The sequence below is a fragment of the Rhizobium sp. ZX09 genome (genome assembly GCF_017357485.1).
Lineage (GTDB): Bacteria > Pseudomonadota > Alphaproteobacteria > Rhizobiales > Rhizobiaceae > Agrobacterium > Agrobacterium pusense.
This window is the reverse complement of sequence record NZ_CP031364.1, coordinates 514838-626115: the sequence shown is the minus strand read 5'-3', so window position 1 is coordinate 626115 and position 111278 is coordinate 514838. Positions and strand designations below refer to the sequence as shown.

The 111278-nt window shown below is 59.3% G+C and carries 109 protein-coding genes and 1 tRNA gene (2 of these 110 running past the window's edge); 53 read left to right on the top strand and 57 right to left on the bottom strand.

The window, feature by feature from the left end:
• Nucleotides 1-164, top strand: partial view of a 3-dehydroquinate synthase gene (gene aroB / locus BTN45_RS17500; protein WP_207590280.1) — the final stretch only. 970 nt of this gene lie to the left of the window's left edge; 164 of the gene's 1134 nt are visible here — the last part of the coding sequence; the start codon falls outside the window, past its left edge; the stop codon is at nucleotides 162-164.
• Between the two features lie 227 nt (nucleotides 165-391).
• On the opposite strand, the gene BTN45_RS17495 is transcribed toward aroB, so the two are convergent.
• Entirely contained in the window at nucleotides 392-673 is a 282-nt protein-coding gene (locus tag BTN45_RS17495) for a BolA family protein (protein ID WP_004445674.1), read from the bottom strand.
• Between the two features lie 115 nt (nucleotides 674-788).
• Here BTN45_RS17495 and BTN45_RS17490 point away from each other — a divergent pair, with 115 nt between their 5' ends.
• The 4 genes from BTN45_RS17490 (at nucleotide 789) to BTN45_RS17475 (ending at nucleotide 5509) form a co-directional block, all read left to right on the top strand.
• Nucleotides 789-1424 carry a J domain-containing protein gene (locus BTN45_RS17490; protein ID WP_207590279.1) on the top strand — a complete coding sequence of 212 codons (636 nt, stop codon included), beginning with the start codon at nucleotides 789-791 and terminating at the stop codon, nucleotides 1422-1424.
• A 68-nt stretch (nucleotides 1425-1492) separates the two neighbouring features.
• Complete coding sequence (gene cobS / locus BTN45_RS17485; protein WP_004445672.1) at nucleotides 1493-2482, top strand: cobaltochelatase subunit CobS; 990 nt, start codon at nucleotides 1493-1495, stop codon at nucleotides 2480-2482.
• A 107-nt stretch (nucleotides 2483-2589) separates the two neighbouring features.
• Entirely contained in the window at nucleotides 2590-4494 is a 1905-nt protein-coding gene (gene cobT, locus BTN45_RS17480; protein ID WP_113381503.1) for a cobaltochelatase subunit CobT, read from the top strand.
• 37 nt (nucleotides 4495-4531) lie between these two features.
• Entirely contained in the window at nucleotides 4532-5509 is a 978-nt protein-coding gene (locus BTN45_RS17475) for an esterase-like activity of phytase family protein (protein WP_207590276.1), read from the top strand.
• 33 nt (nucleotides 5510-5542) lie between these two features.
• On the opposite strand, the gene BTN45_RS17470 is transcribed toward BTN45_RS17475, so the two are convergent.
• Nucleotides 5543-6178 (bottom strand): queuosine precursor transporter, encoded by a 636-nt coding sequence (locus BTN45_RS17470; protein WP_207590274.1) that lies wholly within the window; start codon nucleotides 6176-6178, stop codon nucleotides 5543-5545.
• A gap of 168 nt (nucleotides 6179-6346) precedes the next feature.
• A complete protein-coding gene (rpmB, locus tag BTN45_RS17465; RefSeq protein ID WP_003509888.1) occupies nucleotides 6347-6637 on the bottom strand; it encodes a 50S ribosomal protein L28 in 291 nt (96 codons plus the stop codon).
• Between the two features lie 253 nt (nucleotides 6638-6890).
• Here rpmB and BTN45_RS17460 point away from each other — a divergent pair, with 253 nt between their 5' ends.
• Nucleotides 6891-7664 (top strand): DUF3108 domain-containing protein, encoded by a 774-nt coding sequence (locus BTN45_RS17460; RefSeq protein ID WP_207590272.1) that lies wholly within the window; start codon nucleotides 6891-6893, stop codon nucleotides 7662-7664.
• Between the two features lie 141 nt (nucleotides 7665-7805).
• Here the strand turns inward: BTN45_RS17460 and BTN45_RS17455 are convergent, their stop codons facing one another.
• Entirely contained in the window at nucleotides 7806-8246 is a 441-nt protein-coding gene (locus tag BTN45_RS17455; RefSeq protein WP_207590270.1) for a cupin domain-containing protein, read from the bottom strand.
• Entirely contained in the window at nucleotides 8246-9016 is a 771-nt protein-coding gene (gene gloB / locus BTN45_RS17450) for a hydroxyacylglutathione hydrolase (protein WP_207590269.1), read from the bottom strand. The genes BTN45_RS17455 and gloB overlap by 1 nt, the downstream gene beginning before the upstream one ends.
• Nucleotides 9017-9135: 119 nt before the next feature.
• On the opposite strand from gloB, the gene BTN45_RS17445 reads away from it, so the two are divergent.
• The 3 genes from BTN45_RS17445 to BTN45_RS17435 all read left to right on the top strand — a co-directional run bounded on the left by BTN45_RS17445 (nucleotide 9136) and on the right by BTN45_RS17435 (nucleotide 12016).
• On the top strand, nucleotides 9136-9897 hold the full coding sequence (locus BTN45_RS17445; RefSeq protein WP_004445660.1) for a class I SAM-dependent methyltransferase: 762 nt from the start codon (nucleotides 9136-9138) through the stop codon (nucleotides 9895-9897).
• Between the two features lie 83 nt (nucleotides 9898-9980).
• Nucleotides 9981-11087: a histidinol-phosphate transaminase gene (hisC, locus tag BTN45_RS17440; RefSeq protein WP_207590266.1), complete on the top strand. Its 1107-nt coding sequence runs from the start codon at nucleotides 9981-9983 to the stop codon at nucleotides 11085-11087.
• On the top strand, nucleotides 11087-12016 hold the full coding sequence (locus tag BTN45_RS17435) for a prephenate/arogenate dehydrogenase family protein (RefSeq protein WP_006697141.1): 930 nt from the start codon (nucleotides 11087-11089) through the stop codon (nucleotides 12014-12016). Before hisC ends, BTN45_RS17435 begins: the two co-directional genes overlap by 1 nt.
• 124 nt (nucleotides 12017-12140) lie before the next feature.
• On the opposite strand, the gene BTN45_RS17430 is transcribed toward BTN45_RS17435, so the two are convergent.
• Nucleotides 12141-13142, bottom strand: a complete 1002-nt coding sequence (locus BTN45_RS17430; RefSeq protein ID WP_077985767.1) for a DUF2125 domain-containing protein — start codon at nucleotides 13140-13142, stop codon at nucleotides 12141-12143.
• 49 nt (nucleotides 13143-13191) lie between these two features.
• Here BTN45_RS17430 and BTN45_RS17425 point away from each other — a divergent pair, with 49 nt between their 5' ends.
• Nucleotides 13192-13743 (top strand): gamma-glutamylcyclotransferase, encoded by a 552-nt coding sequence (locus tag BTN45_RS17425; protein WP_207590264.1) that lies wholly within the window; start codon nucleotides 13192-13194, stop codon nucleotides 13741-13743.
• Here BTN45_RS17425 and BTN45_RS17420 read toward each other — a convergent pair.
• From BTN45_RS17420 to ftsE, 4 genes are all read right to left on the bottom strand, one after another.
• Entirely contained in the window at nucleotides 13716-14513 is a 798-nt protein-coding gene (locus BTN45_RS17420; protein WP_207590262.1) for a 1-acyl-sn-glycerol-3-phosphate acyltransferase, read from the bottom strand. The two genes, BTN45_RS17425 and BTN45_RS17420, sit on opposite strands and share 28 nt — an antisense overlap.
• A 114-nt stretch (nucleotides 14514-14627) precedes the next feature.
• Nucleotides 14628-15359, bottom strand: a complete 732-nt coding sequence (locus BTN45_RS17415; protein WP_207590254.1) for a YdcF family protein — start codon at nucleotides 15357-15359, stop codon at nucleotides 14628-14630.
• A gap of 111 nt (nucleotides 15360-15470) precedes the next feature.
• Nucleotides 15471-16478, bottom strand: a complete 1008-nt coding sequence (locus tag BTN45_RS17410; RefSeq protein WP_207590252.1) for an ABC transporter permease — start codon at nucleotides 16476-16478, stop codon at nucleotides 15471-15473.
• Nucleotides 16471-17130 carry a cell division ATP-binding protein FtsE gene (gene ftsE, locus BTN45_RS17405; RefSeq protein WP_004445648.1) on the bottom strand — a complete coding sequence of 220 codons (660 nt, stop codon included), beginning with the start codon at nucleotides 17128-17130 and terminating at the stop codon, nucleotides 16471-16473. Before ftsE ends, BTN45_RS17410 begins: the two co-directional genes overlap by 8 nt.
• A gap of 197 nt (nucleotides 17131-17327) precedes the next feature.
• Here ftsE and BTN45_RS17400 point away from each other — a divergent pair, with 197 nt between their 5' ends.
• From BTN45_RS17400 to BTN45_RS17390, 3 genes are all read left to right on the top strand, one after another.
• On the top strand, nucleotides 17328-17999 hold the full coding sequence (locus tag BTN45_RS17400) for a DUF3426 domain-containing protein (protein WP_034497223.1): 672 nt from the start codon (nucleotides 17328-17330) through the stop codon (nucleotides 17997-17999).
• A gap of 68 nt (nucleotides 18000-18067) precedes the next feature.
• A complete protein-coding gene (gene hpt / locus BTN45_RS17395; RefSeq protein ID WP_004445644.1) occupies nucleotides 18068-18610 on the top strand; it encodes a hypoxanthine phosphoribosyltransferase in 543 nt (180 codons plus the stop codon).
• Nucleotides 18611-18752: 142 nt separating this feature from the next.
• Nucleotides 18753-19112 (top strand): response regulator, encoded by a 360-nt coding sequence (locus tag BTN45_RS17390; protein ID WP_004445642.1) that lies wholly within the window; start codon nucleotides 18753-18755, stop codon nucleotides 19110-19112.
• 251 nt (nucleotides 19113-19363) lie between these two features.
• On the opposite strand, the gene BTN45_RS17385 is transcribed toward BTN45_RS17390, so the two are convergent.
• The 4 genes from BTN45_RS17385 to argH all read right to left on the bottom strand — a co-directional run bounded on the left by BTN45_RS17385 (nucleotide 19364) and on the right by argH (nucleotide 25207).
• On the bottom strand, nucleotides 19364-22060 hold the full coding sequence (locus BTN45_RS17385) for a TIGR02302 family protein (RefSeq protein ID WP_207590250.1): 2697 nt from the start codon (nucleotides 22058-22060) through the stop codon (nucleotides 19364-19366).
• A gap of 166 nt (nucleotides 22061-22226) precedes the next feature.
• Nucleotides 22227-23495, bottom strand: a complete 1269-nt coding sequence (gene lysA / locus BTN45_RS17380; protein WP_035209120.1) for a diaminopimelate decarboxylase — start codon at nucleotides 23493-23495, stop codon at nucleotides 22227-22229.
• A 13-nt stretch (nucleotides 23496-23508) separates the two neighbouring features.
• Nucleotides 23509-23712, bottom strand: coding sequence for a lipoprotein (locus BTN45_RS17375; RefSeq protein ID WP_004445637.1), 204 nt, complete (start codon nucleotides 23710-23712; stop codon nucleotides 23509-23511).
• A gap of 94 nt (nucleotides 23713-23806) precedes the next feature.
• A complete protein-coding gene (argH, locus tag BTN45_RS17370) occupies nucleotides 23807-25207 on the bottom strand; it encodes an argininosuccinate lyase (RefSeq protein WP_006697718.1) in 1401 nt (466 codons plus the stop codon).
• Between the two features lie 22 nt (nucleotides 25208-25229).
• Between argH and BTN45_RS17365 the strand changes: the two genes are divergently transcribed.
• Nucleotides 25230-25898 (top strand): TlpA disulfide reductase family protein, encoded by a 669-nt coding sequence (locus tag BTN45_RS17365; RefSeq protein WP_207590248.1) that lies wholly within the window; start codon nucleotides 25230-25232, stop codon nucleotides 25896-25898.
• Nucleotides 25899-25951: 53 nt separating this feature from the next.
• Here the strand turns inward: BTN45_RS17365 and BTN45_RS17360 are convergent, their stop codons facing one another.
• From BTN45_RS17360 to BTN45_RS17330, 7 genes are all read right to left on the bottom strand, one after another.
• Entirely contained in the window at nucleotides 25952-26833 is an 882-nt protein-coding gene (locus BTN45_RS17360; RefSeq protein ID WP_004445632.1) for a 3-hydroxybutyryl-CoA dehydrogenase, read from the bottom strand.
• A 114-nt stretch (nucleotides 26834-26947) separates the two neighbouring features.
• Nucleotides 26948-27877 carry an electron transfer flavoprotein subunit alpha/FixB family protein gene (locus BTN45_RS17355; protein WP_006697715.1) on the bottom strand — a complete coding sequence of 310 codons (930 nt, stop codon included), beginning with the start codon at nucleotides 27875-27877 and terminating at the stop codon, nucleotides 26948-26950.
• Nucleotides 27878-27902: 25 nt separating this feature from the next.
• On the bottom strand, nucleotides 27903-28649 hold the full coding sequence (locus BTN45_RS17350; protein WP_022563006.1) for an electron transfer flavoprotein subunit beta/FixA family protein: 747 nt from the start codon (nucleotides 28647-28649) through the stop codon (nucleotides 27903-27905).
• A gap of 180 nt (nucleotides 28650-28829) precedes the next feature.
• Nucleotides 28830-29603, bottom strand: a complete 774-nt coding sequence (locus BTN45_RS17345; RefSeq protein WP_004445626.1) for a rhomboid family intramembrane serine protease — start codon at nucleotides 29601-29603, stop codon at nucleotides 28830-28832.
• Nucleotides 29604-29635: 32 nt separating this feature from the next.
• Entirely contained in the window at nucleotides 29636-30214 is a 579-nt protein-coding gene (locus tag BTN45_RS17340; RefSeq protein WP_022563004.1) for a cob(I)yrinic acid a,c-diamide adenosyltransferase, read from the bottom strand.
• Nucleotide 30215: 1 nt separating this feature from the next.
• On the bottom strand, nucleotides 30216-30413 hold the full coding sequence (locus BTN45_RS17335; protein WP_004445622.1) for a twin transmembrane helix small protein: 198 nt from the start codon (nucleotides 30411-30413) through the stop codon (nucleotides 30216-30218).
• Between the two features lie 16 nt (nucleotides 30414-30429).
• The gene (locus BTN45_RS17330; RefSeq protein ID WP_207590246.1) at nucleotides 30430-31263 is read right to left on the bottom strand and encodes an SDR family oxidoreductase; all 834 of its coding nucleotides are present in this window, start codon (nucleotides 31261-31263) and stop codon (nucleotides 30430-30432) included.
• A gap of 179 nt (nucleotides 31264-31442) precedes the next feature.
• Between BTN45_RS17330 and BTN45_RS17325 the strand changes: the two genes are divergently transcribed.
• On the top strand, nucleotides 31443-32360 hold the full coding sequence (locus BTN45_RS17325; RefSeq protein WP_022563001.1) for a YihY/virulence factor BrkB family protein: 918 nt from the start codon (nucleotides 31443-31445) through the stop codon (nucleotides 32358-32360).
• Here the strand turns inward: BTN45_RS17325 and gluQRS are convergent.
• Complete coding sequence (gene gluQRS / locus BTN45_RS17320) at nucleotides 32328-33227, bottom strand: tRNA glutamyl-Q(34) synthetase GluQRS (protein ID WP_207590244.1); 900 nt, start codon at nucleotides 33225-33227, stop codon at nucleotides 32328-32330. The genes BTN45_RS17325 and gluQRS overlap by 33 nt on opposite strands.
• 37 nt (nucleotides 33228-33264) lie before the next feature.
• On the opposite strand from gluQRS, the gene BTN45_RS17315 reads away from it, so the two are divergent.
• Nucleotides 33265-33921 (top strand): DNA-3-methyladenine glycosylase, encoded by a 657-nt coding sequence (locus BTN45_RS17315; RefSeq protein ID WP_207590242.1) that lies wholly within the window; start codon nucleotides 33265-33267, stop codon nucleotides 33919-33921.
• Nucleotides 33922-33927: 6 nt separating this feature from the next.
• On the opposite strand, the gene BTN45_RS17310 is transcribed toward BTN45_RS17315, so the two are convergent.
• On the bottom strand, nucleotides 33928-35346 hold the full coding sequence (locus BTN45_RS17310; RefSeq protein WP_207590240.1) for an XRE family transcriptional regulator: 1419 nt from the start codon (nucleotides 35344-35346) through the stop codon (nucleotides 33928-33930).
• A gap of 118 nt (nucleotides 35347-35464) precedes the next feature.
• Here BTN45_RS17310 and BTN45_RS17305 point away from each other — a divergent pair, with 118 nt between their 5' ends.
• From BTN45_RS17305 to BTN45_RS17275, 7 genes are all read left to right on the top strand, one after another.
• The gene (locus BTN45_RS17305) at nucleotides 35465-36997 is read left to right on the top strand and encodes an acyl-CoA carboxylase subunit beta (protein WP_022562997.1); all 1533 of its coding nucleotides are present in this window, start codon (nucleotides 35465-35467) and stop codon (nucleotides 36995-36997) included.
• 102 nt (nucleotides 36998-37099) lie between these two features.
• Nucleotides 37100-37996, top strand: coding sequence for a glutathione-dependent disulfide-bond oxidoreductase (gene yghU / locus BTN45_RS17300; protein WP_022562996.1), 897 nt, complete (start codon nucleotides 37100-37102; stop codon nucleotides 37994-37996).
• A gap of 21 nt (nucleotides 37997-38017) precedes the next feature.
• Entirely contained in the window at nucleotides 38018-38395 is a 378-nt protein-coding gene (locus BTN45_RS17295; protein WP_004445608.1) for a hypothetical protein, read from the top strand.
• A gap of 43 nt (nucleotides 38396-38438) precedes the next feature.
• Nucleotides 38439-40442 carry an acetyl/propionyl/methylcrotonyl-CoA carboxylase subunit alpha gene (locus BTN45_RS17290; RefSeq protein WP_135855565.1) on the top strand — a complete coding sequence of 668 codons (2004 nt, stop codon included), beginning with the start codon at nucleotides 38439-38441 and terminating at the stop codon, nucleotides 40440-40442.
• Nucleotides 40443-40575: 133 nt separating this feature from the next.
• Nucleotides 40576-42717: a methylmalonyl-CoA mutase gene (gene scpA, locus BTN45_RS17285; RefSeq protein WP_207590238.1), complete on the top strand. Its 2142-nt coding sequence runs from the start codon at nucleotides 40576-40578 to the stop codon at nucleotides 42715-42717.
• Nucleotides 42718-42729: 12 nt separating this feature from the next.
• Entirely contained in the window at nucleotides 42730-43146 is a 417-nt protein-coding gene (mce, locus tag BTN45_RS17280) for a methylmalonyl-CoA epimerase (protein ID WP_135855567.1), read from the top strand.
• A 166-nt stretch (nucleotides 43147-43312) separates the two neighbouring features.
• Complete coding sequence (locus BTN45_RS17275) at nucleotides 43313-44857, top strand: glycerol-3-phosphate dehydrogenase (RefSeq protein ID WP_207590231.1); 1545 nt, start codon at nucleotides 43313-43315, stop codon at nucleotides 44855-44857.
• A 16-nt stretch (nucleotides 44858-44873) separates the two neighbouring features.
• Here the strand turns inward: BTN45_RS17275 and BTN45_RS17270 are convergent, their stop codons facing one another.
• The gene (locus BTN45_RS17270) at nucleotides 44874-46106 is read right to left on the bottom strand and encodes an ROK family transcriptional regulator (protein WP_207590221.1); all 1233 of its coding nucleotides are present in this window, start codon (nucleotides 46104-46106) and stop codon (nucleotides 44874-44876) included.
• Nucleotides 46107-46347: 241 nt separating this feature from the next.
• On the opposite strand from BTN45_RS17270, the gene xylF reads away from it, so the two are divergent.
• The 3 genes from xylF (at nucleotide 46348) to BTN45_RS17255 (ending at nucleotide 49582) form a co-directional block, all read left to right on the top strand.
• Nucleotides 46348-47388, top strand: a complete 1041-nt coding sequence (xylF, locus tag BTN45_RS17265; protein ID WP_207590220.1) for a D-xylose ABC transporter substrate-binding protein — start codon at nucleotides 46348-46350, stop codon at nucleotides 47386-47388.
• 79 nt (nucleotides 47389-47467) lie between these two features.
• The gene (locus BTN45_RS17260; RefSeq protein ID WP_004445596.1) at nucleotides 47468-48781 is read left to right on the top strand and encodes a sugar ABC transporter permease; all 1314 of its coding nucleotides are present in this window, start codon (nucleotides 47468-47470) and stop codon (nucleotides 48779-48781) included.
• A gap of 18 nt (nucleotides 48782-48799) precedes the next feature.
• Complete coding sequence (locus BTN45_RS17255; protein WP_004445595.1) at nucleotides 48800-49582, top strand: ATP-binding cassette domain-containing protein; 783 nt, start codon at nucleotides 48800-48802, stop codon at nucleotides 49580-49582.
• A 241-nt stretch (nucleotides 49583-49823) separates the two neighbouring features.
• Here the strand turns inward: BTN45_RS17255 and BTN45_RS17250 are convergent, their stop codons facing one another.
• The 7 genes from BTN45_RS17250 to BTN45_RS17220 form a co-directional block, all read right to left on the bottom strand.
• A complete protein-coding gene (locus tag BTN45_RS17250; protein WP_004445594.1) occupies nucleotides 49824-50057 on the bottom strand; it encodes a hypothetical protein in 234 nt (77 codons plus the stop codon).
• A gap of 93 nt (nucleotides 50058-50150) precedes the next feature.
• Entirely contained in the window at nucleotides 50151-50588 is a 438-nt protein-coding gene (locus tag BTN45_RS17245) for a helix-turn-helix transcriptional regulator (RefSeq protein ID WP_004445593.1), read from the bottom strand.
• Nucleotides 50589-50727: 139 nt separating this feature from the next.
• Nucleotides 50728-51864, bottom strand: a complete 1137-nt coding sequence (locus tag BTN45_RS17240; protein WP_207590219.1) for a hypothetical protein — start codon at nucleotides 51862-51864, stop codon at nucleotides 50728-50730.
• A complete protein-coding gene (locus BTN45_RS17235) occupies nucleotides 51854-52570 on the bottom strand; it encodes a TfuA-like protein (RefSeq protein WP_207590218.1) in 717 nt (238 codons plus the stop codon). The genes BTN45_RS17240 and BTN45_RS17235 overlap by 11 nt, the downstream gene beginning before the upstream one ends.
• The gene (locus tag BTN45_RS17230; protein ID WP_207590217.1) at nucleotides 52567-53766 is read right to left on the bottom strand and encodes a YcaO-like family protein; all 1200 of its coding nucleotides are present in this window, start codon (nucleotides 53764-53766) and stop codon (nucleotides 52567-52569) included. Before BTN45_RS17230 ends, BTN45_RS17235 begins: the two co-directional genes overlap by 4 nt.
• A gap of 37 nt (nucleotides 53767-53803) precedes the next feature.
• On the bottom strand, nucleotides 53804-54232 hold the full coding sequence (locus BTN45_RS17225) for a hypothetical protein (RefSeq protein WP_004445589.1): 429 nt from the start codon (nucleotides 54230-54232) through the stop codon (nucleotides 53804-53806).
• A gap of 8 nt (nucleotides 54233-54240) precedes the next feature.
• On the bottom strand, nucleotides 54241-56223 hold the full coding sequence (locus tag BTN45_RS17220) for a BTAD domain-containing putative transcriptional regulator (RefSeq protein WP_207590216.1): 1983 nt from the start codon (nucleotides 56221-56223) through the stop codon (nucleotides 54241-54243).
• Between the two features lie 132 nt (nucleotides 56224-56355).
• On the opposite strand from BTN45_RS17220, the gene BTN45_RS17215 reads away from it, so the two are divergent.
• The 3 genes from BTN45_RS17215 (at nucleotide 56356) to BTN45_RS17205 (ending at nucleotide 58633) form a co-directional block, all read left to right on the top strand.
• Nucleotides 56356-56847 (top strand): hypothetical protein, encoded by a 492-nt coding sequence (locus tag BTN45_RS17215; RefSeq protein WP_072493201.1) that lies wholly within the window; start codon nucleotides 56356-56358, stop codon nucleotides 56845-56847.
• A gap of 134 nt (nucleotides 56848-56981) precedes the next feature.
• Nucleotides 56982-57320 carry a hypothetical protein gene (locus BTN45_RS17210; RefSeq protein WP_125271183.1) on the top strand — a complete coding sequence of 113 codons (339 nt, stop codon included), beginning with the start codon at nucleotides 56982-56984 and terminating at the stop codon, nucleotides 57318-57320.
• 398 nt (nucleotides 57321-57718) lie between these two features.
• The gene (locus BTN45_RS17205) at nucleotides 57719-58633 is read left to right on the top strand and encodes a TIM barrel protein (RefSeq protein ID WP_207590214.1); all 915 of its coding nucleotides are present in this window, start codon (nucleotides 57719-57721) and stop codon (nucleotides 58631-58633) included.
• A gap of 79 nt (nucleotides 58634-58712) precedes the next feature.
• On the opposite strand, the gene BTN45_RS17200 is transcribed toward BTN45_RS17205, so the two are convergent.
• The 4 genes from BTN45_RS17200 to BTN45_RS17185 form a co-directional block, all read right to left on the bottom strand.
• Nucleotides 58713-60110 (bottom strand): family 16 glycosylhydrolase, encoded by a 1398-nt coding sequence (locus BTN45_RS17200; RefSeq protein WP_207590213.1) that lies wholly within the window; start codon nucleotides 60108-60110, stop codon nucleotides 58713-58715.
• A 183-nt stretch (nucleotides 60111-60293) separates the two neighbouring features.
• Complete coding sequence (locus BTN45_RS17195; RefSeq protein WP_207590212.1) at nucleotides 60294-61388, bottom strand: acyltransferase; 1095 nt, start codon at nucleotides 61386-61388, stop codon at nucleotides 60294-60296.
• A 124-nt stretch (nucleotides 61389-61512) separates the two neighbouring features.
• Nucleotides 61513-62889: an O-antigen ligase family protein gene (locus BTN45_RS17190; RefSeq protein WP_246751701.1), complete on the bottom strand. Its 1377-nt coding sequence runs from the start codon at nucleotides 62887-62889 to the stop codon at nucleotides 61513-61515.
• 130 nt (nucleotides 62890-63019) lie between these two features.
• The gene (locus tag BTN45_RS17185; protein ID WP_207590211.1) at nucleotides 63020-64357 is read right to left on the bottom strand and encodes an SGNH/GDSL hydrolase family protein; all 1338 of its coding nucleotides are present in this window, start codon (nucleotides 64355-64357) and stop codon (nucleotides 63020-63022) included.
• 417 nt (nucleotides 64358-64774) lie between these two features.
• On the opposite strand from BTN45_RS17185, the gene BTN45_RS17180 reads away from it, so the two are divergent.
• Both BTN45_RS17180 and BTN45_RS17175 read left to right on the top strand, forming a co-directional pair.
• Nucleotides 64775-65923 carry a glycosyltransferase family 4 protein gene (locus BTN45_RS17180; protein WP_207590210.1) on the top strand — a complete coding sequence of 383 codons (1149 nt, stop codon included), beginning with the start codon at nucleotides 64775-64777 and terminating at the stop codon, nucleotides 65921-65923.
• A gap of 55 nt (nucleotides 65924-65978) precedes the next feature.
• Nucleotides 65979-67073, top strand: a complete 1095-nt coding sequence (locus BTN45_RS17175; protein WP_207590209.1) for a glycosyltransferase family 1 protein — start codon at nucleotides 65979-65981, stop codon at nucleotides 67071-67073.
• On the opposite strand, the gene BTN45_RS17170 is transcribed toward BTN45_RS17175, so the two are convergent.
• From BTN45_RS17170 to BTN45_RS17150, 5 genes are all read right to left on the bottom strand, one after another.
• Nucleotides 67074-68279 carry a glycosyltransferase family 4 protein gene (locus tag BTN45_RS17170; RefSeq protein ID WP_207590208.1) on the bottom strand — a complete coding sequence of 402 codons (1206 nt, stop codon included), beginning with the start codon at nucleotides 68277-68279 and terminating at the stop codon, nucleotides 67074-67076.
• A gap of 2 nt (nucleotides 68280-68281) precedes the next feature.
• Nucleotides 68282-69811 (bottom strand): O-antigen ligase family protein, encoded by a 1530-nt coding sequence (locus tag BTN45_RS17165; protein WP_207590206.1) that lies wholly within the window; start codon nucleotides 69809-69811, stop codon nucleotides 68282-68284.
• 73 nt (nucleotides 69812-69884) lie between these two features.
• Complete coding sequence (locus BTN45_RS17160) at nucleotides 69885-70562, bottom strand: hypothetical protein (protein WP_044459174.1); 678 nt, start codon at nucleotides 70560-70562, stop codon at nucleotides 69885-69887.
• Nucleotides 70555-72813 carry a polysaccharide biosynthesis tyrosine autokinase gene (locus BTN45_RS17155; protein ID WP_060942264.1) on the bottom strand — a complete coding sequence of 753 codons (2259 nt, stop codon included), beginning with the start codon at nucleotides 72811-72813 and terminating at the stop codon, nucleotides 70555-70557. The genes BTN45_RS17160 and BTN45_RS17155 overlap by 8 nt, the downstream gene beginning before the upstream one ends.
• A 134-nt stretch (nucleotides 72814-72947) precedes the next feature.
• Nucleotides 72948-73805 (bottom strand): hypothetical protein, encoded by an 858-nt coding sequence (locus tag BTN45_RS17150; RefSeq protein WP_034497146.1) that lies wholly within the window; start codon nucleotides 73803-73805, stop codon nucleotides 72948-72950.
• A 429-nt stretch (nucleotides 73806-74234) separates the two neighbouring features.
• On the opposite strand from BTN45_RS17150, the gene BTN45_RS17145 reads away from it, so the two are divergent.
• Entirely contained in the window at nucleotides 74235-75287 is a 1053-nt protein-coding gene (locus BTN45_RS17145) for an acyltransferase (RefSeq protein ID WP_207590203.1), read from the top strand.
• A gap of 110 nt (nucleotides 75288-75397) precedes the next feature.
• On the opposite strand, the gene BTN45_RS17140 is transcribed toward BTN45_RS17145, so the two are convergent.
• Nucleotides 75398-76726: a hypothetical protein gene (locus BTN45_RS17140; RefSeq protein WP_207590201.1), complete on the bottom strand. Its 1329-nt coding sequence runs from the start codon at nucleotides 76724-76726 to the stop codon at nucleotides 75398-75400.
• A 46-nt stretch (nucleotides 76727-76772) separates the two neighbouring features.
• Nucleotides 76773-77846 carry an acyltransferase gene (locus tag BTN45_RS17135; RefSeq protein ID WP_246751743.1) on the bottom strand — a complete coding sequence of 358 codons (1074 nt, stop codon included), beginning with the start codon at nucleotides 77844-77846 and terminating at the stop codon, nucleotides 76773-76775.
• A 364-nt stretch (nucleotides 77847-78210) separates the two neighbouring features.
• On the opposite strand from BTN45_RS17135, the gene BTN45_RS17130 reads away from it, so the two are divergent.
• Nucleotides 78211-79434, top strand: coding sequence for a glycosyltransferase family 4 protein (locus tag BTN45_RS17130; protein ID WP_207590198.1), 1224 nt, complete (start codon nucleotides 78211-78213; stop codon nucleotides 79432-79434).
• Between the two features lie 73 nt (nucleotides 79435-79507).
• Nucleotides 79508-80980 (top strand): lipopolysaccharide biosynthesis protein, encoded by a 1473-nt coding sequence (locus BTN45_RS17125; protein ID WP_207590196.1) that lies wholly within the window; start codon nucleotides 79508-79510, stop codon nucleotides 80978-80980.
• A gap of 39 nt (nucleotides 80981-81019) precedes the next feature.
• Here the strand turns inward: BTN45_RS17125 and BTN45_RS17120 are convergent, their stop codons facing one another.
• The 4 genes from BTN45_RS17120 to BTN45_RS17105 form a co-directional block, all read right to left on the bottom strand.
• Nucleotides 81020-81982 carry a glycosyltransferase family 2 protein gene (locus tag BTN45_RS17120; protein WP_207590195.1) on the bottom strand — a complete coding sequence of 321 codons (963 nt, stop codon included), beginning with the start codon at nucleotides 81980-81982 and terminating at the stop codon, nucleotides 81020-81022.
• Between the two features lie 332 nt (nucleotides 81983-82314).
• Nucleotides 82315-83106: a metallophosphoesterase family protein gene (locus tag BTN45_RS17115; protein ID WP_022562966.1), complete on the bottom strand. Its 792-nt coding sequence runs from the start codon at nucleotides 83104-83106 to the stop codon at nucleotides 82315-82317.
• A gap of 209 nt (nucleotides 83107-83315) precedes the next feature.
• The gene (locus BTN45_RS17110) at nucleotides 83316-83921 is read right to left on the bottom strand and encodes a transglutaminase-like cysteine peptidase (RefSeq protein ID WP_077985734.1); all 606 of its coding nucleotides are present in this window, start codon (nucleotides 83919-83921) and stop codon (nucleotides 83316-83318) included.
• A 120-nt stretch (nucleotides 83922-84041) separates the two neighbouring features.
• Entirely contained in the window at nucleotides 84042-84341 is a 300-nt protein-coding gene (locus BTN45_RS17105) for a hypothetical protein (RefSeq protein ID WP_077985733.1), read from the bottom strand.
• Between the two features lie 312 nt (nucleotides 84342-84653).
• Here BTN45_RS17105 and BTN45_RS17100 point away from each other — a divergent pair, with 312 nt between their 5' ends.
• On the top strand, nucleotides 84654-85211 hold the full coding sequence (locus BTN45_RS17100) for an HNH endonuclease (RefSeq protein ID WP_003585610.1): 558 nt from the start codon (nucleotides 84654-84656) through the stop codon (nucleotides 85209-85211).
• Between the two features lie 29 nt (nucleotides 85212-85240).
• Here BTN45_RS17100 and BTN45_RS17095 read toward each other — a convergent pair whose 3' ends face one another.
• From BTN45_RS17095 to BTN45_RS17085, 3 genes are all read right to left on the bottom strand, one after another.
• Nucleotides 85241-85756 carry a disulfide bond formation protein B gene (locus BTN45_RS17095; protein ID WP_003585612.1) on the bottom strand — a complete coding sequence of 172 codons (516 nt, stop codon included), beginning with the start codon at nucleotides 85754-85756 and terminating at the stop codon, nucleotides 85241-85243.
• 264 nt (nucleotides 85757-86020) lie between these two features.
• Nucleotides 86021-86105, bottom strand: a tRNA-Leu gene (locus tag BTN45_RS17090).
• 133 nt (nucleotides 86106-86238) lie between these two features.
• Nucleotides 86239-86613, bottom strand: a complete 375-nt coding sequence (locus tag BTN45_RS17085) for a helix-turn-helix domain-containing protein (protein WP_077985732.1) — start codon at nucleotides 86611-86613, stop codon at nucleotides 86239-86241.
• Nucleotides 86614-86714: 101 nt separating this feature from the next.
• On the opposite strand from BTN45_RS17085, the gene BTN45_RS17080 reads away from it, so the two are divergent.
• Nucleotides 86715-87419 carry a glutathione S-transferase family protein gene (locus tag BTN45_RS17080; protein ID WP_077985731.1) on the top strand — a complete coding sequence of 235 codons (705 nt, stop codon included), beginning with the start codon at nucleotides 86715-86717 and terminating at the stop codon, nucleotides 87417-87419.
• Between the two features lie 185 nt (nucleotides 87420-87604).
• Entirely contained in the window at nucleotides 87605-88264 is a 660-nt protein-coding gene (gene uppQ, locus BTN45_RS17075; protein ID WP_077985730.1) for a polysaccharide biosynthesis GNAT family N-acetyltransferase UppQ, read from the top strand.
• A 45-nt stretch (nucleotides 88265-88309) separates the two neighbouring features.
• Here uppQ and BTN45_RS17070 read toward each other — a convergent pair whose 3' ends face one another.
• The 5 genes from BTN45_RS17070 to secA all read right to left on the bottom strand — a co-directional run bounded on the left by BTN45_RS17070 (nucleotide 88310) and on the right by secA (nucleotide 96092).
• Entirely contained in the window at nucleotides 88310-89581 is a 1272-nt protein-coding gene (locus tag BTN45_RS17070; RefSeq protein WP_077985729.1) for a GNAT family N-acetyltransferase, read from the bottom strand.
• An 8-nt stretch (nucleotides 89582-89589) separates the two neighbouring features.
• Nucleotides 89590-91005 carry a Wzx-type polysaccharide biosynthesis protein UppV gene (gene uppV / locus BTN45_RS17065; protein ID WP_207590193.1) on the bottom strand — a complete coding sequence of 472 codons (1416 nt, stop codon included), beginning with the start codon at nucleotides 91003-91005 and terminating at the stop codon, nucleotides 89590-89592.
• 57 nt (nucleotides 91006-91062) lie between these two features.
• Nucleotides 91063-92265, bottom strand: a complete 1203-nt coding sequence (locus BTN45_RS17060) for an acyltransferase family protein (protein ID WP_207590191.1) — start codon at nucleotides 92263-92265, stop codon at nucleotides 91063-91065.
• A gap of 81 nt (nucleotides 92266-92346) precedes the next feature.
• Nucleotides 92347-93240, bottom strand: a complete 894-nt coding sequence (locus BTN45_RS17055; protein WP_207590190.1) for a DMT family transporter — start codon at nucleotides 93238-93240, stop codon at nucleotides 92347-92349.
• 134 nt (nucleotides 93241-93374) lie between these two features.
• Entirely contained in the window at nucleotides 93375-96092 is a 2718-nt protein-coding gene (gene secA, locus BTN45_RS17050; RefSeq protein WP_207590189.1) for a preprotein translocase subunit SecA, read from the bottom strand.
• Between the two features lie 242 nt (nucleotides 96093-96334).
• Between secA and BTN45_RS17045 the strand changes: the two genes are divergently transcribed.
• From BTN45_RS17045 to BTN45_RS17020, 6 genes are all read left to right on the top strand, one after another.
• Nucleotides 96335-97198 carry a peptidylprolyl isomerase gene (locus BTN45_RS17045; protein WP_035211677.1) on the top strand — a complete coding sequence of 288 codons (864 nt, stop codon included), beginning with the start codon at nucleotides 96335-96337 and terminating at the stop codon, nucleotides 97196-97198.
• A gap of 88 nt (nucleotides 97199-97286) precedes the next feature.
• Nucleotides 97287-98528 (top strand): bifunctional glutamate N-acetyltransferase/amino-acid acetyltransferase ArgJ, encoded by a 1242-nt coding sequence (gene argJ / locus BTN45_RS17040; protein WP_035211664.1) that lies wholly within the window; start codon nucleotides 97287-97289, stop codon nucleotides 98526-98528.
• An 18-nt stretch (nucleotides 98529-98546) separates the two neighbouring features.
• On the top strand, nucleotides 98547-99323 hold the full coding sequence (locus BTN45_RS17035; protein ID WP_207590186.1) for a GNAT family N-acetyltransferase: 777 nt from the start codon (nucleotides 98547-98549) through the stop codon (nucleotides 99321-99323).
• Nucleotides 99320-99733, top strand: coding sequence for an 8-oxo-dGTP diphosphatase MutT (gene mutT, locus BTN45_RS17030; protein WP_003585633.1), 414 nt, complete (start codon nucleotides 99320-99322; stop codon nucleotides 99731-99733). The genes BTN45_RS17035 and mutT overlap by 4 nt, the downstream gene beginning before the upstream one ends.
• A gap of 171 nt (nucleotides 99734-99904) precedes the next feature.
• Entirely contained in the window at nucleotides 99905-100219 is a 315-nt protein-coding gene (locus BTN45_RS17025; protein WP_003585635.1) for a hypothetical protein, read from the top strand.
• A gap of 98 nt (nucleotides 100220-100317) precedes the next feature.
• Nucleotides 100318-100488, top strand: a complete 171-nt coding sequence (locus BTN45_RS17020; protein ID WP_077985725.1) for a Flp family type IVb pilin — start codon at nucleotides 100318-100320, stop codon at nucleotides 100486-100488.
• Nucleotides 100489-100505: 17 nt separating this feature from the next.
• On the opposite strand, the gene BTN45_RS17015 is transcribed toward BTN45_RS17020, so the two are convergent.
• Complete coding sequence (locus tag BTN45_RS17015) at nucleotides 100506-101387, bottom strand: methyltransferase domain-containing protein (RefSeq protein ID WP_153775870.1); 882 nt, start codon at nucleotides 101385-101387, stop codon at nucleotides 100506-100508.
• Between the two features lie 140 nt (nucleotides 101388-101527).
• Here BTN45_RS17015 and BTN45_RS17010 point away from each other — a divergent pair, with 140 nt between their 5' ends.
• The 4 genes from BTN45_RS17010 to BTN45_RS16995 are packed head-to-tail and all read left to right on the top strand — an operon-like array spanning nucleotide 101528 to nucleotide 103943.
• Entirely contained in the window at nucleotides 101528-102319 is a 792-nt protein-coding gene (locus tag BTN45_RS17010) for a ComF family protein (RefSeq protein ID WP_207590185.1), read from the top strand.
• Nucleotides 102320-102378: 59 nt separating this feature from the next.
• Nucleotides 102379-102633 (top strand): glutaredoxin 3, encoded by a 255-nt coding sequence (gene grxC / locus BTN45_RS17005; RefSeq protein WP_003585640.1) that lies wholly within the window; start codon nucleotides 102379-102381, stop codon nucleotides 102631-102633.
• A 24-nt stretch (nucleotides 102634-102657) separates the two neighbouring features.
• Nucleotides 102658-103518 carry a carbon-nitrogen hydrolase family protein gene (locus BTN45_RS17000; protein ID WP_022562951.1) on the top strand — a complete coding sequence of 287 codons (861 nt, stop codon included), beginning with the start codon at nucleotides 102658-102660 and terminating at the stop codon, nucleotides 103516-103518.
• Entirely contained in the window at nucleotides 103515-103943 is a 429-nt protein-coding gene (locus BTN45_RS16995) for a DUF1178 family protein (RefSeq protein ID WP_207590184.1), read from the top strand. The genes BTN45_RS17000 and BTN45_RS16995 overlap by 4 nt, the downstream gene beginning before the upstream one ends.
• 33 nt (nucleotides 103944-103976) lie before the next feature.
• Here the strand turns inward: BTN45_RS16995 and ubiG are convergent, their stop codons facing one another.
• On the bottom strand, nucleotides 103977-104729 hold the full coding sequence (gene ubiG / locus BTN45_RS16990) for a bifunctional 2-polyprenyl-6-hydroxyphenol methylase/3-demethylubiquinol 3-O-methyltransferase UbiG (RefSeq protein WP_003585646.1): 753 nt from the start codon (nucleotides 104727-104729) through the stop codon (nucleotides 103977-103979).
• A 257-nt stretch (nucleotides 104730-104986) separates the two neighbouring features.
• On the opposite strand from ubiG, the gene BTN45_RS16985 reads away from it, so the two are divergent.
• Nucleotides 104987-105787, top strand: coding sequence for an SH3 domain-containing protein (locus BTN45_RS16985; protein WP_162719192.1), 801 nt, complete (start codon nucleotides 104987-104989; stop codon nucleotides 105785-105787).
• 64 nt (nucleotides 105788-105851) lie between these two features.
• Here the strand turns inward: BTN45_RS16985 and BTN45_RS16980 are convergent, their stop codons facing one another.
• A complete protein-coding gene (locus tag BTN45_RS16980) occupies nucleotides 105852-106109 on the bottom strand; it encodes a DUF2934 domain-containing protein (RefSeq protein WP_112554792.1) in 258 nt (85 codons plus the stop codon).
• A gap of 283 nt (nucleotides 106110-106392) precedes the next feature.
• Between BTN45_RS16980 and BTN45_RS16975 the strand changes: the two genes are divergently transcribed.
• The 5 genes from BTN45_RS16975 to BTN45_RS16955 all read left to right on the top strand — a co-directional run.
• A complete protein-coding gene (locus tag BTN45_RS16975) occupies nucleotides 106393-107463 on the top strand; it encodes an enoyl-CoA hydratase/isomerase family protein (RefSeq protein ID WP_162719193.1) in 1071 nt (356 codons plus the stop codon).
• 169 nt (nucleotides 107464-107632) lie between these two features.
• On the top strand, nucleotides 107633-108619 hold the full coding sequence (gene cysP, locus BTN45_RS16970; RefSeq protein ID WP_207590183.1) for a thiosulfate ABC transporter substrate-binding protein CysP: 987 nt from the start codon (nucleotides 107633-107635) through the stop codon (nucleotides 108617-108619).
• Nucleotides 108620-108692: 73 nt separating this feature from the next.
• Nucleotides 108693-109514: a sulfate ABC transporter permease subunit CysT gene (gene cysT, locus BTN45_RS16965; RefSeq protein WP_207590182.1), complete on the top strand. Its 822-nt coding sequence runs from the start codon at nucleotides 108693-108695 to the stop codon at nucleotides 109512-109514.
• 4 nt (nucleotides 109515-109518) lie between these two features.
• Nucleotides 109519-110406, top strand: a complete 888-nt coding sequence (cysW, locus tag BTN45_RS16960) for a sulfate ABC transporter permease subunit CysW (RefSeq protein WP_207590181.1) — start codon at nucleotides 109519-109521, stop codon at nucleotides 110404-110406.
• Nucleotides 110407-110411: 5 nt separating this feature from the next.
• Nucleotides 110412-111278 carry the 5' portion of a sulfate/molybdate ABC transporter ATP-binding protein gene (locus BTN45_RS16955; RefSeq protein ID WP_006698485.1) on the top strand. 159 nt of this gene lie beyond the right edge of the window, so the window shows 867 of its 1026 coding nt (coding positions 1-867); it begins with the start codon at nucleotides 110412-110414; its stop codon lies beyond the right edge, outside the window.

Sequence of the window (111278 nt, the reverse complement as noted above, 5' to 3'; positions counted from 1 at the left end):
TGCCGCCCGTCGAAACGCTGATGACGGCAATTGCGCAGGACAAGAAAGTCAAGGGCGGCAAGCTCACCTTCATCCTCACCCACGGCATTGGCCAGTCCTTCGTGGCGGATGACGTGGCGGCATCCGAGGTGCAGTCCTTCCTGTCGGAGAAGCATCCGGCGTGAACTGGCGCTGAGAGGTACGGTGAGCGCGCCCCCTCATCGCCTCGCTTCGCTCCGGCACTTCTCCCCGGTGGGGAGAAGAACAAGCTGTTTTGGCAATGCTCTACCGGGAAAAGTTGCTTGCGCGTTGAGCAGGGCTTTGCTGCCCGGTTTCTTCTCCCCGCCGGTGAGAAGGTAGCCCGAAGGGCCGGGTAAGGGGGCTTGCTCTCGGTTCTGATGACAACCTTTACTTAAAACCGCACCGCTTCCCCCGGTGCCGCGGCCTCTATCGCCAGAGCATGCAGCCCGGCATCGAGTTCGGGCTTCAAAAGCGCGTTGATTGCCCGGTGCCGTTCGATGCGGGACTTGCCGGAAAAGCTCTCCGACACTATCTGAACACGCATATGCGTCTCGCCGGTACCTGTGATATCCGGCTGGTGGCCCGCATGCATCTGGCTTTCATCGACGACCCTCAGGCGCTCCGGTGAAAAGCTTTCCCGAAGCTTGGTTTCTATGCGCTCTCGCAGAGACATTCGAAGGGCTCCAATTCTGTTTGCCGGTCTTTGAAGGGGGCTCCCTAAAAGCCTGTAACATTCCGCTTTGTCAATTCTTGTTGTGCGGCTTTTCGCACCCCATAATCAGGGCATCATGAAACTGGATTCGAAATATTTCGATCGCATCCGCACGCGCCGGAAAAGGGAGCGGGAACCTGAGGTTCAGGCCCCCACCTGCCAGTGGGATGGATGCGATAAACCGGGCGTTCACCGGGCACCTGTCGGCCGCAATGCCGAGGGGCAATTCTTCCTGTTCTGTTTTGAGCACGTGAAGGAGTATAATAAAGGCTATAATTATTTTTCCGGCCTCTCTGACAGCGAGATCGCCCGTTACCAGAAGGAAGCGATCACCGGCCATCGCCCCACCTGGACGGTTGGCGTCAACAAGACGGCCCGCGACAGCCCGCTGCATTCCACGCTGCGCTCCGGCACGGCGAGCGGCAATGCCCGTATCCGTGATCCTTTCGGCTTTGCCGGCGGTTTTGCGGGTGGCTCGAAGGCAGGCGGCACCCGCATGCAGCAGGACCGCAAATTGAAGACGCTGGAGGCGAAAGCCTTCGATACGCTCGGACTTTCTTCCAGTGCAAAGCAGGAAGACATAAAAAGGCGCTATAAGGAGCTTGTCAAAAAGCATCATCCTGATGCTAATGGTGGCGATCGTGGTTCGGAAGAACGTTTTCGGGCTGTTGTTCAAGCATATCAATTGTTAAAGCAGTCAGGTTTCTGCTAAGCCAACTTCTGTGTTTACCGCCTGATTGATGATGTGGCCGGGTGGCTGCCGCCCGCCTTGGAGACGTGATGAGCAAAATCGACCTTGATATTTCCAACCTGCCCGACACGACGGTGTCCGTGCGGGAGGTTTTCGGCATTGATACGGATCTGCGGGTTCCCGCCTATTCCCAGGGCGACGCCTATGTGCCTGATCTCGATCCCGACTATCTTTTCGACCGCGACACGACGCTCGCGATCCTTGCCGGTTTTGCTCACAACCGACGTGTCATGGTCTCCGGCTTCCACGGCACGGGTAAATCCACCCATATCGAGCAGGTTGCCGCCCGCCTCAACTGGCCCTGCGTGCGCGTCAACCTCGACAGCCATGTCAGCCGTATCGACCTCGTCGGCAAGGACGCTATCGTGCTCAAAGACGGCAAACAGGTTACCGAATTCAAGGACGGCATCCTGCCCTGGGCCTACCAGCACAATGTCGCGCTTGTCTTCGATGAATATGATGCCGGTCGCCCGGATGTGATGTTCGTGATCCAGCGCGTGCTGGAATCGTCTGGCCGCCTGACCCTGCTCGACCAGAGCCGCGTTATCCGTCCTCATCCGGCCTTCCGCATTTTCGCGACCGCCAACACCATCGGCCTTGGTGATACGACGGGGCTTTACCACGGCACGCAGCAGATCAACCAGGCGCAGATGGACCGCTGGTCCATCGTCACCACGCTGAACTATCTGCCGCATGAGCAGGAAGTGAACATCATCGCCGCCAAGGTGAAGAGCTTCGACAATCCGAAGGGACGCGAAACCGTCTCCAAGATGGTGCGCGTGGCGGATCTTACCCGTTCGGCTTTCATCAATGGCGATCTCTCCACCGTCATGAGCCCGCGTACCGTCATCACCTGGGCGGAAAATGCGGAAATCTTCGGCGATCTCGCCTTTGCCTTCCGCGTGACCTTCCTCAACAAGTGTGACGAGCTGGAGCGCACGCTGGTGGCCGAGCAGTATCAGCGGGCCTTTGGCGTCGAGCTGAAGGAAAGCGCTGCGAACATCGTTCTCAGCGCCTGATCGTTCCCGGCTTGCCCGGAAAAGATCATCCATGACTTGAGGACGCCGGCGGATCGCGCATCCAGAGATGCGTGGGCCGCAGGCGTCGACAATCGACAGGAAAGACAATGGCAGCGCGCGGCGACAATTCCAGAGCGAAACCGGGTACGGCGGTCGATACGGAACCGTTGCGTCAGGCGATTGCCGGATGCGTGCGATCCGTCGCTGGCGATGCCGAAGTCGAAGTCGTTTTCGCCAATGAACGGCCGGGTCTTGCCGGCGAGCGCATGCGCCTGCCGGAAATTTCCAAGAAACCCACCGCGCAGGAAATTGCCATTACCCGCGGCCTCGGCGATTCCATGGCGCTGCGTCTCGCCTGCCACGATGCGGATACCCATGCGGTGATGTCTCCGCAAGGCGCTGAAGCGCGGTTGATCTTCGATGCGGTGGAGCAGGCGCGCGTTGAATCGATCGGTGCGCTGCGCATGCCGGGCATGGCTTCCAATATCCATGCCATGAACACGGAAAAATACGCCAAGGCGAATTTTGCCGGTATTACAAAACAGGATGATGCTCCTCTTGCCGAAGCCGTTTCGCTGTTGGTGCGCGAGAAGCTGACAGGCGAAAAGCCGCCGGAAAGTGCCGGCAAGGTTCTCGACCTCTGGCGCGACTTCATAGAGGACAAGGCTGCCGGCGACCTGAACGATCTTTCCAAGGTGATCGGCGACCAGAAGGCGTTTTCGCGTCTGGTGCGCAAGATGCTGACCTCCATGCAGATGGCGGAGGATTTCGGCGACGAGGATAACGAGCCGGAAAGCCAGGAAGCGGAATCCAACGAGGACCAGCCGCGCACCAACGAGACCGAAGAAGAGCAGGTTGAGGAAGAGGCCGGCTCCGACGCGACGCCCGCCGATGAGAACGAGGCCTCGCAGGAGGAAATGGAAGAAGGCGAGATGGACGGCGCCGAGATGTCGGACGAGGAAATGTCCGACGATCTCGACGAGGATTCCGAAACGCCCGGCGAGACCCGCCGTCCCAACAGCCCTTTCGATGATTTCAACGAGAAAGTCGATTACCGCATCTTCACGCAGGAATTCGACGAGGAAATCCACGCCGAGGAACTGTGCGACGAGGCCGAGCTTGACCGTCTGCGCGCCTTCCTCGACAAGCAGCTTGCTCATCTGCAGGGCGCTGTGGGGCGCTTGGCGAACCGTCTGCAGCGCCGCCTGATGGCGCAGCAGAACCGTTCCTGGGATTTCGATCTGGAAGAGGGTTATCTCGATCCGGCCCGCCTCGTCAGGCTCATCATCGATCCCATGCAGCCGCTCTCCTTCAAGAAGGAACGGGACACCAAATTCCGCGATACCGTGGTTTCGCTGGTCATCGACAATTCCGGTTCGATGCGCGGCCGTCCGATCACGGTTGCCGCCACCTGCGCCGATATTCTGGCGCGCACGCTGGAGCGCTCGGGCGTGAAGGTGGAGATTCTGGGCTTCACCACCAAGGCATGGAAGGGCGGGCAATCGCGTGAGCAATGGCTCGCCAGCGGCAAGCCGGCTTCGCCGGGCCGCCTTAACGATCTGCGCCATATCATCTACAAGTCGGCGGACGCGCCGTGGCGGCGCGCACGGCGCAATCTCGGCCTGATGATGCGCGAAGGCTTGCTCAAGGAAAACATAGACGGCGAGGCGCTGATGTGGGCGCATAATCGCCTGATCGGCCGCCCCGAGCAGCGCAAGATCATGATGATGATCTCTGATGGTGCGCCGGTGGACGATTCAACCCTGTCGGTCAATCCGGGCAACTATCTGGAGCGGCACCTGCGCGCCGTTATCGAGCAGATCGAAACGCGTTCGCCGGTGGAGCTGCTGGCAATCGGTATCGGTCATGACGTGACACGTTATTACCGCCGCGCGGTCACCATTGTGGATGCGGACGAGCTGGCTGGCGCGATGACCGAACAGCTCGCGGCGCTCTTTGAAGATACGAGCGGCGCTGCCGGTTCGTTCCGCAGGGTCCGTCGTGCGGGATAAGCAGGGCGGGGCGTCCTCCGCCCGGAAAACGCTCTTGATGGCCGCCATTCTGGCGGCCGTATCGCTTTGTCCGGTTTCCATTGGCGCGTCCGCCATCGATGTGCCGGTCAGCGTCCGTCAGCTCTCCGGTTTCGAAGTCGGCACCAGCGAAAAACGTTTCGGCAAGCTGGAATTCATTGGCGGCATGGTGATGAGTGCGCCGGAAAAGTTGTTCGGCGCTATCTCCTCCATTCGGTTCCGCCCCAACGGGGAGGACTTCGTTGCGGTGCTGGATACCGGCCACTGGCTGACCGGTAGGGTCACACGTGACGCTGTCGGGGCGCTGTCTGGTCTTGCTGAAGTCCGTATTACCCCGATGCTGGACATGAACGGCCGCGAACCGCCGCGCAAGATGGAGATGGATGCGGAAGGGCTGGCGCTCCGCGGCGGCAGGGTTTTCGTCAGTTACGAGCAACGCCACAGGATCGATATCTATCCCGATCCGGGCTTTGCCACCTCGAAGCCACTTGGCCGTCTGCCGCATCTCATTCCCAATAATGAGCTGCGCCACAATGGCGGCATGGAGGCGCTCGCGGTCTCGCCAGCCGATTCGCCGCTCGCCGGCGCTTTCGTCGTCGTTGCGGAGAAAAGCATTGATGCGGACGGCAATCTTCTCGCCGCGATCCTTGACGGGCCGCTGAAAGGCACATTCGCGGTTACCCACCATCCCTCGTTCGACGTGACTGATGGCGCATTCCTGCCCAATGGCGACCTGTTGCTGCTCGAGCGCCGCTTCAATTTTGCCGAAGGCGTCGGCATGCGCATCCGCCGCATAAATGGTGCTGATATCCGGCCGGGCGCGGTGGTGGATGGTGAAATCCTCATGGAAGCCGGCATGGCCTACCAGATCGACAATATGGAAGGCATGGATGTGGTGAAGGGGCCGGATGGTTCGACGCGCCTCGTCATCATTTCTGATGACAACCACTCTTTCCTCCAGCGCAACCTGATGCTGGAATTCAAGCTGGTGGAATAAAAAGCCCGCTCGCGCGGGCTTCCAATCGGCTTTTCACAGCACTTTTGCAGGCGGCATCGGCTTCAGTGTGTTCATCAGCGCGCCGTAGGGCAGCAGCATGACGAGGCCGACGAGAACCTTCACCGAGAGATCACCCAGAGCCCAGGAAATCCACCGAGGGGCCTCCAGAGCGAAGACGCCGAGCACCGGCGCGTTCTCGATGGCGAAGGCGTCGTTGGGGCCGACAAAGGAGAAGCTTGCGGCAAAGGCGATGGAAAAGAACAGCGCGGTATCCAGCACCGAACCCAGCATGGAGCCGGCAAGGGGCGCATGCCACCAGCGCTGGCGGCGCAGGCGGTTGAACACGGAAATATCCAGCAGCTGGCCGATCAGATAAGCCGTCCCAGAGGCGACCGCAATGCGTGGAATGGATGTCCAGAAGGACAGAGTGACACCAACGACGAAGCCGGCAAGCACCACGCGGCGCGCAACGGATGGGCCGAACTGGCGGTTGGTGAGGTCGGTAACAAGGAAGGCGACCGGGTAGGTGAAGGCGCCCCAGGTCAGAAGGTCGGCGAGATTGATGCCAAACAGCGAGCCGGAAAGCGGGTATTGCACCAGAATATTGGATGCGACGACGACGAGCGTCATCAACAGAACATAGATAAGCGTAAAGCGAAGATAAGGCATTTTTTTATCCTGGGTGATGCCACCAGTTGGAGCCACACATCAGGCTTTTCGAAACACCTCAATCGATTTTCGGAAAGTCGGATGCAAGTGAAATCTGAAACAAACAAAAGGCTTGAGCGGCATAAGCCATTCAAGCCCTCTGAATATCAGATGATGTCGAAACTGCTATTAAGCAGCTTCAGCCGTCTTCTTGGCGATCTGGCGGCGCAGGAGACGAGCGCGCATGCTCAGTTCGTTTTCGCCGGACTTCAGAAGGAAGGCATCGAGGCCGCCACGGTGTTCAACGGAGCGCAGAGCGGCTGCGGAAACACGCAGGCGGAAACGCTGGCCGAGAGCATCGGAGATCAACGTGACCTGGCAAAGGTTCGGAAGGAACCGGCGCTTGGTCTTGTTGTTGGCGTGGCTGACGTTGTTGCCCGTCTGGACGCCCTTGCCGGTCAATTCGCATACACGGGACATGGGTACACCTATTTCGTTTCGTCTGTTTCACCACTGGCTCGCCACCGGCAAAAACCGGGGTGGCAATCCAACTGGCCATGATTGGAAAGTTGCGGTTCTATAGTCAGACGAGACTTAACAGTCAAGCCGCTCGCGAGCAAATGAAAGGAAATTCCGGTGTTTTCAACCGGCATCCGCTTTTTTATTGCCACAAGTCGGCGTATATGATCGCCCGATAAGGCCGCTTCCGCGCCTCTTTTAAGGTGATATCGAAATGATTGCCAGAGGAAAAAGCATTTTCGTGGCCGCGACAATGGCGTTAGCGGGCGTCTCCCCCTCGCTCGCTGCCGAAGCGCGCCACACAAGCGAATACAGCATCAATCTCGGCATTTTGCCCATTGCCAAAGCGAGTTTTTCGACTCGCATGGATGGACCAAATTATTCGATCTCCGGGTCTTTCAGCGCCGCCGGTCTTGCCAGCATTCTCAAGGATATTTCCGGCAAGACGACCGTTTCCGGCGCCCGACGTGGCCACCGGCTGCAGGCCAACGAGTATTCGCTGGTCTATAAGGACGGCAAACGGGTGCGCACCTATGACGTTGTCTATCGCAACGGTAATGTCACATCGACAACGGTGAAGCCTGAGCCGAAAGCGCGGCCGGACAATTGGGTGGATGTGAAGGACCGCGACCTGCGCTCGGTTCTCGATCCGATTTCCGGTCTCATCATTCCCGCGGGCGGCCGCATCTGCCCGACTCGCCTGCCGATCTATGATGGCGAGTCGCGACTCGATCTGGTTTTGAGCTCCAGCGGCACCAAGCCGTTCAAGACCAATGGTTTTAATGGCGATGCCATCGTCTGCAAGGCGCGCTATGTGCCGAAGTCGGGTTACCGGCAGGGGCGCAAGGATATCGAATATCTGAAATCCATTTCGATGGAGATCTGGTTCGCCAAGTCGAACAACATGGATGTCTATGCGCCTGTTTATGCGATCATCCCGACGCGGGTGGGACAGGTCTACATCACCGCCACGAAATACGGCGGCTGACTAAGGCCGATGGTAGTGTAAGAAAAGCAGACGTTGCGGCGTATTTCTTCTCCCCGCCGGGGAGAGGGTGGCCCGAAGGGTCGGATGGGGGGCAAGCTCTCGCTTTGCCTCCTCATCCCGCTGCCAGCATTGCTCTGAAAGTTACTGCGCATCCCCAGGCGACCAGCCGGGTTCGGCCATGACGAAACTCGAAAAGGCAAAGCCCGGCGAGACGGTGCAGCCGGCGAGGGTATAATCACCGAGGCTTTCGGCCGACTGCCAGCAATTGGCGGGAACGATGACCTGCGGTCGCTCGCCTTCCAGAATAGCAGGGCCGAGCGTGAAGGTCTGCACTTCCCGACCATCCTGCGAAAGATGCAGCGCGATCGGCGCGCCGGCATAATGGTGCCACACCTCCACCGCATCGGTAACCCGATGCCAGTGCGAGCGATCGCCTTTTTCCAGGAGATAATAGATGGCCGTCGAATGACCGCGATCGCCGCCGGCCTTGTCACGGAAAGTCTGGTGGTAAAAACCGCCCTCGGGATGCGGCTCCAGCCCCAGTTCACGAATGATCGCCTGCGCAGATATATCCGTTCCCATCAAAAATTATCCTTGCGCGTGCGGATTTCCGCGAAGACGTCGGCATCGGTGGCGCTTTCTAGACCAAGATTTTTGCGAATGCCGGTATCCGCCACCCGCATATAAGGGTTGGTCTGTTTTTCGAGCCCGATGGTGGTGGGAATGGTGAATTCATTCGCCTGCCGTGCCTTTTCCACCTTTTCCGCGCGGTCACGCAGCGCGGCATTGTCGGGGTCGACGGTCAGGGCAAAGCGGGCATTGCTCAGCGTGTATTCATGGCCGAAATAGACCTTGGTCTCATCCGGCAAAGCCATCAGCTTCTGGAAGGAATGCCACATATCCGCCGCCGGGCGTTCGAAAAGGCGGCCGCAGCCCATGGCAAAAAGCGTATCAGCGGCAAACAGCAGCCCGTCATCCGGCATATAATAACAGATATGCCCCGCCGTATGGCCGGGTGTGGCGATGATCCGAACGCGGCGGCCGGCGAATTCGAATTCGTCGCCATCGGCCTGCGAGCGGTCGAGCCCCGGTATGGCCACGGCCTCATCATAAGGGCCGTAAATTTCGCACTGAAACTTGTCTTTCAGCGCAAGATTGGCTTCCACATGGTCCTGATGGTGATGCGTGGTGAAAATATGGGTGAGCTTCCAGCCGTGGCCGTCGAGAGCGTGCAGGATAGGGCCTTCTTCCGGCGCGTCGAAGGCGGCAGTCGCCCCGCTTTCGGGGTCGTGCAACAGAACCCCGAAATTGTCGCTGCGGCAAAGAAAGACGTCTATTTCCAAAGGTTTCATCGTGTCCTCTCCATTTGCCGGCCAAAACCGGCGCATTCGCCTGCCTGACTTTCCCAACTGACTTCCAATGTAAGGGCAGACGCCTTGAAGTCCAACCGCCTGATGCTACATTCTCGCCCATGAATACCGATATCGTCGATCTGCGCGAATTCTATCATTCTCCGCTTGGCCGCTCGGCCGAGCAGGCGATCACCATGGCGCTTTCGACGCTGTGGCCTCCCTTGCCGGAAGAGCGGCTGGTGGGCCTCGGTTATGCCGTGCCGTTTCTGGACCGGTTCCGCCGCGATACGGAGCGCACCTTCGCCTTCATGCCGGCCGGGCAGGGGGCGGTGAACTGGCCGGCGGGAGAGCTTTCCTCCACCGCGCTGGTGTTCGATGAGGAATTGCCGCTGCCCGATTCGTCGATAGACCGGGTTCTCATGGTGCATGCGCTGGAATTTGCCGAAAATCCGCGGGAAAGCCTCAAGGAACTATGGCGGGTACTGGCGCCAGGCGGCCGCCTGGTCATCGTGGTGCCGAACCGCCGCGGAGTCTGGGCGCGCATGGAACACACGCCTTTCGGTTCCGGCCGGCCCTATTCGCGCGGGCAGCTGACGGCGCTGTTGCGCGAAACCAATTTCACGCCGGGCGCCACCGCCGAGGCGCTGTTCTTTCCGCCCACTACAAGCCGGCCGGTGCTTAAATTCCGCCGTTATCTCGAACATACCGGCCGCAGGCTCTGGCCGCTGTTTTCCGGCGTCATCGTGGTGGAGGCGCAGAAGCGCCTCTATCAGGGATTACCGGTGACCCAACGTGCCTCGCGCCGGGTTTTCGTTCCGGTACTCGCACCACAGGGGGTGCCCACCACCCGCGCGGCCGCAAGCCAGGGAAAGCCGCGCTGACCCTCGACAAAGCGAGCGTTCCGGTCTAATGCCTCCGGCATTGCTGTTGCCGGGTTCTCCGGCGCTTTCCAAAGGTCGATCAAATGAGTGCAGAGCTTAGCCAACCTGTTCCGCGTCCGGGTATTCTGGATATCGCCGCTTATGTTCCCGGCAAGGAGCATGTGGATGGCGTTGCGAAGGTTTATAAGCTCTCCTCCAATGAAACGCCGCTTGGGCCGAGCCCGAAGGCGATCGAGGCTTTCGGTACGGCGGCCAGCCATCTGGAAATCTATCCGGACGGGCAGGCGATTGCGCTGCGGCAGGCGATTGCCGACGTGCATGGCCTTAACATCGCGAATATCCTGTGCGGCAATGGCTCGGACGAGCTTCTCGGCCTGCTTTGCCACGTCTATCTGGGTGCGGGCGATGAAGCGATCATCACCGAACACGGTTTTCTCGTCTACAAGATCCAGATCATGGGCGCGGGCGCGACACCGGTGACGGTGAAGGAAAAGGATTGCGCTGTCGATGTGGACGCGATCCTCGCCGCCGTGACGCCGAAGACCAAAATGGTGTTCATCGCCAATCCCGGCAATCCCACCGGCACCTATGTTCCGGTTGCGGAAATTCGCCGCCTGCAGGCCGCCCTGCCGAAACATGTTCTGCTGGTGCTCGATGCGGCCTATGCCGAATATGTGCGCAAGAACGACTATGAGGCCGGGCTGGAACTGGTTTCCGGCAACCGCAACGTGGTGATGACCCGCACCTTCTCGAAGGTCTACGGCCTCGCTGCCCTGAGGGTTGGCTGGATGTATGGTCCGGCCGCCATCGTCGACGCGCTGAACCGTGTGCGCGGGCCGTTCAACATGAGCGCTCCGGCCATCGCAGCGGGTGCCGCTGCCATCCGTGATCAGGCTTTCGTCGAAAAGGCCGTGGCGCACAACGCGGTGTGGATGGAAAAGCTGGTCACGACCTTTACCGGCCTCGGCCTCACCGTCACGCCGTCAGTCACCAACTTCATCCTCATCCATTTCCCGGATCAGGACGGCAAGCGGGCAACGGATGCGGACGAGTTCCTGAGCCGCCGCGGATACATTCTGCGTGCGGTGCGCGGTTACGGTTTCCCCAATGCGCTCAGAATGACCATCGGTTCGGAAGAGGCCAATCTTGGCGTCATCGCTGCTCTCACCGAGTTCATGGGGCAGGCGTGATGGCTGAGATCATGTTTGAACGCATCGCGCTGATCGGCATCGGCCTGATCGGCTCGTCCATTGCCCGGGATATCAAGGAACTGGGGCTCGCCCGCCATGTGATTATTTCCACCCGTAGCGAAGATACGCTGAAACGGGCGGAAGAACTGGCGCTTGGCACGGATTATACCGTCTCGGCGGCGGAAGCGGTGAAGGATGCCGATCTCGTCATCGTTTCCGTGCCGGTCGGCGCGTCTGAAAGCGTGGCGCGGCAGATCGCACCGCATCTGAAACCGGGCGCCATCGTTACCGATGTGGGTTCCACCAAGGCTTCGGTCATCGCACAGATGGCGCCGCATATGCCTGACCACGTGCATTTCATTCCCGGCCATCCGCTGGCAGGTACGGAAAAATCCGGCCCGGATGCCGGGTTTGCCGGCCTCTTCCGCGACCGCTGGTGCATCTTCACTCCGCTGCCGGGCACGGACGCGGCAGCGCTGGAAAAGCTGAAGGATTTCTGGCGGGCGCTCGGTTCGCGCGTGGATGAAATGGATGCCGAACACCACGACAAGGTTCTGGCCATTGTTTCGCATCTGCCGCACATCATCGCCTATAACATCGTCGGCACGGCGGATGATCTGGAGACGGTGACCGAATCGGAAGTCATCAAATATTCTGCCTCCGGTTTCCGCGACTTCACACGTCTGGCCGCCTCCGATCCTACCATGTGGCGCGACGTCTGCCTGCACAACAAGGACGCCATCCTTGAGATGCTGGCCCGGTTTTCCGAGGATCTCGCCTCCCTGCAAAGGGCGATTCGCTGGGGAGAGGGCGACAAGCTGTTCGAGCTGTTCTCGCGCACCCGCGCTATTCGTCGCTCCATCGTGCAGGCAGGTCAGGACGTCGATGCGCCCGACTTCGGTCGTCACGCGCTGGATCAGAAGAAGTAGGGCGCCGCTGGCGACAGTCTTGGCCGGATTTGATCCGGCCATCAAACCGCTGGTAAAGTGTCACAGCCTTGCTTTCGTCATCCTCGGGCTTGTCCCAAGGATGACGTCGATTACGGGCTAACCCTCAGATCGGCGGAATCTTGCCCAGCGGGATAAAGCCGCTGATCGTGGCGCGGCCGCGGTCCACTACGAGATCGACGGACGCCCTGTCACCGCCGCCGGCGAGTGCGCCGAGCAGCTTGCGCGCCGTGTCGATGGTGGATTGCAGCTGTGGAAACGCCTGCTTGGCATTGTCAGACCACGCGCCGAGCTTTTCGATCTCCAGCTTGAACTTGCCGGAGAGATAACCCTCGTTATCGAAGGAGAAGGGGCCGCTGATGCGCATGACACGGCCTTCACCGATATCGGCGACCAGCCGGCGAAGCTCGCCGCTTGCGCCATAAAGGCCAGCTGTATCGCTGCCATCCACCATGCCCGCTTTGCCGGCGAGCGTGACATCGGCAATGGCGTTGAGGCGTGGAAGAATCTGCGGCCAGTCCTTGATGACGGTCGCGGAGTCTGTGAGCGTGATCGCGCCATCGAGGTCGGCGCCGTTCTGGCGCAGGTGCATCTCCGTCTTGACGGCATCGAAGTCGATGGTCTGGCCGGTGACCGAGGAAACCGCCTGCGCCTTCAGCCCGTCGATGATGAGTGAGCTGCGGTCAATGCCCTTCAGCCTGGTGACGATGCTGGACTGCATGTTCTTCCATTCTGCCGAAATGGTCAGGCCGTGGGCCGAGCGGATTTCCGCAGGCGAATCGAGTTCCCAGACAATATGGCCGGGATTGTAGACCTGTGCCGCCGAGCGCAATTCGCCAAAGGAGGCGGAGACGCCGTTCTGGCTGTCATCCACCGTCACCTTCGAGCAGAAGAGGCCGATGCGGAAGGGATAACCCTTGAAGGCGATATCGCTGCATTCGCCGCTGACGCTGCGGGCCTGCGAGGGGGAAATCACGTTCAGGACAGTCTGCTTCAGCCTGTCGGCGGCGTAAAACCACCCGGCGGTATAAAGTCCGATAACCACGAGGATGGCGATGGCGAGCCAGAGGAATTTTTTGGCCGTGCCGGATTGGCTTGACGCTGCCATATTGATCTCCGATGAACAGACTTCAGGGAATTTTGATTTGGCTTGGGATATGGACGATTTTTGGGTCTTTGGCTACGGTTCGTTGATGTGGAACCCTGGCTTCGCCTTTGAGGAGAGGCAGCAGGCACGATTGCACGGTTATCGGCGCTCGCTCTGCATCAGCTCCAATTTTTACAGAGGCACGGAAGAAAAGCCCGGCCTCGTTCTCGGGCTGGAACGTGGTGGCTCATGTCTTGGCGTCGCTTTTCGCGTGCGGGGCAAGGATCATGATCCCGTCATGGCCTATCTGCGTGAGCGCGAACTGGTGACGAACGTCTACAAGGAGCGGGTAGTTTCGATCGCGCTTTCCGACGGCCGGCGCGGCAGCGCCGTGACATATGTGGCCGATCCCGCACATGAGCAATATATCGGCGGTCTCGGTGTCGCTGAATCGGCCACCATCATTGCGGCTGCAACGGGACGCTCCGGTCCGAACACGGATTACGTCTTCAACACCGTGCAGCATCTGCAGGACATGGGCATACGCGACTCCTTGCTGGAGAGCATCGCTGCCAATGTCGGCGCGCTTGTCGCTCAGCCAGCCGTTGATTCCTTGTCCTGAAGTTCGGCAATCCGCTTCACCGCAGTCGGCGGCAAGGGCAAATGCGGATTGTTGCGCACGGTTTCCAGCAGCAATTCGTCGCTCGCCTTTTCCGTGACATCGATCAGGCGTTTGAAGAACACATCGGGGTCGAGCCCCGGTTCGATGGGGGGCAGGATACGCACCTTGAAATGGCCGGGATAACGCATGGTGGAACGGCGCGGCCAGAAGAGGCCCGGATGCATGGCGACGGGAATGACCGGAACCTGAAGGTCACGGTAGAGCCTCGCGATGCCGTAACGATATTCAGGTTCCGCGCCCGGCGGCCGGCGTGTCCCTTCGGGATAGATGATGAGTTCGCGGCCCGCGGCCATCTCCTCTTTCGCGCGCTCCATCACCTTCAGCATCACCTTGCCGCGTGCGGCGCGGTTGACCGGGATCATCCTCTGTTTCATCGCGTACCAGCCGAACAGCGGGATCCACAAAAGTTCGCGCTTGAGAATATAGACCGGATCGGGAAGGTTGGGCAGCAGCGCATAGGTGTCCCAGAAGGACTGGTGCTTCGGCGCGAAGATGCAGCCAGTCTCTGGAATGTTTTCCAGCCCTTCGATCTCGAAGGTGGTGCCGACGATGGTTTTCATTAGCCAGTGATTGGAGCGCGCCCAGTTCTTCGGGATTTCGTAGGCGATCTTGCGTGGCAGGATAAAATAGATCGGCGTCAGCACGATCATGCGGACAATCAGGTTGAGATAAAACAGCGTATTGAAAAGAAAAGAGCGCAGCTTGAGCATCAACAGCCTTCCCGGGACGCAGCCGTTTCGAAGTCTTTAGCGTTTCGATGCCGGATGCCGATGTCAGACGCCTACACGAAAACAAGGGGCGGCAGCAAGCGTGTTTCTGGATGCTTATGAGGAAGCTGCAGTGACTTTAGGTACAGTGTGATCGGCAGTGGCCTTGCGCAGGCCATCGCCCTTGCCGAAGCCCGTCAGGTCACGTCCGGCCGCCGCCACGAATTTCAGATATTCATAAAGCATGGTTCTCACCACATCCGGTTCCACGAACCAGTTGGTGCGGGCAAGATCGGCGCTGATGACGGGATAGGCGATGAATTGCGTGTGTGGGCTGGCACTGCGCAATTCATGAAGGCTGCGATGCATGTGATAATTATTTGTGACGACCACGATGGACGAGTAGTTGTGATCGCGTATCCAGCTCGCCGCCTCATTGGCGTTACCGATCGTATCTATCGCCTTGTAGCCCATGTCCACGCAGCAGGTGAACATATCGGACGACCCTTGCGTCATCTTGCGTATCTGCGAGCGGGTTGTGGCCGGGTTGACGCCTGAAATCAAAAGCCGTTTGCCCACGCCGTCTCTCAGAAGGCCGACCGCCTGTTCGATGCGCTGATAACCGCCAGTGAGCACGATGATGGCATCGCCTCTGGCACCCTCGGGCGGGCGCATCGAGGCGACAGAATCGGCAAACCACAGGAAACCACCGGAAAATGCGCCGAGCGCGATGACGCAGAGCAGGATGAGGCCGCGGATAAAACGGCGCAATGGACCACGCCGCGCCAAAAGCCCCTTTCGGGCCGGTCGCGTCGCTGCCTGATCCTGCTCCGTCCGACTCACAAACATTCCTCCTGATTACTCGCCGATTAAGGCAAGGAACAGGCATTTTTGTCCACCGTCCGCAGGTTACATCCCGTTCGTGACGGTTTCAGTTTTTCCGCTAGATTCACCGTGTCATCACGATGCCAGGCCGTCGCTTTTCGACGGATCGGACCGGACACGATCGATATCGTCGATGGTGCGGATGACGGTGACGCGTGCGGTGATGGTGGTGAGAAGCGCGATGATGATCATCGTCATCGCAATGCCGAAATAACCGCCAAGGCCGACGGAAAAGGAGCCAAAAAGCGCACTTGCCTGGTCGCTCTGGGGGGTGGCGACCGTGCTCGACTGCCAGAAACCGGCGACGAGGAACACGGTGGCTGCCAGCGCACTGCCCGCCGCCGCGCCCTTGAGGCTGATCTTCAGGAAGTGTTTCTGGAATTCCCGCGCCACGAAGCTGCTCTCCGCGCCGACAAAATGCAGCACCTCAACAATGTGCCGGTTGCCGGAAAGCGCGCCGCGGGTGGCAAACACGACGGTCAGTACCATGGCGGTGAACACGAGAATGAGGACGCCAACGCCGATCATGACAGTGGTTCTTGCCATGGAAACGAGCCGGTCGACCCAGGTGCGATGGTCGTCCAGGAATGCCTGTGGAATCTCGGCCTTCAGCATATCCCGCATCGCCTGGAAATCGGGCGGATTGTTTTCATCGATGGTGATGACGACGAGACGCGGTATGGGAAGTTCGGAGAGATCGAGCCCGCTGCCGAGCCACGGCTCCAGCAGGCGCGATGTCGCCGCATCGTCAAGAATGGTGCCATCGCGGGTGCCGACGAAGGTGAGCGCCAGATTGCGCGCCTTGTTCAGCGCTGCATTCATGTCCAGCCCGTCCTCGGGTTTGATCTGGATGGTGATCTCACGGGAAATCTGGCTCTGCCACGTGGCGGCGGTGGCGCGCACCATGGAAACGGCGCCGAGCGTGAGGCAGGCGAGAAAAGCCATGATGGCGATGACCACCATCAGCGCATTGCCCTGAATGTTGGAGGGCGGCAGAATGGGTGCCATCGGGCGGATGCGCATGGGCGGACGCTTCGGCTGCGCCGCTTCCGGCTTCAACGGTTTGCGGGTGATCTCATTCATAGATGTCGAGCCGCCCTTCGGTCAGGATCATCCGGCGCGCATCGATCTGGTCCATCAGGCCGAAGTCATGGGTGGCGATAACGACGGCGGTGCCCAGCCGGTTGAGTTCCAGAAACAGGTTGAGAAGGCGCTTGGCCATCGGCGGATCGACATTGCCGGTCGGCTCGTCGGCCAGCAATATTTCCGGCTGGTCCATCAGCGCGCGGGCAATGGCGGCGCGCTGCTTCTCGCCGCCGGAAAGGATCGCCGGCAGCACGTTGACACGCTCGCCGAGCCCAACCCATTTCAGAAGCTCAATCACGTCATTGCGATAGGCGCTTTCTTCCTTGCCACGCACGCGCAGCGGCAGGGCGACATTCTCATAGGTCGTCAGATGATCAAGCAGCCGGAAATCCTGAAACACGATGCCGACGCGTCGACGCAACATCGGCAGCTCGCTGCGCGGAATGCGTGACACATCGCGATTGAACATGCGGATATTGCCGCGGGTCGGCTGCAGCGACATCAGTAGCAGGCGCAGGAGCGTCGTCTTGCCGGCGCCCGAGGGGCCGGTCAGAAACTGGAACGACCCTTTGGGAATATCGAAGGTCATGTCCCTCAGGATTTCGGGTCCCATGCCGTAACGCAACCCGACATTTTCGAAATGGATCAACGGACTTCCAGTCTCTTCGTTTCGTGGTGGTTCGCAAGCCGCTGGGATGAAGCCGGAGGGCGCGGTCTACCCCGGTTCGGGACGCCCGGCGAGCGGTTTTTGCGAAGCATTAACCATTTAAATTTAAAACTTGGCAGGATTCGTTGCAATGCCCAGTTTTGCGGGCCGGAAAACCTCACCCAAGGAATTCTATGGCTATGTTCCGTTCATCTCGCCGGCAAGCGGCATTCGATTTTGACCTCCTGATGCCGGAGACGCCGCTGCGCCGCACGGCGCGGGCGGCAAACCCGACAGTTGACGTGGTAGACGCGGAATTTGTCACCATCAAGGAAAACCGTCCGCGCCAGCCCGGAAACGACAATCGCGGCGCGAGGCCCCTGGACGGTGCAAAACCACCTGTCACCATCGGTGTGCTCGGCCTCGCCTTCATCGGCTGGCTGGATCGCAGATTATCCCTCCTGTCGGCGGACGCTTATTCCGCACTGGTGGCGGGGCTCGCCATTCTTGTTTTTGTCTGTTCAGGCGGCCTCTCGGTGGTGGTGCCGGAAAAGACCGCTGTAGCAGCTTCGGTCAGTCCCCTCGCCATTTCCCATGTCACCGTGACGCCGCAGGAGGCGGGCGGTATGGATATCCTGCTTATCAATGGTATCGTGGAGAATAACGGCGGCAAGCTTGAAGAGGTGCCGGCCCTTCGCGCCGACCTTTTTGCCGCCAAGGGACAACTGGTGGCCAGCATGGTCATTGAACCGCCGGTTAAACAGATGCAGCCCGGTTTCAGCCACGGTTTTTCGGCAAAACTGCGCCATCCCGGTGGAAAAACGCCCGAGATCAAGCTTTCCTTCGTTGAGGCGGGTGCGTCCGGACGCTGACTGTGCTAACGCCTGTCTTCTATTTTTACTGAAAGGTAAAATCGGCAAGGCGCAGCACAGGAGTAAGAATGCCCGTCGTCCGTGGAAAAAACATCGAGCCGCTTTATACCGCCGAGCAGATTGCGGAGCGCAATCGCGACATGGCCAAGCACATTGCCAGCGGCCCGACCAAGGATCTGCTCGTCATTGCCGTGCTCAAGGGATCGTTCATTTTCGCGGCCGACCTTATCCGCGCGCTACATGACAGTGGTCTTGCCCCCGAAGTCGAATTCATTACGCTGTCGAGCTATGGCACCGGCACAGTCTCGCAGGGCGTGAGGATCGTCAAGGATATCGACAGCGACGTGAAAGACCGCGACGTCCTGCTGATTGACGACATTCTCGAATCCGGCCGCACGCTGCGCTTCGCCAAGGAACTGCTTTACGAGCGTGGCGCTCGCAACGTCACCATCGCCGTGCTTCTCGACAAGAAAGTCAAGCGCAAGGAAGATCTGGAAGCCGATTATGTCGGTTTCGAATGTCCTGATTATTTCGTGGTGGGTTACGGCATGGATGTCGCTTATGCGTTCCGCGAGCTGCCCTTCGTCGGCGTTGTCACCGGCGACGCCTGAGCAGTTTTCCCGTGCCGGAACGACACAGCGAAGAGACGCCTCATTAACCATTCACCCAGCCAAAGCCTGGGTGTTTACCTCTTGAAAAGAGGAGCCTGCGATGTTGCTCACGGCTGGAAATGATGCCCAGGAGCAATGAGTAATGGCGAAGATTCTGATTACCGAAGACGAGGATGCGCTGCGTTCTTTCGTGGCGCGGGCGCTCCGTCTCGACGGTCACGAGACCCATGAGGCGGCAGACGGCGAGCAGGGCCTGGAAAAGCTTCAGGAAACCAGTTTCGATCTTCTTCTTTCGGATATCCGCATGCCGGTCATGGATGGCATCGAGCTGGCGCACCGCGCCGCCGAAAGCTTCCCGGCCATGCGTATTTTGTTGATGACCGGTTACGCCGAGCAGCGCGAACGGGCGGATGATCTGGCGACGAAGATCGTGGACGTCGTTTCCAAACCCTTTGCGCTTCCGGATATTCGCAAGGCCGTGGCGCGCGCGCTTGCCGCCTGAGCGACAGGATTGCAGAGATTAAAGGGCGGCCTTCGGGCCGCTTTTTTGTCGGTCAGCCTCTGTCTCAGCGCAGTTCCCTATCTCCGTCATTCCGGCCTTGAGCCGGAATCCAGCCAGCCCAAGTCCTTGGACTGAAAGAATTCATTGCGCCGCGCAGACGCGCGTCAACTGGATGCCGGATCCAGTCCGGCATGACGGAAAAGTTTAGGCGCTGAGGATGTAACGAGGCGCACCATTACCTGTGCGGACCCTCACCTGATATCCAGCAACCGCTCGAGATAACGCCGTTCCACCTCACCCGGCGGATTGTTGCCGAGCTTTTCGCGGATGGCATCAAGAATCTCGCGGGCGCGTTGCACGTCTATTTCGTCAGGCACCTTCACCTGATCGCCAAAGTCAGGGCCGGTGGTGCTGCGCGGACGGCCGAGCGGGTCGCGGCCGTTCTGGCCGCCTTGACCGGCCATGCCTTCCTGCCCCTGACCAGGCTGCTGGCCCTGCTGGCGCATGGCCTGCATGATCTGGCCCATCATGTCCTGTGCGCCCTGGCGCAGCGCATTCAGCGCATTGCCCTGGCCCTCGACAGCCTGTTCACCCTGGCTCTTGCCCAACGCCTCACCGGCGCCCTGCATTTCCTGCTGCGCCTTGCCGAAATTTTCGCCCGGCTCCATGCCGAGATCGCGAAGTCCCTGCTGCAATTCGCCGAGCTGCTTGCCGAGGGCATCCTGCTGGGCCCGCAGGTTTTTCAGCGCTTCGCGCAATTGCTCGGCGGTCATCTGGTCCGTCTGCTGCTGTCCGCCCTGTTGGCCATTCTCACCCTGTTGGCCTTGCTGGCTCTGAGGCGGTTGCTGGCCGTTTTCGCCCATCTGCTGGTCGTCGCTTTCGCCGCCCTGCTGCGGATCACCGCGCTGCATCCGGTCGCGCAATGCCTGATCCAGCTTGAAGGTTTCGTCCATCAGCTTCTGCTGCTGCTGCAGGATTTCGCCAAGCTTGTCGATCTGCTGGCGCATCTTGCTGCTCTGCTGCTGGCCTTGCTGCCCCTGACGCTGCGGTCGGCCGGCTTGCAGATTGTTCATCATGCGCTGCAATTGCGAGAGCATTTCCTGCGCGGCATCGCGATTGCCGGAACGGGCGAGATTCTCGATCTGGTTCATCATGTTTTCCAGATCGCGTTGGCGCAGCACGTTCTGTGCCTGTTGGTTCATGTTGGCTTGCGGCGCATTCTGCATGCGTTGCGCAAGCTCGCTCATGAACTGCTGCATCGCCTCGCGCAGCTCCTGCATGAGCTTGGCCACTTCTTCATCGGAGGCATTGCGCTGAAGCGCCTCGGAAAGGGCGGTCTGTGCATCGCGCAGGCGCTTTTCCGCCTGCGAAAGATCGCCATCCTCAATGCCGAGCGCGATCTCCCAGAGGTAATCCGCCGTGTCCTTCAGCATTTCCTCATTATAGGCGAGCCGCATGCGGGTCTGCGCCGATTGCAGCAGGAGATAATGCGTCGTGTTGGGAATGGTCTCTTCCGGACGCATTCCAACCGCCTCGTTATAGGCGATCGCCTTCGGCATCTGGCGTGTGTCGAGCGAAAAAATCTGCCGCTGTTCGGCAATGGAAGCAGCCAGCGGTTCGGAGAAATTGCGGCCCGGCAGCACCATTTCATGCGGAGGGCTGCGGCCGGTCTGGCCTGCACCGTCAGTCGCCACCAGTGTAATACGCACGCGTTTCCCGGCCATCGGATGTTCGGTCAGGTTGCGGCTGGTCAGCCCCTTGATCTCGCGATTGTTCTGCCGCGGCAGATCGAGCTTGAATTCCGGCGACGGGTAAAGCGCTGTCGCGCCTTCGGCAACGCCGATAGGCTCAATAATTGCGTGAGCTTCCTTCAACCCGTAATCATCCTTGGCGGTGAAGCCGATTTCCAGCGCGCCGTTGACGGCGCGGCGCGGCATGTTGTCGAAGGCAATGCTGGGCGGCTGGTCCGGGATGACATTGAACAACCATTGCTCGCCATTGGCGGTTATCATGCCGCTTTCGGTGACATCCATCGCGAAGGTGCGTGGTGCCACGGGCTGATCCGCCAAAGGAGCCTGCGCCTGAACCGCCACATCACCGCTCGCACTGTCGGCCCGGGTTGTTTCGGGAGCGAGCTTTTGCAGGGCGCCCGCCATTTCCGGTTCGAAGGTCACTTCTTCGCCGCCATCACCGCCGGTCATGCGGATCGTCAGCCTGGAGGACTGCGGCACGGAAACCGCGTCGCGGTTGGTCGCGTCACGCCCAGTCAGAAAAATCGGTGCGCGGCCGGTATAAGAGGGCGGCGTAACCCAGGCATCCAGTCGAATATCGGGATTGAGCGGACCCAATGTCGGTTGGCTGCGGAAGGCATCGGCAATCGTGCCTGCGCCGTTGGAAAAAGAAAAACCGAAGGCAGCGACCAGAAGAAGGGCGGGAACGGCGCGTAGGGCGAGACGGTCATAACGGGCGATATCGGGCTTCGGCAGACCGGCATTCAGTGCGGCGATACGCTCCGCCATGCGAATCTGGTGTTCCTTCCAGAGCGTTCTGGAAAACGGCGTGTCGAAGGCCGGTTCGTCTTCCTGTACCCCAACAGGTTGGTGTGCAAGACCGTTGCGATCTTCGAGAAGGCGGGAAGCATCGTTATCAGTCGGCCATTTCAGCCGCGCGATCGGCAGGAGAGTGGCGATGAAGGCGAACACCAGCACGAAAACGACGCCGAGCCGCAGAAAATCCGGCATGTGCCGGTAAAGGCCGAACCAGGCAAGCACCAGAAACAGAGCGGCAATAGAGAGCGGCCATAGCGTTTTCGGGGCGATATTCTCCGAAAGCAGAACGATTTTTGCGAAGAAACGCTTGGCGGCAACCCGGCGGGCAAGGTCCGGCCGCTGCACGAATGCGCCAGTGGAGCGCTTTCTGCCTGTCCTGTCCTCTCCGGCTGTGGTCATCAATCCGTTCTCCCGGTTCTGGCCACGTCAACGCCATTCCCGGAACGGCGAGTTCTCCATATCACAGAGGCAAGGATAACATTCTTTGTGGCGAAGACGAGGGCAGCCAAGCCCTCACCCCCAATTTTTAGGCAGCTTCGCTCAATTGTGATCGGCTGCAAGCGGATCAGTCGAGCCAGGCGGGCACGGAATCGAGGGCGATCAGCTCTTCATACGTGCCGCGGGGGCGGATGACGTGGAATTTGTCACCCTTGACCAGCACTTCCGGCACCAGCAGGCGGGAATTATAGGTTCCTGCCTGCACCGCACCATAGGCGCCAGCGGAACTGACGGCGATGAGATCGCCCGGTTGCGGTGCGGCCATCTCACGGTCCAGCGCCAGATAATCGCCGGTTTCGCAGACCGGGCCGACGATATCGGCCTTGATGCGCGGCGTATCCTCTGCCGGTTGCACCACCGGGCGGATGCCGTGATAGGCCTCATACAGTGTCGGACGGATGAGGTCGTTCATCGCGCCGTCAACGATTACAAAGGTCTTTTCGCCGCCATCCTTCACATAGATAACTTCCGTTACCAGAATGCCGGCATTACCGACGATCAGACGGCCGGGCTCGGTGACGATCTTGCAGTCGAGGCTTTTCAACTCGTTCTTGACGATATGCGCATAGGCATCCGGCAGCGGCGGCGGATTGTTGTCGTCGCGGTAGGGAATGCCGAGGCCGCCGCCGATATCGACGTGGCTGATCGCATGGCCATCGCCGCGAAGCGCTTCCACCAGTTCGCGCAGCAGCCGGAAGGCGTCCTCGAAAGGCTGCAACTCGGTGATCTGGCTGCCGATATGCATGTCGATGCCCGTGACTTCGATGCCGGGCAGGGTTGCAGCATGGGCATAGACGGCGCGCGCCCGCTCATAGGAAATGCCGAACTTGTTTTCTTTCTTGCCGGTGGAAATCTTGGCGTGGGTGCGCGCATCCACATCAGGGTTGATGCGGAAGGAGACATGCGCCCGCTTGCCCGCCTTGATGGCGCGCAGATTGAGGACTTCCAGCTCCGGCTCGGATTCGATGTTGAAACAATAAATGCCCACATCCAGCGCATAATCCATTTCCGCAACCGTCTTGCCGACGCCGGAGAACATGATGCGGTTTGCCGGCACGCCAGCAGCCAGAGCGCGACGCAATTCACCGCCGGAGACGACGTCGATGCCAGCGCCGAGCTTTGCCAGCGTCTTCAGCACCGCCTGGTTGGAATTGGCCTTCATGGCATAACAGACCATGGCGTCCACATCGGCAAACGCACCTGAGAACACCTTGTAGTGGCGCTCCAGGGTTGCGGTCGAATAGACGTAGAAGGGCGTGCCGACCGCCTTGGCGATCTCGGGCACGGGCACGTTTTCGGCGTGCAGCACGCCGTCGATATAGCCAAAATGGTTCACGGCTTTTTACCCGTCAGAGAAGCTTGTCGAGAATGAAGGGCCGTTCCGCCGTTGCCGGCTTCGGCTCACTGCCATCGGCGGCGCGCTTGTTGCGCATTTCGACCGGCGTGCTCGGCGGATCGATGTCGCCCTTGCGCCCGCAGGCGCTGAGAGCGAGGCTTACGGCAAGCGTCATGCCGATGGGAACGATGAGTTTGCGCACGGATTTTGAAAGCATGGGCCTGTCCAAAGGAAATATGTGCTTCTCTGATAACGAAAAACAGGGCGCTTGTGCACCCTGTTTCTTGTGATCGCAGCGTAACGCAGATTTATCAGTTGCGTCCGCGCCACCAGGCGATCTGCTTGCGTACCTCCGAAGGAGCCGTGCCGCCGAAGCTTGTGCGACTAGCGACCGATGCTTCCACCGAAAGAACATCGAAAACGCTATCGGTGATGCCGGGGTGGATGGCCTGCAATTCCTCCAGCGAAAGATCGGCGAGATCGCAGCCTTTCTTTTCCGCCAGCGCCACGGCATTGCCGGTCACATGGTGGGCATCGCGGAAGGGCAGACCTGCTTCTCGCACCAGCCAGTCGGCCAGATCGGTCGCGGTGGAATAACCTGAACCCGCCGCTGCGCGCATGCGGTCCTTGCGTACTTCGAGGTCGCGGATCATGCCGGTCATGGCGGCGATCGCCAGTTCCAGGCTTTCGGCGGCGTCGAAAACCTGTTCCTTGTCTTCCTGCATGTCCTTGGAATAGGCGAGCGGCAGACCCTTCATCACGGTGAGGAGAGCGATCAGCGAGCCGTTGATGCGGCCGGTCTTGGCGCGCACCAGCTCAGCGGCATCAGGGTTCTTCTTCTGCGGCATGATCGACGAGCCTGTGGAAAAGGCGTCCGACAGCCGGATGAAACCAAATTGCGGCGTCGACCAGATGACGATCTCTTCGGCAAGACGCGACAGATGCGTGGCGCAGATGGAGGCTATCGACAGGAATTCCAGCGCGAAATCGCGGTCGGACACGGTGTCGATGGAGTTGCGGGTCGGCTCGCGGAAACCGAGCGCCTTGGCCGTCATGTGGCGATCGATCGGATAGCCGGTGCCGGCAAGGGCAGCCGCACCAATCGGGCTTTCGTCCATGTGCTCGATGGCGTGGCGTACGCGGGCGCGGTCACGGCCGAACATTTCCACATAGGCCATGCAATGATGGCCGAAGGTGACAGGCTGCGCCGTCTGCAAATGCGTGAAGCCGGGCATGACCGTATCGGCGTTTTCCTCGGCGCGGTCGAGGAAGGCAGCGATGAGCGCCGTCAGCATGCCTTCGGTCTTCTGCAATTCTTCCTTGACCCACAGGCGGAAATCGAGCGCCACCTGGTCGTTGCGCGAGCGGGCGGTATGGAGGCGGCCGGCGGCCGGGCCGATGAGGGTGGCAAGCCGCGCTTCGATATTCATGTGAATATCTTCGAGCTTGCGGGAGAATTCGAAGCTGCCGGATTCGATCTCTGACAGGATCGTGTTCAGGCCTTCGGTGATCTTGTCTTTATCTTCAGGCGAAATAATGCCTTTAGATGCCAGCATGGCGGCATGCGCCATAGAGCCGCGGATATCCTGGGCGTAAAGTTTCTTGTCGAAGCCGATGGAGGCATTTATCTCTTCCATGATGGCAGATGGCCCGGAAGCGAAACGCCCGCCCCACATCTGGTTGGAGGATTTCTGATCTGTGCCGTCAGCCATGTGTGATGCCCTGGAGTATTCGATGACAGAGAAAAGGCCGTTCAGGCTTCCTTCCGCCAAATTGGTTGCAATTGCTGCCGTTGCCGGTGTGCTTGCCGGTGCAGGCGCGGTCTGGTTCAGGCATATTGGGTCTGAGAGCCCGGTTCAAGGGGCAGCGGTGGCCGACGCCGGTTTATGTGAAGGTGCGGCGAACCGCATTGCGACGCTGAAACCCTTTCTGAAGGGCCAGGTGGCGGCTATGTCGGCGGCAGACGCCCCGCGCGTTATTCCGCTCTCCTTCAAAGGGCCGGAGGGGAAAGATATGGGCCTTGCCGATCTCAAGGGTAAAGCGGTGCTGCTCAATCTCTGGGCGACGTGGTGCGTGCCCTGCCGGGAAGAAATGCCGGCGCTGAACGCGCTGGAGAAGGAAAAGGGCGGTAACGGCTTTGAAGTCGTGGCTGTTAACATCGATACGGGCGGGGATGAAAAGCCGAAAGCCTTCATGGACGAATACAAGATCGATTCCCTGAAGCACTATCGCGACAGTTCCATGGGCGTTTTCAACGTTCTCAAAAAGGAAGGCCTCGCCTTTGGCCTGCCCGCAACCCTACTGCTGGACGAAAACGGTTGCCTGCTCGGCGCCATGAACGGCCCGGCGGCGTGGGATAGCGAAGATGCGAAGGCGCTGATATCGGCCGCAACATCCAGGTAGTTTTGAGCTTCCGGCTTGGGGAGAGATACTCTCCCTCAGCACGAAGTCGACCTTTATCGCGTCGGAACCGGCGTCTCACCCCGATAATCATAAAAACCGCGGCCGGACTTGCGGCCGAGCCAGCCGGCTTCGACATATTTGACCAGCAGCGGGCAAGGGCGGTATTTGCTGTCGGACAGGCCGTCATGCAGCACCTGCATGATCGACAAACAGGTATCGAGGCCGATGAAGTCTGCGAGCTGCAGCGGACCCATCGGGTGGTTCGCGCCGAGGCGCATGGCGGTGTCGATGGCTTCCACGGAGCCGACGCCCTCATAAAGCGTATAGATCGCTTCGTTGATCATCGGCAACAGGATGCGGTTGACGATGAAGGCCGGGAAATCTTCGGCGACGGTGATCGCCTTTTCAAGCGTCCGCACATAGTCCTTGGCCGCATCGAAGGTCTTTTCATTGGTGGCGATGCCGCGCACCAGTTCCACCAGTTTCATGACCGGCACCGGGTTCATGAAGTGGATGCCCATGAACTGTTCCGGACGGTCCGTCGCCGACGCGAGACGGGTGATGGAAAGGGAAGACGTGTTGGTGGCGAGAAGCGCCTCCGGCTTCAGGACCGGGCAGATCTGCGCATAGATCTTGCGCTTGATCTCTTCGTTCTCGGTGGCAGCCTCGATGACGAGGTCCATGGGTGCGAGATCGTTGACATCGGTCGAACCGCTGATGAGCGCCAGGGCCTGCTTGCGGGCCTCGTCGGAAAGCTTGCCGTTGGTGACCTGGCGCGCGAGATTGCCGTTGATGGTGGCAAGGCCGGCCTCGATGCCGTCTTTGGAAAGATCGTAAATATGAACCCTGTAGCCGGCAACCGCAGAGACATGTGCGATGCCGCACCCCATCTGACCGGCTCCGATGACACCGATGTTCTTAAAGGGGGCGGTCATATGCTGTTCTCCCATGTGCTGCATGTGCAAATTCGCTGGCGATGTTACGCATATCGCCGAAAAAGAGAAGGCGGCGCGTTCAAAAAACGCGCCGCCTTCATCATGTATTTGAAATCAGAGGGCCTTTTGCAGTTCCGGCAAGGCCTCGAAGAGGTCCGCCACAAGGCCGTAATCGGCAACCTGGAAGATCGGCGCTTCTTCGTCCTTGTTGATGGCGACGATGACCTTGCTGTCCTTCATGCCGGCCAGATGCTGGATCGCACCGGAAATGCCCGCCGCGATGTAAAGCTGTGGGGCGACGACCTTGCCGGTCTGGCCCACCTGCCAGTCATTCGGCGCATAGCCGGCATCGACGGCAGCGCGCGATGCACCAACGGCAGCACCGAGCTTGTCGGCGACAGGAAGGATGACTTCCTTGAATTTTTCTGAAGAACCGAGAGCACGGCCACCGGAGATGATGATCTTCGCCGAGGTCAGTTCCGGACGGTCGGACGAGGCCAGTGCATCAGAAACGAAAGAGGAGACGCCGGGGTTTTCAGCGGCGGCGATCGTCTCGACCGCTGCCGAACCGCCTTCTGCCGCTGCCGCAAAGGCGGTCGGGCGCACGGTGATGACCTTCTTGCCATCGGTTGCCTGAACGGTCTGGATGGCATTGCCGGCATAGATCGGGCGCTTGAAGGTATCCGGGCTGACAACTTCGATGATTTCCGAGACCTGAGCCACGTCGAGAAGCGCAGCAACACGCGGCGTGACGTTCTTTGCCGAGGCGGTCGCAGGAGCGATGATGACGTCATAGGACGGGGCAAGCGAAACGATCAGCGCCGCCAGCGGTTCCGCCAGCTGGTTTGCATAGGATGCATCGTCGGCAAGCAGCACCTTGGAAACGCCGGAGAGTTTTGCTGCGGCGTCGGCAGCGCCCCTGGCGCCGGAGCCGGCGACCAGCACATGGACGTCGCCGCCAATCTGGGTTGCCGCCGTCAGGGTCTTTGCCGTCAGGTCGGAAAGGGTTGCGTTGTCGTGTTCTGCCAGAAGAAGAATGGCCATGAGAATATCTCCCTTTTCCGAAACCTTAGAGGACGCCGTCGGCTTTGAGCTTTTCGACCAGCTCGGCGACCGAGCCAACCTTGATGCCGGCCTTGCGGCCCGCCGGCTCTTCGGTCTTCAACACCTTCAGGCGCGGCGAAACATCGACGCCGAAATCGGCCGGAGCCTTCTTGTCGAGCGGCTTCTTTTTCGCCTTCATGATGTTCGGCAGCGAGGCATAACGCGGCTCGTTCAAACGAAGATCGGTGGTGACGACAGCGGGAAGCTTCAGTTCCACCGTCTGCAGGCCGCCATCGACTTCGCGGGTCACCGCAACCTTGCCGTCGGCAGGCACGACCTTCGAGGCGAAGGTGCCCTGGCCCCAGCCGAGGAGGGCTGCCAGCATCTGGCCGGTCTGGTTTGAATCGTCGTCGATCGCCTGCTTGCCGACAATGACGAGACCGGGCTGCTCAGCCTCGGCCACGCCCTTCAGGAGCTTGGCGACAGCGAGCGGCTCGACCGTTTCATCGGTCTCGATCAGGATGGCGCGATCGGCACCCATCGCAAGCGCGGTGCGCAGCGTTTCTTCCGCCTTGGCAGGTCCAATGGAGACGACGACGACTTCTTCAGCCTTGCCGGCTTCCTTCAGGCGAAGGGCCTCTTCCACCGAGATTTCGTCGAACGGGTTCATCGACATCTTCACATTGGCAAGCTCAACGCCAGAACCATCCGCCTTCACGCGGATCTTCACGTTGTAATCGACGACTCGTTTAACGGGGACAAGGATTTTCATCGGCGGCTTTCCTCAAACTCCTGTCCGCTTGGCAATGCCGAGCGGACCTCCAAAAACAGGTTGGCGACATGGATAAGCATTTTTCCCGCAATTACAACGGAGCAATCTTCATTATCGCATGCACACAAGGCATATCTTACGTTGACGTTAACGTAAATACTCTATCTCTGACGTGACCTCTCATCTACCCCCGTCATAGCCGCGTTCGATTTGCGACAACCCCGCCGTTTGCGACGTATTTTTGAACTGCGCCGCCCTCGGCGGGACAATGGTGCGATCAAACAGGGGAACGCCCCGTCTGCGCATGAAAATTACCATGATGGCGCCCGCCAAGATGCCGCCGACATGCGCACCCCAGGAGACATTCTCTTCCAGCCCGAGCGCCAGCATCAGGAACTGCTGGCCGATCCACAGCGCCAGGGGAATGAAGGCGGGCAGTGGAAGCGGAATGCGCATGAGGACCAGCACCCAGACGCGCACTTTTGGATGCAGCAGGAAATAGGCCGCGACGACGCCGGAAACCGCACCCGAGGCACCGATCAGTGGTCCTTCCGAGGTGGGGGCGACGAAACCGTGAAACAGCGCGCCGGCGATGGCGCAGGCGAGATAGAAGATCAGGAAACGAAAATGGCCGAGCGCATCCTCGACATTGTCGCCGAAGACCCAGAGAAACAGCATGTTGCCGGCCAGATGCCAGAAATCGAGATGAAGAAAGGCATAGGTGATGGCGGTGAGGTCATCAGGCACGACCTGCAGGGCGGGTTCCAGATAGGCGTAATCGAACACCACGGCGGGAATGAAGCCGAGGCCGAGGGCAGCGGCATTGGCTTCGGTGTCGCTGGCCAGCACGCCGGTAAACAGCCAGACCAGCACGTTGACCACGATCAGGCCGATGGTGACATATTGCAGCCGGATATGCTTGAGGGAATTCGCATCGTGCAGCGGTATGAACATCGAACGCCCTTTGGTTGCGTCGTTGAAACGCCTTAGCGGTTCTTGCCCGGAACCCACAATATGTCGGCCTTGCCGGCATCATTGGCGAAACGGGCCGCGACAAACAGGAAGTCGGAGAGGCGATTGGCATATTTGATGGCGGCCGGGCTGACGATCTCATTCTCGGTGACGGAAAGCTCCACCATCAGCCTTTCTGCGCGCCGGCAAACCGTGCGTGCCAAATGCAGATTTGCCGCCGCGGCGCTGCCGCCCGGCAGCACGAAGGACGTCAACGGTTCGAGGGTGGCGTTGAGGTCGTCGATTTCGCTTTCCAGCCGTGTGACCTGGCTTTCGACTATACGCAACGGTTCGTAAGGCAGCGGTTCGCCATCGTCAGGCGTGGCAAGATCGGCGCCGAGGTCGAAAAGATCGTTCTGGATGCGGAAAAGCATGGCATCCAGCTTTTCCAGCCCAGCCGTGTGAAGCCGCGCGACACCGATGGCCGAATTGGTCTCGTCCACCGTGCCATAGGCTTCGACGCGCAGATCGTGCTTCGGTCGGCGCGGACCGGAAACCAGCGCCGTCGTGCCCTTGTCGCCGGTGCGGGTGTAGATCTTGTTCAGTTTCACCATGTCAGCGGCCGCCTCCGGTGAGCCAGAGGGTGAGCATGATCAGAGCGATGGCAATGGCCTGCAGAAGCAGGCGAAGCTGCATCAGCTTGTTGGACCGGTTGGCGTCCTGTCCCTTCAGCATGTTGAAGAGGCCGCGTATCAACACGATGACGACAAGCCCCATGACGATAAGGGCCAGAACGGTGGTGAAGCCGGACATGCGGTATTACTCCTCCTCAATCGAATCTGCGCAGCAGACGATAGAAAAGTCCGGCAGGCAAGAGCCGTTTCAGCATAAGCCCCTGTTTGGCCGGAACGGTAACGGGATAATGTGGTTTCGGCCTTGCAGCCGTCAGGGCGTGTTTCAGCACGGCATAAACGGCGTCCGGGCCGAGCTTGTGACGGTTGACGGGGCCGGAACCATCCATACGCGCCAGCTGGCGTTTATATTCTGCCGCATGGGCCGAATTTTCGAGATCGATATGCTCATTGATATGAGCAAGCGCCGTCGTAGTGAATTTCGACGTGATCGGGCCGGGTTCGATCAGACTGACATGGATACCGCTGCCCTGAAGCTCCATGCGCAGGGTGACGCCCAGCCCCTCAAGCGCGAATTTCGAAGCGGTGTAGGCGCCGCGATAGCGATAGGGCACGAGCCCGAGAATGGACGAGCAATGCACGATGCGGCCCGCACCACGCGCCCGCATAAAGGGAATGACCCGCCGCGTCAGATCGTGCCAGCCGAAGACATTGGTTTCGAACTGGGCTCTCAGCGCTTCGACTGGCAGGTCCTCCACCGCGCCCGGCTGGCCATAGGCACCATTGTTGAAAAGCGCATCGATGCGGCCGCCGGTGCGGGCGGAGACGGTGTCCACCAGCGCGGCGATGGTTTCGGGCTTTGTGTAATCCATGATCAGGGTTTCTATGCCCTGATTTTCGAGGGCTGCCATGTCAGCGATGCGCCGCACCGTGGCAAAGACCCGCCAGCCGTCCCGGTGGAGCGCGCTGGCGCAATAGGCGCCAATCCCCGAGGAACATCCGGTGATGATGATGACGGGTTTTTCAGACATTTGCCGCTCCGGGAAACCGACTGTCGCTCTGGTCCGATTACCCGGCCCGTTAAAATCCAATCGCGCGAAATCCGTGTCCTTCGGGAACCGAAAGGTCAGTTTGCGCGCTGTACAAAACGAAGCTGATTTCCCATATTCGGGGCGAAGTTACAAATGAAATGCCGATGAATGGAGGCGACATGGTTGCCGCAGTGCGCCTGGCAGGCAAGGTTGCCTTCGATGCCTATTCCCATTTCGCCGAGGATGACGGCTGGGCGATGGCGAGCCACATGGCGCTGTCCATCCTGCTGGCGCTGTTTCCGTTCCTGATCTTCGGCACGGCGCTGGCCGGTTTTCTGGGCGCCGACCAGTTCTCAGAAACGGCGGTGCATCTGATTTTCGACACCTGGCCGGAAGCAATTGCCGGTCCGCTGGCAGCTCAGGTGCAGCAGGTTCTCACCATCCCGCGCGGCGGCCTGCTGACGATTTCGGTACTGGCGGCCGCATACTTCGCCTCGAACGGCGTCGAGGCGCTGCGCATTTCGCTGAACCGCGCCTATCGCGTCACGGAAACGCGCTGGTGGTATGTGACCCGCCTGCTCAGCCTGCTTTATGTCCTGATTGCCGTTGTGGTCTTTGCCGGCATCAGCACCGTGCTCGTCGCCGTGCCGGTCGCCATGTCCTTCGCCGAACGGCGGTTTCCGTGGCTGACGGATGTGCTGAACACCATCTCCAGCCTCGGTCTTTATGGCACCATCGTGGTGCTGACGGCGGGGCTGGTGGCGGCGCATCTGTGGCTACCCGCAGGCAAGCGCCGCATCTGGGATGTCTGGCCGGGTATTTTGCTGACGATGATATTCTGGGTCATCGGCGCGGCTATCTTCGCCTATTATCTCTCCACCTTCGCCAATTATGCCGCCACCTATGCCGGTCTCGCCTCCGTCATGGTGGTTCTGGTGTTCCTTTATATGGTCGGCGTCATCTTCATGCTCGGCGCGGAGGTGAATGCCGCGTTGATGAAATACAAGGTCCGGCAGATTATCCGCCGTAACATCGGCGGCAATGGCACGCGCCGCGGGCAGGCGCTAGAGGAGGCCGACAAGCCGGCGGATATCTGAGGGCGTCGCTCCTTCGGCGCGAAGGGCGGAAAGCCCGGTACTGCCTCCGCTTTTCGCAAGCTTGCGCCCGTCCGTGCCCAGAATCAGCCGGTGATGATGATAAGCGGGCTGCGGTAGGTCCAGCAGCTGCTGCAGCAGCCGGTGGATGGCGGTGGCATGGAAGAGATCCATGCCGCGCACCACATGGGTGATCCCCTGCAGTGCATCGTCAACCACAACGGAAAGATGATAGCTCGAAGGCGCGTCGGAACGCGACAGCACCACATCGCCCCAGAGCGCGGGCAGGGCCTCGATCTGCCCCGTCACCCCGTCGCCGCTCTCCTGCCAGAACAGGGGGGTATGGGCGGCGCGGATCGCCTTGTCCATGTCGAGCCGCCAGGCGTGTTGCCGGCCGGATGCGAGCAGGGCCGCCCGTTCCGCCTTCGGCCTCTCGCGGTCGACGGACGGATAGAGCGGCGCTCCGTCAGGATCGCGCGGCCATATCCCGCCTTCCGCTTCGAAGGCACCGACAATGGCCCTGGTTTCGCCACGGCTGAGAAAGGCGGGATAGGCAAGATCCGCCTCGATCAGCCTGTGCAGCGCCATCCGGTACTCATCGAAATGCTCCGATTGTCGCCGCACTGGCTCTTCCCAAGAGAGTTCCAGCCAGCCGAGATCATCATAGATCGCCTGCTCCAGCTGCGGCGTGCAGCGCGTCTGGTCTATATCCTCTATACGCAGCAGAAAGCGGCCGCCATTGTCCAGCGCCATGTCATGGTTCAGGAATGCGGAAAACGCGTGGCCGAGATGCAGCGGGCCGTTGGGGCTTGGCGCGAAACGGTAAACCGGTTTTTGACGGATGGATGAAGGCATGGTTTCTTCTGCCATGTTTTAATGCACCCCGCCAGCGGGTGCGGCATATGGAATGACCGACATGAAAATCATCACCGGGATGGATGACATCAGCGAAGGGCTGGAGCATCTCGCCCGCCTCGACCCCGCACTTGCCCCTGTCATTGAGATAGCCAGTCCGCTGGAACTGCGCATCCACGAGCCCGGCTTTGCCGGCCTTGCTCATATCGTCGTCTCGCAGATGGTGTCGCGCGCCAGCGCCACTGCCATATGGGCGCGTATTCTCACCGGGACGGGCGGCGCGGTCACGGCGGAAAACTATCTCGGCGCACCGGAGGAATTGCGGGCTACTTTCGGCCTTTCGCGCGCCAAGGCGACGACGTTGGAAGGACTGGCTCGCGCCGTTACCGAAGGGCAGATCGACCTTGACGGCGTGGTGCGCAAGGAGGGGAGTGCAGCCCTTTCTGAACTGGTGGCGCTTCGTGGCATAGGCCCATGGACGGCAGAGGTATATCTGATGTTCTGCGGAGGCCATCCGGATATTTTTCCCGTTGGCGATGTGGCGCTGAGATCAGCGGTGGCACATGCGCTCGATCTGGAGATCAGGCCGGAAGCGAAATGGCTCGCGGAACGCGCGACACTCTGGTCGCCATGGCGCTCCGTCGCCGCCCGGCTTTTCTGGGGTTATTACGCCAACATCATGCGGCGCGCGATGGTGCCACTGCCCTGAGCGGGGTCAAAAATCGGCAATCCGATAGGGCAGGGCGCCGCGTGAAAGATGATCGAAATGCAGCTTGCGTTTCAGCGGCGGCACGGCGCGCTGCACGCAATCCACCCTTTCGCACACCCGACAGGAAATGCCGATCGGTTTGAAGGAAGCCGCATTGCCGAGATCGAGCGTGTCGGCGTAGACGAAATTCTGCGCATGGGAAATTTCGCAGCCGAGTGCGATGGCGTAACGCGGCCTTTCCGTATTGAAGCCGGCGCCGGCCTTTTCGATCTGGGTGGCGATGGAAAGATAGCGCACGCCGTCAGGTGTTTCCGCCAGCTGCCGCACGATCCTGTCGGAGCTTTCGAAAGCCTGATGGATATTCCACAGCGGACAGGCCGCGCCAAACCGGGCAAATTGCAGCCGCGTGGCGCTGTGGCGTTTGGTGATGTTGCCGGCGCGGTCGATCTTGGCGAAAAAGATCGGTACGCCTTTCATGCCCGGGCGCTGCAGGGTGCTCAGACGGTGGGCCACCTGCTCAAGGCTCGCGCCAAAACGCACGGCGAGAAGTTCGAGATCATGGCGCAGTTCCTGTGCCGCCCGGTGAAATTGCCCATAGGGCAGGATGAGCGCTGCGGCAAAATAATTGTGCAGTCCGATACGACAGATTTCGGCCGCTTCCGTGTTGCGGAAACCGGCGCCGGCCAGCACCCTGTCCACCGTCGGGCCGGCGTGAAGCTGGGCGATCTGCAACGCGAGCTGAAAACAGCGGGTGGATGCGGCCATGTAGGAACTGAGGGCAAGCGTTTTGCCGACAGGATCGAAATGCCGGATCAGCCCGCCCGCCGCCGCGGTTCTTGTGATATGGATACCGTAACGGTTCCTGAGATGCGCTGCCAGAATGCCGTCGGTCTCGCCGCCCTCGATCTCCAGTTCCTGCGCCAGCTCCTCGGCCAGAAGATCGATCTCGGCAACGTAATTGTCGACGAAGTGGAAGAAGTCGCGCACCTCCTCATAGGGGGTTCTTTCCACCTGTGCGGTGCCGCGGCCCAGCCGGTCATCCAGTTGCACCAGCTGCTCGCTGTTCTGGCGATAGGCCTGATGGGCACGCAGCAGCGCATGGGCAAAACCCGGTGCGTTCTGGGCAATCAGCTTCAACTCCTGAAGCCCCGGTTCGTAATTCATGAACAGCGGGTCCTTCAGCGCCTCGCGCAGGGCGGAAACCAGCCGGTCGCTTTCGCCTGTCGCCAGTTCCGCCATGTCGAGCTGAAATTTTTCCACCAGCGTCACCAGAACACTGGCCGAAACGGGGCGCTGGTTGTTTTCGATCTGGTTCAGATAGCTCGCGGAGATGCCCAGCCGTTCGGCAAATTGCGCCTGCGTGGCGCGGGCATTTTCGCGAAGGCCGCGCACCTTGCGGCCGATGAAGAGTTTTTCCGTCGCCATGTTGCAACTTTGCAAAATTAAATATTGCAAATATTTATGGCACGCATACGCGCACGATCAAGGCTTCTGGCAGAGTATTTTCTGGGTTATTGATCGTGGCATAACGCATGGAGGATACATGCCCGGCATTCTGGAGCAGTTGGAAACGCGGCGGGAAGAGGCTCGGCTCGGTGGCGGCGTCAAGCGCATCGAGGCGCAGCACGCAAAGGGCAAGCTGACGGCGCGCGAGCGCATCGACGTACTCTTGGATGAGGGTTCCTTCGAAGAATACGACATGTATGTCACCCACCGAGCGGTGGATTTCGGCATGGCGGGCCAGAAGATCGCGGGCGATGGCGTCGTGACCGGGTGGGGCACCATCAATGGCCGGCAGGTCTATGTGTTTTCCCAGGATTTCACCGTGCTCGGCGGTTCGCTATCCGAGACCCATGCGCAGAAAATCTGCAAGATCATGGATATGGCGGTGCGTAACGGCGCGCCTGTTATCGGCCTCAACGACAGCGGCGGCGCGCGCATTCAGGAAGGCGTGGCCTCGCTTGGCGGTTATGCCGATGTCTTCAAGCGCAATGTCGTCGCCTCCGGCGTCGTGCCACAGATCTCCGTCATCATGGGGCCATGTGCGGGCGGTGCGGTTTATTCGCCTGCCATGACCGATTTCATCTTCATGGTGCGTGACACCTCCTACATGTTCGTGACGGGGCCGGATGTGGTGAAGACGGTGACGAACGAGATCGTCACGGCCGAAGAACTGGGCGGGGCCTCCACCCATACCAAAAAATCGTCCGTTGCCGATGGCGCTTACGAAAACGACATCGAGACGCTGGAACATGTGCGGCTGCTCTTTGATTTCCTGCCGCTCAACAATCGCGAAAAGCCGCCGGTGCGGCCGTTCCACGACGATCCGGCGCGCCTGGAAGCGCGGCTCGATACGCTGATCCCCGACAGTTCCAACAAGCCCTATGACATGAAGGAACTGATCCACGCGCTGGCCGACGAGGGCGATTTCTTCGAATTGCAGGAGGCCTTTGCCCGAAACATCATCACCGGCTTCATTCGTCTCGAAGGCCAGACGGTCGGCGTCGTCGCCAACCAGCCGATGGTGCTGGCCGGCTGCCTCGATATCGACAGTTCGCGCAAGGCCGCCCGCTTCGTGCGCTTCTGCGACGCCTTCAACATTCCGTTGCTGACGCTGGTGGATGTGCCGGGTTTCCTGCCAGGCACGGCCCAGGAGTATGGCGGCGTCATCAAGCACGGCGCAAAACTTCTCTTCGCCTATTCGGAGGCGACAGTGCCGATGGTGACGCTGATCACCCGCAAGGCCTATGGCGGGGCTTACGACGTGATGGCCTCCAAACATATCGGCGCGGACGTCAACTACGCCTGGCCAACGGCCGAAATTGCCGTGATGGGTGCCAAGGGCGCGGCGGAAATCCTCTATCGTTCGGAGCTTGCCGATCCCGAGAAGATCGCTGCGCGCACAAGAGAATATGAGGAGCGTTTCGCCAATCCCTTCGTCGCGGCGGAGCGCGGATTTATCGATGAGGTCATCATGCCGCATTCCTCGCGCCGCCGCATCGCCCGCGCGTTTGCGTCGCTGCGCAACAAGAGCGTGGAAACCCGCTGGAAGAAACACGACACCATTCCGCTCTGATCTGCTGAAGGGCTGGAAAAATGCTTCGGCCACCTTACTATATGGATGTTCAGGCGCCCGGATGTCCGGATGTCCTCTAAAAACGCACAAGGACACATTTTCATGGCCGAAAAATCCTCAGCAGATAATTTCCCCGCCGGGTATGAAGTGCCCAAGGTCTGGACCTGGGACAAGGGCAATGGCGGCCAGTTCGCCAATATCAACCGGCCGATCGCCGGTCCCACCCATGAAAAGGAACTTCCCGTCGGAAAGCATCCGCTGCAGCTTTATTCGCTGGCGACGCCGAACGGCCAGAAGGTCACCATCATGCTGGAAGAATTGCTTGCTGCCGGCCACAAGGGCGCCGAATACGATGCCTGGCTGATCAAGATCGGCGAAGGCGACCAGTTCGGTTCCGGTTTTGTCGAGGTCAATCCGAACTCCAAGATCCCGGCGCTGATGGACCATTCGACGCCTGAGCCGACGCGCGTTTTCGAAAGCGGCTCCATCCTCGTTTACCTCGCGGAAAAATTCGGCGCCTTCCTGCCGAAGGAGGGCAATGCCCGCACGCAGGCGCTGAACTGGCTGTTCTGGCAGATGGGCTCCGCCCCCTTCCTCGGCGGTGGTTTCGGCCATTTTTATGCCTATGCGCCGATCAAGATCAAATACGCCATCGATCGTTACGCCATGGAAGTCAAACGCCAGCTCGACGTGCTGGATCGCCATCTCGCCGAAAACCGTTATCTCGCCGGTTCGGAATACACGATTGCCGACATGGCGGTGTGGCCGTGGTATGGCAAGATCGCGCTTGGCCAGGCATATGGCGATGCGGGTGCTTTCCTTGAAGCAGACGGTTATAAGAACGTCATGCGCTGGACGCTGGAAATCGGCGAACGCCCTGCTGTAAAACGCGGCGTGATCGTCAACAAGACCTCCGGCGATCCGTCTGAACAATTGCATGAACGCCACGATGCCTCCGACTTCGACACGAAGACGCAGGACAAGATCGGCAAGGCGTAACAGATACGAGAAGGACTAAAGATGGCGAACCTGCCCGAAATGACCAAACACAAGGGATTTCCTTCCGGTATGCCGAGCACGGGCGTCCAGTTCACCATCCGCCGCGCCAACCCCAAAGGGGTAACACCGATCAAGATGATACCCCGCCGGGCGCGCAACGACACCAAGGAGCATCGCATCGATGCCGCCTTTCTGCACTCGCTCTGGCACCATTTCGGTGCCGAGCCCTTCGAGCGCGGCAATCTCGACGCCGCCCGCCTCAACCTGCTTTTCGGCCGCGAGGTCGTACCTGCGGAGAAAAATTTCGACCCTGTTTCCTATCAGGCAATGCTCGTCATAGACGAACGCGTCGCCCGGCAGAATTTCCCGGAATCCTTCGAGAATTTTTTCGAGATTTGAGGGCTGTTTAAGGGTTTGTGCTGAGGGAGAGGGCAACAACCGCATGATCAAGAAAATCCTCATCGCCAATCGCGGCGAGATTGCCTGCCGGGTCATCAAGACGGCGAAGAAGATGGGCATCGCCACCGTTGCGGTCTATTCGGATGCCGATGCCAATGCGCTGCATGTGAGACAGGCAGATGAAGCCGTTCATATCGGCCCGGCGCCCTCGTCACAGTCCTATATCGTCATCGACAAGATCCTTGAGGCGATCAAGAAGACCGGAGCGGATGCGGTCCATCCGGGCTACGGATTCCTGTCGGAAAACGCTGCCTTTGCGCAGGCGCTGGAAAAGGCGGGTGTCGTTTTTATCGGTCCGCCCGTCGGCGCGATCGAGGCCATGGGTGACAAGATCACGTCGAAGAAACTGGCGGCGAAAGCCGGCGTTTCCACCGTACCCGGCCATATGGGGCTGATCGAGGATGCGGATGAGGCGGTGAAGATCGCCTCGCAGATCGGTTATCCGGTCATGATCAAGGCGTCTGCCGGCGGTGGCGGCAAGGGCATGCGCATCGCCTTCAACGACGCTGAGGCGCGCGAGGGTTTCCAGTCCTCGAAAAACGAGGCGAAATCCTCTTTTGGTGACGACCGCATCTTCATCGAAAAATTCGTCACCCAGCCGCGCCATATTGAAATTCAGGTGCTGGGCGACAGGCACGGCACCGTCCTTTATCTCGGGGAGCGAGAATGCTCTATCCAGCGGCGTAACCAGAAGGTCATCGAGGAAGCGCCGTCGCCGTTTCTGGACGAGGCGACTCGGCATGCCATGGGCGAGCAGGCCGTGGCGCTGGCGAGAGCGGTCGGTTACCACTCCGCCGGCACGGTGGAATTCATTGTTGATGGCGACCGCAACTTTTATTTTCTCGAAATGAACACCCGTCTGCAGGTGGAACATCCGGTAACGGAACTGATTACCGGCATCGATCTGGTAGAACAGATGATCCGTGTGGCGTCAGGTGAAAAACTGTCCTTCGGACAGGCGGATGTGAAGCTGAACGGTTGGGCGATCGAAAGCCGGCTTTATGCCGAGGATCCCTATCGCAACTTCCTTCCTTCGATCGGTCGTCTGACGCGTTATCGGCCGCCGCAGGAGGGGGCGCAGGAAAACGGCACCATTCTCCGCAACGATACCGGCGTTTTCGAAGGCGGCGAGATTTCGATGTATTACGATCCGATGATCGCCAAGCTGTGCAGCTGGGGCGAGGATCGCGAAACGGCCATCGATGCCATGGGGCGGGCGCTCGACCGTTTCGAAGTGGAGGGCATCGGCCACAATCTGCCCTTCCTCTCGGCCGTCATGCAGCATGAACGCTTTCGCTCTGGCAGGCTCACGACGGGCTTCATCGCGGAAGAGTTTCCGGAAGGCTTCTCCGGCGTCGAGCCGGATGAAGCCGCAGCACGCAGGCTTTCTGCCATTGCCGCTATCATCAATCAGCGTGTGCAGAACCGAGCGGTGGAAATTTCCGGTACCATCGGCAATCATCGCCGCATTATCGGGCAAGACTGGGTGGTTTCGTTTGGTGCGTTTCGCCACCGGCTCAGCATTGAAACCGGTGCGGATGGCGCGGCGGTCCGTTTTGAAGACGGGACAGCGCTCACCATCGATACCGGCTGGCTTCCCGGTCAAAGCCTTGGCCTGTTTACGGTGGCGGGCGAGGTCATTGCCGTCAAGGTCGATCTTGCAGGCGCAGCGGTTCGTCTGCGCTGGGGTGGCATGGATGTTCTCGCCCGCGTGCGCAGCCCGCGCGTGGCGGAACTGGCGCTGCTGATGCCGGAAAAACTGCCGCCGGATACGTCGAAACTGCTGCTCTGCCCCATGCCGGGGGTCATCACCGGTATTTCGGTGGGTGAGGGTGACGAGGTAGAGGCCGGGCAGGCACTGGCGACGGTGGAAGCCATGAAGATGGAAAACATCCTGCGTGCCGAAAAACGCGGTCGTGTTGCGAGAGTGGCGGCGAAACCCGGCGATAGTCTCGCTGTGGATGAGGTTATTCTCGAGTTCGAGTGAAGGTCGCTGCCGGTTTTTCCGGAACGGATACCGGCCGGAGCGGTTTACGGGGTCGGACCTGCGGACGGGCCGGGCGAATCTGCCTTGATCTCCCGCTGGAATGCCAGAGCGAAATGCAAACGGGGAGAGATGCATGTCGGGTGAAAAAACGGTGCGGGATTGGCTTCACCTTGCTGAAAAGGAGCTGAAGCGCTCACCGGACACACTCGTCTGGCACACCCCTGAGGGTATCGAGGTCAAGCCGCTCTATACGGCCGACGACCTGCACCATGTTTCCCATCTGAACAGCCTGCCGGGATTTGCGCCTTTCACCCGCGGCCCGCGCGCCACCATGTATGCGGGACGGCCCTGGACCATCCGCCAATATGCCGGTTTCTCCACCGCGGAAGCCTCGAATGCCTTTTACCGCAAGGCGCTGGCTGCCGGTCAGCAGGGCGTTTCCGTCGCCTTCGATCTCGCTACCCATCGCGGTTATGACAGCGACCATCCGCGCGTGGAGGGCGATGTCGGCAAGGCGGGCGTGGCGATCGATAGCGTCGAGGACATGAAAATCCTGTTCGACGGCATCCCGCTCGACAAGGTCTCGGTGTCCATGACGATGAATGGCGCGGTCATCCCCGTTCTTGCCAATTTTATCGTCGCGGGGGAGGAGCAGGGCGTGCCGCGTGCAGCGCTTTCCGGCACCATCCAGAACGACATCCTCAAGGAGTTCATGGTCCGCAACACCTATATCTATCCGCCCGAACCCTCTATGCGGATCATCGCCGACATCATCGAATATACGGCGAGGGAGATGCCGAAATTCAACTCCATCTCCATCTCCGGCTATCACATGCAGGAGGCCGGGGCGACGCTGGTGCAGGAGCTTGCCTTCACACTCGCGGATGGCCGTGAATATGTGCGGGCGGCGCTGGCCAAGGGGCTGAATGTTGACGATTTTGCCGGCCGCCTGTCTTTCTTTTTCGCCATCGGCATGAATTTCTTCATGGAGGCGGCCAAGCTGCGCGCCGCGCGCCTGCTCTGGTCACGCATCATGGAGGAATTCAAGCCGCAAAAGGCGTCCTCGCTGATGCTGCGCACCCATTGCCAGACGTCGGGCGTGTCGCTCCAGGAGCAAGACCCCTATAACAACATCGTCCGCACTGCCTTCGAGGCCATGTCGGCCGTGCTCGGCGGCACGCAATCATTGCACACCAATTCCTTCGATGAGGCGATTGCGCTGCCGACGGAATTCTCCGCCCGCATTGCCCGCAATACCCAGCTGATCCTCCAGCATGAGACCGGCGTCACCCGGGTCGTCGATCCCTTGGCCGGTTCCTATTATGTCGAAAGCCTGACGAATGAGCTGGCCGAGAAGGCCTGGGCGCTGATCGAGGAGGTCGAGACGCTTGGCGGCATGACCAGGGCGGTGGCGGAGGGCCTGCCGAAACGGCTGATTGAGGAGGCCGCGACACGCCGGCAGGCGGCGGTGGACAAGGGCGAGGAGGTGATCGTCGGCGTCAACCGCTATCGTCTAGAAAATGAAGAGGATATCGATGTTCTCGATATCGATAACGCCGCCGTGCGGGCCGCGCAAATCCGCCGCATCGAAAACACGCGCCGTCGCCGCGATGGCAAGGACGTGACGGCCGCTCTGCAGGCGCTCTCGGAGGTGGCCCGCAGCGGCAAGGGCAATATTCTCGAAGCCGCCGTCGTCGCGGCCCGTGCACGCGCCACGGTGGGAGAGATTTCCGATGCGCTTCGCGCGGCCTTCGGAGACCACGCTGCGGTGCCCGAGGTGGTGAGCGATATCTACGGCGAGGCTTATAAGGATGAACCGGAGCTGGCCACGCTTGCCGCCCGGCTCTCCGGGGTTGCCGAAAGGATCGGCACCAAACCGCGTATCATGGTCGCCAAGCTCGGTCAGGATGGGCATGATCGCGGCGCAAAGGTTATTGCGTCTGCCTTCGGCGATATTGGTTTCGACGTGTTGGCCGGTCCCCTGTTCCAGACACCGGCGGAGGCGGCCGAGCTTGCCGTTGAGAACAAGGTGCATGTGGTCGGCATGTCGTCGCTCGCCGCAGGGCACAAGACGCTTGCGCCGCAGCTGGTCGAGGCGCTGAAACAGAAAGGCGCGCAAGACGTCATCGTTGTTGTCGGTGGGGTCATTCCGCGCCAGGATTATCAGTTCCTGCTCGACCACGGAGTCTCGGCCATCTTCGGCCCCGGTACCAATGTCATGGATGCGGCCAACAAGGTGCTCGACCTGCTCGAAGGCATCAGGCGGAACGTGTGAGGGAAGGCGGCAATGTTCGGAAGATTGAATCACGTCGCCATCGCGGTACCCGACCTCGATGCCGCCATTGCCCGTTACAGGGCGCTTGGCGCGGCGGTTTCGGAACCACAAGCCCTGCCTGAACATGGCGTGACGGTTGTTTTCATTCATGCTGATAACACCAAGATCGAACTTCTTCACCCGCTCGGGGAAAACTCGCCGATTGCCGCTTTTCTCGAACGCAATCCGGGCGGCGGCACACATCATCTCTGCTTCGAGGTGCCGGATCTACTGGCGGCGCGCGACGACCTCATTCAAAAAGGCGTCCGTATTCTCGGCGATGGCACGCCAAAGATCGGCGCGCACGGCAATCCCGTTCTTTTCCTGCATCCGAAGGATATGGGCGGGGTGCTTTACGAGCTCGAGCAGGTTTCTCAGACACACGGCTGAAACATAAATCTCCTAGGAGGCTGACCCTGTGAGGCAATGCTCACGGCGGCGCTTTCACACGTGCTTTCGTGGTTCGTTTGTTTTCTTTTGACATTCGTTTTGTTTTCGTTTTTATGTAATTGTCTTTCCATAAAGGGTTTCTCCCTTGCATTGTCGCGGAGGCTTCATGTCCAGCGAAAACATTTTTGATCTTTTTGTCATCGGCGGCGGCATCAATGGCTGTGGCATTGCCCGCGATGCGGTGGGCAGGGGTTATTCCGTGGCGCTTGCGGAAAAAGGCGATTTCGCTTCCGGCACGTCGTCCGCCGCCACCAAGCTCATCCATGGCGGCCTGCGGTATCTCGAACATTACGAGTTTCGTCTGGTGCGCGAGGCGCTGATGGAGCGGGAAATTCTCTGGGCCATGGCACCGCATGTCATCTGGCCCATGCGTTTCGTCCTGCCCATTCAGAAGGGCGGGGTGCGCCCGGCCTGGATGGTCCGGCTTGGCCTGTTTCTTTATGACAATCTCGGCGGCCGGAAACTTTTACCAGCCACCCGAACGCTCGATCTGCGGAAGGACCCGGCTGGAAAGCCTCTGAAGCCGGCTTTTGCCAGGGCCTTCGAATATTCCGACGGTTGGGTGGATGATGCCCGTTTCGTGGTTCTCAATGCGCGCGATGCTGCTAACCGCGGCGCGACGATCATGAACCGCACGCGGGTCGTTTCCGCACGACGCGAAGGTGGGCTCTGGCTCATCGAAACTCTGGATGAAAAAACCGGCCGTGCGGGCGTGCACAAGGCACGTATGCTGGTGAACGCCGCTGGTCCCTGGGTGGATACGGTGCTGTCCGGCGTCTTCGGGCGAAAGGATGTGCATAATGTCCGGCTCGTGCAGGGCAGCCATATTATCGTGCGCCGGAAGTTTTCCGATCCGCGCGCCTATTTCTTCCAGAACCCTGACAACCGCATCATCTTCGCCATTCCCTATGAGCGGGATTTCACGCTGATCGGCACCACGGATCGCGACTACAAGGGCGATCCGGCCAAGGTTCGCATTTCCGAGGAAGAGATTTCCTATCTCTGCAACGCCGCCAGCGACTATTTCAGCGAGCCGGTTCGGCCGGAAGACATCGTCTGGACCTATTCCGGCGTGCGGCCGCTCTTTGATGATGGTGCTTCGAAAGCGCAGGAAGCCACACGCGATTACGTGCTGAAGGTTGAGGAGGGCAACGGGCAAGCTCCACTCCTCAATATTTTCGGCGGCAAGCTCACCACCTATCGACGGCTGGCGGAACATGCGCTGGAAAAGATCGGCGCGGCGATCGGCGAGAAGGGCAAGCCATGGACGGCGGGCTCACACCTGCCGGGTGGAGATTACGGCGCGGAGAGATATGAGACGCAGGTGCGGGCGCTTGTCTCCCGATATCCTTTCCTCGATAGACACCATGCCGAGCGGCTAGTCAGAAACTACGGTACGAAGGCTGCGGAATTGTTGGGCAGCGTTACCGATGCCGTCGGGCTCGGCCGGCATTTCGGCGGCACGCTCTATGAATGCGAGGTGCGCTGGCTGGTTGAGCAGGAATGGGCCTGCACGGCCGAGGACATTCTCTGGCGACGTACGAAACAGGGCCTTCGCCTGAGCAAGGCCGAGGCGGCCGAGCTGGATGACTTCGTATCCAAGCTGACGGGTGGAAGGAAAGAGGCGGAAGCTGCGGTGGAGCGAGCCTGAACGTCTTCCGCTAGTGTCAGGCTGTGGAGTTCCTCGCCGGTTTCGGAAAGCTTTCTGCACTCAATATATAGTCATCGGCGGCGGAAAGGGCGTGTTCCATATGCCCTTCGAACACCAGTTCCGGTTCGTTCGGTGCTATTGCAATTTCCGGCATGCCGCCGAAACGCACCGCTTGCGATTGCGCCAGCCCGTCGCGCAGGCCGCTTTCCAGGAGGTCGAAATAACGTGTGCCGGGGCCGGTGATGAAAACCGGCATATGACCATGCAGGCTGAAGAGGCGTGAAAGGCCGTTGCCGAGCGCCAGCCCAGCGGTGCGGAACGCAAACCGCGCCATGCGTCCCCCGGCGCGGGCTGAAGCGGCGATCTTGTCCACCTCGGCTATCGGCACGAACTTCGCAGGTTCGGCCTGAGGTGGGGCCTCGAAAGCCGAGCGCAGGATGGCGTAGAAGCCGGAATAAGCCTCGATGCAGCCCTTGGTGCCGCAGCGGCACAAGGCGCCGTCGGCCATATGCAGCATATGTCCGAAGTTGGGGGCGCTGACCTCGATCGCGCCGCCCGTTGCACGGGCGACGCCAAGGCCAATACTATGGCCGAGCGACAGGGTAACAAGGGCATCCGGCGCGGGATTGCCCTTCGCATGCTCTCCCATCCAGATGGCTTTTGCGGCCAGCAGCGTCTCGTTGTTCAACGTCACGCGGGTGCGCCCGTCTTGCGAAACAAGCTGCTGGAAATCTATCTTTTCGTCGCCGAGAACCGGAGACCAGAGAAGCGTTGCCGCGCCCGCATCAACCAGCCCCTTGCTGCTGATCGAGACCTGGAGAATATCATGACTGTCGATGCGTGAGCGGTCGGCAAGCCGTGCAAGGCCGCCAAGGATCGCGCCGCCGAACGTGCCTTTTTCAGCGGCGATCCTCTGTTCGGTGAAGCGGTCCACCAGCTTGCCGGCATAATCGACCAGCGAATATTGCACGCTATCTGAAGAAATGATGACGATGGCGACGTGACAGAAAGCCCCGCGTGGCCCGAAGAGAATTCGCGGCCGGCCCCGACCGGCGGTTGCGAGCTGTTCTTTCCGTAATATGAGGCCCGCCCGCTCAAGCTCGGTGGTAATGGCGGAAACGGTTGCTGAAGCAAGCCCGGTGAAAGTCGACATGTCCGTATGGGAGAGACTGCCGTGCAGGCGCAGTGCGGCCATCACCGACAGGCTGTTTTTCTGGCGCACCAGTTCCGTGCTTGCAATGGCGGACATGGGCTGGGGCATGCTCCCTGAACGGCCTTTTTCCTGTCGTGCTAGACCTGTCCATGGCGCACGTGCTGGACAAGATCAAGGCACCCGGATGCTGCCCGCAGCCGTTGTTGACAGCATGGGGAATCTCTGACATTAATTTTCTCGACTGTCGAGAAAATTGTGAAACCACAGCGACCGGCAGCTTTTTCAGGCGTTTTCCCCGCATGGAGGTGTGGGGCAGCGCTCTTACCGGGAGGACATCATGAATTCATTTGCCAAGCTTCTGGCGGGTACAGCCGTACTCGTTTCCCTGCACACGGCCGCTATTGCGGCTGACCTCGTCGTCGGTGTATCCTGGTCGAATTTCCAGGAAGAGCGCTGGAAGACCGATGAGGCGGCCATCAAGGCAGCCCTCGACAAGGCAGGCGCAAAGTATATCTCCGCCGATGCGCAGTCATCCGCGGCCAAGCAGCTGACTGATGTGGAATCGTTGATTTCCCAGGGCGCCAACGCGCTGATCATCCTGGCGCAGGACAGCGACGCCATCGGCCCGGCTGTTGAAAAGGCAGTTGCCGAGGGTATTCCGGTTGTCGGTTATGACCGCCTGATCGAAAACAAGAACGCCTTCTACATCACCTTCGACAACAAGGAAGTCGGTCGTCTGCAGGCAGCCGAAGTCTTCAAGGTGAAGCCGGAAGGCAACTATGTTTTCATCAAGGGCTCATCTTCCGATCCGAACGCGGATTTCCTCTTTGCGGGCCAGCAGGAAGTGCTGAAGAAGGCAATTGACGGCGGCAAGATCAAGAATGTCGGCGAAGCCTATACCGATGGCTGGAAGCCGGAAAATGCCCAGAAGAACATGGAACAGTTCCTGACCAAGAACAACAACAAGGTCGATGCGGTCGTCGCCTCGAATGACGGCACGGCCGGTGGCGCAATCGCCGCGCTCGCCGCGCAGGGCTTGGCGGGGTCGGTCCCGGTTTCCGGGCAGGATGCCGATTTCGCCGCGCTGAACCGCGTCGCGCTCGGCACACAGACCGTCTCAGTCTGGAAGGACAGCCGCGAACTCGGCAAGGAAGCAGCCGGCATCGCGCTGGAACTGGCCGGTGGCAAGAAGATGACGGAGATCAAGGGCGTCACCGCTTTTGACGGAGGTCCGAAGAAGGTGACGATGCAGTCGGTGTTCCTCAAGCCGATCGCCATCACCAAGGACAATCTGAACGTCGTTATCGATGCGGGCTGGATCAAGAAGGAAACCGCCTGCCAGGGCGTGAAGGCCGGGTCCGTCAAGGCCTGCGACTGATCGAATATGTCCCGGTTCGGGCGCCGCGCCATGGTTCATGGCGCGGCGCCCTTTAAGATGTGAGGAGCACCGGCAGTTCATGGCCGATATGACCCAATCCAATTCCACAGCGTCCGCCAAGACGGAAAAGACCGGCTCGATTGCGCGCTTCATCAGCGCCACGGAACTCGATACCCGCCTGCTCGGGATGGTCGGCGCACTTCTTCTGATCTGGATCGGATTTCATATCCTGTCCGGCGGCCTGTTCCTGACGCCGCGAAATCTCTGGAACCTTTCCGTGCAGACCGCGTCCGTGGCCGTTATGGCAACCGGCATGGTCCTCGTCATCGTCACCCGCAACATCGATCTCTCGGTGGGTTCCATCCTCGGTTTTTCGGGTATGATCATGGGTGTCATGCAGGCGGAAATCCTGCCGCAGATCCTTGGCTTCGAACATTGGGCCACATGGATTGTCACGCTTGCGGTCGGCATTCTCGTCGGCGGCGCGATCGGCATGTTGCAGGGCTCCATCATCGCCTTCCTCAACGTACCCTCCTTCATCGTCACGCTCGGTGGCCTGCTCGTCTGGCGCGGCGGCACGTGGTTCATCACCAGCGGCCGCACGGTAGCGCCGATGGATTCCACCTTCCGCCTGATGGGGGGCGGCACCAGCGGCTCGATCGGTGCGACATGGAGCTGGATAGCCGCGGCCGTCGCCTGCGTCGCCATTGTGGCGGCGATCCTGAATTCACGCCATCAGCGCCGACGTTTCGGCTTTCCGCTACGGCCCGTCTGGGCGGAGTATTTTCTGGCTGCGCTCGGATGCCTTGTCGTCATCGGTTTCGTGGCCGTCGTCAACAGCTACCCATGGCCGGTCAACATTGCCCGCAACTATGCCGATGCCAACGGCATCGCCTGGCCGGATGGCGGCCTGTTCATTCCGCACGGCATCGCCATTCCCGTTTTGATGGCGCTCGCCGTCGGTGCGGTCATGACCTTCATCGCCACACGGCTTCGTTTCGGACGGTATGTCTTCGCCATCGGCGGTAACCCTGAAGCTGCCGAACTTGCCGGCATCAAGACCCGCTGGGTCACGGTGAAGATCTTCACGCTGATGGGGGTTCTGTGCGCCATCGCCGCGGCGATTTCAACCGCTCGCCTCAATGCCGCTACCAATGCCCAGGGTGAGCTCGATGAGCTCTACACCATCGCGGCAGCTGTCATCGGCGGCACCTCGCTTGCCGGCGGCGTCGGAACCATAGCGGGTGCGATGCTCGGCGCGCTCGTCATGCAGTCGCTGCAATCCGGCATGGTGCTGGTGGGCATCGATACGCCCTTCCAGCGCATCGTCGTCGGTGTGGTTCTGGTCGTCGCCGTCTGGCTCGACACCATCTACCGCGCCCGCGCCAAGTAAGAACCGAGGAGAACTCCTATGACGGACCAAGTCACGCCCCTCGTGGAAATGCGCAATATTTCCATTTCCTTCGGCGGCATCCACGCGGTGGAAAACGCCTCTGTCGATCTTTTCCCCGGCGAGGTTGTCGCCCTTCTCGGCCATAACGGCGCAGGCAAATCGACCCTGATCAAGATCCTCTCAGGCGCCTATCGGCGCGATAGCGGCGATATCCTCATCAATGGCGAAGAGGCGGATATCCGCAATCCCCGCGACGCCAAGAAATATGGCATCGAGACCATCTACCAGACGCTTGCCGTGGCTGACAATGTCGATGCGGCAGCCAATCTTTATCTCGGCCGCGAGCTGAAGACGAAATGGGGCACGCTGGACGATGTCGCCATGGAAGCCTCCGCGCGTGAGGTCATGGGACGTCTCAACCCGAATTTTCGGCGGTTCAAGGAGCCGGTAAAGGCGCTGTCCGGCGGCCAGCGGCAGTCCGTTGCCATTGCTCGTGCCATTCTCTTTGACGCCCGCATCCTTATCATGGACGAACCGACGGCGGCGCTCGGTCCGCAGGAGACCGCGCAGGTCGGCGATCTCGTCAAGGAGCTGAAACGGCAGGGCATCGGCATCTTTCTCATCAGCCACGATATTCACGACGTTTTCGATCTCGCCGATCGTGTGTTCGTGATGAAAAACGGCAAGGTGGTGGGCCATGCCCGCACCCAGGATGTGACCAAGGACGAAGTGCTCGGGATGATCATTCTGGGCAAGGTGCCTGCGGGTGCCGTGGCAGGCCCCGGCGCGGTCGTATCCTGACTGTCGAATATTCCGTCCGAAGACGCGCAAATCCGAAGCGGCTTCGGACTTCCTTTCGCAGCGCTTGTTGATGACAAAGGCCCGGTGGTAAGCCGGGCCTTTGTCATTGGATTTGCAGAAAACCGGAAGCGCTACGGACGGACCGGCCGCGCCGGAGCGGCACGAAAAAAGCGGACCGACGCCTCATGACCGGAGATCGAGATGGAGGCGCTCAATCCTGCAGATTACGCCGGCCGCCTGTTCAATGCAGGTCGGCCGGAGCGAAACCACCCCCATTCGCCTCCGCGGCTGTGAGCGGCAGGCCGTGCTGATTGATGTCCTGGGCGAGCGACAACAAGGCCATTTCCAGGAAATAGGTCGACATGCCGAGTTCCAGAGATTTCGACCGCTGGCATAGGTAGGAAACCATCCGCCCAAGCGCCAGAATCTCGTCTGCATCGTCCTGTTCAAGTACTGCTGTGGTAGGCGTGACCATGATTCCCTCTCGACAGTCGACAGTATGAGAACGCGTGATACCGCGTTGTTCATTTTCGACCACATCGAGCGTCACGCGAGCGTCACACCTGCGTCAATCGTCGTTTTTGGTTTCCGCGGTGCCAGCATTTTCAATGGCTTCGGAAGCTGCCAATGATGTGACGAGGGCAACAATGCTCTTGCGCACGGCGGCGCTCCTGATGCGCGAAAAGGCCTGGTTGAGCGAAAAACCTTCGTTGGAGGCGACAAATGTCTGCATGGCGTTGATCGAGCCGAGGGCCGGATTGGCTTCTCCGCCGTCGGGCGTGGCATTGGCGAATAGCGAGCTGACATCTACACCGAGGATGGATGCTATGGCCTGCAGGCGTGATGCGCCGACGCGATTGGCGCCTTTTTCGTATTTCTGCACCTGCTGAAAGGTGATGCCCAATCGCCCGGCCAGCGCGCTCTGGCTCATGCCGAGCGACTTGCGGCGCATTCTGATTTGCGCGCCCACATGCACATCGATCGGGCTGGGTAGTTTCGCTTGCATTACAAATTCCTCCGGCTGTGAGGGCTAAATTCGATGATCGTCAATTAATATTGTCGAAGGTATACATTCAACACAATTTCCACGGGTATTATGAACCTTTATTGCCAAAAGAACAGGGTTTTTCATCTGGAATCGATTGTCACAGGCCCCGCATTATAACCTTTGTAGCGCAGCGCAACGCCCCGTTGCGGCTTGCAAGATGACTGAAACCCAAAACACCGATCGCACGAAAGCCGAGGCTTTCCCATATCCGCCGATTTTCCGCATCGAAGTCCGCGAGCAGTTCCAGATCGCCAAAATGCGGAACCCAGACCAACGGCTGGGTCTCGCCGGTGCGCGTCACGTTTTCAAGGAGGACGTTGTTGTAAAGCCTCGGCAGGCATTTGTTGGTGTCGATGGTGGGCAAAACCGGCACGGGATTTCGCAGGATGGCGAAACCCTGGCGCGCGAGTGAAAGAGCAGACGCGTCCAGCTTCCGTTTCAGCTCCTCGGCGGCACGGGGGTAGCGCATGTCACCGGCTTCCGGATCGGCGACGAGCAGAAGCGGCCGCCCGTCGCGCCGAAGTCCGGTTATCGAAACGAACTGATCGACGTGGAAACCGCACTGGTGGATGTTCCTGGCGGCTATTGCCGGTCCGGACCCCGTCTGCGAAAGGTCGGGTTGGACTGTTTCGCCGAGGTCTTCCGGCCTATAGCCGAAGCTGAAGACGGCCCGTGGGTCAAGAGCCTCGATCCGCAGCCAACGACGTGAAAGGGTGGCCGGCGCGCTTCGCGCGCTTTCTGCGCCGCCCTGCAGGCTGGCGTGGCCGACCAGCCGGTAATCCGGGCCGACAAGTTGGTTGCCGCCGGGCAAGATGACATCGGAGATTGCGGTCGCGAAGCCTAAACGGGCTGCAAGCGCCTGGCTTATAGCGCTCTCCCCGCTTGAGACCAATTCCGGTGTCAGGGCGTCTGCGCGCAGCCGGACATGGAACATATCCTGTATCCACGGGTGCGGAACGGTGCCGGGTTCATCAAGCGTCACCAAGTCTACCTGGCACGTGACAGCGAGACGATCGAGCCAGCTCCGCGCGGCTGCAAGGCACGGACGATCAACCAGCAGAGGAACCGCGACATTTCGCGGCAGGGTCAAAAGCAGGTTACCGATGGGAACAAGAGGTGAAACGGTAAAGCCGATCCCGGCGTCGGCAAACCAAGCGGCGGGCAGCGAGAGCGCGATCGTCTCGATGAGGCCGCCGCAATCGGCTATCAGAGGCGAAGGCCGATCAGTGGTCACCGCGTGGACCTCCCGCGGTCCGTCCGGACGCCAAGTGCTGGAAGAAGAGAGTATTCTGGAATTTCCAGCCTGGCGGCGGTGGGGCCGGTAACGCGCCGCCGTTCAGCATGGTCAGAAGCAGGGCAGCGTCGCTCCGTTTGACGGAAACAGCATGAGCGGCGAGAAGATTTGCCGCCTCGGCTTCGAGACCGGCCTCCGTGGTGACGGAGCGCCAGGTCCTGCGGGTGAAATGCAGAGAGCGGGCGGCATCCAGCAGGGCGTTCCGCTCTGCGGGCCCGAAGGAGGTTCCGCACGCCGCGAGCGTTGCTTCGGCATCAATCAGCGCGACAGTGAGCGGGCTGTAACCGAGCTCTCTTGGGGCGTGGTTCACGGCCACATCGGCATCGGAAAAACGCCGTCCATCCCGATAGTCTTCGAAGACGTGACCAATGCCGATCATGCCAAAGGCGGCGCATTCTGCCGCGCGCAGCGCGCCCATGCTGGCGGCACCGAAAACGGTGACGCCTGCTGAAAGCGCGTAAAGGATTTCCTTGTGCCAGACGGCGGCGCAATCGCCATAAAGCCCATCGATCAGCCCAATGGCCTTGATGCCTTGACGGACCGCATCGAGAATATCGCCGCATGCCGCCGGGCCGCGAAGATCGAGGCCGGCGAAATGGCCGGCAATGCCGTGGATGGATGGGCCCGCGAAAACCACCGGTTTCATGTCGTCCCCCCGGCCTTCAGAAAACCCTCGAGCGTTCGTTGCGATAGGCGTTGCATTCCGCGGCTGAGCGGGGCCAGCCCGCTTGCCAGGACGCGCACGACGTGCAGCCCGGAGAGGCCCGTTTCCAGCGTAAAAACATGGACATCATCGATGCCATGCGCAAAAAGGTGTTCCGCAAGCTGGCGCCATGGCGACAAAGAGGTTTCGAAACGCGATAAGTCGAGACCGCCCGGCGCCTGTTCTGCCTGATTTGCTGCGGGGGCCACGGGCTTGGAAGCAACCCCGTCACGCCGATAACGAAGCGGGGAGAGATCGTCGCGGGCACCACTAATATCCGTCAACCGCGACTGGACCGCCTCCAGTAGCGCAGCAAGCGCGGCGTCGTAAACGTCGGGACGGCAGGCCGCGCCGGCAGCGCTGCGGGTCGCCGGCCCATCCTGCGCATGAAGCGACCGCGGCAGGCTTGCCATCACCACCGGCACGCCGAGTGCGTTTGTCATGTCAAAGAAGGAGGGCGGCAGACCGATGTCCGAAAGATGCCGGACAAGCCTGTCGAATGATGTTTCGACGCCCGCTGGCAACAGGATCGGTCTGGGGCTGACGGCGCGGGTTTCGAAAGCGTCCACGAGAAAGCAGGCGTCGTTTTCGATCAATTCCTGCAGGGCATGGAGGACGGCGTGGTCATGATTGAAACCGGCTGCGAGGCCCTGCGAACTCATGAGGAAGGCTTGCCGGTCCCAGGGGAAATCCGCTCGAAAATCCATGCCGATCAGCTCAAAGGGAGCGTAGATCTCCTGCTGCCGACGAACCGATGTTCCCTTCACCCACGCGCGTTCACGCTGGGGGTTGAGCATGTCCATATCGACCCTGCCAACGCGCTCGAAGGGGATAAGGGGAAAACCCCTGTCGCGCATATCCTGGATTGAGCCGAAAGCGGCCGTGTGTCTGCGGGTATCCTCGGCAACCGCGCCTTCGATCGCCTCCATCACGGCAGAGAGCCTCGCCTGCGCCGGAACCAGTCCCTTGCCCTGTGACACCGATAAACCGCGCGAATTCGGGCGAACCGCAAACCAAACGGGTATGCCGACAATATCGAGGCCGGTCACGTCGCCGACACGGGTAATCCCGAACCGCCGGAGCAGCTCGGGATCGAAGATGGAAGCGTCTGCATCACCTTTGGCCGTTGTCGCTGACATGGAAGGACCTTGAGCGGTCAAGGCTTCACAATCGCGGTCAGGGCGCGGCGTTCGGGTCGTCGGCAAGGATCGCGTCGAACAATTCGCCGGTGATCGAACCCGCGGGCCCGACTGCCTTCAGTGCCGCTTCGATCGGCGTCAGCACCATGCGGTTGAAATCCCAGCCGGCATCGACCACTTCACCGATAAAGGCGAAATCGGCTTCGGAAACGACGGCACCGCCTGAGACAAGCGCCTCGATGCCTTGAATCTGGACCTGGTCCAGCTCGGCTTCAGGTTGGCCGTCCTGGCGGACAAGCATGGCCTTGGCTGCTGCAGCCACGCGGGCGTAACCATCCACGCCGGGGTGGCTCGCCTCATAGGCGGTGATCGTTTCGTGCGATACCGAAGCAACCCTGAGCGGCGTGGTGCGAATGAACAGAACGCCAAAACCCTTTTTCCCGACGATAAAGAAATGCGACGACATATTCTCTCCTATTTGATCCCGGCTAAACGAAGCGCTTGATAAAATTTTTCGTTTGCTACCGGGTCGCGGTCCGGAGACAGGCTGCTGATCTCCCTTGCCGTCATGCCCGGATAGTTTTCCTGTAGCCTGCTGCCGGCTTCCCGGGCGGCGGCCAGATCACCGTGGAGCGCGTGACTTGCGGTCAGAACACGCAGCGCGGGCTCATCGTTTTCCATGCGACCGCAGAGTTCCACCGCGGCCCCATAATCCTCGCGCTTGAATGCGATGCTGGCGCCAGCCCACCAGTAAATATCGGGAGCGAGCGGGTTGAGGTCGATAGCCTGCTGAAATTTTTCCCACGCGACTTCCGCCTCACCGAAGTGGGCGAGCGCATCGGCATGCTGGAGAAGCAGGTCGGCTGAGTTGGGGGCGAGCGCTTCCGCCTCGAAGAATTTCTCGGCGGACATGTCGAAATCCCGCTGATAAAGTGCCACCACCGCGCACATCCAGTGGCCGACGCCGAGGGCCGGATCAATCTCCACAGAGGCGTCAGCCTCGGCCTTGGCGCGGTGCAGCAGGTGAGGGTCATTACCGCCCAGCATGAGCCACTCCAGTTGCAGACTTTGCGCAACGCGGGCGCGGGCGACGGCCATTCCGTGATCGAGATCGACAGCCTTGCGGAACATCGAGCGGGCCCTGCGCAGGAGCGGCAGGTCGCATTTGCCGCGCAGAAGCTGCTGGCCCTCCAGCAATTGCCGGTAAGCCTCGCCACTGTGGTTGCGGTCCGGTTCCACCTGAAGCCGCTCGATCTCCCGCGCAAGCGCAGCAGCCACCTGTTTGGACAGCAGCCGGAAGGCAGCGTGGATGTGCCTTTCGGTCAGCACCGCCTCCAGCGACCAGACGATTTCACCGGTCGTTTCCTCAATCAGCGCCACGGACATGCGGGCATCGTCAAAAACTGTCGACATGATGCGATAATCGGCCCGCAACATGGCATATCCGTCATCCGCCCGGTCATGCGAGAGCGCAAAGGTACTGTGTGGTGAAAGGACGGTGAAGGTCCGATACCGCACAAGGCTGTTTGCGACGTCTTCGACAAAGGCCTGCATCACCGGTGAAACGGATAGCCCGTCCACCCGCGCCGGCCGGCCAAAAGCCACGCGCGGTTTTGCCAGCGATTGCCGGCGACTGCTTTCCTCCGCCTCGGCGGGGGTCGCGATTGTCGCGGTGAGGCTTTGTATTCGCCGCCTCAGCGCGACGGTTTCGGCTTCCGGCGGGCGTCCCTCCTGGCGGAGCTGTTCCAGCAACAGCTGGTACATGCTCTCGCAACCGCTGATATTGCCGATCCGCGCATAGGAGGCCATGGCGGCACGATAGGTTTCTTCGCGCTCCGGCTCGATATTGCGCGCGCGCTCGGAAAGTCTGGCGATATCATTCGAGCTGGCGCGACCGAAGCGGGTCAGCTCCTCCAGAAGCTGCGTGTAGCTCGAAAAAAACAGGTCCTTGAGACGGCGACGCTCTGAAAGCAGCCAGAGGTAGAGATGGTCCTGGCCGGCATCCAGTCCGTCCAGAAGGTCGCCGCCGAACTCCAGAAGGGCCTTCAGCCGCCGCATTGGGTCTTCGGCTCTCGCATCGGCGAGAAAAAGCGCGAGGTCCGTGCGCTGCGCCAGCTTTCCGGCCTTCAGATCATTCCCTTCCGTCAGCAGAATGGCCTCGTCGTCGCCGAAGAGTTTCTGAAGGCGCAGAATGAGCTGCCGCAAATTGCCCAGCGCCCTTTTTTGCTCGACATCTTCCCACAGCAGCGATGCGAGGTGCTGGCGCGACAGGGACTGGTTGGGAGCAAGGATCAGGGCGGCCGTGAGGGCAAAACCCTTGGACGGAAAAAATGCCTCCCGCACCGCTTCACAGCGCGGGGTGCCAAAAAGCCGGATCGCTATCAGTTCATCGTTCCCAGCCACTTTCGTCCCCCTTGAATCACCATCTAACAACGTGCCCGGGAAATTGAAAGTCATCATAGCATTCGATTTGACGCTGGTGTGACGCCGCCTGCCTATTGTCGCAAACAGAAGCGTGAATGACGGGCGGAACCGGCAGGCGACAGGTATCGGGGATCATCGAAAGTGATAGCGTTCAACGGAAGCTACATGGCATTCGAGCCGCGTATTGAGCCTTACCAGCGCGCCGATGACGTCGGATACGCGGTTAGTGAATTCATGTGGTTCAAGGGCCGCCCGTTTTATCCGGTCTCGGCGCTGGTTCACGCGAAGGTCGCGCATGCAAGGCTGTCGGCGGAAAAATGCGATGATCAGGATGAGGACAATCTCGACATTCTCTTCCGCATGCCTGCCGTGGCGGGCGGACACTTCTTCGAGATCGTGCTGCGTTCGAACGAAGGCACTTTCTATGGCGGCTGGCTGTGGGGAGAGGAACTGGAAATCCTGAACGAGGTGGTCAACGGCTATCGCGTTCTGGCGGGTAAATTCGACGACAGGCTCATCCGGTTCGAATATTCCAGACGTTTTCAGCGTTACCGGACGGTGGAGCCGCTGCCGGTGGAGAAATCAGTTTTCCTGATCCAGCGGGAGGCGAAACCTCACCCGGGCGGGCGGAATTTTCCCGCGGGCGCGGCGCGCTGATTGCGGGGTGCTTCGCGTTCAGGGGAGAACGCGGCGCGCGGGCAGAGGGGGTTCGGTAGATTCACCTGGCAGAGCTCAGGCTTGGTCGGGGAATACCGGTGCATATTTTTATTTTTATTGTGTGGAAAATTATGATGCCCAATCAAGGTAACGTGCGTAACAGGCGGGTGTCATCGCAGCTTCTGGCGGTGAATAGCGCTTCCGACAGCCGTGCGTTTTCGACGGAGCGCGCCGAGGGGGAACCACGTCCGCAAGCTCATAAAGACAGGCTTCATGTCGTGGAAGAGGCGGAAGCCGGGCTGGCGTTCCCGCCGCGCCCGCCGGAAGTGCGCGAGGCAGAAGAAGCGGGACGCCGGGCGGAAATCAGCAATATGGTCGTCGACGCCGATATCAGGGTCGCGAAATGGGCATGGGCAGTGCTTGCGATTGGACATTGTCTGCTGATCTATTTCATGGTGCGTAATCTCGGTTGACTCCTCCTGCCCAAACGGGCTTCAACAGCCGATATCGTCCGCCACTAATTCGGGCATCGGAACTTGGAGAGTGTCGCACCCCCGAAACTGAGTGGACATCCAGTCCGGCTCCTCCGCAGCCCTGTAGCACCGCTTCCGCCACGTCGATTTGCGGACTTCGCTCAGCGGAATGTCATAAAGCTGTAAATGAACAAACTTAATTGAGTGATCGGTCTCGATGGAGACGCATCACCACGGTCCAACCATTGGCCTCGCCGGCGGGCACGGACTTTTCTTATCACGTCGCTTCGGCCGAGACAGACCATGTCTGTGCTCGCCGGCCTGATCTTTCGATGCGGCATGACGCGCTGCGCGGTCGCGCGAATTCGCATGACTTTCTTAGCTCTGGAGATGACGAAGTGAGCAATCTTATTGGTACCGGTTTTAACGCCGGCTCGGACGATGGCGAGTTCGCCACGCTTGAAAACGATTTGCGTGCCCTTGCCGATATTGGCTGCGACACCGTCGAAATCGCCGCCACCAGCCTCGACGTGATTGCCGGCGGCCGCATCATCGAGGAGCGCGCGGACCGTCTCGTGTCGCTCGCAAGGCAGTTTGATTTCCGTTACACGGTGCACGGCCTGGTTTCATCCAACTTCATGGATCCGGTGACCTGCCGCTACCAGATCGATGCCGCGAAGGCGCTTGCCGTTCTCTGTGACCGCATCGGTGCGGGTATTCTTGTCCAGCATGGCGGCGCGCTGCGCGCTGACCAGATCGCCGAGCGGGCAGAGGCCGATCATCGTGAACGCGACGCGCTTTTCGAACTCGCGGAATTCTGCCGGCCCTATGGTGTGCGGATTGCGCTCGAAAATATCTTCACCACCGAACCCGGCCAATACCGCCAGACACCGGCTGAGGTGGCAGCGACCGTTAAGGCTGTCGGCCACGACAATGTCGTGGCGCTGATCGACTTCAGCCATGCATATCTCGAATCCACTTATCGTGGCCTGGACTTCCGTGAACAGCTTCGTGCCATGGCGCCGGTCGCCGGTCATCTCCATGTCCACGATTCCTTCGGCCGGCCGCAGGGTTTCTACCAGCCCTATTTTCCGCAGGAAAACACAGCGCTCGGCATCGGCGATCTGCATATGCCGCTCGGCTGGGGCGACATTGAATGGGAGAGCATCTTCTCCGAACTGACCTTCCTGCCTGACACCGTTCTGATGATGGAAATCGGCCGTCGCTATCGGGCCGAGCAGCCCGCAAGCCTCGAAGCGGCGCGGCGTCTGATGACGCTTAACGCCGAACGGACACTGCTCGCAGCAGAGTGAGGGAACCGAATTGGGCGCGGCCGCGATCGGCCGGCGCCCGAGACGCCGGCAGTTGCGGACGCGGCTGCCGGCATTCTGTTCACGCTGCCCACTCGGAGAGCGAATAGGCCCTGATGTAGTCGATCATCATTTGCGAACCGTCGCTGAAATCACCTGCCGAGGGTGTTCCCGCCATGCCGCCGACGGCAAGATTGACGACCATGTACATCGGATCATGCATATCGTCAGGCGTATCCGTTTGCGCAACGGCGACATCATCGAAATACCAGGTGATGTGTTCGGCATCCCACAACACGCCGTATGTGTGAAACCCCTCCGTGCTCGGCACGCTGACATTGTTGATGACAGAAGTCTGTTCGCCGGTCGCATTCGAATGTGTGGACATGATGAGCGTATTGGGATTTTGGCCGCGCATTTCGATGACGTCCAGTTCCGGCGGCCACGACCCGTCTTCCGGCAGAAGCCAGAAGGCCGGCCAGGCACCACGATCGGTCGGCATATCGGCGCGAATTTCAAAATATCCATAGGTCTGGCTGAAGGAGGAATAGGTGTTCAGCATCCCGGAGGTGTAATCATATCCCTCGACCTCGTCGGCGATCGATTGCGGGGTCTCGGCAGCCGTGATGGTCAGGACGCCGTTTCTGACGCTGAACGGGTCTACCTCCGACGTACCGGTATATGCCGGGTTGACATACCACTGCGCCTCGCCATTCGTCGTCAGGGAACTGCCCTTCTCCGGTGCCCACCAATATTTGGCATCCCAGGTTCCCTGATCGCCGTTGCGCAGTGACAGCGTATCAAACTCGTCTGCAAAGGTTTGTGTCAGGGATGACCGGTCGAGGCTGAGCTCGAACTGGTCGGGCTGGATATCGTCTATGGTCGTTCCGGCCAAAACGACGGCTTCGCCATTCGAGAAATTCAGCCACAGATCATTGCCCTGCTGCGTGGCATTGCTTGCAAGCTGCTCGAAGGAGGTAATGCCGTAGCCATTGAGGCGGATCGTGTCATTGGCGCTGAAATCCATGATGAGATCGGTGCCATTGCCGCTCGTGAATACGAACGTATCCGCACCGCCGCCGCCAATCAGCACATCATTGCCGGCACCGCCGTCAATCGTCTGGCTGCCAGATCCGCCGGTGATGATATTGTCGAGCGAATTGCCGAAGGCATAACGGCCATCGCCGGTGACCCGCAAGTTTTCGAAATTTTCGGGAAGTGTATAGCTCATCCAGGTGTCGATCGTATCGATACCCTCTCCGGCATTTTCGACGGCGCGATTGATGCTGGAATAAAGATAATAAATATCGTCCCCGGTGCCGCCCGCCATTGTCACATTGACGGAACTGTCACCCCACATGGAATCATTGCCGGCCGTACCGGCAAGCAGCGGGCCGGAGCCCGTGGCGGAGAAAAATCCGGTGGAACTGCCGCTATAGTAGAGTGTGTCTCCAAGCGCATTCACAACTGTTCTGGCCATAAGCCTTCTCCTGTCCGTTCGCGTCGCTTCCTCCCTCCTCCTGAACAACAGCCTAACAGCGCGAAAAGCTTCCTGTTAGAGCCAGAAATGAGGGGTATGTTCCGTTCCGGACGGACGGGAGTAGGTCGATCTCATTTCCGGAATATCCTCTGGTTCCGATAATGAACGATCGCTAGGCGATACTTAACTCCGCGTATTCAATATGTGCTGCCGCACGCTTTTTCCCATTCGGATGAATGGTTGTTCTATAAAGTGATAGGTACCGATGCTGAGCGCAATGGTGGCTATAGATAAGCCAGGAATATACGCCCCACTCTTAATCAATCTGTCCTCCCACCCAAAAACTGTAACCATCTCCATTAATATTGGATGAGTGATGTAGAGAGAATAACTTACGATCCCCATGTAGGTGAGAGATGGAAGCTCAAATTTATTCAACCAAGCCAGTGTGCCTAGGAAGGCAATAGTTGCTGCAGTATGAGTAATAATAATCGAGTTGAAATTTTCAAACCTCGTATCTGTTCCGTATAGAAATAGTACGTAATGAATATATCCCCGAAGAATAATTCCGCCTAAAAGCATGGCGACGATCAGCTTAATCCAGTGATCGATAATATGGCCCTGATCGATCTGTGTTTTCCGAATTGAGGCACCCAGAAACATAAATCCGAGAAGGATAATTTTATCCCCGGCACCTACCGATTGCCCCAACATTTGCAAGATCGAAATTGCTATGGATAGACAAGCACATAATATAGCTGCCTGTCGTGTGATCAACAAATTCAGCGGACCGACGAATATATATATGACAACGATGCTGGCGTAAAACAGAAACTCGTATGCCAAGGTCCAGTAAACATCTAGGACCCTATGAGATGCCAAGAAATCCGGGATCATCGTGATATTTGCTACAATGTCATATGCTGAAACTTGGTTTCCTGCATATAAACGAAGAAGCAGTGTGGCAGTGAGGGATGCCCAGAACAAAGGGTATAGTCTAAAAACACGACTTATAATAAATCCCGCGACCGGATTTTGCTTCGGGAAGCTGAAAGGTACGACGTATCCACTTATTAAAAAGAATAAAATAACTCCAAATCGCCCAAAATTCAAATACTCTCCGGCAATGAGGTTTCTGAATATAGTGTCTGCCCACGAATTTTGGATGATGTCATCGCGATTTATGAGCGAGTGCGCTGACAGGTGATAAAAAATTACAGATAGTGCGGCAACGCCCCGTAATTGATCTATATTATTAAGCCTAATTTTTTCAGTCATTTTATTCTCTGATTAATAATTAATTAAATATATAATGATATTTATAGTAATATTATGATGCGTGCTATTGAAATTTCGAATCTACGTTGGCTCTGGCTCTTTCCACCTTCGCAAAATCGCAATATTAGCCGAGGCCCTGTGTGCTATAAATCCCGGAAAGGCTTGTTTTACGCATTATCGCATTTTTTAAAAAAAGCCTGAAATCGAGATCAGTAAAAGCATATCCAAGCGCCATCCCAACGTGCGCCATAAAAACAGGATTCGAATTCAGTTCCTCGAACTGGTAGCCCACTACCACCCCAATTGCCGAATAGGCAAAAAACCCGACTTTTCGTGTTCGGAAGATAGTATAGACAAGTGCAAATGCGCTTAACAGGCAAAAACCAATGCCCGAAGTATAGGCGGTGGCAAGAAAACCATTATGAGGGGTACCGATACCTGATATTCCAGACAATTCTTGATCCCTTGCGCTAAACCCAATACCTAGGGGGTGGTTGAGCATTACCTCAAAGCCACCCGTTATGGTAGTCCACCGCTCGTGGGCGTTGTCGGTGCTACGATTGTCTTCCAGAAAGCGTTTGGAAAAAGCTTGCTCCACAAAATTGAGGGCGCCGAAAGGTAAAACGGCTGCAATGACAAGTGCCGAAAAAGCAACGCCAAAATAGGTGCTGAAAAGCATGCGGATCGAAAAATTCCGAAGATAATAATAGGCTCCGATAGCCAAAACAGCAAAGACGCCCGATCTGTTAAGCGTTAGCGTAAAGCTGGCCAGATATATCGCCAAAAATATAGCAAAGACGAATGGGCGACGGTAGCGCTCGGCAAGATAGGCAGCTGCCGCGCCAGCGAGCGCGAAGGCTGGCCCAGCCATGTTACCCGCAGACCAAATACCGCCGGCTTTTTCTATGCGCAAAAACATCGCGCTCATCTCGCCTTTGGCTGCCGCTTCGAGTACTGCGGCTTCGTCAAATTGGAAGGACAGCCCGAGCGCAGCAAGCCTGTCGTGGATGGTGACATCGAGAAAAAGAAGAATAGTGACCGCTATAAATCCTGCAAAGCTGCCACAGCAAAATAAAGCCAAAAGGTTTTCCTTCAACACCATGTAGATGAAGAAGAGAAAATAGACAGCGTAAAAGTAAGTTAGGGCGGTGGGATAAAACTCTCCGTCTCCACGCGCGTCCGCGAAAAGAGCCGTGAGTCCAAATAAGGTGGTAAGCGGAAACAGATAAAGTAAAATGATGGAAGGAGTTAGGCATCGAATATACAGAAGGATGATAGCCGGCAACGTCATCAGCACCAACATATCGCTAATGTTGAGGAAGCGCAGCCCAATGTTGCTTGTTACGATGTTACATTGGATAAAAAAGCCAATCGAAAACACGAAGGTTGCCAGCACGGCGGCGGGAATATCGATGATTTTTGAAGGATAAAGGGGCATCGCGATAACGAGCCCCGGGAGCGAGGGTTGATCTGATGCCGCACTGTATGGCTGGCTTGTCATTCGCGGCCTCTATCATCTGCTGCGGACACTGAAATTGTCTGATGGTGAGGGCGTCGCCTCCGCGACGATACGAAGAGACGCCACATAATGGTCTTGATAAGGCTATCGCGCAAGTCATTTTGTCGATGTCTCATGCGCTTAGATTGCCTTTCGGAAGATCTCCTTCCACCGCAACTATCCTTTGAACGTAGAGCGGCGCATCAGAGCTGGGTGCGCTATAACCAAAGGCGGGAAGTATGCGTAGATAAAGGCTGTATCCGGCCTGGTCGATATCGGCGTCTAAACTGACACCGCTGGCTGTAGCCCACATCCAACCGCTATTGTCGAGAACCCCGGAGTCACCAAATTGCAAGGCGGCGCAAATAATCGTCCTGAGGTCGCCGCCACTTTTTGCAACCAACTCCACGAACGGGCTGCGTTGTCCTGCGCTGTTCTTATAGAGCACCGCAAAGGAGAGAGTCTTGCCGATCATCGCGGCCGCTTCTTCGTTGCGGAAATAATGGAAAAGCCCGCTGAACTCGCTGCCATTCGCTCGCAACGCGAGGCTATAGGCGAAAGAGGGGGAGAAGGTGACCTCCGTGCTTTTGGTGGCGGAGGCTGACTCTGCAAGGGACCAGCCTGAAGGAGCGGGCCCGGACCATTCGGTGAAATCGCCGTTGGCGATCAGGTTGGTGGCGGAGAGTTTTGGCCAGCAGGGGGTTTCGAAGCCGCTATTCGGCGCTGACGCCAGATAGGCGGCGAACAGAGTTCTGGCGATGAGCGCCGAACCTGTGCTGCTGGGATGAATATTATCGTTGTAAAGCGTGGCGTCCTTGCCGTTTGCGATAAATGCCGCATGGGTGTCCACCAGCGTCAGGTTCGGGTGCGCCCGGGCGACGTCCAGTATGGTGTGATAGACCTTGTCGTAGCCCGTTCCATCCTTCCAGGGGTTCTGGGTGGTGATGAGCTGTGCAGCGCCCGGCCAATGCCATTCGGTCATGCCCAGCGGCCCAAGCAGGGCCGCCCTTCCGGGGCTTCGAATGCCGCCGGGCGTTTCGAAGCTCTGCATATTATATCCGTGATGCATAATGCAAAGGTCGGGGCGTGGAATTTGCAGCGCCGCGATGCGCTGTTCGGCAAGCATGTAGCCCGGCCTGCCAACCGGCAGTGTGGCAAGATAGACAGTCAGCGTCGCGCCCGTGCCGGCGCGCAGTATAACCGGTTCGGCATAGGCCTTGGGACCGGTCGCGGCATGGGTCTGCCATTCCGCCCAGCGGTAAAGCACGACCTTGATATCATGCAGGTCGCCAAGCAAGACGGCGAATTGCTGGAATGGCCCGTCGTCCGCATGGGCGGTGCTGTCGCCATTCACGAAGATCGTGGCGTTCTTGCCCGCAACAAGACGGGCCCTCAGGGGGGAGAACGCATCGACTGATCCCGCCATCGCCGTGCGGTTTTGTTGGGAAATGCCGAGCGATACGCCGATCATGCCGGCACCTCTTCCGTTCCGGTCATATATATGCATATCTTGTCTTCAAGCAGCATCATTTCGGTCTCCTTGTCTGCCCCTTGAGAATAACCTCGCGGTGAGGCCCGGGGAAAAGCACTGGGAGCCGGACGCTGAATCGCAATAAAACTGCACGTCACGAATTTTCTTCGATTTCAACTAAAGCACATAAATAAAATAGATTTTTTCTTTTATCTGGGTCGGATTTTTGATCCGCACGAAGGTTTGAATGTCATTTTTTTTCCGCAGTATCAAGTATTGTTGTTCCTCAATTGCTGTCTCCGCCAAATATCCCGCCGCCACTGACATAGGGGGCGGTCGTTCTGACCCCGGCCCCGTTGATGCCCGCAAGACGGAGCGGTGCCATCCCTGGTGCCTGCGTGCCTTGGAGCTCAAGGCATGACATCGGCGCTTTTCGTCAGCCACACGAGGGAAAAGGGCGGTGCCGAACTTTTCCTGACGGATATCGTCAAGGCCGGGCCGCGCTCCTGGCGAGCCTGCTTCCTCAGTGGCGGTGGGGCGGCAGACGATCTGGTGGAATGCGGCAGGCCGCCTCTTCTGCTGTCCGCGGGAGAAAAAATGCTGTCGATCCGGCGGGATTCGTCGTTCGGTGCGATGCTGCGAGGGGCCCTCGATGTTTTGGCCGTTGCCTGGCAGCTCAGCCGTCATGCAAAAAACCATGACGTGATCTGCGCCAATTCGCAAAAGGCGCTTTTTGTCTGCGCGTTGGCGGCCAAGCTCAGTCGTCGGCCGTTGATCTGGATCCTGCATGATATCGTCACCGACCCCGCCTTCAGCGCCGCAAACCGCCGCGCTTCGCTGACATTCTCGCGTCTTTTCGCAAGGCTGGTTGCCGTCAATTCGCAAGAGACGGGCAGGGCTTTTGTGAAGGCGGGAGGCGAGGAGGACAAGGTCCGCATCGTCTATAACGGTTTCGACCCAGCCAAAGCGTCAGTTTATGACCCCGCAAGAGCGCAGCAATTGCGCAGGGAGCTCGGCCTTGGCCCACAGCCACTGATCGGATTGTTCGGCCGGTTGAGCGAATGGAAGGGGCAGCATGTTTTCCTGGAGGCGATTGCTGCAATGGAGGGGGTCCAGGCCGTGATCGTCGGCAGCGCGCTTTTTGGGCAGGAGGCTTACGAAGCCCGCATCCGCACGCTGGCATCCAGTCTCGGTCTTGATTCCCGTGTCCGATTTCTCGGTTTTCGCCCGGATGTAACGGAGTTGATGGCGGCGATGGACGGGGTTGCCCATACCTCAGTTGTTGCCGAACCGTTTGGTCGTGTGGTGGTGGAGGCCATGATGTGCGGAAGACCGGTTGTCGCCACCCGCGGCGGTGGGGTCACCGAGATCATCCGTGATGGTGAAACCGGCCTGCTTGTGCCGCCTGCGGATGCGCCGGCACTGGCCGCGGCGCTGGGCCGCATCCTGGCGGACCCGACGTTGGCTGAAAAACTGGGGAAGAAGGGGCGGGAAGATGTGATGCGGCGTTTTTCGCTCGAGGAAACCTGCAGGACGATATCCGCGCTTTTGTCTGAAGTAGCGTGACGTTGCGGTCTGCGACTGCTCACAGGCGGCAATCCCAAACGGGTGGAAGGTTGGAATGCGCATTCTCGTGAACATGCCGAGCCAGTATGGCGGGAAAGCTTCCGGCGTTGCCCGCGTAACCTTCAGCCTGCTGGAGCGGCTTCTGGAGCAGACTGATGATGATTATATACTGCGCTCGCCCTGGACGCGGGTGCAATTGCCCGCGGAATTACGTGACAGCCGCCTGCGGCTGATAGAGACGGCTCGGCCGCACATCATGGTGCTTGACGTGCTGCGGCAGGCCATGACGCTGCCGGTGCTTTGCCGCCGGGAAGGCATTGACGTGCTTTTTAATGCCGATCCTTTTGGCAGCCCGCTGGGCGGCAGGCGTCGGATCACCCTTGTTCACGATCTCTATTTCAAGACCATACCTGAACAGATTGGCTGGCGGGCGGCCTTGACCACCGATTTCATTTTTCGCCTCATGCTGGCCGGTTCGCACCGGATCGCGTGTGTATCCGACGCGACGCGAATGGATCTTGCGCGTTTTTATCCCGGCGCTGCCCGCAAGAGCGTGACCATTCATTCCGACAGCACATTGAAGCTGGATGCAGGGGCCACGGCTGCGCCGCCGCCGATCGCGGGGCGTTACATACTGGCGGTTGGAAACGCGACCTCGAACAAGAATTTTGCCCTTCTGGGCAAGGCTTTTGCGCGATTGGGCCCGACGATGCCGGACCTGCGTATTGTCCATGTGGGCCGCGACGAGGCGGAAGAAATCGCCAACACGCTTGACGATCCGGGATTGAAGGCCCGGCTTATCCGGCTTTCAGGCATAGATGACCGGGAACTGGCGGAACTTTATCGTCATGCAGCCTGCCTTTGCGTGCCTTCCACTTATGAGGGCTTCTGCCTGCCGGTGCTGGAGGCGCAGCAACTGGGATGCCCGGTCGTCTGCTCCAATCGTTCTGCGACACCAGAAATTGCCGGTATGGGCGCGCTGACCTTCGATCCTTCGGACACCGATAGTCTCGTCGCAACTCTGGAGCGGCTCTTTCGCGAGCCGGCGCTTGCGGAGACGCTGCGCCAGGCGGGTTACGAAAACCGCAGCCTTTATTCCTGGGAAAAGGCGGCGGAGACATATGCGCAGCTTTTCCACGAGACGGCCTGACTATGCCGTGATCGGCCGCCGCAGATCAGCATAAAGTTTTTCATACGCGGAAATCACCCGTTCCGGCGCGACGCCTTGAGAAATCCGCTCTCTGGTTTGCGGCAACTCTGTGAGAACGGCAGGATTTTTCATGGCCTCGATCATACGGGCGGCAAGTTCGTTGGCATTACCTGGCGCAAAAAGGCGGTCCGGCCTGTCGCGGCCAATCTGTTCGGCAACTCCGGCGAGATTGGCTCCAATGACAGGGACGCCGCGCAAAATGGCCTCCGCTACCGTTCTGCCGAAAGCCTCCGGCCACACAGGCGGCACGACGAGGCAATCTATGCCAGCAAAAAAACTGTCGGCCTCGACATATCCGGGAAAGTCGACGGGCAGGCCTGATGCCTTTCGCTTATAGGTTTCGATGCCGCCGGGCGCTCGACCGGCCATGGTCATTCGCCAACCTTGCGGGGGCAGGAGCCGCATGGCCCCGATAAGGAGATCGGCGCCCTTGGGTTCTTCGATACGTCCGAGATAACCGAAAACCAGCGGTTCTCCTGCAACACGGGCCTTGCGGGGGTTCAACGATTCTGGTTGCGCGATGGCGTTCCAGATTATCGCGCGGCGATTTTCAGGAACGTGCGTGAAAAAACCGGCCTCCAGATGGCGTTTCAGAATGTCGCTGCCAACGCCTGTGACAGCATCCACCGCGCCTTGGCAGCGCCGGTGCAGACAGGAGAAGGCCCGGCATTTTTTGCTCCTGCCATCGCAGATATGCCCTTCGTGGAACAGGGAGCCATTGGTGCACATGCTGGTGAAATCATGCAGGGAGTGCACAAGCGGAATACCGCGTCTGCCAATCATCGGCCAGATCAGCGGCGTCAGTTCCGAGAGGGAATGGGTATTGACCACATCCGGGCGAAAATCCTCAATGACGCGCGCCAGCCGCTGCACCAGCCGGGGATCGATCTGGACGGCGACCTTGTAATATTTGCGTTTCCATTCTGCTTGACGCTCCCAATCCCCAATGAAAAAGGGCGTCGTATGTCCAAGCCGATGAATGGCGAAACCGTCTCGCAATTCTGCGGTCTGGCGCTCCCGGGAAATGGCGGCAACCGCGATTGTATGTCCTTTCCCAGCCAAACCCCGGGCAAGGTCTTCGACGAATATCTCCGCGCCTCCTACACGGTCGGGAGAAAACAGTGATGTCACCTGCAAGATACGCATGTTTAAGTTCCTGTGCCGGCGGCCGAGACGGAGGAAGCGGCATTGGCCGAAGTTTGTCTGCGCCGGTCTGCTCCTGGTGGGTGCAGGCAAAGGGTGACGATGGGTGCGAGGAAAACGGCGTAAGCCATGGCGAAGCCCGGCACTTGCAGTGAAAAATCGAGGGACGAGTGCAGCGCCACCAGCAGCAGCCCGGCGAGGCCGAGATGCGAGGCATAACGATAAGTTTTGCGCCTGCGGGCCCCGCGAATGAAAATAAGCAACTGGCCGAACAGGAAAAATGCCGCATAAAACGGGAAAGCGGCTCCGAGGGTCAGCAAGCCCTCGGCATACACATTATGGGCATGGGTGACGACGGCATCGACGCCGCATTGCGCGGAATGATAGGGAGCGTAGGTTTCTGAAAAGCTGGCCAGTCCCGCGCCCAGGGGCCAGTTATCCGTTATCGCGCGTGCAATACCGGGCATATAGCAGAAGCGCATGTCGTCTTCGAGGCGTGTTTCCATACGCAGCGCTACACGATTTGCAAAAAGGGCGAAGAGGCCGATGGCGATGGCGAGCAGGATTGCTGCGCGTCGTCTGGAGCCGCGTCTTCTGCGCCGTGAGGGCGCGACATTCCGGCCGGGCCCGGGAGAGTTGAAAACGATGAGAAGTATGAGCAAAAGCAGCGCCGCGAAACTGGACATGATGCCCGCGCGTGATCCCGTCAGCATCAGGGCGATGAAACAGAACCCGGTCAGAAGGCCGATGAAGGCGGCGTGGCGGATGAGGCGTTTTTGATCGCCCGGCACCGTCAGGCGGTTTGCCACAAGCGCTCTCACCCTTCCCCAATCCGGAGCCGCCAGCTTGTTATTCAGCAGCACCACAAGCGTGAGCAGGATAAGCCCGAAGAAAGTCGCCGCCGTATTGCGGTTGACAAAGAGCCCCGTCAGGCTGCCGAGATAAAAACGCTTTTGAATAAGGCCGAGCATATCGGGAAACAGGAGAAATTGCAGGATCGCGCCCAGCGACAGCCAGCCGCCGGCGATTGCGAACCATCGCAGTGCTTTTGCCGCACGCTCGTCCGTATTACAGATCACGAGCCCGGTCATGAAGGCGCCAAAGGGCAAGGCGGCGCTCAGCAGGCCCAGCCAATCATCTGCCGGCGTGAGCGAGATCGTGGCCGCGGGCGCCACCTGCGTAAACATCGCGGCGGCGGACCAGGCGAGGTTGGACGGCAGTATGCTCTGGCTGGCGGATGTCTGAAGTAAGACCTGAAGTATCAGTGCGCCGAGCAGAAGACAGGCCGCTGCCAGCGCCTTCCCTATGGCGGGCTGGGGCGGGCCGAAGAGAGGCAGGGCGGCAAGGAGCAGCAGATAGGCGGCGAATGTGATGACGATCCGGCTTTCGATGTCGGTTGCGCCGCGATTGAGCAAGGCAAGCAGGAATATGGTCCAGAAAGCGATCGTGACGATTGCCCGGGCGCGATGCAGAACAAATGCCGGCCGGGGCGGCGAGGATGACAGCAATTCCGGTGGAGCGTCGAGGGTCTGCATGATGTTCGGCTTTTGAGATCTGCTTGTTGTGGTGACGATGAACTAAAGAAAGGACTTGGCGCTTCCGTGTATCTCAGGGCCGTGGTTTGGCGCTTTGCATGCCGGTCTGAAGCTCCTGGGAGCAGACATGCCGCAACGACCATCGCAATATTTCGCCCTGCCTGCCGCAGACGATCGCGGTGTCGGCTTCACGGGCCGCCTCAGCCTGCGGTAGGGCGCCCTTGGTAAATTGTTGCCAGATGACGAAGCGTCCGCGGATCAGATTGGCATCGGCGGGGCCATAAAGCTGGGAGAAATTCGTCAGCACGGCGATTTCCATGGCAGAGGCGTTGCGCAACGAGCGAACCATGGCGAGGCGCAGCCAGACATCGCCATTGGCCGGAAGACACGACAGGGCGTGGCGCATATAGGTTTCGGCAAAACCGAGGCGCATGGCATCCGCTTCTGGCGATGCATCCCCGGCATGGGCGTCGATATCGGCAAGCACAAGCCGCATCCCGGCCTTGATGATATCCGAACGGCAGATTTTTTCGGCAATGACGGGCTGCAGACCCTCGACGGTTTTCGTCAGCAGATCGGGAGAGAGACCATTGTCCTCGTCGGCAATGCGCGCCAAAGCGATGATATCGGAAAACCGTCGTGTTTCGGAAAAAGCCTGGGCCGCGAGCAACAACACAAATAGCGAAACGATCAATACCGGCGTGACCGTCAGGACCCTGCGCAGGCTCGGCACGCCAGCGGTCCTAGTCATGATAATATCGCGTGTAGCGGGAATGATAATATTCGCTTGAACCGTAAGCCCGGTAAAGCTTGAGCTTCTCCGTGTCGACCTTGTTGAGAATGACGCCCAGACATTTCTTGCGGATTTGAACTTCGTTTTCGATGGTGTTGCGAACCGCCCGCCGTGCGGTTTTGCCCCATTCCGTGACGAAAACGAAGCCGTCGATCCGGCCGGCCATCGCCCGCGCATCAACAACGGGGCCAAGTGGCGGCAGGTCGACGATGATGTAATCGAAGGCCCCGCTTGCCTCGGCCAGCAGGCGGTGCATCTGCGCGGAAGTCAGGAGTTCCGAGGAGTGCGGGACACGCTGCTTGACGACCGTGGGCAGGAAAGCAAGTCGAGTCTTTTCATCATGCACAAGCGCATCGCGGATGGAGCGACCTTCCAGCAGCACTTCAAGCAGGCCTGCTGTCGCGTGGCGGGCAAGGGCGCGGGTGGCGCCCGGGTTGCGAATATCCGCATCGAGCAGCAGCACCCTTGCGCCCTGTGCGGCCAGAAGCTGCGCGAGATTGATGGAAATCGTCGATTTTCCCTCACTCGGCAGGGCGGAGACGACGCCGACGACCCTGGCGCCATTTTTTGCCGCTATTCCGAGATCGATCGCCAGCCGCGTGCTGCGCAGTGTTTCGGCGAAGGAGGAGAGCGGGTGGTCTACGGCATAACGGGCAACGCCGGAGGGGCGTGTGACGGTTGGGCCGCCATCTTGCCCTCTCGGTTCCGTGTCTGCGGCCAGCTTGTTCGGCACAAGCGGTGTATTGCCCAGAAATTCCAGGCCAAGCACGTCGCGGACCTGCTCCCCCGTGCGAAAAAAGCGATCGCGGAATTCGCGGAACATGGCGACGCCGCCCCCCGCGGCCGCACCCATGATCATGAACAGCGCCAGAATGAGCGCCTTGTTCGGCTTACTCGGCGTTCTCGGCGGTACGGCCTTGGAGATCACGCGCGCTTCCGTCACCGGAAAGGACTGCTGCTGCATGGCCTCCTGATAACGCTGCAGGAATGTCTGATACATGTTCTTGTAGGTTTCCGCCTCGCGCTGCAATTCGCGAAGCTGAACCTGCGTCTCGCCGGCGGAGTTGCTGATATTGGTGGCCTTGGCGACGGTTTCGGCCAGGGATTTCTCCCTTGCTTCGGAAACTTCCAGATCGCTCTTATAACTTTGCGCGATACGGCTGATTTCCTGGAACATCAGCCTGCGATATTCCTGCATCTCGTTGCGCAGACGCACCGCCTGCACATGGTTGGCGCCCAGCCGACCGGTGATCTCGGCTTCGACCTTCGAGGATTCGAGATATTTCTTCCGCAGGTCGTTTGCGACGGAACTGTCGAGAATATCCGTCACGACCGCATCGACATCGTCGGTAGCGAGGATGTGTTCGATACGTTGCACTCTTGCCCGCGCCCTGGCGGTTTCCGATTGCGCCAGGATAAGCGCGCTGTTCGACTCCGCCAGCTGCTGGTCGGAAAGCAGCCCGTTATTGCCGGTCGAGATCAGGTTATGCTCAGCACGGAATTTCTGGACGGCGAGGTCGGTGTCGAGCGCCCTCTGGCGCAGTTCGGCAATGCGATCGGACAGCCAGTCGCTCGCCCGCCTTGTTGCCTCATATTTGGAATTCAGCTTGTCCACCAGATAGGCTGCGGCGACCGCGTTGACGATCTGAGCTGCAAGGACCGGCGACGTCGAATTATAGGTGAGTTCCAGCGCATAGGTCCGGCCGATACGCTTGACGCTGAGACCCTGCAGCAACCGGTCCGAAAGACCCCTTTTCAGGGTTCCGTCATCCACTACCGCCTCTTTTGTCGCCGGCGCGAACCATTGCGATACGTTGACAAGTGAGCGGATGGTGCTCAGCACGGAGCTTAGGAACGAGGCGCGTGTCGCCCTGAATTCCTGGTTTTCCGTCAGGTTGAGGCTGTCGACGACGGCGAGGCCGATGGTTTCCGATTGCAGCACCTCGACCTGGCTGAGAATGGACGCCTCGTCCTCGATCACGCCGCCGATCGTCGAAAGCTGTTCGACAACCTGGCTGTTGTTGCGGTCTATCAAAAGGGTTGCAGTAGCCGAATAGATCGGAACGGCTGTGGCTGCGAAAGCAAGGCCGATTGCCCCGGCAACGGCGACGGCCGCCAGCACGATACGCCACTGACGGCGAACCGTCGCAAGTGCGGCGTCTATATCGATAAAGTCAGCCGTAAAGCCGTTTTTATCGAAATCGGCCATCGTCAGTGGATCGTGCCTTTGCAACAACTGTCAGCCTCGCTTTTTTTAGGCACGCACAGGGCCTGCCAAAGTCCCGGTTGCATCACGTTTCGGGCGATCGCCGCTCCCGTGGGGAGACGGCAAGGCCGGACCTGTTAAACGGGGCTGGTGCTGACCGGCGTACTGGTGCTGCCGGTGGAAAGCGATCTGCCACGGCCGGCAGGCGCGCCTGTTCCACCGGACTGCGCGGTACCCGCCCCGGTCTGGCCGCCCGCCGAACCACCGACGCTGTTGCCGCTCGCAGGCGTAGAGCCCGCGCCGCCGATCGGCGAGGCGGCTGCTGCGGCCGCGGGTGCTGCTGCCGCAGCCGGGCCGGCCGCGGTTCCTTCAATGTTTTCGCTGAAGGCGATCAGCAGATCGGAAGGCACGCCGGCGCCCTTCGTCTGCAGCTGAATGGCGGCCGCAAGGATCGTGTTGTTGTTCTGCATCGCCGCGGAATAGGCAAGCGCCAGACCTTCGCCCACCACTTCCGAGAAATCCTTGTTGCCGACCTTCTGTGCCAATGCGACGACGGCGGGCAACTGGCTGGAGTCGCTCAGTACAAGTGCGGAAATCTGCTCGGAAAACTGCGCGGCACTGGTGGAGACGGCGATGATCGGAAATCCGCCCGTCACCTTCGCCGCCAGCTCGGCCGTGGCGGCATCGGTGCTGGAAGCGACGGCGATCAGGTCCCTGACCGTTGGCGACGTCGGAGACTGCTTGAACGCTTCAGCGGCGGCAAGGGGAACCATGTCCGGACTGGTCGTGTTCACCCGCCCCAGAAAGGCGGCGGTGCTTTCATCGGGGGATTTGACCGGTGCGCCTGTCGCCACGCTCTGGGCGGGCGCGGCCTGCTGCTGCGGCGCGCCTGGCGCAGGTTCGACATTCTGTGCATGGGCTGAGGCGGAAACTATAACCGTGCCGATAATCAATATCGCACCGGTGAGCGCCGAGCCATTAAGAAGGCGAGACATCACAACTCTCCAAATTTTTTAAAATACGACTTTAATTACGCGCAATGCCGATATGGTTATTCAGCACTTAAAATGTTCTTCTTAGATCGCATAGGCTAGGCGGCGGATCAAGTGCTAAAACAACTATGCAACAGCAACTTCTTAAGTATCCTTAATCCGCGATAGCTGCCCAAGGCTTGATACGGCGTTGGTCGGCGAGCGATGAAAGTCACGAAGTTCTACTCCTCGGTCCTGAGGAATTGACAGGCATATGGAATTGTTTGATTTTAGCTGATGTTTGAATAAAGGGAGATATTTTGTCTTCCCGTCTTGCTCATTACTTTTCGCACTGCGTGGCAAAATTATAATTTCTCCGGTTTTCCGAGTTAAGTACCTGTTATATCAATAGAATCTTTTGATTAATCCCAAATTCATACGGATATTGATTTGATGATCATCAATCTTCAGGTTTTACGCGCGGTTGCTGCGTTCATGGTCTTTTTCCATCATTTCATGCCCGTTATAGACCGGGTTTTCCCGGGTGTCAGACGATACGAGGCCGGTGCTTCCGGCGTCGACATATTCTTCGTTCTGAGCGGATTCATAATGGTCGTCACAACTCACAACAAAGATGGCGATTCCTTGAAATTCCTGGTGAACAGAATTGTCAGGGTCGTTCCGATTTACTGGATAATGACATTCATAATCGTCTTTATTTTTCTCCTCGGCGCGCGCCCTCTCGGCGTTATGGAGTTGCAGCCGAGCTACGTCTGGAAGTCCCTGTTTTTCATACCATTTGAACGCGGAGGATTCTGGGAGCCGGTCTTGTCTGTCGGGTGGACCCTGAACTACGAAATGTTCTTTTATGTTGTTTTTTCGATTTTGATGGTTGTGGGGAATTTTTATACGAGAATATTGCTTATTATATTCTTGCTCTGTTCATTTGTGCTATCCGGATTACTGTTTTCGTTCGATGGTTACCTGCGGTATTACAGCAGCCCGGTGATGCTGGATTTCGCCCTGGGTGCCGCCTTCGGAGCATTTTTCTGCGCAAGGAAAGACAAGCCGCCCTTCCTGGGGCCGAGAGGGGCCTGGTTTCTCATCGTTACCGGAGCGTCAGTCATCCTCGCGACAAGCTCGGGATTCGAGCTCTACAACAACAACATTGTGCGGCCTCTGACCTGGGGCGTTGCGGGACTGCTGTTGGTTTCCGGCTGCGTCTTCCTTGAACAGAACGGTTATGTTGCAAGGCATTGGCTGCTGGTCCATCTGGGAAATGCCAGCTATTCCATCTATCTCGTCCACAATCTGGTGATTCAAATTGCGATGAAGGTTGTCGGGGTAACGGGGTTGTCGGGTATCGTGTCGGTACTCATCACAGGTGTTCTGGCTTTGCTGCTGACGATCGTGTGCGGCTTGGCGTCTTATCGATTCATCGAGGCGCCGATTAATCGAGCCTATCGCAAAAGAGACGGCGTCAGGCGGCTCTCCCTTCAACATTGAGCGGTGAGAGCAACTGCCCGGTCGATCACGCGAAAGATGTCGGCCGCGCCAGTCACCCGCCCGGTGTGGGCGGAGGTTTCAAGCTGCGGCTGGAAATCGTTGGTGAGTGTTCAAAAAACTTCCAGCACCGTCAACTGGTCGCTGACGGCAAGCCGATATTGCCCGCCTTCTTGCGGAATAACGCGCTGGATAACGGAGCCGTCGTCCTGAAACCGGTGGGCAATCACCTGGCTGTGTGCACCGGTAACGATAAAGCTTGCTGCACGTTCGGCCGGCGGGTTTTCGATCTGCGCCGGCCATTGCCAGCCCGATATTGCAAGCCACACCGGCACAAGCAGCGCGCCATCCGGTCGCGACAGTCTCAGGGAAACACTTTCGGAGGCGCTTTCGACGAATTCGAGCTGGCATTGCGTGGGCGCGGTCTGGCGTCTTGCCGTCAGGAGCGAGAGCAGGGCGCGGACCGCCTCATAGGCGGCGGTCCGGCTCAGATCGTGGCGCAGCAGGCCGAAGGAGGACTCGGGATTGGTGTCATCCCGGGCGAAGCTTGACACCATTTCATAGATATATGTCCGGCGGATACCATTGATGAAGCACCACAGGAGCGTGCGCGGCATGTAGCGCGCCCTTATTCCTTCGGTGACAGGAAAATGAAAGCTCTGGGTCTTCAGGGCGCTATGGTAGCCGATTTCGGTGGCGAGCGTCGGCCTGCCTGCTGCTATGTGCGCGGAAGCGGCAAGAGACTTCGAGAGGGCGCCCGGCCCGGTCGTTTCGGGGTGTTCCATGCCCGCATAGGGATGAATATTGCCATATTGGCAAACCTTCGCGAGATCAAACGCCAGCGCCCTGTTGCTGAGGACATAGCTTGGCGCGGCAAGGGGAAGATCCCGGAGCGCGGGGTTTGCGCGGATGGCGTCGTGCAATGCAGTCTGATGTTGCGCCGAAAGGCGCGGCGCATTTTGCGGATCGGACGTAAGCACGGGTTCGTTGCTGCCTTCGAAAACCTCGATGCCGCCATCGCACCAGTCGTAGAAATCCACGAGCTTGTCCAGTGGCGTGCTCAGATAGGGGTTGAGATCGTCAAAACAGATGACGGTGAGGCGCAGGCCTGACGCAACGATCTGGCGCAGCCGCTTAAAGGAGGCGCTTTCCCGGCGGTCTTCGGGAAAGATGATGCCTTCGTCGCGTAAATGCCGCACTCCGAGAGCCTTGAGTTCCGGAAGGATGCGGTCGAATTGTTCCGGATAGACACCACGTGTGCGGGTGAAATGGCCGCACACTCCGACACTGTCCAGAAATGCCTCGGTATTGGCAGAAAAATCGGTTTTGACCTGCGCCGGTGCGGCACGCAGACCACCGGCTGCGGCGAAGGCGAAAGAGGCTGCAGACAGCAATGTGCGTCGCGTCATGGAGCGAGCACCGACAGGCCTGTTTTCTTTCATCAACATCTCCTGCCGTTATTCGTGCTGACTATGTTCCTATCTCAATTTAACGGGCCAAGGTTGCACTTAAATGTCTGCGGGATGCCGAATTGACGACATTCTCTCCCCAGGCGAGCACGGGTGCTAAAACAAAACGATTGGCGGCCAGGCCGCATGTGATGGCCAAGAGGACAGAAATAGCCATAACGATGGATGGGGACAGCGATGTATTGGCTGGCGTAAACCCGATCCTGTCGAGAGCCGCATAGACGGACGGATGACACAGAAAAATGGCGTAGCTTGCACCGCCGAGGGGCGCCAGCCGATTGAGGACAGACCTCTTCATCGCCGAAACCACAAGGAAAACCGTCATGCCTGTGCCGTAGCTGATGGCGTAGCGATACCAAGTCTCCTCAAAGCCGTAGTCATGCGAATAAGCCAGGAGGCAGATGGGGAGAAGCATTGCGTAGAAAGTGCCGACCGCAATCCAGGCACAATATCGACTGTCACGGTTGCGCCCGGCATCTGACGCCTTCCACAGCGATGCCAGAAAGCACACACCCACCATCAGCGGCAGGGCAACCGGCATTTTGATGCCGAGCTTGTATCTTACGAGGGAGAGAATTGCCGCAAAACCAAAAAGCGCAACTGTTGCGGCCGTCACCACCCGCAAATCGGCTGCTCGTCCCATCAGGAACAGCAGCACGCACAGCGCGTAAAAAGTCAGGTTGATCTGCAGGGTCCAGTAGAGTCCCATGACATTTTCCGTCATGAAAAAGCCCTGCAGCATCGTGGCGTTGATGGCGACGACATGGGCCGGGAATATCTTGCCCGGGTCATCCCAGGGCAGCAGCACGCCGAAAAACAGTGACAGCCAGTAGGCGGGATAAAGATGGAAAAACCGATGCAGGACAAAGGCGGTAAGCGGTTTCCGATACCGCATGGCGGCATTTTGCAGCGATGAGAGAATGAAGTAACCGCCGAGCGCGAACAGCACGATCACGCCGAATTTGCCGACATCGAGAAAAACCTTGGTGACATCGAAAAGGGCCCGGGTCACTCCATCAGTATCGCCGCGATTGTGCATCTTCAGGGCCAAATGAGAATAAGCAACGCAAACTGCGGCAAGACCGCGCAACATGTCGAGATTGTAGTTTCTCGGAAGCTTTCCGCTACTTTGAGAAGACATGGGAATCCAAATTTTTTAAAATAAAATAATAAGATCAATGGTGCAGCGGCGGGGCTGCATATCGTTAGGTTTTATATTCGAATATAATTAGCAACGGAGATTCTTTTTTGCAATACGGCATGAATTCCGCGGCGCCGCAAAAAATCACTTGAAACGGCGGTGTTTTCGGTGCTCTTTAAGCCCGATATTCTGATGTTGATTTTTAAATTGTTACTTCCTTCGGCCTGGTCGCCGCCCTTTCACAACCGTTCCTTTTGGTCGGTTCAGCGGTGCCGGTGCCGAAATATAAATTTTAAAGGATATTGAGCGTAGCCCCATGCGAATCCTCCATCTCAGCAGTCTTTACCCGCCGCATATCGTCGGTGGATGCGAACGCTCGGTCGAGCATCTGGCAGAGGAACTAGTTGCCATGGGGCATACGGTGGGTGCCGCCTGCATAGAGCGCCAGGCCGAGGCGAAGTCGGTGCGCAATGGCGTCAGCGTCTACCGCATGTTCCACAACAATGATTTCTGGCTGGAAGACTGGCCGCAATATACGCCGCAGCAAAGGCGGATGCAGAAGATCAGGCAACAGTGGAATTTCAACGTCGAGAAGCAGTTCGAGGCGGTTCTTGACGATTTCAGGCCCGATGTCCTCAACACGCATTCGTTGCTCGATGTTACCACGCTGGTGTGGCGGGCGGCGCATAAGCGCCGCATTCCGATCGTGCATACGATTTGCGAATATGACCTGCTATGCGGCAACGCCGCCATGTTCAAGGGTGGCAAACCGTGCGACCATATTCATCTGGGCTGTCAGGTGGTGAATTTCACAAAGAAATTCACACAGCGTTATATCGGCGCGGTCGCGAGCGTCGGTACGGAAATCCTCAGGACGCATGTCAATCACGGGCTTTTCCACCATATTCCGGAAAGCCTGCGGCGCGTCATATTTTATTCCTGCACGGTCCCGGAAGGCGACCCCGTGGCGCGACGACAGATCGACCGCAGCGGCCAGCCCATGACCTTCGGTTACATAGGCCGCATCAATACGGAGAAAGGCGTCGGCAACATGGTCGATGCTTTCAGGGAAATCGGTCATGGCAACTGGCGCTGTCTGGTGGCGGGCCACGCGATGGACGATTCCATTGAGCGCTTCGAGGCGCAGGCCGGCGATCTGCCGATCGAATTCATCGGCTGGGCGAAACCGAAGGAGTTTTTCGAACAGATCGATGTTCTCATCGTTCCCTCGTTCTGGGCAGAACCCTCACCACGCACGATCTATGAGGCCTATGCGATGGGCGTGCCGGTCATCGGCGCCGCCTCCGGCGGCATTCCGGAACTGATCGGCGAGACCAATCATGACTGGCTGTTCGAACCCGGCAATGCTGCCGATCTGGCTGCCCGTATCCGCCGGGTGCTGACACTGTCACGCGAGCAATTGCCGACGGAAGCCGACTTCGGAAATATTGTCGAGGAATCCACTTCACGTCGGGTAGGCGAGAATTATGTGAAACTCTATGAGGACGTCCTGGCAAAAAGCAGGGCCGCGGCGGCATGACGGGCCGCCGACGGCGCGAGCCTGCTCCCGATGCCGTGAGTGAAGGGTTGAACAGGCCGCACTGGAGCCGGCCATGTTGAAAACGAAGGACGATACCCCCGGCCTTGAGAGGCATTCGGTCACGAGCGCCCTGTGGAGCGCCGTCGGCGGTTACGGCAATGTCTTCCTCTCATTTGCAGTTTTTCTTATCCTCGCGCGTCTGCTGACGCCGGATGAGTTTGGCCTCGTCGCCATCGCCACGGTTTTTGTCGATATCATTCTCGTCATCGCGCGCGGCGGATTGCCGGAGGCGGTGGTGCAGCGGCCTCAACTTGAAGAAGACTATGCGGATACAGCCTTCTGGTTCTCCCTTGGCTGGGGCGCTGCCTTATGCGTTGCGCTGTCCGTGGCGGCACCGTTCCTCGCCGGCCTGTTCGGGCTCGCGGAACTCGGCCCCGTGTTGATGGCGCTTTCTGCGGTGCTCCTGATCATGGGTGCCGGCAGTATCCATGAGGCCCGGCTGCAGCGGGCGTTCGCGTTTCGAAAGCTGGCAATGCGGGCGATTTTTTCCAACATGCTCGCCGGGGCCATTGCGATAGTTCTTGCCCTCCAGGGATGGGGGATATGGGCCATGGTGGCCCAGCGCCTGCTGGCCAGTATCGCAACGACGATCATGAACTGGCTCGCATCAGGCTGGGTGCCGCGCCGCCGTTTCGTCAGGCATTACGCGGCTGACCAATGGAGTTTCGGGTCCAGAATTTTCTCGGCCAGCTTCCTGCTCGCCATGAACCTCAGACTTCAGGAACTGATCGCGGCCATGTTCCTGACGCCGGCTGCCGTGGGTTACATCAGGCTTTCCTGGCGCTGTATCGATCTTGTCAGCCAGTTCGCCGTTATTCCTTTCGGTTCGGTGGCCATGGCGACCTACTCGCAGGCCCATGCACAGAAAGGCTCGGTGGAAGAGGCCTGTCTCGGTTTCATCCGCTTTTCGGGCCTTCTCGCATTTCCGTGTTTTGCCGGCATGGCAGCGGTTGCGCCTATATTCATTCCAGTATTGTTTGGCGAAAACTGGAAACCCGCGGTGCCGGTGCTGCAAATCCTCTGCCTTATTGCCATACCCTTCGTGGTGGAATCCTTCACCTGGGGTGTTCTGGCGGCGATCAAAAGGCCAGGGCTCAATCTCAAAATTTCGGTCCTGCAATTGCTCGCCGGTATCGGACTGAGTTTCCTTGCCGCCCCTTTCGGTCTTTATCCTGTCGCCTGGGCGCATGTCGCGAAAGTGTACGGCGTCTGGCCAGTGGGTGTTTTTTATACCCAGCGTTACGGCGGCGTGGAATTCCAGAAAATCATGCGGGTCATTGCCATCCCGCTCGGTGCATCGATCGTCATGGGAGCGTCCGTATTTGGATTGGAGCAGGTCATCGAGGGTAGATTGCCTCCGATCATCTCTCTCGCATGTCTGGTCGTGGTGGGCGCCTGCATCTACGCGGCGCTGATTTTCGCGGCCATGCCCGCGGTCGCGAAAACCTCGGTCGTAGAGTTGCGCAAAATTCTGTCGCGCCGCTGAAGCGGGGTACATTGCAAACTATTTCGCCGTCATCTCCCATCAGGAAAAGGGCAGCGCCCGCAATTTTTCAGGACCGGGGGAGGCAGGTGGCGGGCGCAGAATATCCCGGAATGCGGCCGGGTGACGGATGGTTTTTAGGGCAAGAGCCAGCAATTGCCTGTTTTTATAGAGCTTTACCATCTCGGCTTTCACCGGTTCCCGGCGTTGCGACAGATTAAGACGCGCCTTTCGCTCAAGAAGGGCGTTGCGCCCGCCGTCCCCCTGCTGCAGCCGCTCGATGAGCATGTCACTCGAGGCGAGTAAGTGCGCATTATTGACGACTGTCTGCGATGTCGAACGCTGACCCGATACTGCGCCGGTGGGCGTGGTGTATAGATAGAGCGCCTCATCAAGAATGGCTGCCCTGCAGCCGGTGAGAATCAATTCGGCATAAAGAAGAAAATCCTCGCCGACGCGAAATGTGTCGTGGTAGCGAAGATTATTCTCCGTAAGCAATTGCTTGCGAAAAACAGGCTTCAGCCATCCCGCGTGGCTGTGCCGGCCTGGGCCATCGTTCTCGCAGAGACTCCGAATTGTCCATTTCGAAAGCGCGTTCTCCATCGCAAAGGCGGGGCCAACGATGGTATCGGCCCCGAGGTCGTAAAGCAGGAGATTGTCAGCGATCATATCGAGGCCGACACGGTCGGATATTTCCGCCAGCCTTTTCAATCGATCGGGAAGGTAGGCGTCATCGGCATCGAGAAGCGCGATCCATTCTCCCCGTGCATGCTCGATGCCGGCGTTGCGGCATGCGGCCGGGCCCGCATTTTTCGGCTGGCGCAAGACCCGGAAGCGCGGGTCGCGCGCAGCGTGGACGTCTGCCATCTCCGCCGTACCGTCGGTGGAAGCGTCGTCGATGATGAGGGCTTCCCAGTCACCGAAGCTCTGTTGGCCAAGGCTTTCTAGTGAGCGCGCCAGGGTTTTTTCGGAGTTGAAGGCCGGAACGAGAATGGAATAACGCATGAAGCCTCTTGCAGTTGGCTGGCCCTGGACCTGAAGCGACGACCGAGCGGGTTATCTGCTGCTGCGGTTTCGCGTGCGAGGCTTGTGGGAAACGCCCGCGGAGCCTCATCGGGGATCAGGGAAAGTGTTCCTGTTTGTATCGGCAGGTCTGACGGGGGCGTCCTGAATGTTTAAATTATGGCCGGTTTTTCCCGGAAATATGCGGCGGTCATTTTAAGTATCCATCTTTTTTAAAGGCAATTTTCTTCAGGAATAAAGTGAAATTTCTCTCGTCAAAACAATAAACGGTTATTCAAACGACATGTTGTATGGCGGTGACAGAAGCGACGGGGTTACACGATAATCGAAAGACCCGATTCCACGATCTTCAGGACCGTCAGCCTGCCGGTGGTAAAAGCACCGGTATCGATGCCTACCCGTTGCGGCCCGGTTTCCGGTTCCGTCACCGGCGTGTGGCCATGGATGACAAGGAGGTCCAGTCCCGCGCCCTGCGACAGAAAAGGTTCCCTGATCCACAGCATGTCCTCATCGGTCTGCGCTTCGAGCGGCAGACCCGGACGCAGGCCGGCATGCACAAAAATATAGGGCCCGATGCGGGCGTAGATCGGCAGATTGGCCAAAAGCTGGCGGTGAGTCTGGGGAATGGCGCCCAGCAGGGCATCCTTGAAGGGTTGAACCCTCAGGCGGCCCTTTTCAATGAAATAATCAATATCCACACCATAGGACAGAAGCGTCTGGCGACCGCCGAAATCCAGCCAGTGCATGTTTTCGCGCGGGTTTTCGAGAAAGTCGCTGAACAACTGCTCGTGATTGCCGCACAGCGCGATGCGGCGCAGTGGCGCAGGCGGCGGCCGCAGCAGATGTTCGAGAACCCCACAGGAATCGCGTCCGCGATCGACATAATCGCCGAGCAGCACGACAAGGGCGGGAGAGGGGTCGCCGGCCAGATCCGCAAGGATTTTTTGTTCTGCCTGCAAAAGCAGATCGAGACTGCCGTGCACATCGCCGATGGCATAGATCGGAAAGGATGTCAGCCTGTCGCCGAGCTCAACTCTGCGCCGTCTCCGCGCCTCGCGGGGGGCTGGTTGTTTACGACCGCGAATCCAGTTGAGCACCTTGGGCATAGCTGCCGATACTGTCTCCCTTACACGAGGTCAAGAGCGTTGGAAGCTGATGCCGCGTCACCCGCCCGAGACAGGAAGTGCCCGGTCAGAATCGCGCTCCCGGCCCCTGCCGGAGGGCTTCGCCAGAAGCGGTTTTTGCGCGGCGGGGCCTCGATCGGCGAGCGGCAGGATACTCTTTTTCGCCTGCAAAGACCATGTGTGCGTCAGACCTAGAGTTTCAGCCAGACACGCGGGTTTTCGTGCGACTGGATCTTGATCCATTTCAGATCCACGGACTTCCACGGTTTGACGACATTGGTGCGATTGTCCAGCACCAAATCCCCTTCAGTGGTGCTGACCACCAGAACCGCGTGGCCGACACCGCTCGGCGTGCGGGCGGTGGCGATGCGCAGGGCGCCGGAAGGCCAGCCGGCACGCAGCAGGCGCTGCCGCTTGCTCACCGCATAGTCATCGCAATCACCGCTTGTCGGGTTCAGCTTCCATTCGTCTTCGCCCTCCAGTTCGCCAACATAGGTTATTGCGGTGTTGATCTCGGAGTTGATGCGCTGAAGCTCCACGCGTTTCTGTTTGGTCAGTTCGATCGTGTCACGATCACCAATGCGCACGCATTGGTCGGCGGCATTGTCGCAGAATTTGGCAAAGGCGATCGGCGCGATCGTGGGACGGCTTGTCGTCATGAATTGGCCGGGCCGCGAGGCCGACGGGTTTTTCGCGAGGCCGCCGAGCTGAACGGCCGGTGCCGTCGTCGCCACGCCTGCCGCCACGCCGATGGCAATGGCCAGACTTGCCGCCACACGGGTTGTTTTCTTCGCCATGTTCTTGCCCCTGCACAGTTGTTTTCCTTATGCCCGGGAACATAGCGATGCTTTCTTGCAGGCCATTTAAGTCGATAGATTGCTTTTTAGTGAAATCCCATTTTTCTCGCGGGAATGCCATCAGTTGCAGCGTGTTCGGCCTTCGGCGTCGACGATACATGTCTGCTGCGGCACGCTGGTTCTCCGGTCGCGCCGCGTGTCCGGGGAGACGCGGCCGGCGGGCGGCCTGTCGTAACTGCGGGGCACTTCGAAATTTCGCCCGCCTATCGTTCCCTGCGCACCACCGCGGCCATCCGGCGCGATCTCGAAATTCTGATATTGCTGGGCAAGTGCCGAACCCGCCAGGCAAGCGGCAAAGATCCATGCGCCGCTCGCAAGGGCCGCCCGAAATGCTGCTGTTGGGTGCCGATGCGCGGTCATTCCGTTTCCTCCGGGGCGCGCGAATGGTCGTCGCCGGCAGCGCCGTTTTCATCTCGCCGTATCGCTGATCATATCATTGATGCTGCAGCTATCGTGAGAAGGATTTGAGGGTTCCGGCGCATGGAATCGCCCGCCGCTGTCTCGTCGTGCGGCCGCCCGATCCATCGGCCTCTGCCTGCCTCACCGGAACATAAAAGGGCCTTTTTCCCGCTGAAAAATTAAGCTCTTCTCCGCTGCATTTATAGGCTTCACAATCCTGTAACAACGGACCTAATATACAAGTGCAGATGCCGAATCGCTCAGGAGAAGCCCTTGACGATTGCAGTTTCACCACAGGCCCTGCCGGCGCTCGTTCTGAACGCAGACTATAGGCCGCTGAGTTATTATCCCTTGTCGTTATGGTCCTGGCAGGACGCGATCAAGGCCGTCTTTCTAGACCGTGTGAACATCATTGCAGAATATGATCATGCGGTGTCGTCACCCAGCTTTTCCATGCGGCTGCCGAGCGTCGTCAGCCTCAAGACCTATGTGCAGCCCACCCGCAACCCCGCTTTCACACGCTTCAACGTCTTCCTGCGGGACAAGTTTGAATGCCAGTATTGCGGGACACGGGACGAATTGACCTTCGACCATGTGATTCCCCGCGCGCATGGCGGCGAAACCACCTGGCACAATGTCGTGGCGGCGTGCTCTCCCTGCAACCTTAAAAAAGGCAGCAAGCTTCCCAAACAGGCGGGCATGTTCCCGGCGCAGAAGCCTTTCCAGCCGACGGTTCAGGACCTGCACAATAATGGGCGTCTGTTTCCGCCCAATTATCTGCATGAAAGCTGGATGGACTATCTTTACTGGGACACCGAGCTGCAGCCCTGAGCTTTCAGGACTGCAAGGCGGTTTTCCGCTTAGCGGCTTTTACGGCTTGCGCCGAAAAAGGCGACTGCCGCAAGTGCCAGACTTGCGATGACATTCCATCCGGCGAACGACAGGCCGAGGACGCGAAGTGCTGCATCATTGCAGGAAGGCGCCTTGATGGCGTTGAGGTTGCCCAACAGGTCGCCGGCATTGGTCGTGATGGAAGGCGCCCCGGTGGCGCAGGTAATCGGCCCCGCCCAGAAACCCCATTCCACACCCGCATGATAGACGCCGAGGCCGGCCCCGATCAGCATGGCCACGCCGATAAGGGCAAGAAGCAGCCGTGTTATTTGAACCGGCAATTTGAAAATGCTGGATGCAATGGCCAAGATGCCAAGCGGAATGGCATAATAATAGGGATCGCGCTGTAGCAGGCACAGCGCGCAGGGCGTGTAACCGCCAATATGCTGGAAACCGAGGGCTGAGCCGACGGTAAAGATCATTCCCGCCGTGACGCCAAGAGCGGCGAGTGTGCGGCTGTTATCGGCGGATGTCGCATTGGCCATGTAAATTTCCCCAAACTTCGCGAAGAAGCAGATATCCCGAACGGGCTTTCAAAAAGGCGGGCGTGATGGCGAAATTAAGTCGCCGATCTCTATGAATGTTACGGGATTCGTCTAATCCAGTCCTCTGCAACTGGCAAATGAAAGCCTGGTAAGAAACGGAGGCGGATAAGCAAGCTTTCGTGAGGACACCAGCCTCTACGCAATCCATCGAAACGGCTTTGAAAAAAGCACCTGGAGCAGGGAAAAATCGAGATGGGTAGGTAATGGTACCCCAAGCCGGGATCGAACCAGCACTCCTTTCGGAACCGCATTTTGAGTGCGGCGCGTCTACCAATTCCGCCATTGGGGCAACGGTGGTAATGTCACGGCGTCTATCACGGGCGAGACCCTGCGTGCAACCCCAAAAGCTGGAAATTTGCGCGTTTGAGCGTGTAACTTCGCGCCTTTCAAATGGCAGCTCATCGTTGCCATTCCCTGGAATTTTAAGCGTTTCGCTGTGCCTGAGCACCAGGTAGGGCGTGGCCGGGCGGGCCGCTGGCTTCCGGTATGGCGCTCGTCGTTTCCCACCATTGGCCGAGAGAGTCGATCAGCGGTACAAGCGTGTTGCCCGCGGGGGTCAGGTCGTATTCGACGCGCAACGGATAACCCTGAAACTCTGTCCGTTGAACGATGCCGGCGTCTTCCAGTTTGCGCAATTCCAGTGTGAGCATCTTATGCGAGATCGTCGCGTTGTCCCTGCGCAGATCGCTGAAGCGTTTTGTGCCATCCTTCAGGTAGTAGATCAGGAGCGTCGGCCAGCGCCCGCTCAGCACCTGCATGACCTCCTCGATGGGGCAGCGGGATACAAGGTCCTTCATCAGTGCCTCGTGGTTACAAAAAGGTTCGTAATTTACTTGGCGCCGCCCGGCGCTAAGTTCAACCCGCTGCGCAGCGCCCTCGAAACTGAGAGTATGGAAAAATGGAACCGATTTTACTTTATGGCTTCCCGGCGGGAAGTTCGATGGGGCTTGTCGCGGCGCTTGAGTGGCTTGGCAAGCCGTACAGGCTTTGCCGGGTGGATATGCTCGGTGAAATGCGGCAGGCAGCCTATAAGCGTATCAATCGACGCGTCGAAACACCCGTCCTTATCACGGACAGGGGCGAGATACTGACCGAGACGATGGCGATCGCTGCATGGCTGGAAACACGCGACACCGAGCGGCGTATCAGTTTCGATCTCCATTCACGGGAGGCCGAGCTGATGCACCAGTTTATGGCGTTCATCAACACCGGCTTCACCGGCGCTTTCACCCCGCTGTGGGTTGCGCTTGAGATGGAGCCGCCGAACCCGGCCCTGCAATCGGCTCTTCGGCAGTATGGAACGGACGCCGTCATCAGACGGCACGACCTGCTGGAGGAGATGATTGGCGTCACCCCCTTTGCAATCGGCGACAGGCCGAGCCTCGCGGATGGAATCCTGGTCGGTGTCGCCCGCTGGCTGGAGATTCACGATGTGGCTGACCCGGGCCGGTGGCCAAAGCTAGCCGCGTTGCGCAGGCGTCTCGAGGCTGATCCCGCTGTTGTCTATGCGAGTGGCCTGGAACGTGGAGAGCCGGCTAAAGGCAATGGAAGCTGCCGGGGCCATGTTGATCTCGCAACGCTTGTCGAACGGTTCGGAAACTGACAAGGGCAGCGTGGACGGATTTTACCGCCCACGCTGTCTCGAAATGATACATCTTCGGTTGCGTTTTCATGATAATTTTAGATAGTTCTAATAAATTAGTATGTACGCAATTGCTAATTGAATTTATAATGACCGGGTGGAGTTTCCACGCGGGGCGGGAGTAGCCAACTCATAGGGAGGAAATTATGAGGGCTTTTTCTCGCAATTTATTATTGTCTGCCTGCCTGATCCTGCCGGTCAACGCCCACGCGCTGGACATAGGGATCGGTGGAGAGAATGGGGTTAATGCGAGCGTGGGTGGTAATGGCAGCGGTGGGCTCGGGGTCGATGCTTCCGTCGGTGGCAGCGGCGGCGTCAACGCCAGTGCCGATGTCGGCGGCAGAAGCGGCGGCGGATTGGGCGCGGATGTCAACGCTTCGGTTGGTGGCAGCAATGGGGTCAATGCGGATGTCAACGCATCCGTCGGCGGTTCCAGCGGGGTCAATGCGGGCGTGAACGCCTCCGTTGGCGGCTCCAACGGCGTCAATGCCAATGTCGGCGCAAATGTCGGCGGATCCAGCGGCCTGGGCGTTGATGTCGGTCTCGGCATTGGCGGTTCAGGTTCTGCGGGCAATCCCGGTAATCCGGGCAATCCTGGAAACCCGGGCAGTCCGGGAAATCCGAACAATCCCGGCAAATCGGGGCCGGTAACGCCTGGCGCCATGCGTAACGCCATTCAGGCTTATAACGACATGTCGCGCACCGAGCAGATCAGGCTCGCCCGGCGTTGCATCGATATTCTGGGTGGTGGATACGATGCAGCTTTGACGCAATTGTGCAAGATGATCCGGACGGCCTCGCGCTGAAGCTGGACCCAACAATCCGGAGGATGCCGTTGGCGTCCTCCGGCCTCAGTTGCCCTTGCGACCAAAGGACAGGATTTTCTGCCGCAGGCTGCGGGCGAGGTTACGGGTGTTGCGATACATGTCCACGTGCGTGGAAACCTGTCGAACGTCCCTGTCACTGTTCTGGGTGAGCCCCACGACAAGCGTGCCCATTTCCTGCCGTTCCTGCCAGAAGCGGCTCATGACAGGATGATCGGGGACGGCGCAGCTGTCACTGCGGAGAATATTGGCGTCGTCCAGATGCCAGTCGGTCAGTTTCTGTACCAGCAGCTTGCCGGGCGAGAATTGCGCGTAATTCTCGTCGAAGGCGGTTTTCCACGTATAGGCCTCGCCAGCGGTGATGAAGACGATCATGGAGGCAATGGCGCTTCCGTTGAGATCGATGGTGTGGATACGCACGGCATCGGCTTCGGCCAGGTTGGTGATCGCCTCACGGGCGAAGGCCGCACGATACCGGTCGTTGACCAGCGCGGTGCGTTTGCGGCCCTTCCAGCCGCTTGCCTCCAGCGCCAGAAATTCCTCCATGCGGTAGCGTATATCCTTCGGCTGGCGGGCAACAGTGTAGGATAACGCGCCCAACCTCTCGAGCTGTCGCCACTGCCGGCGCATTTCCCGCAAATGATGCGGGGCAAGGGCTTTTTGCAGATAAGCCTGGCCATCGAGCAGGCTTTCCAGCATCGGCCGGTGATAATGACCCGTCGTCGTCACCGGCAGGTTGCGGCTGAGCGCGATGGCTCGGAACATGCGGGCAAAAGGCCCCTCCAGCCGCACATCCGGCAGAACCAGAACATTCGGCAGCCGCATGTCCCGGTCGGAAAGGGCGTCGAAAAGGTTATCGAGGGTCTCGGCCGCCCCTTCGGTATCAACCAGCGGCGTCCCGAGCGGCCCGAAAGGATTGGCCCAGACGCGAATAATGGAAGGACCAATGGAAAAACCCGGCTTTTCAACGGTAAAAGGCATCAGAAACCGCATGCGGCTTCGGGCGCCGTTCTCATCGCGAATGAGGGCGAAGCGCACGGTCTTGTCGTCGATACGCGGCATGGCCGGAGCAAGAAGCCGGCCGGTGAAAAAGACGTTTGCCTCCATGACGCGGTTGGAGAGAAAGTCGAGTTCCTCCTGCATGTCGTAACCGAGCTGCCCCGGATAGATGCAGAATTCACGGCCTTCCCGGCCCACACGCCGGCTGCTGTCCGCCACCGGGCGATCACGCTCCGCAGACGCCATGAGCGCCGCGATGCGCGGGTCCTGAAAATCCGGATTCTTTGGATCGCTGGACATGCTTATCGTTACACCGCCTTACCAGTGTTTTGACTCGCCCGGGGGTCGTTGAAGGCAAAAAGGACGATCCCGAGTGTACGGCGTATGGCAACATGCAATAGCACAGCCTCTATGGACATGGCTATCGCCACCGCTGCCGCGGCGCCTGTCAGACCATAGACCGGAATGAGCGCCATGTTGAGTGCAATGTTGCAACCGAAGATGATAATATAAAGCATCACGCACAATTTTTGTTTGCCGGCCATATTCAGCAGCGTCTCTCCGGGGCCGATGAGCGCTTTTGCCAGGAACCCCGCAAACAGGAAGAACATCAGCTCGTAACCCTCTACGAAGCCAGGACCGAACAGCGAAAGCAGGAATGGCCCGGCCAGAAGCACCACGCTGCCAACGGCGAGAGACGGCCAGAAGGCCCAACGTGCGGCCTGGCTGGCGAAGCTCGCAAGCCCCGGCCTGTCATTGGCCGAAATCAGCGCCGCGAGACGTGGTGCGGCCGCCGCCTGGACGGAGAAAAACACGAACTGCATCAACACGATGGTTTTCGCCGCGGCGAAATAGATGCCGACCTGATCCGGCGGCAGATAAAGGCCGACGATCACCACATCGGAATTGGTCATCAGAAAACCGATGCCGTCGATCAGAAAGACCGGAAAGGCAAATCTGATCCAGTGACGAAAATGAACCCTTCGGGCGGCGCTGCGGAAATGTCGGTTGAGCCGGCGGTTCAGGAAGACGAAGTGAAAAATGGTGGTGACATAGGTTGCGAGAAGCGCCGTCAGCATGGCCGTCGTCGCAGTCTTTTCGGCTCCCAGGGCAATGGCCACCAGCATGAACAGGAGGATCAGCACGGGACGTACGATATAGGTGGGGCTAAGGGCGGAGATGGCCCAGCCATTGGCCCGCGCCGTGCCGTTCAACACATCGCCCAGAGCCACCATCGGCAGGGTGAAAAGCGCCAGCGAGACAGGAATGAGATAATAGGCGGCGATGCGCTCGCCAAAGAAATACAGAAAGATGAAACCGCAAAGCGCCAGCGTGCTGGCAGACAGCATGGCGAATACGCGGGCCGTCGAGGTTAGCCCCATGATCTTGTCATGGGCATCTTCCAGACGGTAGCCGGGCAGGAAGCGGATGACGGTGGTGTGGAAGCCGAGACAGGAAAGATTGCCGAACAGGATTACCAGAACCCACACGAAGGCGAAGAGGCCATATTCGAACTCGCCCATCAGGCGGGCAAGGATGATCTGCGATATGAAGGCGATGCCGGCGCTGACGATGCGCACCGCGAAGGCGACGAGCGCCATTCGCTGTGCCCGGGCAACCTCGTCCCTCGCGGAGACAATGAGGGCGATTTTATCGCCCAGCGGCGAAATCTTCGCGCGCAGGCCTGCGGGTAAGGCTTTTTCCGCCGTGCTGAGGATAGCCATGATCCACACGCCATTATTTCCAGTTGAATGGGCAGGCCGATTGTAAGCCCTTCATCCTTAACGAAGCGTTTGGGAGGCGGCTGCGCCTGTCCTGATGTCACCCGCTTCCCGCGGCTTGCGGATGCCGTTGAAGAGGAACAGAGCCAACGGGCTGCGGCGTATCGCCTGGTGCAGAGAGTAAGCCGTGATGGTCGTGGCTGCGACGATGATGGTGAATTCAACGAGTGGCGGCAGGGAGATGAGAATAAAAAGCGTACCCAGAGCGTAAATCAGCGGGTGGTGAAACAGATAGATAGTGAAGGACGCATCCGTCATCCGTCTGGCAAACCGGCTTGGCCGGTCGAAATACCGGCAGGCGAGGTCGATCAGCAGGCGGCTCACCGTTACTGCGGCAATTGCCGACACCAGCACGAGCAGGGCTGAATTCAAAAACGGGCTTTGCAGCCTGAGTGTCACTGCCGCCGCAATGGCGGCCGTCGCTACGATTGCCGTGAGAATACCGGTCTGGCGAAAGCGGTGAAAGAGGGTCCGGTCGCGGTGGAGCAGGGCTCCGACAAGGAAGAAGGGCAGGTAGCGCCCATAGGGGTCGGAAGCGCGCTCATAGAGAGAAAGCAGGCTGCTTTCGGTTTCTGCCGCAATCAGGCTGGAACCATATATCGCCAGCTCCCATAAAATGGGCAGGATGCAGAGTGCGGCGAAAAACACCCCGGCATGTCGCCGCCGCAGCCTGTCGAGCCTGTCTACTGTGCGCGCAAAAGGCGGTCGTTCCAGAAGATACAAGAAAGCGGCAAGCACCACGGAATAGGCGATGAGAGCGGGCAGGAACCACAGATGCATGATCCATTGTTCACTCGGGCGCAGCAGACCCGGCAGGCTCTCAATCAGTCCTTCGGCTGCAATCTCGCCTTTGGCGATACCGGCCAGTCGCAACAGTAAAAGCTGCAGCGGCCCGAGCAGAACGAGCGTCACGACGAAGGGCACGCCGAGGCGGAGGAAACGTTGTCTGAGCCAAGGCACTTTGCCTTTTTTGCCGATGACCATGGTGGAAAAATACCCGGCGACCAGAAAAAACGCCGGCATTCGGAAGGTGACGAGCCCGGCACCGAGCGCGGTCAGGAGCGTGCTGGTCTCAAAATCCTTGATGTCCCAGGGCAGGGCGTAGCTATAGAGCAGTGAGGCATGATAGGGAATGCCGAGCAGCATCAGAAGCGCTCGCAACGGGTCCCAGTAATGTTCATAATCTGAGCTGCTCGGTTGCATTTTCTCCTCGCGTCGCACATGCGATCACGCGTGATCTGCGGTAGCCGACACGACTATTGGTGGAAAACGCTAACAAACCCTTCATGCGCCGGCCGGTGTGGGCGGAGCCTTCTTTTTGGGTAGAAGATCGAGCACCAGCGCGCAGCCGAGGATAATGATGCCCGCGCCGACGAGCTGAGGCAGCGACAGCGGCTCATCCAGCACGAGGGCGCCGATAAGCACCGCCACAACGGTGACTGCAAACTCCACACTGATGGCCTTTGTCGCGCCGATAACCGAGACGAGGCGGAAATAAGTTATGTAGGTGAGGCCGCTCATGACGATGGCCTGGATGAGCAGGTATAGATAGTCGATCGGCGCGGGAATGCGGGGAATTGGAACTGCCAGCAGCAGTGGCAGTGTCATGATGCCACCGGTCATGAATGAGCCGATGGTAATTTCCCATGAACCCACGCCTTTGAGATACCGGCTGGCATAATTGCTGCCGAAGGCCGCGCAGATGCAGGCGGCGACACAGGCGATGCAGCCGATGACAAAGCCGGTCGTGACGGGTACGGCGGGAAAACCCACGAGCAGCACAATGCCGCCGAAGCCCAAAACCAGCCCCACGACACCTTGCCTCGTCAGTCGCTCCACCCCCCAGACCTGCGAGATGAGCATCGAAAAAAGCGGGATGGTCGCGACCAATATTGCGGCCATGGCGGTCCCGACAAGCGGCGTGCCATAAGAAAGGCCGATCAACTGGCCGGCAACGGTGGTTGCGCCCACAATGGCAAAGGCTTGCCAGCTTGCCGAAAACGCCAGTTTGCGTCGCGCAGTTCTCGCGATCAGGAAAAGAGTGGTGGCGGTCACCAGTGACCGCAACGTCACTGCGCCGATCCAGCCGAATGCATCCACAACCTGTAGAAGCAGGAGGAAGGACGCGCCCCATGCGAGTGCGAGAAAAACATAGGCGGCAAGATCGCGAGGGGCCATGGCAGCATTTTCCGGAGGATGATCCGGCTCCCATATTGAAACCCATCATGCCCGTCAACAACAATGAATTGCGCAAAGAAAATCGCCCGCAACCTGGGTTACGGGCGATGGTCTTCATCGGATATGCGCGGCGTTCAGGCCTGTTCGTAAACGCCGTGGCAGTGCTTGTATTTCTTGCCGGATCCGCAGGGGCACATTTCATTGCGGCCGATACGGCCCCAGGTGGCGGGGTTGTTCGGATCGCGCTCCTCGGCCGGCACGAAGGCGGCAGGCGCCGCCTGCAAGCCTTGAGCCATTTCATCCTCGCCCGTGTTCGGGTCAAGGTGATGGGCAGTCATTTCCGGCAGCTCCGGCTGCTGCGGCTCCTGCTGAACCAATTCCACACGCATCAGCTGGGCGGTCACGGCTTCGCGCAGATTGGCGAGCAACGCCTGGAAGAGTTCGAAGGCTTCCGCCTTGTACTCCTGCAGCGGGTCGCGCTGGGCATAACCGCGGAAACCGACGACGGAGCGTAGATGATCGAGGTTGACGATATGCTCGCGCCACAGATGGTCGATCGTCTGGAGAATGACCGAGCGTTCCACATAGGTCATGATCTCGGGGCCGAAACGTTCCGCACGCTCGGCGGCGTATTTGTCGGCCGCCTCGGTGACGCGCTGGAGAATATCGTCCTCGGCGATGCCTTCTTCCTTGGCCCACTCTTCCACCGGCAGGTCGAGGTTGAGGAACTGGGCGATGCCCGCCTTCAGGCCTGCAATATCCCACTGTTCGGCATAGGCATTTTCGGGAATATGCTTGGTGACGAGCATTTCGATGACTTCGTGACGCATATCGGCTGCGGTTTCGCCGATATTATCGGCTTCCATCAACTCAAGGCGCTGATCGAAGATCACCTTGCGCTGATCGTTCAGCACGTCGTCATATTTCAGAAGGTTCTTGCGGGTCTCGAAGTTGCGGGCTTCGACCTTCTTCTGGGCGCGTTCCAGCGCCTTGTTGATCCACGGATGGACGATGGCTTCGCCTTCCTTGAGACCCAGCTTCTGCAGCATCGAGTCCATGCGCTCGGAACCGAAGATACGCATCAGGTCGTCCTGAAGCGACAGGTAGAATTTCGAGCGGCCCGGGTCGCCCTGACGGCCGGAACGGCCACGCAGCTGGTTGTCGATACGGCGGCTTTCATGGCGTTCGGTGGCGATGACGTAGAGGCCGCCGGCGGCCAGCGCCTTTTCCTTGAGCACCTTGATTTCGGCGCGAATCGCCTGTTCCTTCGCATCGCGCTCCGGACCCGGCTCCATGCCTTCCAGCTCGCGCTCGAGACGCATCTCGACATTGCCGCCAAGCTGGATGTCGGTACCGCGGCCCGCCATGTTGGTGGCGATGGTGACGGCGCCCGGCACACCGGCCTGCGAGACGATATAAGCTTCCTGCTCGTGGTAACGGGCGTTCAGGACCTGGAAGTCGGAGAAACCGGACTGGCGCAGGAGATGTGCCAGAAGCTCGGATTTTTCAATCGACGTCGTGCCCACCAGAACCGGCTGGCCGCGCTCATGCGCTGCCTTGATCTCGGTAATGATCGCCTGGAATTTCTCTTCGCCGGTGCGATAAACCTCGTCGTCTTCGTCGATACGCTGGATCGGCAGGTTGGTCGGCACCTCAATGACATCGAGGCCGTAGATGTTGCCGAATTCTTCCGCTTCCGTCGCTGCCGTGCCCGTCATGCCGGCCAGCTTTTCATACATGCGGAAATAATTCTGGAAGGTGACGGAGGACAGCGTCTGGTTTTCCGGCTGGATCTGTACCTTTTCCTTGGCTTCGAGAGCCTGGTGCTGACCTTCGGAATAACGACGGCCGGGCATCATGCGACCGGTAAATTCGTCAATGATGACGATTTCGTCGTTGCGGACGATGTAGTCCTTGTCGCGGGTGAAGAGCTTGTGAGCCTTCAGCGCATTGTTGATGTGGTGGACGATCGCGACGTTCTCGACGTCGTAAAGCGATTCGCCCTTGAGCAGCCCCGCCTGCCGCAGCAGGTTTTCGAGCTTCTCGGTGCCTTCTTCGGAGAAGTTGGCCGAGCGCTGCTTCTCATCGATTTCGTAATCTTCCGGCGTCAAGAGCGGAATGAAGGCGTCGATGGTATTGTAGAGATCGGAACGGTCGTCCAGCGGCCCGGAAATGATGAGCGGCGTGCGCGCCTCATCGACCAGGATCGAGTCGACTTCGTCGACGATCGCGTAGTTGTGACCGCGCTGAACCATCTGGGCGCGGTCATATTTCATGTTGTCGCGCAGGTAATCGAAGCCAAGTTCGTTATTCGTTGCGTAGGTGATGTCGCAGGCATAGGCCTCGCGGCGCTGGTCGTCGTCAAGGCCATGAACGATGACGCCGGTGGTGAGGCCGAGGAAGCGATAGAGCCGGCTCATCGTGGCGGCGTCGCGCTGGGCGAGGTAGTCGTTGACGGTGACGACGTGCACGCCCTTGCCGGCGAGCGCGTTGAGGTACACCGCAAGAGTGGCCACCAGCGTCTTGCCTTCACCCGTTTTCATCTCGGCAATGGCGCCGCCGTGCAGGATCATGCCGCCTGTCAGCTGCACGTCGAAGGGACGCATGCCAAGAACACGGCGCGATGCTTCGCGGGCCACGGCAAAGGCCGGGATCAGCAGGTCGTCGAGTGTCTTGCCGTCTGCCAGCTGCTGGCGGAACTCGGCGGTCTTGGCCGCCAGCGCTTCGTCGGAGAGCGCCTTGGTGGCGTCTTCCAGCGCATTGATGGCTGCGATCTTGCTTTTATAAGAGCGGACGCGGCGATCATTTGCCGAACCGAACAACTTGCGGGCTATTCCGCCGAGACTGACCATCTTACTGGCCCTTTCTGAAATTCCGTTTTGCCGGGCGCTTTGCTCCGTCACGCTGTTTTCAGCACAAATGACGGACTTCGCCCTTCAACGTATCTGGACGCGAGGTTGCGTGACAGATAAGAGGGGGGGCAAATGATGTCAACGGTTCTGCCCGTTACAGAATGGCCACATTCCGGTGTTTGGAAGTTTTTTCAGAGCCGGAAACCATGTCTGGAGCCGGCATTGTCCCCGAAAGGTTCAAAATGTTGCGCTATAATAAAATTGCGGCTGCGGTGATTGTGGCCACGCTCGGCCTCCAGCTTCCGGCTTTCGCACAGGAAGACAAGGTCGTCGCCAAGGTCGGCGATCTGGAAATCCACCAGTCCGAACTCGACCTCGCCATGAGCAACCTCGATCCGCAACTCGCGCAGCTTCCCGACGAGCAGAAGAAGGTCGCAGCCCTTTCCGGCGCGATCGATGTCAAGCTTCTCGTCAAGAACGCCAGCGCCGAAGGTCTGGAAAAGACTGAAGATTTCAAGAAGCGCATGGAATTCATCCAGGACCGTGAGCTGCACAACGCGTATTTCCGCAAGCACGTGGTCGACGCCGTCACCAATGACGAAGTAAAGGCTCGCTACGACAAGGAAGTCGCAGCCCTGCCGCAGGAAGAAGAGATCAAGGCAGCTCACATCCTCGTCGCCAGCGAGGACGAAGCCAAGGACATCATCAAGCAGCTTGATTCGGGCAAGGATTTCGCAGCCCTCGCCAAGGAAAAATCCACCGATTCCAACAAGGATGACGGTGGCGATCTCGGTTGGTTCGGCAAGGGCCGCATGGTTCCGGAATTCGAAGAAGCCGCCTTCGGCCTCGAAAAGGGCGCCTACACCAAAACGCCTGTGAAGACCCAGTTCGGCTTCCACGTCATCAAGCTGGAAGACAAGCGCATTGCGCCGCCGCCGGCTTTCGAGCAGGTCGAGCCGCAGGTTCGTCAGCTTGTCATGCGCGACAAGTACGTTGCCCTCATCGAGAAGGCCAAGGCTGACCAGAAGATCGAAATCATGGATGAGACGCTGAAGAAGGGCTATGACGAAGCCACGAAGGAACAGCAGGCACAGCCGCAGCAGTAAAATTTCGGATTACGGGGCGGCTTAACGGCCGCCCCGTTTCATCTCAGGCCATCTCCAGACATCCATTCCAGAATTTCAGGCGCTTACCATGTCCGTTGCCGTTTCTCCGCTCGCTCCGAAATCCTATCCTGACATGCCTGCGCTCCGCGGCGTTCGAATGGCGACGGCCGCTGCCGGCATCAAGTACAAGAACCGCACGGACGTTCTCTTGATGGTGTTCGACAAGCCTGCAAGCGTTGCGGGCGTCTTCACCAAGTCGAAATGCCCTTCCGCCCCGGTTGATTTCTGCCGCGCCAATCTCGGCGGCGGCGCGGCGCGCGCCGTGGTGGTCAATTCCGGCAATGCCAATGCCTTTACCGGCCTCAAGGGCAAGGCCGCGACCGAGCTGACGGCGAAATCCGCCGCAGCTGCCGTCGGCTGCTCCGAAGGAGAGGTCTTTCTGGCATCGACGGGCGTGATTGGGGAACCCTTGGATGCCTCGAAATTCGCCGGTGTCCTGGGTGACATGAATGTTCGGGCAGAAGCCGATTTCTGGCAGGAAGCTGCCAAGGCGATCATGACGACCGACACCTATCCGAAGGTCGCCAGCCGCACCGCCGAGATCGGCGGCGTGATCGTGACGATCAACGGTATCGCCAAGGGCGCCGGCATGATCGCGCCCGATATGGCGACGATGCTTTCCTTCGTTGTGACGGATGCGGATATTGAGCCTGCCGCGTTGCAGGCCCTGTTATCGGCCGGCGTTGGCCCGACCTTCAATTCCGTAACGGTCGACAGCGATACCTCCACCTCCGACACGTTGATGCTGTTCGCCACGGGCGCTGCGGCCGAAGACGGCCAGGTGAAAGTGACGAATGCCGATGATGAGCGCCTTTCCGGCTTCCGCGCCGCGCTGAACGATCTTCTGAAGGACCTTGCCTTGCAGGTCGTTCGTGATGGCGAAGGCGCGCGCAAGATGGTGGAAGTTACCGTGACAGGAGCGGAAAACGACGCCGCCGCCAAGAAGATCGCCCTTTCCATCGCCAATTCACCGCTGGTGAAGACCGCGGTTGCCGGTGAGGACGCCAATTGGGGCCGTGTCGTCATGGCCGTCGGCAAATCAGGCGAAATGGCGGACCGCGACCGTCTCGCCATCTGGTTCGGCGGCGTGCGCGTAGCCGTCAACGGCGAACGCGACCCGAACTATTCCGAAGCGGAAACCAGTGCCGTCATGAAACTGGAAGACATCACGGTAAAGGTCGATATCGGCCTCGGTCAGGGAACGGCTACCGTCTGGACCTGTGACCTGACGAAAGAATATGTTGCGATCAACGGCGACTACCGGAGCTGACCGTTGGAGCCGAAGAGAATGCAGGACAACAAGGCCGTCAATCTGCCGCTGGTTCGCCGTCTGGAAGCCGTCAGCTTCCGGGCGTGGCCAGCCTCGTCGGTTATTTATGACGGCAGCTGGCAAATCCGTCTCACGGGTTCGCATCCCTCCAAGCGTATCAACTGCGTAGTGCCGCTCGATCCGTCCGATTACGGAAACAGCGCGGTGCGGCTGGAAAAGGCGCGCAAGCGTTTCGATGATTTCGGCCGGCCGCTGGTGGTGCGCGAAACGACGCTGATGCCGCCGCAGCTTGTGGAATTTCTGGTCAATGACGGCTGGTCGATGTTCGAAGAGGTTGTGGTCGTGACGGCCGATCTTTCCGACATGGAGTTGCCGGAAACGCTGGTCAGCCTTCCGAGCCACGATATCGGCCGTTTTGTAGAGGCGAGCATCAAGGTGAGCGATGGCGATCCGGCGCTGCGCCCGGCAATTGCTGAAATCGTCAGTTCCATCAAGCCGACGCTCGGTCTCTTCATCAACGAGGAAGTGGAAGGCAATCCGCTCGCAACCGTGATCTGCGTGCAGGACAACGATCTTGCCGGCATCCTTTCCCTCGATGTCGAAAAGTCGCAGCGTAAGAAGGGCCTTGGTACGCAAATCCTGTCATCCGCACTGCGCTGGGCCAGGATCAGCGGCGCAAAAAGCGCGTGGCTGCAGGTTGAAGCCGCCAATGCGCCGGCAATCGCACTTTATGAGAAATTCGGCTTCTCCGAGGCCTATCGCTATCGCTATTGGCGCAAGGGTTCAGGAGAATGAGCGAGGCCGGCAAAAAAATCCTGCTGGTCGCCGCCTGCGCCCTTCTCGATCAGGATGGCCGCATTCTTCTGGCGCAACGTCCGGAGGGCAAGTCGCTCGCGGGCCTGTGGGAGTTTCCGGGCGGCAAGGTGGAGCAGGGCGAGACGCCCGAGGAAACCCTCGTGCGCGAACTGGACGAGGAGCTGGGTATCAAAACCAAGATCGCCTGCCTTGCGCCTTTGACATTTGCCAGCCACACTTATGAAACATTCCACCTTCTGATGCCGCTTTACGTGTGCCGTCGTTACGAGGGCATTGCGCATGGCCGGGAAGGACAGGCGCTGAAATGGGTAAAACCGCAGGCATTGCGCGATTATCCCATGCCGCCGGCCGATGAGCCGCTGATCCCCTTCCTGCAGGATCTGCTTTAGAACAGGCAATCGCCGGCGTCCCTCGCTTATGATCCCGTCACAGCTTCGTGAAAATGCCCCGTTGTCAGCGCTTTGCCGTGTCAAAACGGGTCTGTGTTAAGAGATCGTTCAGCACCCTCTGGCAGATTGTTAAGCTAAAGAAGCGGTAAACTGCGCGTTACGAGGTTGGTCATGAACGAGGATTTCTGGAAGACGGTGGAAGGTCGTCACTCTTATTCCGATAAATCCAGTCGCACCGGCGTTCTGAACGTCGCATTGCTTTTCGGCACGGCCGTCATCGCCCTGTCGTTGATCATCACACCCATGCTCGCCGGAAAGTCTTCCACGCGTGTGGCGCAGTTCCCCGACAATTACGACATGATCAGCACCGGCTCCATCAAGAAGACAGATGTGGGCAAGACATACTCCATCCGCCGTAGCATAACACAGCCGATGCCGGAAATGCCCTGCGTGGTGACGGGCTACAGCAATGAGAGCGGTTGCTGATCGTTTACCATTGTCGGTAACCGATCTCTCACATAGCCCGTCTAGAATAAGCCGACTTCAATAGGTCATATTGCCGGCTGGCGGATTGGGCATATTCTGTGCTGCGTTCATTTATCGATTTCTGCAGGAATGAAGACGGCGCCAGCGCCGTTGAGTATGGCCTGATAGTGGCCGTGATTTCCGTCGCCCTTGTCGGCGGCGCGAGCGCCATCAGCAGCAATATCAATGCCCTGTTTCAGTTCATCGCCGATACCTTCGCCAGTGTCTGAAACGGTCATTCTTGCGTTCAGGATAGCTTGACTTCCCTGGTCTTCAGGGCGTCCGCCAGGCGCACTTTGGCGGAGCCGGGCTTCAGCGGTTTCTGCTGGCTCTCATGCGGCGCCCAGCCCGAGACATAGATGACGGAGAATGTCGCCCTTATGCGCCCATCCGGATCGGCATAACGTTCAGCATAGAGCTCTGCCGCCCGCATGAAAAAGGCACGGTTGAGCGGTCGTCTGCTACGGCCTGCCAGCGGATTGGCCATGCCCATCGCACGCAGGTCGCGCATCAGCGGGAAAATCGAATCGTAACGTACCGTGTAGGTTTCCGCGTCGGTGACGGGAAGCGTAAAACCGGCGCGTTGCAGAAGCGCGCCGACATCGCGCACATCGGCGAAGGGAATGACGCGCGGGCTTGCCCCGCCGGTCAGTTCCGCCTCTGCCGTCAACAACACGTCGCGCAGTTCCTGCAGCGTCCCGCTGCCGGGAATCGCGCCGAGAAACAGGCCGTCCGGCTTTAATGCCCGCCGGATCTGGATCAGCGCGCCGGGCGTGTCGTTGGTCAAATGCAGGGCAAGCGGTGAAACGATGAGATTGGCGGAGGCCTCTTCCAGCGGCAGATGCTCCATGGATGCCGCCTCCGGAATATTTTCATCCGTGGTGAAACGGCTTTCCGTCTCTATGCGGCGAATGGAATTCACCTTTCCCGTCTGTGCCAGCCGCCGGGCGGCAACGCCGGTGCCGCCATGCAGCTCGATGGCGGTCTCGAACTGGCGTTCGACAATGGCAAGCCTGTCTGCCAGTTCTTCAGCCGCCATGTCGAGAAGAAAAAGGGCCTTGTCGTCGCGCCGGTTCCACGCCCGGCGACGGTTTTGTTCAATCACGGCCTGGTCAAAAAGAATGTCCATCGTCTTGCCTGCTCGGCCTCTGGCGCCATCGGTACGGCGGGGCCGCATTCTGTGTCATGCCGTTTCAGGCATTGCTTTTCCGGCATCAGCCGGAATGATCTGTCTCGCAAAGGCACCCGTTCGGCGCTAAAGTCAACCTCATGGGTGCTGGTGAAGGTCTGTTTTCGGGGATGCTGTCGAAATCCGCGGTCGTACCGCGGGTCGCACGAGACGTGTTGCGTTCGGTCTTCCGCATGATTTACCCGCCGACCTGTGCCGGCTGCACCCGCATGATCGGTGCAGAAGGGGCGTTGTGCCCGGAGTGCTGGCGGGACATTGTTTTTATCGAGCGTCCTTATTGCGAAATTCTCGGCATTCCCTTTGTCCGCGACCATGGCGAAAACATTGTCAGCGCCGAGGCCATTGCCGACCCGCCGCCCTTTGACCGTCTGCGTGCCGCCGCCAGCCATCAGGGCGTCGCCCGCAAGCTGGTGCACCGTCTGAAATATCAGGACCGGACAGAGCTTGCGCGGTTGATGGCGTTGTGGATGCTGCGAGCAGACGACGGAGCGGTCAGCGCCTGCGATTGCATCGTGCCCGTTCCTCTGCATCGCTACCGCTTCCTGCGCCGCCGTTTCAACCAGTCCGCCGAGCTTGCGCGGCATCTGGCCCGGGCGGCTGACAAGCCTTTGCTCGCCGGCACCCTGCTGCGTGTGAAATCGACGGAGCGGCAGGTTGGGCTCTCGGCGATCGCCAGGCGTGACAATATGCGGGGCGCTTTTGCTCTCGCGCCTGGTCTGGAAGCGCATGTTTCAGGCAAGCACGTGGTGCTGGTGGATGACGTTTACACCACCGGCGCGACAGTGCGTGCGGCAAGCCGGGCCCTCCGAAAAGCGGGTGCTGCGGAAGTGACAGTTTTGACCTTTGCAATGGCCATTTCCGGTCCTATATGAAGCCGTAATGACATGAGGAAACCGTGCGCTTGACCGCACGTTTGCGAGGCTTTGAAAACATGGCACCGGTGACAATCTATACGCGGGATTTTTGTGGTTATTGCGCGCGCGCCAAGGCGCTGCTGGATAGCAAGGGCGTGGATTATGCCGAATATAACGCCACGACGACGCCCGAATACCGGCAGGAGATGATCGAGAAATCGGGCGGAACGACCTTCCCGCAAATCTTCATCAATGGCCAGCACGTGGGCGGCTGCGATGATCTTCATGCGCTGGACCGCGCTGGCAAGCTGGACGCGATGCTGGCGGCCTGATCTGCCCGAGCGACGGAGGAAATCATGAGTTTCAAGGCTGCCGCCATTCAGATGCGCTCCGGTGTCGATACGGCGAGGAATGCCGCCGATATGGATCGGCTTGTGCGCGCCGCCGCGGCCGAAGGGGCTGTTTATGTTCAGACCCCGGAAATGACGGGCGCAATCCAGAAGGACAGGCAGGCGCTGCGGGCCCAGCTGCGCGACGATGATGGCGATATCATCGTCGCGACTGCCGCACGCCTTGCCCGCGAACTCGGTATTCACGTCCATGTGGGCTCTACGGCTATTGCCCGCCCGGACGGCAAGATCGCCAATCGCGGCTTCCTCTTCGCGCCGGACGGCTCGCGCATCTGCAGCTATGACAAGATCCACATGTTCGATGTCGATCTCGACAATGGCGAGAGCTGGCGTGAAAGCGCCGCTTACGAGCCCGGCGAGGTGGCGCGCATCGTTGAACTGCCGCTGGGTAAATTCGGTTTCGCAATCTGCTATGACGTCCGTTTCCCGCAGCTTTTCCGGGCGGAAGCTCTTGCCGGCGCTGAGATCCTGACGGTTCCCGCTGCCTTCACGCGCCAGACCGGGGAAGCCCATTGGGAAATTCTGCTGCGCGCCCGCGCCATTGAAAACGGCGCGTTCGTCATCGCCGCCGCTCAGGCGGGCGTACATGAGGACGGGCGTGAAACCTTCGGCCATTCCATCATCATCGATCCCTGGGGTAAGGTTCTGGCAGTCGCCGGCGGCGCTGGCGAGGAGATCATCTTCGCCGAGATCGATACATCGCTGGTGGCGACCGCCCGTGGAAAGATTCCCAATTTGCGCAATGCCCGGGAGTTCGGGCTGGATACGGTCATTCCCCTCAAACCTGTGGGAGGTGAGGCAGCGTGATCCGGTATGCGCTAGCCTGTGAAAAGGGCCACGAGTTCGAAGGCTGGTTTGCCGGCAGCGACGATTTCGATGATCAGTTGCAGCGCGGTTTCCTGTCCTGCCCGGTTTGCAATTCCGCGCAGGTCTCCAAGCTTTTGATGGCGCCGTCGGTTTCCACCGCCCGCAAGAAGGACGAACGCCAGACGCTCGCCATGGATGCCGCCAGAAAAGAGGCGCTTGCAAAAATCCGCGAGGCCGTCGCCAATATTCGCGCCACTGCCGAGGATGTCGGCGACAGGTTTCCCGAGGAAGCCCGCAAGATCCATTATGGCGAAGCGGACGAGCGGGGCATCATCGGCAATGCCTCGGTGCAGGACGCCAGGGCCTTGCTGGAAGAGGGCATTGAGATCGCACCGCTGCCGGTGCTGCCCGACGACATCAACTGAATTTCAGAGACATCGCTTACGCAGCGCCCGGCGTTACCCCTGCGCCGGGCGCTTTGCCAGCATCATGTAGTTGACGTCCATATCCGGCGAGAGGTTCCAGCGATCTTGCAGCACGTTGTAGAAGACGCCTGTCCGGTGGATGATATCCATTCCGCTTGCAACCAGCGGCCGCTCAAGCTCTTCCGGGCGGACCAGCTTTTCATATTGATGCGTGCCGCGCGGCAGCCAGCGCAAAACATTTTCGGCGGCAAAGATCGCCAATGCCCGGGCTTTCAGCGTGCGGTTGATGGTGGCCGCGAACATCAGGCCGCCGGGGCGTACCATTTTCGCGCAGGTGGTGACGAAGAGATCGACATTGGCCACGTGTTCGACCACCTCCATGTTGAGGATGACGTCGAAGGTTTCGCCGGCTTCCTGCAGCTGTTCGGCCGTCACCGCGCGATAGTCGACGCTGACCCCGCTTTCACGGGCGTGGGTGGAGGCGATGCCGATGTTCTTTTCCGAGGGATCCGCGCCTACCACATCGGCGCCCATGCGGGCGACGGGTTCGGAGAGAAGGCCGCCGCCGCAGCCGATGTCGAGAACGCGCAGCCCTTCCAATGGGCGGTGCGCCTTCGGGTCCCGGCCGAAATTGTCGCAGATGCGGTTGCGGATATATTCGAGACGCACCGGATTGAATTTGTGCAGCGGGCGGAACTTGCCGGTCGGGCTCCACCACTCTGCGGCCATCGCGGAGAAGCGATCCACTTCGCTCTGGTCGACGGTCGTCTGTGCGGTCTCGCTCATGGTTCTGCTCCATATTGCTGTTGCATTGAAGTCGGATGATTGCCCCCCGAAGTCAAGACCGCCCGTTCGTTCCTTCGGTAATTTGCCGGGAGCGGATTGCCGCAGGTGGAACTGAAAAGGCATCTCATTTGTTTCATGCTGCGTTCATGCAGCAACGCGTATTTTCCGATCGTGGCAGTATGCGGAACGCATACTCGTCCATCGAACGTGGTGGATGCCGACAAAGGCAAAGCGGGCCTTTGCTTGAGGAGAAAGAAGTGAAGAAAAAACTGTTTGGCGCAATTGCGCTGGTGGCCATGCTCGCCGCGCCGGCACTTGCCGAAGCTGCGACGCGCGGTTTCGCCACCGCGAATGTAAACATGCGATCCGGCCCGAGCACGGCTTATCCGGCCGTCGTCGTGATCCCGGTTGGCGCACCATTGACGGTGCATGGCTGCCTGTCCGATACGCCGTGGTGCGACGTTTCTTTTGTCAACGGTCGAGGCTGGGTCGCCGGTCGTTATATCCAGACGACGTTCCGGCAGAACCGGGTCTATGTTGAGCCGCGTTATTATCGCGACCTCGGCGTTCCCGTGATCACCTTCGAAGCCGGCCGTTATTGGGACCGTTATTATCGCGACCGCGACTTTTACCGTGAGCGTGATCGCTGGCGCCGCCCGCCGCCATCAGGCGGTTACTGGAATGCGCCGCCTCCGAGTGCCGGCTGGGATCGCCCGCGTCCGCGTGACGAGTGGCGTGACGGTCGCCGCGATGACTGGCGCGACGGTCGCCAGGGTGGCGGTCCGAATGACGGGCGCTGGGAACGCCGTTACGGCGACTGGAACCAGGGTGACCGAAATCAGGACAGACCGCGTCGCGACGATGACCGCCGCCGCTGGGAAGACGAGAATCGCGACCGTGACCGCAATCGTGATGCCAATCGCGATCGCGATCGGCAGCGACCTCAATTTGATGGCCAGCGCGGTCAGGTTGAAGGTCAGCCAGCCCCCGCGGCACCGCCTCCTGGTACGGTCGAGCAGGGTTGCATTCTTGGAAGCCCAGGCTGCTCATACCGTTAATGACAAAGCCCGGCGAATATTCGCCGGGCTTTGTCACTGAAGCGTATTGCAACGCTCCGCGGGACTATTTCGCGACACTCGCCTTGCGGGAACGGCTTTTGGGTTTCGCCGCGGCTTCTGCACCCAGTGCCGTCTCCACGGCTGCGATCTTTGGAGCAACCTTCTTCCGCGCTGCAGGCTTGGTCGCCTCCGATGTCTTCAGCAGGGAAAATTCATGCTTTGCCTGTTCCCAATGTTGCGCGTCGCGACCATGGGGATGGCCTTCCTTTTCCCAGAGCGTATATGCCCGCTTGCTGATCCATTCATTTTCCGAAACCTGCATGCTCGTCTCCCGTTGCTGTCTACAGCGCCTATGAGAAGGCGACATTCCGCTTTGGTCCGGCACACGCTCGACAGGAATCAATGCCGGCATTCCAGAGGCCATTACATGCCATGATTTTCCGGGCGTCAAGCAAACATGCTGCATTGCGAAAACCGATTTCTGGCATTTTCTGCCCGTTAAAGCGGTTTGAGCGAAAGACGTTCCTGCCACGCAAGATCAACGTTGCGTGATTGCGCCAAGGCCGCCAAGATGGCCGAACGAACGGGCAGTGGAGGAGGCGGTCTTGGAGCGGAGAATGGAAACGGATGCGCAGGTCATCGTCGAAAAACAGGGAGGGGCGGGCATCATTCGCCTCAACCGGCCGAAGGCCATCAACAGCCTGACCTTGCCGATGGTGCGCGACCTGTTCCATGCGCTTCAGCGTTTCGAGGAGGAACCCGGCGTTGCCTGCGTGGTGGTGACGGGAGAAGGGGACAGGGGGCTTTGCGCCGGGGGCGATGTCCGCATCATTCACGATCTCGGCAAGGCGGGCGACCCACAGGTCCTTGATTTCTGGCGGGAAGAATTTCCGCTCAATTATCGTATCGCTCACTTCGGCAAGCCCTATGTGGCGCTGATGGATGGCATTGTCATGGGCGGCGGCGTTGGCATTTCAGCCCATGGCAGCCATCGTGTCGTCACGGAGCGCACAAAACTCGCCATGCCGGAGACGGGCATCGGCTATTTTCCTGACGTTGGCGGGTCCTGGCTTTTGCCACGGGCGCCGGGCGAATGCGGCACCTGGCTGGGGCTGACGGGCAATGCCGTTACGGCCGCCGACGCCATCTATGCGGGCCTTGCCGATTATCTTGTTCCTTCGGATCGCCTTGGCAGGCTGGTTCAGGATCTATCGCGATCGGCGGATACGGACAGTGTTGAGACGGCCATCACGGCGCACGCCATTGAGGCCGGCGAAGGTATCTTATCCCTCAATCGGGAGATCATCGACGCGACATTCCGTTTTGACACGGTCGAGGAGATTTTTGCCGCGCTTTCGGCGCGCCAAGATGCATTTTCACGCGAGACCCTCGAGGTTCTGCAAAAGCGATCCCCCACCAGCCTGAAGCTGACCCTGAAGCTGCTGCGCCTGGGTCGGGAAAGCGCGAGCCTCATCGAATGCCTTGAGCGGGAATTTGCTGCCGGCACGGAGATATTGCGCCAACGTGATTTTTATGAGGGCGTGCGCGCCGCCCTCGTCGACAAGGATCGCAATCCCCGCTGGTCGCCGGCGCGGCTGGAAGAGGTGCGGGAGGAGGACCTTGCGCCCTATCTCGCCAAGCATTCCGGCAACCTGTTTCCCGATCATCGCCTTTAGTGAGGCGCAAAAGAAATCCGGGTTCGTGGCTTATATGAAATCCTCGCCTTCCAAGTGAATATTATTTGGGCGAAATTTCCAATCCATCCTCCGGCAAGGCATAGTTGTTTCTCGCGGGCGTTGCCGCCGCCCGCTATGTTGAGCACCATTCGAATTGCCGGGGGTATTCATGAAACGTCTTCTCATTATCGGAACTGCCATCGCCGCTCTTTTTTCAGTTGCGGCGCAGGCGCAGTCTCCGACTACCATTCTCAACGCGTCCTATGATGTCGCCCGCGAGGTCTTCGCGGCCGAGAACGAGGCTTTCATCAAGCAGCATCCGGGCGTAACCGTCGATCAGTCGCATGCCGGCACCTCCAAACAGGCGCGTGCCATCGTCGAGGGTCTTGAAGCCGACGTCGTCACTTTCAACCAGGTGACCGATGTCGATTTTCTGGTGAAGCAGGGTTTCGTTTCCGCTGACTGGCAGAAGGATTTCCCGAATGACGCATCGCCCTTCTATTCCTTCCCCTCCTTCCTTGTCCGCGCCGGCAACCCCAAGGGAATCAAAGACTGGGACGATCTTGTCCGCGACGACGTGAAGGTCGTTTTCCCCAATCCGAAGACCTCCGGTAACGCGCGTTACACCTATCTCGCCGCCACAGCCTACGCCAAGGAAAAGTTCAAGGGCGACGACGCGAAGGTCCAGGAATTCGTCAAGAAAATCTTCGACCATACGCCTGTTTTCGACACCGGAGGCCGCGCTGCAACCACCACTTTCGTGGAGCGTGAAATCGGTGACGTCTTGATTACCTTTGAAGCGGAGACCCGCGGCATCGCCAAGCAATATGGCGCCCAGAAGGTGGAAGGCGTCGTGCCCTCCGTCAGTCTGCTGGCCGAATTCCCGGTTGCCGTGGTGGACAAGGTCGTCGACAAGCGTGGCTCTCGCGATCTGGCGAAAAGCTATCTCGACTTCCTCTATACCGAAGAGGGGCAGCGCATCGCCGCTGAATTCGGCCACCGTGTCCATAATGAAAAGGTTGTCGGTGAGTTCAAGGACAAGTTTCCGGCCATCCGCCTCGTCAACGTCAATGACGTTTTCGGTGGCTGGACTAAAATCCAGAAAGAGCATTTTGCATCCGGCGCGACGCTTGATACGCTCTACGGCAGCCGCTAATCACAGCGACAGCAACATTTGAATGACCCGGCGGGAAACTGCCGGGTCGCTTTTTGATTGATGGGGGCGGGGTTTGAAGCGGAATGTTCTGCCGGGGCTGAAATTGTCCCTTGGCGTTACCCTCACTTACGTCGCCATCATTGTGCTTTTGCCGCTCTCGGCGCTTGTGTTCAAGGCGGCAAGCCTCGGGCCCGCCGAGTATTGGTCCATCATTTCCTCGCCGCGCGCCGTCGCCAGTTACCGTGTCACCGTGCTCTGCGCACTCGCCGCAACCCTGTTCAATGTGATCTTCGGACTGGCGCTCGCCTGGGTGTTGACGCGCTACCGCTTTCCCGGCTGGCGTTTTGTCGATGCGATCGTCGATCTTCCCTTCGCGCTTCCCACCGCCGTCGCCGGCATCGCCCTGACGACGCTGTTTGCCGGCAATGGCTGGCTCGGCTCGGTGCTGGCGCAATTCGGCATCAAGGTGGCCTATACGCCGCTTGGCATCATGGTGGCGATGGCTTTTACCAGCCTGCCCTTCATCGTGCGCACCGTGCAGCCGGTGCTGGAAGACCTCGATCCGGCGCTGGAAGAAGCGGCGCAGTCGCTCGGTGGTTCCGATCTTGAAATTTTCCGCAAGATCATCCTGCCGCTCCTGACTCCGGCTCTGCTCGCCGGTCTCTCGCTCTCTTTCGCCCGCAGCCTGGGTGAATTCGGGGCAATCATCTTCATCGCCGGCAATCAGCCGTTCTCGACGGAAATCACCGCCCTGCTGATCTTCATCCGGCTCGAGGAATATGATTATCAGGCGGCAGCGGCCATCGCCTCCGTGTTGCTTATCACCGCCTTCGTGATGCTGGCGGTGACCAATTATCTGCAGGCGCGCGCGCTTCGATATACGGCGAGGGGCTGAGAAGATGAGCGGCGTTTCCTCACATCGCAAACCGCCCCGTGTCGGCGATGCACCTCTTGTGCGCCGCTGCTTGATCGCCTTCGTGCTCATCATCGGCACGCTTCTCGTTGTGGCACCGCTCGTCATCATCGGTATCGAAGCGTTCTCGCAGGGCTGGAAGGCCTATTCGGCCACCATCACCCATCCGGATACTCGTCACGCCATTATGCTGACGGTGCTGACCGCACTGATCGCCGTGCCGGTCAATACGGCCTTTGGTGTTGCAGCGGCATGGTCCATCACCAAGTTCGATTTCCCGGGCCGGCGCTTCCTGCTGGTGCTGATCGAGATACCTTTCTCGATTTCACCGATCGTTGCCGGTGTCGCATATCTCTTCGTATATGGTTTGCAGGGCCTGTTCGGGCCGTTTCTCGACGCGCATGATATCAAGATATTGTTTGCGCTTCCCGGCATCGTTATCGCCTCAATGTTCGTGACGGCACCTTTCGTGGCGCGTGAACTCATTCCGCTCATGCAGGCGCAGGGTCGTGATCTCGAGGAGGCGGCGACCTCGCTTGGCGCATCCGGCTGGCGAACCTTCTTTTCGGTGACCTTGCCGAACATCAAATGGGCGCTGCTTTATGGTGTCGTGCTGTGCAACGCCCGCGTAATGGGGGAATTTGGCGCCGTATCTGTGGTGTCAGGCAATATTCGCGGTCAGACCAATACGCTGCCGCTGCATATCGAGCTGCTTTATCACGATTACCAGACGGCTGGCGCTTTCGCCGCGGCGTCGATCCTCGCGACCCTCGCCGTCGTCACCATCATCGCCAAGGTGGCGCTGGAACGGCGCGGCGCAGGGCGCGGGCGTAAAAAGACCAACGGCGATGCCGCCATCGCCACGGAGACCTGATTCCTATGAAAATCCGCCTCGAAAATGTGGTGAAGACCTTTGATACGTTCCGTGCCGTGCGCGATGTTTCGCTTGATATCGAAAGCGGCGAGCTTCTGGCGCTGCTCGGTCCGTCAGGCTCCGGCAAGACCACGATTTTGCGCATGGTCGCCGGCCTCGAATATAGCGATGGCGGCCAGATTTTCTTCGGGGAGGAGGATGCCACCAATATTCCGGTGCGTGACCGCGGTGTCGGATTTGTGTTCCAGCATTATGCGCTATTTCCGCATATGACGCTCAACGAAAATATCGCCTTCGGCATGAAGGTCTCTAAGGTGAACCGGGACAGGGCGGCTATCGCCGCGCGCGTCGAAGAATTGCTGCGACTGGTGAAGCTCGATGGCCTGGGCGACCGTTTTCCCGCGCAGATTTCCGGCGGCCAACGGCAGCGCGTGGCGCTGGCGCGGGCGCTTTCGGTCGATCCCAAGGTGCTATTGCTGGATGAGCCTTTCGGAGCGCTGGACGCCAATGTGCGTCGCGACCTGCGCCGCTGGCTGCGCGAGATCCACGATTCGCTCGGCATCACGACGATTTTCGTGACGCATGACCAGGAAGAGGCGCTCGATCTGGCCGACCGGGTCGTCATTCTCAATCAGGGCGAAATCGTGCAGCAGGGCACGCCGAAGGAGGTCTGCCGCCAGCCGAACAGTGCCTTCGTCATGCGCTTTCTGGGCGACGCCAACCGGGTTGCCGGTGTGGCGCGCGGCGGAAAGGTGTATGTGGGTGAGAATGAACTGCCCTTCTCCTATGCTCAGGGCGATGGCGCGGTTGATATTTACGCGCGTCCCGGCGATCTGGAGTGGGAAGACCTGCATGACGGCATACCGGCGTCC

Excerpts from the sequence above, each read along its gene's own strand:
- xylF (WP_207590220.1), top strand. The coding sequence starts at position 46,348 with ATGAATTCATTTGCCAAGCTTCTGGCGGGTACAGCCGTACTCGTTTCC.
- BTN45_RS17155 (WP_060942264.1), bottom strand. The coding sequence starts at position 72,813 with ATGGCCGATTTCGATAAAAACGGCTTTACGGCTGACTTTATCGATATA.
- BTN45_RS17150 (WP_034497146.1), bottom strand. The coding sequence starts at position 73,805 with ATGTCTCGCCTTCTTAATGGCTCGGCGCTCACCGGTGCGATATTGATT.
- argJ (WP_035211664.1), top strand. The coding sequence starts at position 97,287 with ATGTCCGTTGCCGTTTCTCCGCTCGCTCCGAAATCCTATCCTGACATG.
- BTN45_RS17430 (WP_077985767.1), bottom strand. The coding sequence starts at position 13,142 with ATGGCAGCGTCAAGCCAATCCGGCACGGCCAAAAAATTCCTCTGGCTC.
- uppV (WP_207590193.1), bottom strand. The coding sequence starts at position 91,005 with ATGGCTATCCTCAGCACGGCGGAAAAAGCCTTACCCGCAGGCCTGCGC.
- ubiG (WP_003585646.1), bottom strand. The coding sequence starts at position 104,729 with ATGAGCGAGACCGCACAGACGACCGTCGACCAGAGCGAAGTGGATCGC.
- mutT (WP_003585633.1), top strand. The coding sequence starts at position 99,320 with ATGAGCGAGGCCGGCAAAAAAATCCTGCTGGTCGCCGCCTGCGCCCTT.
- cysW (WP_207590181.1), top strand. The coding sequence starts at position 109,519 with ATGAGCGGCGTTTCCTCACATCGCAAACCGCCCCGTGTCGGCGATGCA.
- BTN45_RS17120 (WP_207590195.1), bottom strand. The coding sequence starts at position 81,982 with ATGCGTTATTCCATTCTCGTTCCGGCCTTCAACTCCGAAAAAACCCTG.
- mce (WP_135855567.1), top strand. The coding sequence starts at position 42,730 with ATGTTCGGAAGATTGAATCACGTCGCCATCGCGGTACCCGACCTCGAT.
- gloB (WP_207590269.1), bottom strand. The coding sequence starts at position 9,016 with ATGAAACCTTTGGAAATAGACGTCTTTCTTTGCCGCAGCGACAATTTC.
- BTN45_RS17045 (WP_035211677.1), top strand. The coding sequence starts at position 96,335 with ATGTTGCGCTATAATAAAATTGCGGCTGCGGTGATTGTGGCCACGCTC.
- gluQRS (WP_207590244.1), bottom strand. The coding sequence starts at position 33,227 with ATGGCAGAAGAAACCATGCCTTCATCCATCCGTCAAAAACCGGTTTAC.
- secA (WP_207590189.1), bottom strand. The coding sequence starts at position 96,092 with ATGGTCAGTCTCGGCGGAATAGCCCGCAAGTTGTTCGGTTCGGCAAAT.
- hpt (WP_004445644.1), top strand. The coding sequence starts at position 18,068 with ATGCCCGTCGTCCGTGGAAAAAACATCGAGCCGCTTTATACCGCCGAG.
- BTN45_RS17475 (WP_207590276.1), top strand. The coding sequence starts at position 4,532 with ATGGCCGCCATTCTGGCGGCCGTATCGCTTTGTCCGGTTTCCATTGGC.
- BTN45_RS17000 (WP_022562951.1), top strand. The coding sequence starts at position 102,658 with ATGAGTTTCAAGGCTGCCGCCATTCAGATGCGCTCCGGTGTCGATACG.
- BTN45_RS17115 (WP_022562966.1), bottom strand. The coding sequence starts at position 83,106 with ATGCCCAAGGTGCTCAACTGGATTCGCGGTCGTAAACAACCAGCCCCC.
- BTN45_RS17145 (WP_207590203.1), top strand. The coding sequence starts at position 74,235 with ATGATCATCAATCTTCAGGTTTTACGCGCGGTTGCTGCGTTCATGGTC.
- BTN45_RS17305 (WP_022562997.1), top strand. The coding sequence starts at position 35,465 with ATGCCCGGCATTCTGGAGCAGTTGGAAACGCGGCGGGAAGAGGCTCGG.
- BTN45_RS17160 (WP_044459174.1), bottom strand. The coding sequence starts at position 70,562 with ATGACTAGGACCGCTGGCGTGCCGAGCCTGCGCAGGGTCCTGACGGTC.
- rpmB (WP_003509888.1), bottom strand. The coding sequence starts at position 6,637 with ATGTCCCGTGTATGCGAATTGACCGGCAAGGGCGTCCAGACGGGCAAC.
- BTN45_RS17345 (WP_004445626.1), bottom strand. The coding sequence starts at position 29,603 with ATGTTCATACCGCTGCACGATGCGAATTCCCTCAAGCATATCCGGCTG.
- BTN45_RS17375 (WP_004445637.1), bottom strand. The coding sequence starts at position 23,712 with ATGCTTTCAAAATCCGTGCGCAAACTCATCGTTCCCATCGGCATGACG.
- BTN45_RS17060 (WP_207590191.1), bottom strand. The coding sequence starts at position 92,265 with ATGCAACCGAGCAGCTCAGATTATGAACATTACTGGGACCCGTTGCGA.
- BTN45_RS17400 (WP_034497223.1), top strand. The coding sequence starts at position 17,328 with ATGTTCCGTTCATCTCGCCGGCAAGCGGCATTCGATTTTGACCTCCTG.
- BTN45_RS17255 (WP_004445595.1), top strand. The coding sequence starts at position 48,800 with ATGACGGACCAAGTCACGCCCCTCGTGGAAATGCGCAATATTTCCATT.
- BTN45_RS17095 (WP_003585612.1), bottom strand. The coding sequence starts at position 85,756 with ATGGCCAATGCGACATCCGCCGATAACAGCCGCACACTCGCCGCTCTT.
- BTN45_RS17270 (WP_207590221.1), bottom strand. The coding sequence starts at position 46,106 with ATGTCCGCCATTGCAAGCACGGAACTGGTGCGCCAGAAAAACAGCCTG.
- BTN45_RS17460 (WP_207590272.1), top strand. The coding sequence starts at position 6,891 with ATGATTGCCAGAGGAAAAAGCATTTTCGTGGCCGCGACAATGGCGTTA.
- BTN45_RS17275 (WP_207590231.1), top strand. The coding sequence starts at position 43,313 with ATGTCCAGCGAAAACATTTTTGATCTTTTTGTCATCGGCGGCGGCATC.
- BTN45_RS17190 (WP_246751701.1), bottom strand. The coding sequence starts at position 62,889 with ATGACAAGCCAGCCATACAGTGCGGCATCAGATCAACCCTCGCTCCCG.
- BTN45_RS17425 (WP_207590264.1), top strand. The coding sequence starts at position 13,192 with ATGGACGATTTTTGGGTCTTTGGCTACGGTTCGTTGATGTGGAACCCT.
- BTN45_RS17220 (WP_207590216.1), bottom strand. The coding sequence starts at position 56,223 with ATGACTTTCAATTTCCCGGGCACGTTGTTAGATGGTGATTCAAGGGGG.
- BTN45_RS17390 (WP_004445642.1), top strand. The coding sequence starts at position 18,753 with ATGGCGAAGATTCTGATTACCGAAGACGAGGATGCGCTGCGTTCTTTC.
- yghU (WP_022562996.1), top strand. The coding sequence starts at position 37,100 with ATGGCCGAAAAATCCTCAGCAGATAATTTCCCCGCCGGGTATGAAGTG.
- BTN45_RS17110 (WP_077985734.1), bottom strand. The coding sequence starts at position 83,921 with ATGGCGAAGAAAACAACCCGTGTGGCGGCAAGTCTGGCCATTGCCATC.
- BTN45_RS17420 (WP_207590262.1), bottom strand. The coding sequence starts at position 14,513 with ATGCTCAAGCTGCGCTCTTTTCTTTTCAATACGCTGTTTTATCTCAAC.
- BTN45_RS17055 (WP_207590190.1), bottom strand. The coding sequence starts at position 93,240 with ATGGCCCCTCGCGATCTTGCCGCCTATGTTTTTCTCGCACTCGCATGG.
- BTN45_RS17490 (WP_207590279.1), top strand. The coding sequence starts at position 789 with ATGAAACTGGATTCGAAATATTTCGATCGCATCCGCACGCGCCGGAAA.
- BTN45_RS17325 (WP_022563001.1), top strand. The coding sequence starts at position 31,443 with ATGGTTGCCGCAGTGCGCCTGGCAGGCAAGGTTGCCTTCGATGCCTAT.
- scpA (WP_207590238.1), top strand. The coding sequence starts at position 40,576 with ATGTCGGGTGAAAAAACGGTGCGGGATTGGCTTCACCTTGCTGAAAAG.
- BTN45_RS17245 (WP_004445593.1), bottom strand. The coding sequence starts at position 50,588 with ATGCAAGCGAAACTACCCAGCCCGATCGATGTGCATGTGGGCGCGCAA.
- argH (WP_006697718.1), bottom strand. The coding sequence starts at position 25,207 with ATGGCTGACGGCACAGATCAGAAATCCTCCAACCAGATGTGGGGCGGG.
- BTN45_RS16980 (WP_112554792.1), bottom strand. The coding sequence starts at position 106,109 with ATGCAGGTTTCGGAAAATGAATGGATCAGCAAGCGGGCATATACGCTC.
- BTN45_RS17365 (WP_207590248.1), top strand. The coding sequence starts at position 25,230 with ATGACAGAGAAAAGGCCGTTCAGGCTTCCTTCCGCCAAATTGGTTGCA.
- BTN45_RS17415 (WP_207590254.1), bottom strand. The coding sequence starts at position 15,359 with ATGTTTGTGAGTCGGACGGAGCAGGATCAGGCAGCGACGCGACCGGCC.
- BTN45_RS17180 (WP_207590210.1), top strand. The coding sequence starts at position 64,775 with ATGACATCGGCGCTTTTCGTCAGCCACACGAGGGAAAAGGGCGGTGCC.
- BTN45_RS17080 (WP_077985731.1), top strand. The coding sequence starts at position 86,715 with ATGGAACCGATTTTACTTTATGGCTTCCCGGCGGGAAGTTCGATGGGG.
- BTN45_RS17260 (WP_004445596.1), top strand. The coding sequence starts at position 47,468 with ATGGCCGATATGACCCAATCCAATTCCACAGCGTCCGCCAAGACGGAA.
- BTN45_RS17175 (WP_207590209.1), top strand. The coding sequence starts at position 65,979 with ATGCGCATTCTCGTGAACATGCCGAGCCAGTATGGCGGGAAAGCTTCC.
- BTN45_RS17455 (WP_207590270.1), bottom strand. The coding sequence starts at position 8,246 with ATGGGAACGGATATATCTGCGCAGGCGATCATTCGTGAACTGGGGCTG.
- BTN45_RS17470 (WP_207590274.1), bottom strand. The coding sequence starts at position 6,178 with ATGCCTTATCTTCGCTTTACGCTTATCTATGTTCTGTTGATGACGCTC.
- BTN45_RS17360 (WP_004445632.1), bottom strand. The coding sequence starts at position 26,833 with ATGACCGCCCCCTTTAAGAACATCGGTGTCATCGGAGCCGGTCAGATG.
- BTN45_RS17015 (WP_153775870.1), bottom strand. The coding sequence starts at position 101,387 with ATGGACATTCTTTTTGACCAGGCCGTGATTGAACAAAACCGTCGCCGG.
- BTN45_RS17310 (WP_207590240.1), bottom strand. The coding sequence starts at position 35,346 with ATGGCGACGGAAAAACTCTTCATCGGCCGCAAGGTGCGCGGCCTTCGC.
- BTN45_RS17070 (WP_077985729.1), bottom strand. The coding sequence starts at position 89,581 with ATGTCCAGCGATCCAAAGAATCCGGATTTTCAGGACCCGCGCATCGCG.
- BTN45_RS17235 (WP_207590218.1), bottom strand. The coding sequence starts at position 52,570 with ATGAAACCGGTGGTTTTCGCGGGCCCATCCATCCACGGCATTGCCGGC.
- BTN45_RS17355 (WP_006697715.1), bottom strand. The coding sequence starts at position 27,877 with ATGGCCATTCTTCTTCTGGCAGAACACGACAACGCAACCCTTTCCGAC.
- BTN45_RS17185 (WP_207590211.1), bottom strand. The coding sequence starts at position 64,357 with ATGATCGGCGTATCGCTCGGCATTTCCCAACAAAACCGCACGGCGATG.
- BTN45_RS17445 (WP_004445660.1), top strand. The coding sequence starts at position 9,136 with ATGAATACCGATATCGTCGATCTGCGCGAATTCTATCATTCTCCGCTT.
- cobT (WP_113381503.1), top strand. The coding sequence starts at position 2,590 with ATGGCAGCGCGCGGCGACAATTCCAGAGCGAAACCGGGTACGGCGGTC.
- BTN45_RS17435 (WP_006697141.1), top strand. The coding sequence starts at position 11,087 with ATGGCTGAGATCATGTTTGAACGCATCGCGCTGATCGGCATCGGCCTG.
- grxC (WP_003585640.1), top strand. The coding sequence starts at position 102,379 with ATGGCACCGGTGACAATCTATACGCGGGATTTTTGTGGTTATTGCGCG.
- cysP (WP_207590183.1), top strand. The coding sequence starts at position 107,633 with ATGAAACGTCTTCTCATTATCGGAACTGCCATCGCCGCTCTTTTTTCA.
- BTN45_RS17125 (WP_207590196.1), top strand. The coding sequence starts at position 79,508 with ATGTTGAAAACGAAGGACGATACCCCCGGCCTTGAGAGGCATTCGGTC.
- BTN45_RS17105 (WP_077985733.1), bottom strand. The coding sequence starts at position 84,341 with ATGACCGCGCATCGGCACCCAACAGCAGCATTTCGGGCGGCCCTTGCG.
- BTN45_RS17250 (WP_004445594.1), bottom strand. The coding sequence starts at position 50,057 with ATGGTCACGCCTACCACAGCAGTACTTGAACAGGACGATGCAGACGAG.
- BTN45_RS17315 (WP_207590242.1), top strand. The coding sequence starts at position 33,265 with ATGACCGACATGAAAATCATCACCGGGATGGATGACATCAGCGAAGGG.
- BTN45_RS17350 (WP_022563006.1), bottom strand. The coding sequence starts at position 28,649 with ATGAAAATCCTTGTCCCCGTTAAACGAGTCGTCGATTACAACGTGAAG.
- BTN45_RS17200 (WP_207590213.1), bottom strand. The coding sequence starts at position 60,110 with ATGGCCAGAACAGTTGTGAATGCGCTTGGAGACACACTCTACTATAGC.
- BTN45_RS17340 (WP_022563004.1), bottom strand. The coding sequence starts at position 30,214 with ATGGTGAAACTGAACAAGATCTACACCCGCACCGGCGACAAGGGCACG.
- BTN45_RS17210 (WP_125271183.1), top strand. The coding sequence starts at position 56,982 with ATGCCCAATCAAGGTAACGTGCGTAACAGGCGGGTGTCATCGCAGCTT.
- cobS (WP_004445672.1), top strand. The coding sequence starts at position 1,493 with ATGAGCAAAATCGACCTTGATATTTCCAACCTGCCCGACACGACGGTG.
- BTN45_RS17085 (WP_077985732.1), bottom strand. The coding sequence starts at position 86,613 with ATGAAGGACCTTGTATCCCGCTGCCCCATCGAGGAGGTCATGCAGGTG.
- BTN45_RS17330 (WP_207590246.1), bottom strand. The coding sequence starts at position 31,263 with ATGTCTGAAAAACCCGTCATCATCATCACCGGATGTTCCTCGGGGATT.
- BTN45_RS17195 (WP_207590212.1), bottom strand. The coding sequence starts at position 61,388 with ATGACTGAAAAAATTAGGCTTAATAATATAGATCAATTACGGGGCGTT.
- uppQ (WP_077985730.1), top strand. The coding sequence starts at position 87,605 with ATGAGGGCTTTTTCTCGCAATTTATTATTGTCTGCCTGCCTGATCCTG.
- BTN45_RS17010 (WP_207590185.1), top strand. The coding sequence starts at position 101,528 with ATGGGTGCTGGTGAAGGTCTGTTTTCGGGGATGCTGTCGAAATCCGCG.
- BTN45_RS17165 (WP_207590206.1), bottom strand. The coding sequence starts at position 69,811 with ATGCAGACCCTCGACGCTCCACCGGAATTGCTGTCATCCTCGCCGCCC.
- BTN45_RS17035 (WP_207590186.1), top strand. The coding sequence starts at position 98,547 with ATGCAGGACAACAAGGCCGTCAATCTGCCGCTGGTTCGCCGTCTGGAA.
- BTN45_RS17215 (WP_072493201.1), top strand. The coding sequence starts at position 56,356 with ATGGCATTCGAGCCGCGTATTGAGCCTTACCAGCGCGCCGATGACGTC.
- BTN45_RS17025 (WP_003585635.1), top strand. The coding sequence starts at position 99,905 with ATGAACGAGGATTTCTGGAAGACGGTGGAAGGTCGTCACTCTTATTCC.
- BTN45_RS17135 (WP_246751743.1), bottom strand. The coding sequence starts at position 77,846 with ATGTTGCGCGGTCTTGCCGCAGTTTGCGTTGCTTATTCTCATTTGGCC.
- hisC (WP_207590266.1), top strand. The coding sequence starts at position 9,981 with ATGAGTGCAGAGCTTAGCCAACCTGTTCCGCGTCCGGGTATTCTGGAT.
- BTN45_RS17410 (WP_207590252.1), bottom strand. The coding sequence starts at position 16,478 with ATGAATGAGATCACCCGCAAACCGTTGAAGCCGGAAGCGGCGCAGCCG.
- BTN45_RS17335 (WP_004445622.1), bottom strand. The coding sequence starts at position 30,413 with ATGTCCGGCTTCACCACCGTTCTGGCCCTTATCGTCATGGGGCTTGTC.
- BTN45_RS17170 (WP_207590208.1), bottom strand. The coding sequence starts at position 68,279 with ATGCGTATCTTGCAGGTGACATCACTGTTTTCTCCCGACCGTGTAGGA.
- BTN45_RS17295 (WP_004445608.1), top strand. The coding sequence starts at position 38,018 with ATGGCGAACCTGCCCGAAATGACCAAACACAAGGGATTTCCTTCCGGT.
- BTN45_RS17290 (WP_135855565.1), top strand. The coding sequence starts at position 38,439 with ATGATCAAGAAAATCCTCATCGCCAATCGCGGCGAGATTGCCTGCCGG.
- BTN45_RS17230 (WP_207590217.1), bottom strand. The coding sequence starts at position 53,766 with ATGTCAGCGACAACGGCCAAAGGTGATGCAGACGCTTCCATCTTCGAT.
- BTN45_RS17495 (WP_004445674.1), bottom strand. The coding sequence starts at position 673 with ATGTCTCTGCGAGAGCGCATAGAAACCAAGCTTCGGGAAAGCTTTTCA.
- BTN45_RS17385 (WP_207590250.1), bottom strand. The coding sequence starts at position 22,060 with ATGACCACAGCCGGAGAGGACAGGACAGGCAGAAAGCGCTCCACTGGC.
- BTN45_RS17130 (WP_207590198.1), top strand. The coding sequence starts at position 78,211 with ATGCGAATCCTCCATCTCAGCAGTCTTTACCCGCCGCATATCGTCGGT.
- BTN45_RS17140 (WP_207590201.1), bottom strand. The coding sequence starts at position 76,726 with ATGAAAGAAAACAGGCCTGTCGGTGCTCGCTCCATGACGCGACGCACA.
- BTN45_RS17225 (WP_004445589.1), bottom strand. The coding sequence starts at position 54,232 with ATGTCGTCGCATTTCTTTATCGTCGGGAAAAAGGGTTTTGGCGTTCTG.